Raw genomic sequence first — 113751 nt, 5'->3', positions numbered from 1 at the left:
GAAGGGAACGAGGCTCTGGCCCCTTAGCAGGGAGCTGATGCCGAAGCAGTTCATAAAGCTGTTCGACGATCGGTCCCTCTTCCAGAAGACGGTCCAGAGGGCCCTCCTCTTCTCAAAGCCCGAGGAGATCTTCGTGGTCACGAACAGGGACTACAGGTTCAGGGTTGCTGACGACCTCAGGGAGCTTGGAATAGAGCTCCCGGCCGATAACGTCCTTCTGGAGCCGGAGGGAAAGAACACCCTGCCGGCGATCTACTGGGGCGTGAAGAGGATTGAGGAGAAGTTTGGAGACTCAACGGTGGCCGTTCTTCCAAGCGATCATCTGATGGAAACCGGAGAGAACTACACAAGGGCCTTTGAAAAGGCCGAGGGACTCTGCAGGGATTACCTCGTGACCTTCGGCGTAAAACCCACGAGGCCCCACACCGGCTATGGCTACATAAAGCCCGGGGAGAAACTTGAGGGCGGCTACAGGGTGGAAGAGTTCAGGGAAAAGCCCGATCTGGAGACCGCCAAGCGCTACGTAGAGAACAACTACCTGTGGAACAGCGGCATGTTCATGTTCGACACCACCCTCTTCGTCGAAGAGGTAAAGAGGCACGCTCCAGGGATTTATGAGGCCTTTGAAAAGGCCGAAAACGTAGAGGAAGCCTACGAAGTCGTTCCGGAAGTTTCCATCGACTACGGCGTCATGGAGAAGACCGACAGAGCCGCCGTCGTCCCGCTCAACGTCTACTGGAACGACCTCGGGAGCTTCGATGCGATATACGAGGTCATGGAAAAAGACGGGAACGGAAACGCCGTCAGGGTCCGCGGAAGGAAGGGTTACCACGTCGGAATCAGCTCCAGAGACAACCTCATAATGACCAGCCGCCTGACGGCCACCGTGGGGGTGGAGGGGCTCATAATCATAGACACCGACGATGCCCTCCTCGTGGCCCGGCGCGGTGAGGGGCAGAGGGTGAAAGAGGTCTACAAACTCCTCAAGGAGATGAAGGACGAACGGGTTATGGTGCACAGGACGGCCTACAGGCCGTGGGGGAGCTACACGGTTCTCGAGGAGGGCGACCGCTACAAGATAAAGCGCCTTACGGTCCTCCCCGGGAAGAAGCTCTCCAAACAGATGCACTACCACCGCTCCGAGCACTGGGTGGTGGTCAGGGGGACGGCCAAGGTCACCATCGGTGAGAGGGAACTGCTCCTCCGGCCGGGGGAGAGCACGTTCATTCCGGCCGGAACGGTCCACAGGCTGGAGAACCCGGGCAAAGTTCTGCTCGAGGTCATCGAAACCCAGATAGGAGAGTACCTCGGCGAGGACGACATAGTCCGCTTCGAGGACGATTTCGGGAGGCGGTAACGTGGCTCAGGGGGAATCCAGAAAGGACGAAGACTGCAGGGACGGATGGGAGCGTTTTAGCTCCCTGATATCTTCCCTCTCGATGAACCTCCTTCCCACGCTGCTTTTCGTTCTCATAATGGCCTACATCCTCGTCTCGGGCCTTCAGAACGCGGACATAAGGTTCACCGTTCAGGGGCAGGAGGTGGCGGTGAGCTATCCGCGGGTGAGCCTGCCCCTCGACTATGGCGCCATAAAGAACGCGGTGGTTTACCTCTTTGCCGCCCTACTCGCCGGCATGCCTGTCCCCCTGCTCTCGGGAAAGTGGAAGCCGTTGAAGGCACTGCTATCGCTTTTACAGGCCGGAGCCTTTATCTACGGCCTCTACGTCTTCGTCATGGCCATAATCCACTTTGCAGGTGCTCTAACGTGAGGTGATGGAAATGGGAAGACTCTTCGGAACCTTTGGAGTCAGGGGAATAGTAAACGAGAAGATAACCCCGGAGTTCGCCCTCAAACTGGGCATGGCCTTCGGAACGATGCTCAGGCGTGAGGGACGAGAAAAGCCTCTCGTCGTCGTGGGCAGGGACACCCGGGTGAGCGGGGAGATGCTCAAGGATGCCTTCGTAAGCGGGCTTTTGAGCACGGGCTGTGATGTGGTTGACGTAGGGACAGCCCCAACCCCAGCGATACAGTTTGCGACGGATCGCTTCAACGCCGACGGGGGTGCCGTGATAACGGCCAGCCACAACCCGCCCGAGTACAACGGGATAAAACTCCTCGAACCCAACGGCATGGGGCTTAAAAAGGAAAGGGAAGCCGTTGTTGAGGAGGTCTTCTTCAGGGAGGACTTTGAAAGGGCCGGATGGGACGGGATAGGTGACCTCAGGAAGGAGAACGTAATCCCGGCCTACATCGAGGCCATAAAATCGAGGGTTGACGTTGAGGCCATCAAAAGGAGAAGGCCCTTCGTGGTGGTCGACACTTCCAACGGCGCCGGCAGTCTGACGCTTCCCTACCTCCTCAGGGAGCTCGGCTGTAAGGTCGTAAGCGTCAACGCCCATCCCGACGGCCACTTCCCCGCCAGAAAGCCGGAGCCCAACGAGGAGAACCTAAGGGAGTTCATGGAGATAGTGAAGGCCCTTGGGGCGGACTTCGGCGTTGCCCAGGACGGAGATGCCGACAGGGCGGTTTTCATAGACGAGAACGGGCGGTTCGTGCAGGGAGACAGAACCTTCGCCCTCGTTGCCGATGCGGTCCTCAGGGAAAGGGGCGGGCTCCTCGTGACCACCGTGGCGACCTCCAGCCTGCTCGACGACGTGGCAAAGAGGAACAACGCACGGATCATGAGGACGAAGGTCGGCGATCTCATCGTGGCAAGGGCCCTCCTCGAGAACAACGGAACCATTGGAGGGGAGGAGAACGGCGGTGTCATCTTTCCGGATTTCGTCCTCGGCAGGGACGGCGCCATGACGACCGCCAAGGTTGTGGAGATCTTCGCAAAGTCCGGAAAGAAGTTCAGCGAGCTCATAGATGGGCTCCCGCGGTACTACCAGTTCAAGACGAAGAGAGAAGTCGAGGGCGACCGGAAGGGGATCGTCGAGAGGGTGGCAGAACTTGCCAGAGAAAGGGGCTACACCGTTGACACCACCGACGGAAGCAAGATCCTCTTCCCCGACGGCTGGGTTCTCGTCAGGGCGAGCGGGACGGAACCGATAATCAGGGTCTTCAGCGAGGCCAAGGAGGAGGGGAAGGCAAGGGAGTACCTCGAACTGGGATTGAAACTTCTGGAAGAGGCGATGGGCCCTTAGCCCTTTTTCTTTTCAAAGCCATGGCCTGAGCGATAAATAAAAGCACGTTGTTTTCCCGCCGGCAATGGAGAGAATCCAAACACCTCGTGTTTCTTCGCCCGTATTAGAAAACCCCGCAACGGGGGAAGAAGAGAAAAGAAAAAGTTCAGAGGTAGCCCCTGTCCTCCTCCGGGCCGGAAGGTGGTTGCCGCTCGAGCATGGCCCTCTGCATCTCCTGAACCTTCCTGAGTATCTCCTCCGTCTCCTTTGCGCGTTCTTCGAGGGCCGTCATGTCGATCTCGAGATCGAGGATTCTGGCAACGGCCTGAAGGACGGACTTCGCGGCCTTTGCGTCAACGATGTACCCGAGACTCTCCCCGAGGAGGCTTATCCCGTACATCGAACGTAGCTTGCCCATACCGAGGAGAAGACCCGCGGCACCGACTATCGCCCCGCCCTCGTCCTCGCGCCAGATGACCTCCACGTTGCAGCCCTCGAGTTTTTCCCTGTAATAATCAACGAGCTCCTCGTGGGTTACCGCCGCCAGAACTCTCGGCTCCCCCTTGAGTTCGGGCACCTGATAGCCACCCATCGTGATTATCTCGCGGACGCCGAAGTCGACGACGAAGTCGAGCATCTTGCCAACCACCTCGAAATGGCCGGGGCTGTCGGTTGGGGCAACCTGCTGATCGCCCGTGATGATTATGATGTCCCTGCCCTCTTCATCCGGGTTTCTCCAGTAGTAGAACTCGTTCTTCATGAGCTCCACGACGGAGTTCTTCTTTATGAGGACCTGATGCATGAAGTGGGGCGAGTAAAGATCGGCGAACTTAACCGCATCGAGCTCCTGTATGAGATGCTCCGCGGCCAGCTTTCCGACGAGCCCTATGCCGGGGAGACCCTCTATGAAGACCGGGTCATTGAGCACGGGCCTTTCGTAAACATGTATAAAGGACTCCTTCATATCAATCCCCCCGTGGTATGCCCAGCTGCTCGCGCTTCAGCCTCCTCCTGTACTCCCCGTAGGGATCTTCCGGCGAGAAGCGCGGCGGGTGGGCGACTCTGGTTCTGGCCCCGCAGACCGGACAGGTTTCCTTCAGGGTATACCTGCCGCACTCGGGACACTTCCTTATCCGGAACCTCATTGCCCTCTCCTCTTAATCTTCCTGATGCGTTTCTCCTTCCTTATGAGGGTCGCTTCACCGCCGGCTTCCTTTATGGATTTCAGTATCTCCTCCGCTATGCTCTCAAGGACCTCTTCGGCCCTGTGGTAATCCGGGGCCGTGATGTCGATCCTGTACCTCGGTGCCCCCTGATAGGAGAACTTGACCTCCACATCCTTCTCCCTGTTGGCCCCCTCCCTCGCCCGTATCAGGGCCTCCTTGATCACCTCAACGCCGTTGGAGGTTGGAACGGTTATCTCGAACTCCGCGTCTATGGTGACGGTGGGTATCTCCACGTAGGCCTCTATGATGGGCCTCAGGGCCTCGATCCATTCCTCGCTTATGATTCCCTCGAGGACTTCCATTCCGTTCTGGGCAGCGTCCTCGAAGGCCGCGTAAACCTCTCCGTAGGATTCTTCCAGAGGAACCCACACCTCCCTCCATGCCTCCTCAAAGTCCTTTCCGACCTTTTCTGCCGCCATCCTGAGCAGGTTCTCCGCTTTCTGGGCCCGCTTGTACTCCTGGATTTTGGCCTTTCTCTGCTGCTGGTTCACCCTTTTAAGGCTCAGATCAACGTGGCCCTTGCTCGGGTCGACGCGGATAACCTTTGCCACTATCTTCTGCCCTTCCTTGATGTGATCCCTGATGTTCTTGACCCATGTCGAGGCAACCTCGCTTATGTGCATGAAGCCCTCCTTTCCCGGGTACTCGTCGAGCTTCAGGAAGGCACCGTAATGATGAATGCTCTTGACGGTAGCTATGACGAACTCCCCCTCTTCGGGATACTCCTTGGCTTTCTTCGGCATTTAATCACCCCTCAACTTTCTTACGGGGTTGGGTTAAGAAAGGGAGTATTTAAAGTTTGGGAGAAGAAAAAGCAGATCACTCGAGAACCTCGAGGACCTTCGCCTTGAGAATGCCCTTCCCACCCGTCGGCTCGACGAGGGTTGCACCGCAGACGAGGCACCTGACGGTGGTCGAGGGGTTGCTGAAGACGATCTGCTCGTTGCCGCAGTCGATGCACTTGACGCGAAGGAACCTGCTCCTCGGCATCGGGATGAGGTTCTTTGGAAGGGCCATATTTACACCTCCACCAGCTCGAACTTTTTAACGCGGAAACCGCTTCCCCTCGTGTGGCTCTTGCCGCATACGGTGCACCTGAACCTGAGGTCGAGCTTCTTGACCGGCTTTTCCCTTCCGGCCGGGTTAGGCCTCGGGAAACCGCGGTAACCCTTCATGATCCTGCGGAACCTTCTCTGGCCCTGACTGAGCTCGCTCCTCGGCCTCTTCTTGGCCTTCTCCACCGTGTGGATCGTGTGCTTCTTACAGTAAGGGCAGTACGTCCTTATCTTCTTTGGATACTTCATCCTCCCACCTCCATGGGGACCCGGTGGGCTCCTACAGGGATCAGATACCCCCGAGTCGTGAGGCATGATCCTGCCTTCGCCCTCGATAGGGGCGAGGCTTTAAAAAGTTTTGCGGCCAGACCGGAGGACGAAGAAGGGCGGGCTCGGAGGGTGTTCACGTCATCATCTCTCAGTGTGCTTGCTAATCGTCATAGCCCGTAATCCATCCTCGAGCTCCTTTTTAAACCTAAAGGTTTATACGGTAACCAACCAACCCCCTACGGTGATCCCTGTGATACGTGCATCCCAAAGGGCCATGGGTATTGAGTACGCCATCAGAGACGTTGTTCTCCCCGCCCGGGAACTCGAGAAGAGGGGGATAAACGTAATCCGGCTGAACATAGGAGACCCCGGAAAGTTCGACTTCCAGCCCCCGGAGCATATGAAAGAGGCCTACTGCAGGGCCATTCGTGAAGGGCACAATTACTACGGCCCGAGCGAGGGGCTTCCGGAGATGAGAAAAGCCGTAGTTGAGCGCGAGAAGAGGAAAAACGGCGTTGATATAGGGGTGGAGGACGTCAGAATTACGGCGGCTGTAACGGAGGCGCTCCAGCTGATATTCGGTGCCCTCCTGAACCCCGGAGACAACATACTCGTCCCGGGTCCGAGTTACCCTCCCTACACCGGGCTCGTGAAGTTCTACGCGGGTGAACCGCGCGAGTACCGCACCGTAGAAGAGGAAGGCTGGCAGCCGGAGGTAGACGACATGAGGAAGTTGATCGACGACAGGACCAGAGCGATAGCGGTCATAAACCCGAACAACCCTACGGGGGCCCTCTACGAGAAGAAAACCCTGAAGGCCATCCTCGACCTTGCGGGCGAACACGACCTCCCGGTCATAAGCGACGAGATCTACGACCTCATGACCTACGAGGGGAAGCACGTCTCTCCCGGCTCCCTCACATCTGACGTTCCGGTAATAGTGATGAACGGCATGTCAAAGGTTTACTTCGCCACGGGCTGGCGTCTGGGCTACTTCTACTACGTTGATCGGGAGGACAGGCTCGCGCAGGTCAGGGAGGCAATAGACAAAATGGCCAGAATAAGGCTGTGCCCGAACACCCCCGCCCAGTTCGCGGCCGTAGCGGGTCTCACCGGCCCGATGGACTACCTGAGGGAATACATGGCCAGGCTCAAGGAGAGGAGGGACTACATCTACAGGCGCCTCAACGAGATCCCGGGGATAAGCACCACGAAGCCCCGGGGAGCATTTTACATCTTCCCGAGGATAGAGGAACGCTCCCTCTGGAAGGACGACAGGGATTTCGTCCTCGACGTTCTCAACGAGGCCCACGTGCTCTTCGTCCACGGCTCGGGCTTCGGAAGGGGTGGAGAGTGGCACTTCAGGGCGGTGTTCCTGCCCCCGGTTGAAGTGCTGGAGAAGGCCATGGAGAGCCTCGAAGCCTTTATGAAAAAGAAACTCTCGGGTTAGATTTTTTCCTAACCCCTTTCTTAACCTCCCGAGACGACGGGGATGACCTCAACGTAGTCGCCATCCTCAACCCGCTCGTCCTCCAGAGCCACCCTCCCGTTGAGCTTCGCTATCGCGCTTTCGGTGTTGAAACCGACCTCGTGGAGGATGTCCCTGATAAGAATGCCCTTACGCCATTCGATCTCCCTTCCAATCCCCCTTCCAAGGACCTTTACCCTTATCATCCTCCCCACCGGGGGGGAGTTCGGTGGAAGGTTTATAAATCAAGCGCCTTCCCACCCAAAAAACTTAAAAACCCTCCTCCTGTCCATATAACGGAAGCGCTGGAGTGCCGCGGTAGCCTAGCCTGGTAGGGCGCCGGCCTGCTAAGCCGGTGGGCGTTGCCCACAGGGGTTCAAATCCCCTCCGCGGCGCCATAACTTCTCGGGGTTCAAACGCCGGGATAGCCTAGAGGCGAGGCGAGGGACTGCAGATCCCTTTCACCCGGGTTCAAATCCCGGTCCCGGCTCCACCCCACAACTTCCGGGCAACAGACATAAATACCCCTCCGACGATTTCACCCGTGATGGAGCCCTTCAACTCAAAGCTCTGTGCCATCTGTAAGGGAAGAAAACTGCTGTGTGGACGGCCTACCTGTCCAATTCTTGAACGTTTTAGGGTAGCCAGAACCGTTGAAGAAAAAATCAATCGCCGGGAAATTTTTGGCTCGTCGCCTCCGGGCGTCTTTGTTGGAGAGTACGGCTACCCTAAGGTTCGTATTGGTCCGTTAGTACCACCCGTAGAGGGGAACACGTCCCACCTTGACAGTCCCCTGAAGTGGGAGAACAAGACCATAAAGGACATCCTTTACTACCGCTCTCTGCTTGTAATGGGCGAGATGAAAGCCGATGTGGACCTGAGAAGGAGCGGACGGATACTCAGTGAGGTTCAGGAGCTGGCGATGTCGATAAGGCCCGTTGACAGCGAGGTGTTCCTTAAGAGGAAGCCGATCCTCAGGGTTCTGCCGGGTGAGTTCGCCCCACCCCTCGGGCCCCGGGCCGAACTGATGGACTTCGAACTCACGGAGAACCCAAGGATCCCCCGACGGACGGATTACGTTGTTAGCGATGAGTTGAAAGCGGAGCAGGCCATAATGCGGCTCTACAACTGGGGCTTTGACGAGTACTACATCGTAAGGCTCCTCTCTGCGGGGCTCCTCGGCCTCAGGAGGAAGCTGGTCCCCACGAGGTGGAGCATCACCGCAGTTCAGGATACCATAGGGAAGAACCTGCGGAAGGAGGTAGTTCATTATCCCCTGATAAACGACTACGAGGTTTACTTCCACCGCTTCCTCGGTAACCGCTACGTCGTTCTGCTTATGCCCGAGAGCTACGCCTTCGAGCTCCTGGAGGTGTGGCTAAGGGGTTCCCTCTTCGGGGCATCCGAGCCCGGCGTTATACACGACTACGAGGACTTCAGGGGGAGGAAGGAATACGTGAAAGAAACCGCCGGTGCTTACTATGCGGCCCGTTTGAGCGTCCTCGAAGCCATGAGGAGGAGAAGGAAGCAGGCAAGGGTCGTGGTCTTCAGGGAGGTTACCCCGGAGTACTACGCCCCCGTTGGAGTGTGGCAGATAAGAACCGGTGTCAGGAAGGCGATGGAGAAGGTGAAGGGTCGCTTTGATACCCTGAGGGAGGCCCTTGATGCCGTAGGGGAACACCTTGAGCACCCCCTCGATGAATACCTCAGAAGAAGCTACGTCCTCGGCAGTCTGGCGCGGCAGAGGAGTCTCGACGAGTGGCTCAGCGTTTTAATGAAAAATAGGGAGGTTTCGAAATGAAAAAGCTCGCCCTAATAAGCCTCGACGGGAACGGGGTTTACAACCTCAAACACATGCCCTTCCTTAAAGAGCTCGCCGAAAGCGGGATTTTTGCAGAGGTTGATTCCATATTTCCCACGCTGACGGATCTGGTTCACACGAGTGTGATGACCGGTGTGATGCCCAGGGATCACGGCGTTGTTGAGAACGGCTATTACGACAGGCTGAACGACAGGAAGGTCAACTTCTACGACCACGAGGTGGCCTTCAATCCGCACAGGATCATCAGGGCGCCGACCCTGGTGGATATACTTCGCCCGAGGGGCGTTAGAACGGCCAGCGTTTCCGGTTACACGATGCCCCCCTTCAGTGGAACCGACGTCAGGATCTTTCCACCCTTCTTCGCGGGCAATGAACTCTACAGAAGGCACGGCAGAGATTGGAGAAAGGACCTCTGGGTCCTGAATTCTGCACTGTACCTCTACGAGGAGTGCAGGCCCGATTTGCTTTTGATCCACTTCGCCTCGATAGACGGCATGAGCCACGATTATGGGCCCCTAAGTGATGGCTCTTTGAAGGCGGTTGAGACCGTTGACACCGCCCTGATGACACTTTGGGAGCGGTTGAGGGAGGAGTACTCCTTCATAATCTTCGCAGACCACGGGCAGGAAGGGGTTCATACGTGGGTGAACCTGAGGGCTTACCTCAGAAAACACGGCGTAGAGACCCTTAGGGTATCCTCGGGTGGAGGAGCCCACGTCTACCTGAAAAACCCGGGGGAGGCGGAGGATGCCTACCGGATACTCAGAAAGGCGCCGGGAGTTAAGGCGGTCTTCTTCCGTGAGGATCTGGAGCACCTCAACACCCCGAACAGCGGCGAGCTTCTCGTGGCGGCGAAGCCGGGCTACTGGTTCTGCTCCCACCGGAAGTGCGGTGGAATAAAGGGAACGAGCCACTGGGTTAAGGGAATGCACGGGTCTATGAACAGGCCCGTGATGAGGGTCCCCCTTATCATGTGGGGTTTCGAGGGGGTAAAACCCGAGAACGCAACCCTCTATGACATAGCTCCAACGGTACTGAAGTTCTTCGGAGTGGAGAAGCCGGGTAACATGGTGGGAAAGAGCCTGATTTAGAAAAGGAAGGAAAGGTCCTCAGCGTGAGGACTGTGCAATCCTCTCGATCTCTTCCTTCTTGCTGTAGGCGAAGCTCCTCGTATCCCTGTTGGCTGCCGCTATAATCTCATCAGCCAGTGCCTCGGCGTAGCTGGTCTTGTTGCGGTAGCACTTTGCGGATGCACCGAGGGCGATGTTCCTCAGCGCTATGTCCAGCCTCCTGAGTGGCGCAACGTCGACGGCCATGTGGTAGCGGATTCCACCGAAGGCTATGGTGGTGGTGTCCTCCCTCGGGGCGGAGTTCTCGATGGCCCTGACGAGAACCTCTATCGGGTTCTGCCGGGTTCTGCGCTCGATTATCATGAAGGCCTCCTTAACGACCTCATAAGCTTTCATCTTCTTGCTCATGAGGGAGCGGTGTTCACGCCTCATGAAGTGGCCACCGACCTTGTGACTGCTCGCACCGCTTCTCATGACCTTGTTTATGAGGCGCTCAACGATGTGGACGCTGGCCTTTCCAAAGGGCTTCTTGGCATGCCTTCCGTGGGTGTGCGGAAGGATGCGGGTATCGAGGTTTATGTAGGGCTTGAGGGAGGGATCGTTGACGGTCACGTCTTCGGTGCTCCACCTTCCCATGACCTTGAGTTCCCTCGGCTGATAGAACCTTTCGGTGAGTGGTTTGGCCATCCGCTTCACCTCCTCGGTTTCTCCTTCCTGCCCTTTACCAGCTCCTTGAGGGAGACCCTGTTGACCTTGACGACCTTGTAGCGGATTCCGGGAATGTCACCCATCGAACCGCCCTTGGGACCGCCTATTCCCTCGATGATAACCTCGTCGTGCTCGTCGATATGGTTGATAGCTCCATCACCGGGCGTGAAGGCGGTGACGACCTTACCGTTCTTGATGAGCTGAACCCTGACGGCTTTACGCATGGCCGAATTGGGCTGCTTTGCCTCGACGGCTATCTTCTCCAGCACGATTCCCTTTGCCTGAGGAGCACCCTCGAGCGGGTCGCTCTTCTCCTTCAGGCGGAGAACCCTTCTCTTGTACCTTATGTCACTCCAGCGGAACTTCTTTCTTTTGAGTTTGAGCTTTCTGCCTGCGAACTCTCCATACGGGGACTTCTTTCCGGGCATGATCATCACCTCAGATTACGACCACATCGTGAATACCGTGGTGTCTCTCCATCAACTCCTTCACGAGGTTGATGTTCTGGCCGCCCTTCCCGATGGCGCGCGGCTTTTCACGGGGGCTGATGTCCAGCAGGGCGACCTTCTTACCATCCCGCTTTTCAGTGATGTGGATCCTTTTAACCTTAACTCGAAAGCTCTTATAAATATTCCTCAGGAACTCCTCGGGGTTCTCGGAATGCTCAATGACCTCCACGTTCTTGCCGAGCATCTCCTGAACGCGCTTGACGTTGGCGCCCTTCTTCCCGAGGGCAAGCCCCATCTCGCCCTTCTTGACCACGTATATAAGCCTGTTTCTGCTCCCGTCGATGAGGCAGTCCACAACGGTGGCGCCGGTTATGCTCTCGAAGAGCGCTATGAGCTTTATCTGGTCGGTGTTGAGCTTGAGTGGCATTACTCCTTACCCCCAAGGGCCAGTATTCTGCTCTCACCGGGATCTATAACCGAAAGGGCCGAAACCGTGTGCGGCCTTCCGAGGAGGGTTCCAAGCTCAACGCTGGTCCCCTCGAACTCGTAAACGGGCACATCACTGAGCCGGGCGTAGTACCTGATGCCCTCCTTCACGTCGGGTCTGGCGTTCCTCGCCACTATGATCAGCTTCGCCTCGCCCGTTTTGGCGTACTGGATGCTCTTCTTAGCACCCATCACTATCTTTCCGGTATCCTGTGCCTTCCTAAGCTCGAACGCAAACTCCACCATCACTCACACCTCCCTACTCCCTTTTCGGTCTCAGGGGGAGATCCATTGCCAGTTTGACCATCCCGGTGCCCACTGGCACGGGCTGTCCGATAAGGACGTTCTCGATTACGCCGTTGAGGTAATCCACCTCACCCCTCTCGGCGGCCTCGAACAGGTGTTTCGTCGTTATCTCGAAAGCGGCCCTGGCAAGCACGCTGGCCTTCTCCCCTACTATACCGTGCCTGCCTATGGCCCTTATAACACCGTCGAGCGTCATCATGTCGGCGACGAGCATGATGTGCCTCACGTCCACTTCAAGACCCTGCTCCTGCATCGTGTTAACTATCTCCTCGACGATGGCGTTTCTCGCGGCTTCGATGCCGAGCACCTGGGCGATCTCGTGGATGTTGTTGGTTCTCGTTCTGGTGGGATCGACCCCCGGAACCTTGAGGACCTGCTTGAAGTTTGAACCCTCGGTGTATATGACGTACTCGTCCCCTTCCTTGCGGATTATGGTCTTTCCGACACCGGAGAGACCCTTAAGACGGTGCTTTTTAACCTTTTCGGCAAGCCTCCTCAGGTCTGAGAGTTTCTGGACTTTTTTGGGGCGCATTATGATTGTATAGCCGTCAACTTCAAATTCGGCGCTTTTGAAAGAGCCGTTGAGTTTTTTCTCGATTTTCTCCATGTCCAGACCGGCCTTTTCGAGCCTCTCCGGATCCACCTCAACCACGAACTCGTAGTTGAGGATGTCCAGTGTGGTCTCCCTCGCGAGGTTCTCGAGGCTCGTTCCTTCGATACGCCTTGCAACTTCCAGAGCCTTTTCCCTGTCGTAGCGGTGCTTTTCGTCGAGGTAAACGGTCATTATGGGTGTTGAGGGGTTCTTCCTCGCATCGACGATTTCTATGATCCTCGGCAGACCGAGGGTTACGTTGATCTCGGCAACACCCGCGTAGTGGAAGGTGTTCAGGGTCATCTGCGTCGAGGGCTCGCCTATCGACTGGGCCGCCACGGTTCCTATGGCCTCGCCCGGCTCTATGAGGGCCTTACGGTGCTCCTTTACGGTCTCCTCTATTATGGCCTGAACCTCGGCCTTTTTAAGCCTGTATTTCTTGTTGTACTCGACGAGTCTGGCGTAGAGCTCTTCCTTGACGTTCTCCGGGAGGTCGGTCCTGTTGATCATGCTCTTAATGGTTTTTGCCGCGACCATCTTACCTCACCCCTTTCCCCTGAGTTTGAGCAGGGTTCTTAAAATGACCCTATCGACGTTGACGGTCTTGCCTCCCCAGCTCCTCATGGGATCCACCCCGTCCTCACCGTACCTGAACTGGACGACTATACCCCTCGGGGTCCTGACGGTTCCGTCGTAGTCCACCTTGAGGTCCTGAAGGGCGTTTATGAGACGGCGCTGCATGTAACCGCTCTGAGCCGTTCTAACTGCGGTATCAACGAGACCTTCCCTGCCACCCATAGCGTGGAAGAAGTACTCCTGCGGTGTTAAGCCGCTCTTGTAGGAGTTGATGATGAAGCCCCTCGCCCTCGCACCAAGGTCGCCGGGCCTGAAGTGGGACAGGACCCTTCCGCGGTAACCGCGGTAGAGCCTCTTACCGCGGATCGACTGCTGGCCGAGTATGGCCGCCATCTGGGTGATGTTGAGCATCTTACCCCTCGCACCCGTCTTGGCCATTATGACCGCGTGATTGCCCATACCGAGGTAGCGCTCGGCGACCTTACCGGCGTTGTCACGCGCCTCAGCTAGAACGGCCATTATGTGGCTCTCCAGAGTCTCCTCCAGAGTCTTACCCGGCAGGGGCTCGAGTTCGCCTCTTCTGTAGGCCTCTATGAGACCTTCAACCCTTTCCTCGGCCTCGCGGATTATCTCCCTGATCCTATCGAGGGCCTCCTCCGGGAGATCCTCGTCGTCTATGGCAGTTGTGAAGCCCTTGTGGGTTATAACCCATATGGCGAGCTTGGTCACCTGATCGAGGAACCTTCTGGCCCTTTCAACGCCGTATTCCCTCGCTATGATATCGAGAATCTTTCCATCCTCCCTTCCGTAGGCCTTCTTATCAATCGCACCGCTCAGGAGCTTTCCGTTGAGGATGTACGTGAAGCCGTCGTAGGCCAGGGACTTTACCTCTTCCTCGTCCGGAATGAGCTTTTCCTCAATGAGCCTTTCAAGGGCCTCGCACTTCTCGGGATCGTCGCAGAGCTTGTTGCGGTACCAGATGGTGAGGTCCTCCGGGAGAAGGAGGGAGAAGATGCTCTTACCGCTCCAGAGCTCGACGCCGTTTTCTACCCTGTCAGGCTCTGGAAGCCCCTCGAGGTCAACGCCCGCGAACATTAGCATCTGCTCCACTTCACTGCGCGTGAAGTAGGCCCCCTCACGGGTGAGCAGGTAGCCGCCGGAGATGTGATCCTGAATTCCGGCTATGAGCGGTCCCCCGTAACGCGGTGAGATGATGTGGTTCTGGACCTCCATGAGTATCCTCGCTTCCGCCTGCGCCTCCTCGGTCTGGGGAACGTGGAGGTTCATCTCGTCACCGTCGAAGTCAGCGTTGTAAGGCGGACAGACGGAGAGGTTAAGGCGGAAGGTCCTGTAGGGCATTACCCTAACGCGGTGGGCCATGATGGACATCCTGTGAAGGGAGGGCTGTCTGTTGAAGAGAACGACGTCGCCGTCAACGAGGTGCCTCTCAACCGTCCAGCCGAGGTCGAGTTTTTCGGCTATGGTCTCGAGGTTGTTCTCCATGAGGCGGATTCTCCTGCCCTCCGGATCTATGACGTAGTTCGCTCCGGGGTACTTCTCGGGGCCGTTGAGAACCATCCTCTTCAGCCTTTCGAAGTTGAACTCCGTCACCTTTTCGGGAACGGTGAGCTCCATGGCGATGGCGAGGGGAACGCCGACCTCGTTGATGCTTATCATTGGATCGGGGCTGATAACCGTACGTGCTGAGAAGTTGACACGCTTACCGCTGAGGTTGGACCTGAAGCGACCTTCTTTACCCTTAAGCCTCTGGGAGAGGGTTTTCAGGGGCCTTCCGCTCTTGTGCTTGGCAGGGGGAATTCCTGAGGTCTCGTTGTCGATGTAGGTTGTGACGTGGTACTGGAGGAGGTCCCAGAGATCCTCGATGATGAGCTGGGGCGCTCCGGCCTCGATGTTGGATTTGACGCGGTTGTTTATGCGGATTATGTCGACGAGCTTGTGGGTGAGGTCATCCTCTGCGCGGATGCCGCTCTCCAGGGTGATTGAAGGCCTCATGGTGACGGGAGGAACCGGCAAAACCGTTAGGACCATCCACTCGGGCCGGGCCTTGTCCGGATGGAGGCCGAGCAGGGGGAGATCCTTATCGGGTACCTTCTCGAGCCTGTCCCTGACCTCGCTCGGCATCATCCTGTGCCTGTACTCGTTGCCCTCCTCATCCTTCCTGAGCTCCCAGTAGATCGTCGGTTTCTCCAGCTTTACCTTGAACTGAGGGGCCCCGCAGTGCGGGCAGACCATCCTCTCCTTCGCCTTCTTGTGGATCTCCTTGATTATCATGTCCCGGGCCTTCTTTCTACTGCCCGCGGCCTCGAGCTTCCGGGTGTACTCTTCTATCTCCTCGTCCGTCAGTTTTATTCTTCCGCACTCGCGGCAGGTGCTCTCAAGAACCCTGTGGATGGTCTTGGCGAATCCAACGTGGATCACGGGTCTTGCGAGTTCAATGTGGCCGAAGTGACCGGGGCATTCTCCCGCTCTGGCACCGCAGGTCTCACATCTAAGGCCCGGATCGATGACGCCGAGCCTCTTGTCCATCAGCCCGCCCTCAATGGGATAACCGTCATCGTCGTACGTGTCCGGAACGGTTATCTCGGCCGCACTCATCTTTCTGATTTCCTGGGGTGAAAGGATTCCAAACTCGATACTCCCAATGATCTTTTTCATCGACTGCATGGCGATCACACCCTATCGGTTACGTTGAGGGACGGCCTTATACCCATCGCCTTCAGCTCGTCGAGCAGAAGCTTGAAGGCGTAGCTCATCTCCACCTTGCTTATCCTTTCCTCCTCTCCGCAGACCGGGCAGTAGACCTTTCCCCTGCGCTTGTCCTCTATTGCCAGATGCCCGCAGTTCTCGCATACCCATACCTCGGTCTTGTCGCTCTCCTCCAGGAGGCGCTCTATGAGCAGCATCGCTGCACCGTGGCCTATCAGAACGTCACGCTCCATCTCACCGAACCTGAGACCACCTTCGCGGGCCCTTCCTTCCGTCGGCTGCTTGGTGAGAACCTGAACCGGTCCCCTGCTCCTCGCGTGCATCTTGTCGGCAACCATGTGGTGCAGTCTCTGGTAGTAGATGACGCCCACGAATACGTCCGCCTCAAGCCGTTTTCCGGTTATCCCGTCGTACATGACCTCCCTTCCGGTGTGCTTGAAACCGAGTTCCTCGAGTTCCTTCCTGAGCTTCTCCTCAGGTTCCCCGATGAAGGCGGTACCGTCAACGCGCCTCCCCTTAAGCGACGCCACCTTTCCGCCTATTGCCTCCATGAGCTGACCGACGGTCATACGGCTGGGGATACCGTGGGGGTTGACCACGAGATCCGGAACGATTCCGCTCTCCGTCCACGGCATGTCCTCCTGCGGGACTATCAGACCGATAACGCCCTTCTGCCCGTGCCTCGATGCGAACTTGTCCCCGAGCTCAGGGATGCGGGGGTCCCTCACGGTAACCTTGACGATCTTCGTTCCGTCCCCGGTTTCAGTGATGATGACCTTGTCCACGATGCCCGTTTCGTTCGGTCTCGTTGTTACACTGGTCTCGCGCCTCTCCTGAAGGATTATCCCACCGAGACTGCTCTGTTCCTCAAGGAATCTCGGCGGCGAGGTTCTTCCGACGAGAACGTCCTTTCCTTCCACCTTGGACTCGGGGAACACTATGCCGTCCTCGTCGAGGTTGCGGTAGTAGTGCTCGCCGAGGTAGCCCTGTATGGTCGGATCCGGAACCTCGAAGCGATCGGTCTGCCCGCCGAGGTACCTCTTCTCCTCCGCCTCGTACGTTCTGAAGAAGGTCGAACGCGCCAAACCGCGCTCTATCGAGGCCTTGTTCATTATTATGGCGTCCTCCATGTTGTATCCCGCGTAGCTGAGAACCGCAACCACGAAGTTCTGACCCGCGGGCCTCTCCTCAAAGCCAACGGCCTTCATTATCCTCGAGTTGACGAGCGGAACCTGTGGGTAGTGGAGCAGATGCCCCCTCGTGTCAACGCGTATCCTGAAGTTGGCCGAGCCCAGACCGAGGCTCTGCTTTGCCATGCCCGCACCGTAGGTGTTTCTCGGGGCGGCGTTGTGCTCCGGATAGGGGACGAGAGAAGCGGGAATACCGAGTATGGCGGCCGGCATGAGCTCGAGGTGTGTGTGCTCCTCGGTGACTTCATTTGGCCAAGTGGCAACGAGGGCGTTCTCCTCCTCCTCGGCATCGAGGTACTCGATAACGCCCATCCTGACGAGATCGCTCCATCTAAGGCTTCCGTTCTTTATCCCCTCAACGTGTTCCCTTGTGAGCTTTGGCTGGCCGTTCTCGACTATTATCAAAGGCCTCCTGACCCTGCCATCGTCGCTGTTGACGTATACCTCCTTAACCTCATCCTCCACGTGGAGGGCAACGTTTATGGCGTCGCTTATCCTGCCCCTTCTTCTGTCCTTTCTCACCCTGTTCACGAGACCCTCGCCGTCTTCAACCGTTCCGATGAGAACGCCGTTGAGGTAGACGCGCCAGAGTTCCGGATTCGGTCTCCTCTCCTCGATGGGCACGACCCCGAGCCTGGCAAGGTACTCGCGGACCTCCTCCTCGGGAACCTCGGTGGTTATCTGCGCCATCAGGGCAAGGTTCTTGACGAGACCACAGTTGGGACCTTCGGGTGTCTCCGTGGGACATATCCTGCCCCAGTGGGTTCCGTGTAGATCCCTTGCCTCAAAGTGGGGCTGTTCCCTGCTCAGCGGTGAGGTGAGGCGCCTGAGGTGGGAGAGAGTTGACATGTAGTTGGTTCTGTCGAGAAGCTGGCTTACACCCGTTCTTCCCCCGGGCCATGAACCGGTGGCGAGGGCGTGTTCGATCCTCTCGCTCAGAACGTCGGGCCTTATCGAGTTCCTGACAAAACGCTGGACGTTGCCGAAGGTGTACCTCTCCCCCTTCCTCTGGTAGGTCTTCGTCATCTGATACTGTATGTCCTTGACGAGCTGACCGAAGGCCACCCTGAAGAGGTCCCTGAGCAGATCGCCGGCCAGCTTTAGCCTCTTGTTGGCGTAGTGGTCCTTATCGTCCTCACCCCTGAGGCCGAGGGAAAGCTCCAGAACCTTGAGGGCCATCATGCCGAGGTAGTAGGCCTTCGCCCTCCTGTCCCCCTCCTCAACCCCCATGTGGGGCAGGAGGTTGTTGTCTATGATGTGCTGGGCCCTCTTGAGCCTGTACTCCTTCGGCTGACCCGGAAGGGCGAGTTTGCCTATGTAGTCGAGGGCCTCCTCCTGCGTGGTTACATCGCTCGCGTCCTCGAGGTTGTCGAAGAGAACCTGCTGTATGCGTGGATCGTCACTGACGGCTTCAACTATCTCCCTGTCGCTGATAAGACCGAGGGCACGCATAACGTAGACGAACTTAACAGGTTTCGGAACGTTGGGAATGTTAACGTAGAGGATACCGTTGCTCTTCCTTTCAACGCTTATCAGAGCCCTGTAGCCGTGCCTGTAGGAGAAGCACTTGGCTATTACCTTGTTCTGTCTCCTGTCCAGTTCCACGAGGGTCCTGTTGGGGGCAAGGTCCTCGATAGATACTATAACCCTCTCGGAACCGTTGATGATGAAGTATCCCCCGGGGTCCTTGGGATCCTCACCAAGCTTTATGAGCTCCTCGTCGCTGAGACCGTGGAGACGGCAGGCCTTGGATTTGAGCATTATGGGTAGTTCACCTATGCGAACCTCAACCGGCTCCTGTTCGATACCGTTAACGACCGGGATCATCTCAAGGTAGAGCGGGGCCGAGTAGGTCAGGTTCCTGATCCTCGCGTCCATCGGATAGAGGGGCCTCTTCTGTCCCAGAGCCTCCTGAAACTCGGGCTCGCCGAGACGAACCCTTCCGAACTTGACTTCGAAATCGGGAATGTCCGGGTTGATGCCGCCGAACTCGTCTATAACCTTCTGAATCCCCGAATCGATGAAAGCGTTGTAGGAATCAAGGTGCTGTCTGACGAATCCCTTCTCCTTCCAGTACGACTCCATCACAAGCCAGAGGTCGTCAGGGGTAACCTCAACAACGGTCGGTCCTCTCGACGCCATTATCTCACCCCACAGAATCAGTCTTCAACCACCAGACGGTAGTAGTTATAGTAGCCCGCCGTTGGGCTCTTTCTCCTGATCTCCAGAACGTCGCCGGGTTTTGCTCCAAGGGCCACCACAACAGGGTCCGAAGCCCTTATCTGCGGAAGCTGGGATATCTGGATCCTGTATCTCTTCAGGAGCTCTTCCTTCTCCTCCTCGCTCAGTATCCTGTGCTCCGGAACCAGCTCATGGGTGAATACGTCAAATCCTTTTTTCTTCGCCACCGAGAATTGCCCCCTTTAACATTTTTAAGAACGGTTACCACTACCTCCCACCTGAGGGTTGCCGGTATATAAGCTTTTCGAGTGGTTAATCGCCCGTGGGGGTTTATATCGCTTTCGAAAAGTTTAAGAGACGTTTTCAACGTCACAAACCTACTACGGTGAACTTTAACGTTCATTTCAGCTGAAAAAAGCTTATAAGTATCTACCCCCGGTTCGATGTTCGGTTCACCGGGGAATGGGTTCCTCGCTGGGGATTCCATGTATTTTTAACATCTTCCAAGCGTTGTGTTGCTTCAATGTTATATTTTGCAGTTTTTTCAGAAAATTAGACGAAATTGGATCAATTCTTTAGAAGAATGGTCGACCTTCTGTTCAGATCGGGGAGACGTTTGAATGGAGCCCCGGGCGGGATTTGAACCCGCGACCGGCGGATTACAAGTCCGCCGCCCCACCAGGCTAGGCTACCGGGGCACGCTCTTAGGAGGCCGCCGGGGAATATAAAGTTTTCTCCCCACCCAACCGTAAGTTTTATAAATCGACCGATGTTCCCTACATTGGGTCGTGCCGCCGTAGCTTAGTTGGTAGAGCGCCGGACTGTTAATCCGGCGGTCCCCCGTTCGAGCCGGGGCGGCGGCGCCATATGGGCCCGTAGCTCAGCCTGGTCAGAGCGCGCGGCTCATAACCGCGTGGTCGGGGGTTCGAAGCCCCCCGGGCCCACTTGACCGCCCGTTTCTGGATGCGAATATTATGATTGAGGCATATTTCTATTGCTGATAAAGGGCAAAGAGCCCGTTTTAAGGGGCCTATTTATTAATCAAGCCTTTTCACCCTCCATCCGTAGAGAATCACGGCAAGGAGGAGTGTCATCAGGGTGGCGAGCCCGAGGAAGGCTAAATCCGGGAGGAGTTCCACGGGAGGGCGATGGTAGAGTTCGAGGAGCCTCAAATCCTTCAAAGCCCTTCCCAGCGGGAAGTAGTTCGCTATGGGTCTCGCCCACCCCGGGAGCACGCTCTCCGGGATGACTATGCCGGCAAGGAAAAGCAGGGGCATCGAGAGGAGGTTAACCAGCGCGTTCGTTGCCCTTATGCTCCTCGTCCCCATGGCTATCGCCAGTCCGAGGCTCATGGAGAAGAGGGATGCGAGGAATACCATTAGCCATCCCAGAGGCCCGGGGAAGACGGTGTGACCGAAGACCAGCTTTGCGTAGGCTATTCCGATGAGTATGCTCCCGGTTATTACGATGAAGGTCGAGAGCATCTTTCCGGCCAGAAAATCCCATGCGGTTGCCGGAGAGGAAGCTATGCGCCTTAAGGTCCCGTGTTCTATCTCCTCAAGCGTCCCCGAACCGATCATGAGCATCGTGGCGAAGAGGAACTGAATCCCGATAAAGCTCGTAATGTAGAACTCGATGGGCGAAGGGCTTTCCCCCTTCACTTCCCTCTCCTCAAACTCGAGGGGGTCGGCAAGACCGACGAGGTATTTTTCAAAATCTTCGACCGTAACGTTCCGGGGTAAGTAGGCTTCCATGTAACCCAGCGTAACGTTGAGTCTTTTTTCGGTCATCTCCCCTTCAAAGCTGGAGAGGAAGCTTTTTATGGCACCGCTCGTTATCTGGTAGTTCTGTGGATCGCTCCTGTCAAAGTAGGCATAGACCTTCCCCTGAAGGCCGCTGGAAACGTTCCTTCCAAAGCCCCCGGGAAACACGAGGAGAACATCCACCCGTCCGCTTCTAACGGCCTCCATGCCCGAGCTTTCGTTGGGATACCTCTTAACTTTAAAGACGTGAACGTTGTCAACGGTCACGTTCCCCATGACCTTAACCACGTCCTCTGCCGTAAAGGAGGAGTTCTCACTGGAATAAACGACCCCGACGTCAACGCTTATCGGACTGCTGTGCCCCCATATTCCTCCGAGAAGGGTGATCCACATGAGGGGAAATATCAGAATCCAGAAGAGTGCCATCTTCTCCCTTCGGATCTCCCTGAGGTCCTTAAGGATTATCCCCTTGACGGCCCTGACCTTCATTCCAGCCCCCTCCCAGTTAGCTTTAGAAAAACGTCCTCAAGGGTGGGCTCTTCGACCCTTATGGTCCGTATCTCGCTTCCTCCCCCTATTAGGAGTTCAACGATCCCCGGAAGGGCCGTCTTTGGGTCGTTCACCATTATCCTGAGTGAGCCATCGTGCTCCACCGTCTCCGGAAACTTCTCTTTAACGGGCCCGGTGCTAAGGAAACCCTCAACGTGTATCACGCTCTTTTCCCCGGCCAAGGATTTGAGCTCTTCCGGGGTTCCAACGGCGGTTATCCTCCCCCCGTTTATTATCCCAACCCTGTCGGCCAGCGCTTCGGCCTCCTCCATGTAGTGCGTCGCTACGAGTACCGTCCTGCCTTCCCTCCGGAACCTCTCCATCAGTTCCCAAAGTTCTCTCCTTGAGGGGACGTCCAGACCGGCCGAGGGCTCGTCAAGGATGAGGAGTTTTGGCTCATAGAGAAGCGCTATGGCCAGATTGAGGCGTTTCTTAAAGCCCCCGCTCAGCTCCCGGGCCTTCTTCCGGGCCGGAAGGGAAAACTCAGAGATGAGTTCCCTTATCCTCTCCTTCGGTGCGTCGTAAAGGTCGGCGTAGAAGCTCAAGTTCTCCTCGACGGTCAGCAGATCATAGGCTATGCTTTCCTGAGGGACGTAGCCTATAAGCCTCGCGGTTCTCTTCGAGAGGGGTTCCCCAAAAACCCTTATCTCCCCGGAGTTATACCTTAACCCTTCCGCGAGGATTCTAATGAGAGTGGTCTTTCCAGCTCCATTGGGTCCGAGGAGGGCGAATATCTCCCCCTCCATGACCTCCAGATCAATCCCCCTGAGAGCCTCAAAATCCCCGTATTTTTTTCTCAGTCCCCTAACCTCGAGTGCCTTCATAACATCCCCTGCAAGCAACTTGAAGTTCATAGGATATAAAAGGGTATGCAATTCTGAAGCGCAGAGGACGAAGGAACGATAAAAGGGTATCCGGCGGTAGCCTCAAAGGGGCCCGGAGTTGCAGATTGAGTTCCCCCTGATCTTCTGGAGGTCGCTCCGGCGGTTGATGTTGAAGAAGCTCACCCTCCACCTCTCCGGGAGTTCTTCGATCCTCAGGTAGCAGGCATCAACCGAGCGTATTGCCTCGTTCAGGGAATAGTTGCCGAGTTTTATCCTCTCTTCCAGAACACTACGGAAGGCGTTTGAGTAGGCCGCGTGAAGGGGCTCGAGGTATCCGTTGCTCCAGCGTGGAACACACGCAATTTTCCCACACGCGATCCGGACTATGTAATCAACGAACTCCGGGACTATGAGGGGCATGTCGCCGGCGACAACGAAGGCATCTCCGGAACCGAGGGCGGTGTAGAGCCCACCCATTGGACCGATCGTTAGTTCATCAACCATAACCTCGAATCCAAGGGCTCTGAGTTTTCCTGCGTTATCAGGGGAGGCCACCACGACGACCTCATCTATGAGGGAAGCGGATTGGAGCCTTTCGAGGGTATGCAGGATGAGGGGCTTACCGTCCACCCTAAAGAGCAGTTTATCCCCGCCAAAGCGCCTGCTTCTACCCCCTGCCAGCACTACTCCGAGCATGTCCCCACTTCCCTGTGGCGGGCCCGTTCAGACGAAGAAGAATAAGAAAAAATCAAACGTCAACCTTTCCCTTCTCCTTCAGCTCCCGGTACATGCGCCACGTTATTATCGGCCTCCTTGCGGCCAGAACGTCGTCCACCCTTCTAACTGCGGTGTTGTGGGGTGCGCTCTTGACCACTTCGGGATTGCCGTAAGCTTCCTCGCTTATCCTCTTCAGTGCCTCGACGTAGGCATCTATCTCCTCCCTGCTGACGGTTTCCGTGGGCTCTATCATGAGGGCCTCGTGAACTATCAGGGGGAAGTACATGGTCGGTGCGTGGAGACCGAAGTCGAGCAGCCTCTTGGCCACGTCGAGGGTACTGACGCCCGTCTCCCTCTTCATTGGCTCCGCAGAGAATACCACCTCATGCTTCCTGAGCTTCTTGTGGGGCAGTTCGTAGCCCCTCGTGCCCTCGAGTTTGCGGGCGAGGTAGTTGGTGTTGAGCACCGCCACTTCGCTGGCCTCCTTGAGGCCCTCCCGCCCCATGATCTTCAGGTAAGCGAGTGCCCTCACCATGACGGCGAAGTTCCCGTAGAATTCCTTTACCTTACCTATGCTCTTTGGAACGTCGTAGTCGAGGTAATAGCGATCCTTTTCTTCATCATACCCTACGAGGGGTACCGGCAGGTAGTCCCTGAGGAAGTCCTTCACACCAACGGGACCGCTTCCCGGACCGCCGCCACCGTGGGGCGTGGAGAAGGTCTTGTGGAGGTTCAGGTGGACCACGTCAAAGCCCATATCCCCGGGCCTGATCTTACCGAGCACCCCGTTGAGGTTTGCACCGTCGTAGTAGAGCAACCCCCCGGCCTCGTGCACTATCCTCGCTATCTCCAGTATCTCATCCTCGAAGATGCCGAGGGTGTTGGGGTTGGTGAGCATAAGCCCCGCCGTCCTATCGCTCACCGCGTTTTCGAGTGCCTCAAGGTCAACGGTTCCCTCCTCGTTTGAGGGTATCTCAACGACCCTGAAGCCCGCCATTGCGGCACTTGCGGGATTCGTCCCGTGGGCTGAATCCGGCACGAGGATCTCGTCCCTCTTTGTATCCCCTCTGTCGAGGTGGTAGGCCCTTATTATCGAAACGCCCGTGAACTCGCCGTTTGCTCCAGCCGCCGGCTGTAAGGTGAAGCGATCCATTCCGGTTATCTCCTTGAGCCACTGCTCGAGCTCCCACATTATCCGGAGTGCTCCCTGAACGGTTCTCTCGTCCTGATACGGGTGAACATAGGCCACCTTCGGGTGCCCGGCTATCTCCTCGTTTATCTTCGGGTTGTACTTCATGGTGCACGAGCCGAGGGGGTAGATGCCGCTGTCAACCCCGTAGTTCATCTCGCTCAGGCGGGTGTAGTGTTTGACCACCTCGGGCTCGCTGAGTTCCGGAAGGTTGAGCGGGCTCTTCCTCTTCAGCTTCTCGGGGATCTCGACGTTAACGTCCTCGATCGGCCGGGGGAGGGTGTAGCCGATTCTACCCTCACGTGAGAGCTCGAAGATGAGCGGTTCATCCCATTTCGCCTGCCTGAACATTCAGGCCACCTCCCTCAGTACCTCTATCAGAGCATCGACCCATTCCCTCCTCGTGGTCTCCGTGGCGGCGAAGAGGGCGCTTTCGCCCAGCTCCGGGAAGTGAGGCCTTAGGTAATACCCGCCGTGGATGTTCCTCTCGAGGAGGGCCTCGTGTATCTCCCCATAGGGCTTTTCGAACCGCACCGGGATGTCCTTGAAGTTGATTCCCTCGAAGGGGATTTCTGCGACTTCCGAGAGGCGTTTCTTAAGGTAGGCTGTGTTTTTAAGTATGACCTCTCCAAGCTCCCTGAGTCCCCCCGGCCCGAGGCTGGCGAGGTGTATCGCGGCAGCGACGGCAACGAGGGCCTCGTTGGAGCATATGTTCGAGGTTGCCTTTGCCCGTCTTATGTGCTGTTCCCTCGTCTGGAGCGTCATAACGAAGGCCCTCTCCCCGTCCCTGCTTTCCGTCATGCCGATTATCCTCCCGGGCATCTGGCGGATGAGCTTCCTGTCGTTCCTTGTTGCAAAGATGCCCGCCCTCGGTCCGCCGAAGTTCATCGGGCTGCCGAAGTACGCGGCCTCCCCAACGACCACATCGGCACCGAGTTCGCCGGGAGCCTCGACCACTCCGAGTACCGTCGGATCAACGCCCACCACGAAGAGGGCCCCGGCATCGTGGGCCACTTCGCCGATTTCCCTCAGGTTTTCCTCGAGTATTCCGAAGAAGTTGGGAACCTCCACGTAGACGCCCGCGGAGCCATCCGCCTCCTTCCTGAGAATTTCGAGGTCGAGCTGCCCTCTTTCGTCCCATGGAACTTCAACGACCTCAATTCCCGGACCGGAGGTGTAGGTGCTGAGGACCCTCTTCCTTTCCGGGCTGAGGTGCTTCGGCACCACGAACCTCTTCCTTCTCGTCACGCGGGCGCTCATCAGGGCCGCCTCAGCCACGGCCGTTCCCCAGTCGTACATCGAGGAGTTCACCACGGGCAACCCGACGAGCTCCCCTATCAGGCTCTGGTACTCAAAGAGGGCCTGAAGCATTCCCTGACTTATCTCGGGCTGGTAGGGGGTGTAGGAAGTCAGAAACTCGCTCCGCTCGATGAGGTATCTGACGTGCGCCGGGATGTAGTGGAAGTACGTCCCTGCCCCGAGAAAGGACGGCATCTCCAGAAACGTCCTGTTCTTCGAGAGGACTTCACCGAGCTCAAGGAAGACCTCGTATTCGCTCTTTCCTGTGGGAAGGTTGAACTCCTTGACCATTCCACCGGGAACGTCCGAGAAGAGATCTTCAATGGATCTCAGGCCCATCTCCTTCAGCATCTCCTCCTTACCGGCGGAGTTCGGGATGTAGTGTTTCGCCATGTCCATCACCTTTAAAACGCTTCACCGGGAGTTAACGGGTGATAAATATATGCTTTGTGATGGGCCAAGGGGGATCGCCATGATAGTCGCCTTTGATTTCGACGGAACGCTCGCAGATACGTATTCCTGCATGGAGGAAGCCTTCCGAAGGGCTCTGGAGAGACGCTACGGCTGGCTGCCATTCAAGGGCCTCTGGGCGAAACTCCTCACGAGGGTGGAGAGCCACTTCGAAAGGCCGAGGTTTGGAAGCCATAGGGGGACCTCGAAGCCACCCTTCTTCCTCAGGGGAAGGCTCTTCGAAACGTGGTTCGAGGAGAGGGCAAGGTTAAGCGAACCCATAGACAACGCTCCGGAGCTTTTGAGGAAACTGAGGGAGGAGGGGCACGTCGTGATATCCTTTTCCGCCGAAGATTCCATAGACGGCATGAAGGTCAGAAGGCTCAGGGCGATGGGAATCTACGATCTCTTTGACGACGTTGTGGTCTTCGGGCGGGAGATGACGCTGGATGAAGCCTTCGAACTCGTCCGCCGTAAGTACGGAGGGGAGACCTTTGTATGGGTGGACGATAAGCCATGGCGATTCGTGGGCCACGGGGACGAGAACACGGAGTACGTGTGGTACTACTTCCCCTTCACGGCGAGGTTCGTTGAGAAGAACCCCGGGATGCTCGAATCCATATCGAGGCTCCACGTGATAAGGGACCTCTGGAGCGTGCTGGACGTGATAGAAAGGGTAAGAAGGGAGCGCTCATCCTGAGTCGGCGTTCGTGTATTCAAGCGTGTCCTCGACGAACTCATCGTAGGTTTCTTTATCCACCTCTTCAAGCTTCAGCTCGAACTTCCCGCCGAGTGACCACCTTACGGCAACCTCGCCCGAATCCGTTTCGGCCACTATCAGACCGAAGGGAAGATCCCCGGCCCAGTGGTGCTTGGAGAAACCCACGGAGAAGCCCCTCCGCCCGAGCTCCTCAAGTATAATTCTGTAGGTTTCTGCCGGCCCGTAGGGGCTCCTTGCAAAACCAACGTAGGGCATTTCTACTCACCAGCCTCCATTCAGTGGGGAACTTAAAAATGTTTTCGGCCACCCTAACAAAGTTTAAAAGTCCCAGACCGGAGGTTGATACATGAACTTCAAGCCCCTTCCCGAAAAGGCCCTGAAGCTCGGGAGTTACCTCATCGTGGCGGATCTGCATCTCGGCTACGAGGTCAGCATGGCCCGGGAAGGCTTTTACCTCCCGAGGGTGTTCCACGAAGTCGTGGGGAAGCTGAAGGGGCTCCTCAAAAGGGAGAAACCGAAGGGGCTCATCGTTAACGGTGACCTCAAGCACTCCTTTGTCCCGGAGTGGAGGGAGAGGAAGGAACTGAAGGCCTTCGTGGACGAGATATCGCCCATGGTCGAGGAGATTATCCTCGTCAGGGGCAACCACGACGTCGGAATCCTCTGGCTCAGGGAACTGGGTGTTGAGATCGTCGACGAACTCGAGATCGGGGGATGGAAGCTGGTCCACGGCCATAAACTCCTTGAGGATGAGAGGTTCATCATAGGGCACGAGCACCCGGCGGTAAGGCTCAGGGATGAAGTGGGGGCCCTCGTCAAGGTTCCCGTCTTTCTGGTGGGGGAGAGCCTTGTAGTCCTCCCGGCGTTCAGCCCATGGGCCTACGGAAACGACGTGCTCAGGGAGATAGTCTCCCCCTTCCTGCGCAGGTACGATCCGCTGGATATGAGGGTTCTGGTTCCTCTGGAGAGGGAGCTCCTCGACTTCGGCAGGCTGGGGGATCTCGTGAGGGTGATGAACTCGCTCTGATGCCAACCTTTTAATACCACCAGTTCAACCCTCTCGAGGTGGTGAAATGAAAGGTCGCATAGCTATAACGGGTGCGTTACTCATGATTACCCTCCTGCTGTCGGGCTGCATCTCTGGAGGGGGCGGTCCCACGGGAACCTCAACAGAGAGTCCAGCCAAGAACCTGCCCTTCACGAAGGAGAAACTTGAGGACGTTGCCTCCCGGATAGAGAGCTACAGATACGTTATGGACGTCAAAACCTACAACGGGACCGAGCTGGTTGCAACGCTCCACTCCACAGTTTCCGTGGACAAAAAGAACGGAGAGAGAGCCTCCAGCACGATAGGCGAAAGGATACCGGTCAACGGAACGGGCAGGCTGCTGTACGCGGTTTACTACTACACCAACAAACTCGGCTCGGTCACCCTCACCAACAGGAGCGGTCTCGTGAGCTGGGAGTTCTCGTGCAACGGGGCCGATAACCGGTCCACGGGGTCCACCCTTCTCGACAACCTCTGGAAGGACTTCCCGCTTGAAAACGCAACCCTAACAACCGAAGGAGATTACTACCTCCTGACCGTTAACCGAACCCTCTGGAACGAGGGCAACGGGAAGGACTACGACGGGACGGTAACCGTAAAGCTGACCGGAGATCTCGTACCCGTTGAGATCGTGCAGAAGGCCTACTACGAAAGGGACGGTGAGAGGTGGGTCGATGAGGTGAGGGTGGAGATAGAGGAAATCAACTCGACCTCTGTAACGCCCCCGCGCCCCCTCGTGGATTACCTGAAGGAGAAGGGTTTTACTCTGGAAGAACTCTTCGATGGATGCTAAAACTTTAAATCCCCTCCTTCAATTTTCTTCTGGAGAGATGACCATGAACGTGTTAAGCCTGCTGGTGTTCTTCGCCTACGGGCCTGCCCTCGTTATACTCTGGTACTTCTACCACGCCGACAGGTACGAGCCCGAGCCAAGGAGATACGTGCTGGGAACGTTCCTGCTGGGGGGAACGCTCTCCGTCCTTATCGCCTACGTAGTTGAGAGCTTCCTGACCCTCGGGGGCATTGTAAAGCCGATTCTCCCGCTGACAGCCTTCTACGTTGCACTCGTTGCGGGTATCGTTGAGGAACCGGCCAAGGCCCTCGCCCTGCGGTGGCCCTTCAGGGCCGGTCAGATGGACGGCATAATGGACGGCCTCGTTTACGGCGTTGCGGCCGGTCTGGGCTTTGCAGCCACCGAGAATTTCCTCTACGGAATGGGCTACGGCGTTGCCGTGACGCTCGTGAGGGGGCTCCTGACGCCCCTTGCCCACGCAACATGGAGTGCCATAATCGGCGTTGGCTACGGCCTGAAGGCCGAGGGAAGGGTGCACACCCTCGAACCCTACTTCAGCCTCGCGATACTGCTCCACATGACATGGGATTACTTCGCCTTCCTGAGCGTGAGTATCCCGGCCTACAACGTTCTCCTGATACTGCTGATACTCCTCAACCTCGCCATACTCCGCTACTTCATGATTATAGGTGAGGCCGAGGATGCCTCCCGCCGCTTCTACTACTGGTTCAAAAGGAGGGGTGGAATGTGAAGCTGGAGGAGGCGCTCTTCGAGGCGAGGCCCTACGTTGAGTACTACAAAAGGCTTGAGAGGACCGTAAAACGCCTGTGGGAGGAGTCAAAGGACGGGGAAAACTTCGTCCGGCTCGTGGAGAGGGAGATAGCCCGCTCGGAGGAGCCCTTTAAAACCGATCTCAGGATATTCCTCCAGAAGTTCCGGTCCCTCTGACCTTTCTCCATCCCGAGAAGATGCAGAGGAAAGGGCCAGTATCATCTGAGCCTCATGCTTTTGAGCCGTTCGAGCATCCTTTCCACGTCATTGGTTATCACAACGTCGAACAGCCCCTTAAGCTTTTCAAGGTTCCCGTTTTCGTAGAACAGGGAATCGTTTCCGGCCCATAGGACAACCCTGAGTCCCAGGGAGCGCGCCCACCTCAGGGCCCCCAGAGTCTTCTCGAGCCCGAGCAGGGGTAGGGCATCCACGGGCACGTTTATCGACCAGAGGCCGAGCTCCTCCTTCAGCTTCGGTACCAGGGGAACAGCGTCCTCGCTTCCTATGAGGAGGCCCATTCTGGCCTTTCCACCCTGTCTCCGGTATTCCCTCAGGGCATCAACGCTGAAGGAAGAGACCATCACCCTCCCGGGGTTGTTCTCGGCAACGATTTCAACGACCCTTCCGACGGCATCGGGATCCTTGAGTTCGACGTTGACGAGGACCCCTTCAGGAAGAACCCTGAAAACCTCCTCGAGCGTTGGAATGCGCTCCCCCATCCCCAAGTCGGCCCCTTTGAGTTCCTTCAGGGTCATGTCCTTCTGCCTTCCGGTCATGTCGCTCGTTCTGTCGATGGTCTCGTCGTGCATCACCACGACTTCCCCGTCCCGGGTCAGCCACACGTCCAGCTCGATTCCATCCGCTCCCGCCTCTATCGCCTTCCTGAAGGCCAGAAGACTGTCCTCGGGGTATTTGGAGGAGTAACCCCTGTGTCCGAGGACGATAACTCCCTTCCTTTCCCACATGGACATCGCCTTCATTCGGTGGCGCCCTGAGGTAAAAAGCTTTTCCTCAGCCTCGCAGGGTCGTCGGATATCAAAACGTCCGTAACAGAGATGAGCCTTGGAACCCAGAACATCTCGTCCATGCGGTAGTTCCAGAGGTAAACTGCAAGACCGCGCCGTCGAAGGGCCCTCAGGATGGTCATCAGGGGCCTGTAGCCTATGTAGGAGACGGCATCGATCGGCACGTGGACGGAGTGGATACCTTTCAGGCGAAGCAGCCGGGGAACGGAAGAGTAGCCCACTATCGAGAACCCGACCCTGCATTCGGGACACTCCCGGAGGACGGTCCGCACTATCTCCGGATCCTCCGAGGAGAACACCGCCTTCTCGAGGGCATTGTACCTTTCAACCAGCCGGAGGGTTTCTTCAACGGTCTCGATCTCCTTGACGTCAACGTCCATCCTAACCCCTTTGAACTCCCTCACAACCTCCCCGAGGGTGGGGACCAGCCTTCCCATCGGGTGCAGTCTCCTGAGCTCCACCAGACTGAGGTCCCTCAAACTGTGGGAAAAACCGTCGGCGACAAAGGAATCGTCGTGGTGAACGAGGACCTTTCCATCGCCCGTGAGCCTCACGTCGAACTCTATCCCGTCCGCGTATTTCAGGGCCCTCCTGAAGGCGGGCAGGGTGTTTTCAATGCGCCCCCTGAACCCCCTGTGGCCCAGAATCACCGGGCCTTCCCTGTACACACGTGCCACCCGCCCCACCGCTCAAAAGTGAACTCAAAAGTCTTAAAAGTTTCCCCCGTGTATCTTCCCCGTTAACGAAATCCCGGGGGTGAAATCTTTGGAGTTCAAATATTCGAGGATATTCCTTCTCGGTTTTGGCTTTTTCGGGATAAGCATAATATGGGCCCTTTACAACGCTTACGTGCCTATATTCCTTCAGGATACCTTCCATCTAAGCAGAACCGTGACGGGCTTCGTGATGACGATAGACAACCTCTTCGCCGTCCTGCTGCTTCCCTTCCTCGGGGCGCTCAGTGACATGACGAGGACGAGACTCGGCCGCAGGAAGCCCTACATACTCCTCGGCGCACCGTCGGCGGCGATAATGTTCGCCCTGATACCCGTTGCAAGGGCCCACGAGAGCCTCGCCCTCTTCATGGGAACCATCGTCTTCATGAACTTCTTCATGGCCCTCTTCCGCTCCCCGGTCATCGCCTTTATGCCCGATATAACACCGAGCGAGAAGAGGAGTCAGGCGAACGGGATAATCAACTTCATGGGCGGTCTCGGGGCTCTGCTGGCCTACTTCGGGGGCAAGTTCCTCTACGACATGAACTACGCCTATCCCTTCTACGTGGGCGCCGCGTTGATGCTCCTCGCCAACCTGCTGGTGGTTCTCCTCGTTCCCGAGCCCGAGGAATACCGCGTTCCGGGAGAGAAGATGAAGATAGGAAAGCTCCTATCGGAGACGTCCAGAAAGAGCTTCGGGGAGCTCGGGGAGAACCTCAGGGAGGTGTTTGCGAGCCACGAGAAAAGCCTGCTGGCCATTCTACTTGCCATCTTCCTCTGGTTCGTGGCCTTTAACTCCCTGGAGACCTTCTTCACGAGCTACGCCAAGTACCACCTCGGGATAGAGGAGAGCACCGGCGCCTTCATGATCGGTATGTTCTCCCTGAGTTTCATGATATTCGCTATTCCCGCGGGGTTCCTCGGTGCGAGGATAGGCAGGAGGAAGACGATAACCCTCGGGCTCGCAGTGGTGGTGGCCATACTCGTGGCGGCCTATTACATCGGGGAGAGCCAGCACCCGGCCTCCAGCTCCCTGAACGATCCCGTGGTGATGACATTCATGGGGCTGTTTTTCATCGGTGGCATAGGGTGGGCCATGGTTAACGTAAACTCCCTGCCCATGGTCGTGGACATGACCACGGAGGAGAAGCTCGGCGGCTACACCGGACTCTACTACTTCTCCAGTCAGGCGGCGAACCTCGTAGCGCCACCGCTGGCGGGGGCCTTCCTTGACGTCATAGGCTACACCACCCTGCTGCCCTTTTCGATAACCTTCTTTCTGCTGTCGGCGATTGCTATGCAGTTCGTCAGAAGGGGGGACATCGTCGCGCGGAAGGGAGAGGCGCTGGACTACGTCCCGGACGTGGACTGAATCCTTTCATTTTTTATCCCGCAACCGAAAGCGTAAAAACTTTCCTTCAACATAAATAAACCTGAAAACTGGAGGTGAAAAGGTTGGAGCGTAAGGGATTCAGCTGGGGTGTCGTTCTGGGTATTGCACTGCTTGGCTTCAGCAGGAGCGTCGGCTGGGCCCTCAACAAGGGGCTCTCGTTCCCGCTGCTGTCCACCTACACCGGTTCTGCCTTCGTTAAGGGAACCATACTGGCAACCGAGGGATTGATCGGCCTCTTCGTGCCCGTCCTCCTCGGTTATTACAGCGATACGCTCAAATCAAGGTACGGCAGGAGGAGACCCTTCATAATGATCGGGGGGCTTCTTGCCGGAATAATGGCCCTGATGATATACGTGAGCTACGCCGCGGGCCTCCCCCTGTGGGGCTTTGCCCTGACCCTCGCCCTGTTCTACTTCTCGATGCACATCTACACTGCCCAGTACAGGGCCCTGATGCCGGACACGATCGAGAGCGGGCAGAGGGGAAAGGCGAGCGGTGTAATAACCCTCCTCGAGTGGGCGGGCAACCTGTTCCTCTTCGGCCTCGCCGGCTTTCTGATAGCCAAGGCGGTAGAAGCCACGGGGGAGAGCGAGGGTATAAAGGCCCTTACCCAGACGCCTTACCTCAAGATGCCCTTCCTGTTGACGGCGCTCTTCCTGATAGGGGCGGCCCTCTTCGTGTACTTCATTGTCAGGGAACCGGAAAGCCCCGAGATCGAGGAAAACGAGAGCCTTGGGGAGTACCTCTGGAGCATAGTCAGAAAGCGCGATTTCCTCAAGTTCTACACCGCCCAGACCCTCTGGTGGATGAGCTTCGAGTTCATAGGAATCTTCCTCTACGGCATACTGGCCTACATACTCCACGGTTCGGCCACGGAGGAGAACGTGAAGGCCGTTACCTCCCTCGGGCTCTACCTCATGGCCCTCTTCAACGTTACAGTGCTCCTCGGCGCTCTCCCCGGGGGAATAATCTACGACAAACTCGGGAGGAGGCTGAGCATAGTCCTCGGTGGCCTTACCTTCGCCCTCCCCCAGCTCTGGGGATGGTTCATAACGACCGAGACCCAGATAGTGGTGGCCCTCGGAATCGCGGGAGTGGGATGGGGAATCCTGATGGCCGCTTCCTACCCCGTGATAGGCGACCTGCTCACGAAATTCGAGAGGGAAGCCTTTACGGGGCGTTACTACGGCTTCTTTGAGGCCACGAGATCCCTCCCGGTTCTCCTTGCGGGGACCATCGGCGGTGCGATAGTTGACATGGCCGGCGGGAACTACCGCGTGCTCTTCCCAATCGGAGCCCTGCTCGTCCTGCTCGCGATGCCCATGATATGGCTCATGAAGAACCTTGACGTCGAGGAGGGTTGAGGATGGTCTGGCTTTACATTCTGATCTTTCTCCTTCTGGCCTTTATCGGCTTTTCAGTCTTCGTCGGGTATAAGATGGTCAAACCCGACCGTTTCATCAGAGAATGGACACCTAAGGACCTCGGTTTTGATTACGAGGATGTTGAGTTCACAACCGAGGACGGGCTGAGGCTCAGGGGCTGGTGGATAGACAGGGGAAGCGAGGGAACCGTCATCCCCCTCCACGGCTACACGAGGAGCAGGTGGGACGAGGTTTACATGAAGGACACCGTAGAGTTCCTCCTCAAGAAGGGTTACAATGTCCTGACCTTCGACTTCAGGGGGCACGGGGAGAGCGAGGGAACCTACACGACCGTTGGGGATAGAGAGCTCATGGACGTTGAGGCTGCCCTGAGGTGGCTCACCGAAAGGCACCCGGAAAGGGCCCGGAAAACGGCACTGATCGGTTTCTCAATGGGGGCCATGGTTACGATAAGGGCACTGGCGGAAGCCGGGGGAGTCTGCTGCGGGGTGGCTGATTCGCCTCCGATCTACGCCGACAGAACCGGTGCGCGGGGGCTGAAGTACTTCGCAAACCTTCCGGAATGGCTCTATTACTTCGTTAAACCCTTCACGAAGCTCTTCAGCGGGGGCAAGGTGGTGGACGTTATGGCCTACTCGGATCGCGTTAAAAAGCCGCTGCTCCTCATTGCCGGGGAGAAGGACCCCCTCGTAAAGGTCGATGAGGTGAGGGAGTTCTACGAGAGGAACAAAAGGGTAAACGGGAACGTGGAGCTCTGGGTAACCGACGCCCCCCACGTCAGAACGCTGAAGCTCCATCCGGAGGAGTGGAAAAAGAAAGTCGGGGACTTCCTCGACCGGTTCATGGCTTAGTTTCCTGCTTTTACTCCAATCCCGGGCGGAGTCGCGGCCATCCCCCGGACCCGAGTCAAAACGGCCTCGGCTAACCCTCTTCTCCTCACCGCTCAGCGTGGCTAACGCTCGTCATCGGCCGAAAACGTTAAACCCCAAGGTTTTAAAAAGAATCCGCAAAAGGTTTACGGGGGATGAAGAGCGTTTACCGGTCGGAGATCGATGAAGAGACTGGCACTGGCCGACCCCCTCATTTTCCGAAGAGCTCGTGTTCGACCAGAGCCACTATATCCCTGTGAACGTCTTCAACCCCGGCGTGGGCGTTCACTATCCTGATCTCGGGGAAGCGCTCTGCCAGCTGGAGGTAATTCTCACGCACCTTCCTCTGGAGCTCCACTATTCTGTCGAACTCCGTCCTTATGCTCCTTCCGTTGATGCGCTTTATGCTCTCCTTAACCGGCAGGTCGAGGAGTATCACAAGATCCGGCCGTACCGCAAAGCGGTTCAGGTCCACCAGCCACTCAAGGTCCAGTCCGCGGGCCCACTGGTAGGCGAGGGAGGAGTAGAAGTAACGGTCCGATATGACAACCTTTCCCGCCTTAAGGGAGGGTTTTATGATCTTTGCAACGTGTTCCGCCCTGTCAGCAGCGAACAGAAGCGCCTCCGCCTCGTGGCTTATTTTAGCACCATCTATTATTCCCTCCCTGCCACCGGTGAGAACGAGCTTCCTTATCAGTTTTCCAAAGGCGGTATCGGTCGGTTCTTTGGTCAGAACAACTTCCCGGCCCCTATGCCTGAACCATTCCGCCAGAAGCCTTGCCTGAGTTGATTTACCCGCACCATCGATGCCCTCAATGACGATGAAAGATCCCACAGACGCCACCTCCGATATGACCCGGGTGGGGGATACGCTCTTTTAACACTTTCCTCTAAAATTTTTTAAAGGATTTAAAAAGAGGCGTAAAAATTTAAAGGTTCTTCTTCATGTGGTCGAGGAGCTTCCACATGTTACTGAACTCGAGCTCCTCACCGTCTTTGTGGAACTCCACGATGCCCTCGGGTCTGAAGCGCATTCCGAAGTCGTAATCGCCCTTCACGAGCTTGTGGAGGAATACCTCCTTCGGCTTTGGAGGAAGGTAACTCGTCATCATGTCGTTTATGAGCTCAACCTCAAAGCCAAAGTGGTCGCTCATGCGCGGGAAGAAGAGAACTGCGGGGGTGTTCATGGCATCGACGAGGGCCCTGCCCTTCACCCTGAAGCTGTAGTGCTTGAAGATCTCGTGGAGAAAGTCGTCGAGGGCGTTTGGATAGTAAACCGTTGCCCCGATATCGTTGGGCTGCGCCTCTATGAAGTTCCTACTCTCGAGTATGGCCTCGATCTCATCGACATCGAACCCGCTCACGTGGACCCTGACACCGTTGTGATAGTAAACGTAGGCAAAAGGAAGACCCTTTCCCATGGCAAAGTCCCTGAGGGCTATCAGGGGTATTAGACGGACGTCCATTATGGTCGAGCCCGTGCTGACTATCCCAACCACCATGGCCCGCTTTCCGTATCTGGATATGGCCCTACCGTCCCTTCCGACTATTATCGTTCCCTGGGATATCGTCCCCATGGCCCTTCCGAGAAGGGCGAGCTCCTCGGGGTTAAAACTCTTGGAATGATACACTTCCACCTTCATCACCTCAATCAGGGAGTATCATGCTCTCCTTACCGGTCCGGATTCCGGCCAGATCCCGACGCTGGAACAACTCTACCGGGTTCCGTAACAACCCCTGCCCCCGGCCAGAATGACCGCCTTCACTGCGAGCACCGATAAGAATCATAACCGGTTTGTTAATATAGTTTACGCCGGGATAGAAACCCGTTCCCGAACGATAATCTTTTTTTCGTCAGATGACGATTGGCAAGACTTTTTAAGTCCACCCCCGATCCTTTATCACCCACAATGATACAGGTGATGTGCATGAGCGAAGGTTTCAGGACGGAAGATGTAATCAGGGAGAAACTGCCTTACCCGCTGAGGGATCTGGCGGAGCTGGCTTACAACTACTGGTGGAGCTGGAACAGGCGCGCCACGAAACTCTGGGAGTACATCGACCCCGAGCTCTGGGCCGAGTATAAGAACCCTGTTAAACTCCTTCTCGAGGTCCCCAGAGCCCGTTTCAAAGAGCTCATCAACGACGACAACTTCATGAACCTGCACGAGCTTGTTATGGACCAGTTTGAGCACTACATGAACCCCGCCTCAACATGGTTCTCCACGAACTACCCGAAGTGGGACAAACCCATAGTTTACCTTTGCATGGAGTACGGTATAAGCAGGAGCCTTCCCATCTACTCGGGCGGCCTCGGAATCCTTGCCGGGGACCACGTGAAGACGGCGAGCGATCTCGGACTCCCCTTCATAGCCGTTGGCCTCCTCTACAAGCACGGCTACTTCAGACAGGAGATCGATAAAAACGGAAGGCAGATTGAAGTGTTCCCCGACTACAGGCCCGAGGAGATGCCCCTGAAGCCCGTCCTTAACGGGGAGGGAAAACCCCTCCTGATAGAGGTTCCGATAGAGGACAGAGTCGTTTACGCGAGGGCCTTTGAGGTCACCGTTGGCAGGGTGAAGATGTACCTTCTCGATACGGACGTGCCCGAGAACAGTCCCGGGGACAGGAGCATATGCGACTACCTCTACAACGCCGAGATGGACAGGAGGATCAAGCAGGAGATACTCCTCGGAATCGGGGGTATGAGACTCCTCAAAAGCCTTGGAATAGAACCGGGCGTAGTTCATCTCAACGAGGGACATCCCGCCTTTGCGAACCTCCAGAGGATGGCGTGGTACATGGAGGAAGGGTTAACCTTCACCGAGGCCCTCAGCATAGTACGGGGAACGACGGTCTTCACAACCCACACACCCGTTCCTGCAGGCCACGACAGGTTTCCGATGGAGGAGGTTAAAAAGCGCCTCTCAGGCTTCCTAGCCGGAAGGGAAGAACTTCTGGAGCTCGGAAGGGAGGGAGATCAGCTTAACATGACCCTCCTTGCAATACGGACTTCGAGCTACGTCAACGGCGTAAGCAAACTTCACGCGGAGGTCAGCAAGAGGATGTGGAAGGACCTCTGGCCGGGGGTTCCAATAGACGAGATACCCATAGAGGGAATAACCAACGGTATCCACACCATGACGTGGGTTCACAACGAGATTAAGAAGCTCTTCGACCGCTACCTCGGGCGGGTCTGGAGGGAGCACACGAACATCGAAGGCATCTGGTACGCGGTTGAGAGGATTCCGGACGAGGAGCTCTGGGCGACACATCTCGAGGCCAAGAGGGAGCTGGTAAACCTGCTCAGGAAGAAGGCCATCGAAAGGAACAAACGCCTTGGAACAAACGATCCCCTGCCCGAGATCGACGAGAACGCCCTTATAATTGGCTTTGCCAGACGCTTCGCAACCTACAAGAGGGCCACCCTCCTCTTCACCGATCTCGAGAGGCTGAAGAGGATTCTCAACAACCCCGAAAGACCCGTTTACCTGATCTTCGGTGGAAAGGCCCACCCCATGGACGAGGCGGGTAAGGAGTTCCTGAGGAGGGTTTACGAGGTCAGCCAGATGCCCGGGTTCAAGGGGAAGATATTCCTCGTGGAGAACTACGACATGGGGACCGCGAGGCTCATGGTGGCGGGCGTTGACGTCTGGCTCAACACCCCGAGGAGGCCCATGGAGGCCAGCGGAACGAGCGGCATGAAGGCGGGCCTTAACGGCGTCCTCAACGCGAGCATCTACGATGGATGGTGGGTCGAGGGCTACAACGGCAAGAACGGCTGGGTCGTGGGGGAGGAAACAACGGAACCCGAGACGGAAGAGGACGACCCCAAGGACGCACAGTCCCTCTACAACCTGCTTGAGCGGGAGATAGTGCCGGTCTACTACTCCAACCGTGACAGATGGGTTTACATGATGAAGGAGAGCATCAAGAGCATAGCGCCCCTCTTCAGCACCCACAGGATGGTAAAGGAGTACATGGACAGGTTCTACTCGAAGGCCATGAGCAACTACATCTGGCTGACGAGGGAGAACTATCAGGGAGCCCGGGAGATAGCCGCGTGGAAGGACCGAGTCACGGCATCGTGGGACAAGGTGAAGATCGAGGAGGTCAGGGTGAAGGAGGGGAACGTCCTCGAGGTCTCGCTGTACCTCGACGGCCTGAACCCCGAGGACGTTAAGGTTGAACTCTACTACGGTGTCAGCGTCAATGGTCAGCCTGTGGAGAGGCCGCACATCATAGAGCTCAGGCATCCAAAGAGGCTCGAGGGAGACAGATGGCTCTACACCTACGAGGGGAGCGCGTTAAGGCACTTCGGTGAGGAGTGCTGGCATTATTCGGTAAGGGTCTATCCACATCACGAGAAGCTCCCCCACAGGTTCCTCCTCGGTCTGGTCAAATGGGCGGATCTCGGGTGAAATCCTTTTTGTTTTTCCCCATTAGCTGATCCAAAATAGTTTTTTAGGACCCGGCACTTACCCGGTCCGATGGATTCGGGAGGGTGAAACATGGACGATGTCAAAAAGTGGACGGTCTACCTGATCTTTCTGGTTGGAGGTTTCGCCACCGGAATCGGAAGTATAGGCCTGTTTCCACAGATGTGGCTCAGGTACGGTCTGACGGGACTGGTGGTGCACCTGCTGTTCCTCGGGCTGTTCACCTACGTGGCCGTAGCGGAAACGGAGAGGGCCCTGAAGTCCGGCTACCACTTCGTGGAGCTGTACACCAAGCTGGCAAGGAGAAGGGCGATGATCATCTCCATACTAATGACCATCATCATCTTTCTGTCCTACTACACGGCCAACACGATGCTCTCCATACTGTCACCACTGCTGGGAACCGGAACGGTTGGAAGGCTAATTGCAAAGATACTCATGATCCTACTGATCCTCCTCGTCCTAACACGTGCTAAGGAGAAGTCCTTCGCCATAATGGCCGTCGGCTCGCTGATTCTTGTGATCGCCGTAATTGTGACGGCTGTGGAGTTTAAAGTCCAGATACCTGAAAACGCCACCTATCTGGGACTGGCCAAGCATATGCTCGTTGAGAGGCAACCGTTGAGCATGAACCTCATAAAGGACACCGCAGAGAGGGCGGTCTACGCGGTCGGCCTTGGATTCGCCTTCTACCTCATGATAGGAAGCTTCCTCAACGAGAGGTTCAACGCCAGGCTGATCGTAGGTGCCGGGGTTCTGCTCCAGCTCCTGATCGGGTTGCTCTCGACGCTCGCGGTGGTCTACTCCATAGCGCCGGCAAGCCCCGAAAGGCTTCTGACATACGTTTACGGCGGAGAGGAGGGATCAATCGCCCTGATGGGGGACCTGCCGAACATCCTCAAGGATTACCCGACGCTCCTGATCCTGATAGGCATCTCGGTTTTCTTCGCAGGACTGACGAGCATCCTGCCCATAGCGGAAGTGGGGCTTCAGATAACCCAATCGCTGTTCAGGATGGGGAGGAACAGGGCAACGACCTATCTCCTTGGGATAGCCCTTGCCGTTGGGATTCTGGATTCACCACCCTCAATAGCCGACATGGCCCTTCAGGCCGTGACGGTGTCGCTGTTCTTCACGGCGATATACGAGCTCTGGCCGGTGCTGACCTCGGGGGAAGCGTCCCTGACAAGGGGAGCAGGCATTCTTGCGGCTTTGATATTTGCAGCAGGGGGCCTCTACGCCCTGATAGCTACCTTCCGACACGGGGGGATCTACATCGTCTCGGGGATACTCGCCATAATCATCATCGGCTTTGGGTTCCTCGGGGACGAACTGCTCCCGACTTCGCCGGAGGAAACCTGAGGCGTCTTTTTTCTATTCCCTTAGAAGAAGTAAAAAAGCTTATCACCTGTGGGCAAAGATCCCCACGACCTTTTCCCCGACCTCGTCGATTCTTACGAAGCCGAAGCGCTCGAACTGAACGATATCATCAACCCTGACATCAGCGTCCTTCTCCAGGAGGCCCTTCCTGATCAGCAGTTCATCCCCCTCCGGAACGATAACCTCACAGGGCTTTCCTTCGGGGACCCAGTGAACCATCCTCCAGCGGTTCTCTCTGGCCACCTCGTAGTCCATGCTGTGGAACCTCGCCCTGATCCTTCCCCCTTCTACTTCGGTGATCTCAACGTTGAAGAGATCCTTCAGGCGAACGAAGGATCCGGGTTTAAAGAGCTCCATGTCGTCTCTGGAGACGTAAAGCGGCTTTCCGGGTTCGAACCTCAGCCTCCTCACTCCCCTCTCCGGATGGTCCGGGTGAAGGGGTATCTCGGCGGTGAAGCCCTCGTCGTAACCCTCGACGTGCATCTCCACCGGATCTGCAACGAAGAAGTACCTGTTGGCCAGCGGCTCGACGATGCGCCTGTTGATGGCCGCGAGGTTGTCCCAGCTCACGGTGGTGTCGCTCCTCTTAACCCCAACCTTCACGATAAGCTCCCTTATGGCCTCGGGCCTTATTCCGCGCCGTTTTAAGGCACGGATGGTTCCAAGCCTCGGATCGTCCCAGCCGAGGTATTTGCCTTCCTGAATTCCCTTCCTCGTCTTTGACTTGCTCAGCACAACCCCCTCAATGCTGAGCCTTCCGTGGTGGACCGTGACGGGATACTCCCATCCAAAGTGGTCGTAGATGTAGCGCTGTCTCGTTTCGTTCTCGGCATGCTCCTGACCGCGGAATATGTGGGTAACCCCGAGCTCGTGGTCGTCTATGGCCGAAGCGAAGTTGTAGAGGGGCCAGACGCGGTATCTGTTCCCGGTGCGTGGATGGTTGGGGTTGTCTATTATTCTCAGGGCCGGCCAGTCCCTCACGGCTGGATTCGGATGGTTCAGATCAGTTTTTATCCTGACGACGGCTTCTCCCTCACGATATTCACCGTTGAGCATTTTCCTCCAGCGTTCGAGCTGAACCTCCACCGGTTCATCCCTGTGGGGACAGGCTATGCCCCTGTTGCGCAGCTCCCGGAACTCCTCCGGTTTGCAGGTGCAGACGTAGGCCTTTCCGTCCCTTATGAGCTCTTCCGCGTATTTGTAGTAGATTTCCAGCCTGTCGCTGGCCATGTGCACCTCGTCCACCTTAAAGCCGAGCCATCTGAGGTCCTCAATTATCCAGTCGTAGAACTTCGGCTCGGGCCTTTTGACCTTCGGATCCGTATCATCAAAGCGGAGTATGAACTTTCCTCCGTAGAGCCTCGCGTACTCGTGGCTCAGGATAGCGGCTCTGGCGTTTCCGAGATGGAAGGCGCCGTCAGGATTGGGGGCAAAACGGGTGACGACCTTTCCTTTTTCAGCTTTTGGAAGGGGCGGAAGGCCCTTTTTCTCTTCCTTCCTGTCCTCCTTTGATTCAAAAAACTCCGGGTGAAGTTCCCTCAGCCGGGCTTCCTGCTCTCTTAAGTTCATAGCGTTAACCTTCTCAACGATCTCCCCGACGAGGGGAATCAGCTCCCTCGCCCGGGACCTCAACCCGGGATTTTCGCCCAGAACCTTTCCCATAACGGCTTTGGGATTGGCCTTTCCCCCGTGGGTGTAAGCGTTTATGAGCGCGTATTTCAGTATGAGCTCCTCCAGGTTCATTCTCCTCACCGGGAAGAGAAGGGAAAAGCCGGTTATAAAGTTGTCCCTAAAGAAGATAAGAAGGGAGAGCTTCACTCCGCGAAGGTGATTATCTTCAGGTTGACCGGTCTCCTGACGACGTTGTATTTCCTCGCCCCGACGAGGTAATTAACGTTGCCCTCGCTGACGATGTCGATGAGGCGCTGGGTTATAACACCGTTGAAAACAACCGCGTGGACGTCTTTGCGCTTCTTGAGCTGGCTGGTGAGCTCTCTGACGGGTACCTCGGCAACGACGTTCCTGTCCTTATCGAGGAGAAGTGCGGTCGATTCCCTTGCGGATTTAACCTTCTCTATGAAACCTTTGAACTCATCCAGCCTGCCGGAGGATGAGGGCTGTATGGGTTTGATGACCCTTTCCGCGGTTTCGGGTTTCTCTTCAGGCTTCTTTCCCGTTTCTGAAATTCTTCGCTCCGGAGCGGATTTTTCCTCCCGCTCTTTCTCCCCTGAGTTCGCCCTCTCTTTCTCCCTGACTACGTCGTAGAAGTTCCTTCCCTTGTAGAATATCTCGGTTATGACCTGCTCGGCCGGAACCTTGCTCCTGAGGGCCTTAACCAGCTCCTTCTTTGTGAGCTCCTCGACTTCCTTGCCCTCCGGCGCACGGGCCACGTAATCAACGTCGGCAACCTGAAGGAGCTCCTTGAGTATGAGCTCCCCGCCGCGATCGCCGTCGGTAAAGGCCGTGACTATCCTCTCCTTGCTGAGCTTTATGATCGTTTCAGGAACCGAAGTCCCCTCGACGGCTATCGCGTTCTTTATGCCGTGCTTGAGCAGGTTAAGGACGTCGGCCCGTCCCTCGACCACGATTATCGAGTCTGAGAAGGGCACGTGCGGGCCGGCCGGAAGCTTCTCGGGACCGTACTCGATCAGCTCCTTTGCCCGTACCGCCTTTTTGACCTCCTCGGTGAGCTCCTGAGTTTCGGGTATCTCCTGATCCATGAGGTTCTCGAGTATCTCCTTGGCCCTCTCTATGATGTACTTCCTCTTGGTCGCGCGGACGTCCTCGATGCGGAGAACCTTTATTCTGGCCTCCGCTGGTCCGACGCGGTCAATGGTCTCGAGGGTCGCCGCGAGTATCGACGTTTCAATCCTGTCAAGGCTCGAGGGTACAGTTATAGTTCCGTAGGTTTTTCCCGCTTTGGTGTGAACCTCAACCCTTATCCTTCCGATCCTGCCCGTTTTTTGAAGCTCCCTGAGATCGAGATCGTCACCAAGAAGGCCCTCGGTCTGGCCAAAAATGGCGCCAACAACGTCAGGTCTTTCAACAACACCGTTTGCTTCAAACTCTGCGTAGATTACGTATTTGGTGGTTCCAAATTCATCCTTGGCTGACATACCATCACCATCCTTCCTTTTTTCAAACTTCCGCTTTTCCGTCAAAACCTGATGTAACACCGCTTTCTTTCTCTTCATCGAAACCCCTCCGGACGGGGGCCAGAAACGGAGACGACCTTAAGGTAGAGGCTGTAAAGCTCCTCGATCCCCTTGATGTCCTTCTTTAGTATTCTCTTGAGTTCCCTGCGCGTTTCTGAGTCAACCCTGCAGGGGTAACCCTCCAGATACCTGAGGAGCTTCCCCGCGAGTTCCTCGCCCTTCCTGTCGAAGTCCGTAAGTATCATGACCTCTTTATGAGATGACGCGATGAGCGCGACTTCCGTTAGCGGGAGGCGTGAGAGCCTTATTATCTCCGATCTGACCCCCAGATTCCTCAGAGCCACTTCGTCTCGCAGGCCCTCAACTATGAGGGCTCCCTCAAACTCTCGCAGTTTATCTATAAGCTCCAGGAATCTTTTATAGTTTTCGGCGTACATGGGCCTGCTTGATGACCTGAGGAAGTGGTTATAAATCTATTGGACGAACTTCAAGAGCCCGCGGGAGTCAACAAACGTTCCTTACCGGCACCGTACGACTCATGGGTTCTTCGTAAAACTCCTCGATGAGTTTCTGGAGCTTTCTGGAAAGTTCCATCTGCATCCCCCACGAACCCTCGATCCTGCCCTTTGAAGCCATCCTTCCGAGGAAGCGCTTCATCTCATCGCTCAGGGGGCTTGGTCTGCAGCGTGCCCACGGGGTTCCCGGGAGGGGCATGAAGTAGTGCGCCCGGACCTTCCCGCCCCTTGAGAGTATCCACCTCATCAGTTCAATGCTCCTGCGCTGGGCCTCTTCGGTTTCGTTGGGCAGGCCCACGATGAAATCCACAACGGGCTCGAAGCCGTACTCCACCATGTAATCAACCGCCCGCATAACCTCCTCAATCCCGTGAAGCCTGTGCATGGCCTTCAGCATGGCATCGTCACCGCTCTGTGCTCCGATGGCCAGCCTCCTGTTGTCGGCGTAGTCTATGAGCAGTTCGAGGGTTTCCGGTATCACGAACTCAGGTCTGACCTCGCTCGGAAAGGTGCCGTAGAATAACCTTCTGCCCTCTTTCCTCAAAGGCTGGAGTGCCCTGAGGAGGGCCTCGAGTTTGTTGAGCTTTAGAATAGCCCCGGGACTTCCGTAAGCGAAGGCGTTTGGTGTTATGTAGCGCATGTCCCTCATCCTGTGCGAGTACTTTACGATCTGGTCTATCGGCCGGTGTCTCATTCTGAAACCCTTGACGTAGGGCGTCTGGCAGTAGTAACAGCTGAAGGGACATCCCCGGCTTATTTCAATCGGCGATATCAGGCGAAGGCTTTCCGGGTATGGGGGAAAACGCCAGAAATCCTCAACTCTGGCGAATCCGGTAAAGACGAACCGGCCGTTGAGATAAAAGGCCAGCCCCTTAACCCCGAGGAGTTCCTTTGTAATCCTGTAACCGGTCCCTCTGAGCGTGGTCAGGAGATGGTGTATAACCTCCTCCCCCTCCCCGATTACCGCGATGTCGAAGCCGAGCCGGTTCAGGGTATGCCTTGGCATCGCTATGGCATGATAACCTCCCGCCACGAGAACCGCACCCTGCCCCTTGAGGAGCCTGACCTCCTCGGCCAGGGGTCCCCATATCTCCTCGGTGAAGAAGGAGTAGAGGACAACTCTGGGTTTTGCCCGGAGTATCTCCCTGAAATCCCGGGTTATGAGGAGGTCGCTCAGATCGAAACCCTGACCCTCGAGGGCCCCAAGAAGGTGCACGAAGGCGTTGTGATTGCGCTTCGTCAGTCGGACAGCTATCTCGGGCATGGATATGCACGCGGAAGGCAGGTATAAAAATCTGACGAATTACAAAAAGGAGAAGAAGGGCTTTCAGGCTTTGAGGGCGAGTTTTATGTCCTCGGCCTTGACGGTCTTCCTGCCAGCGTGGTGGGCAAAGTCCACAGCCTTCCTGGCTATCTCAATAGCATGCTCCTCAAGGTGCTCGGCAAGAACCCTGGCAGCATCCTCACTAACACGGGCAGCACCAGCCTTCCTAATCAACCTGTCCACCGGAGCAATCGGCAACTCAGCCATCCACAACACCTCCATAACGTTGTCTGCAGATATCTGCGTTTTATTCTATGAAGGAAGGCCTATTTAAACCTTTCGGAAACGGGACATTCTAAAGACGGTAATCGACCTTTTTTGGGTATGTCCTTGAGAACTCCAGCATTCCTCAGGTGATGAGTTACCGAAAGTTCAGTGCCAGCTTTAGAGGGGTTTTTGAAAGCCTCCTGTAGATAACCGAAATTTAACTCATGGGCCTTGAGAGGTAGCGAAGATTCCGGGCTTTCTCCGAAAAAGCACCCCGGAGAAGACCCCTAAGGATGAAACACCCGGATTTGCACCATAGGCTTTTTATATGCCGGCGTTCATTCAACGTTCATAGGGAGGTGAAAGTATGGGTGAAAAGTTCGATAAGATATACGACTACTACGTTGACAAAAGCTATGAACCCAACAGGAAAAGGGACATCGTGGCCGTTTTCCGGGTTACTCCAGCTGAAGGGTACACCATAGAGGCTGCTGCTGGCGGTGTCGCTGCTGAAAGTTCCACTGGAACCTGGACAACGCTCTACCCGTGGTACGAGGAGGAAAGATGGGCCGATCTTTCAGCCAAAGCTTACGACTTTCACGACATGGGTGACGGGAGCTGGGTCGTGAGGATAGCCTATCCCTTCCACGCCTTTGAGGAGGGCAACCTTCCCGGACTGCTCGCGAGCATAGCCGGAAACGTCTTCGGGATGAAGCGCGTCAAAGGGCTCCGCCTCGAGGATCTCTACTTCCCCGAGAAACTCATCAGGGAGTTTCAGGGCCCGGCGTTCGGTATCGAAGGAGTAAGAAAAATGCTCGAAATCAAGGATAGGCCTCTCTACGGCGTGGTTCCAAAGCCAAAGGTCGGCTATTCCCCCGAGGAGTTCGAGAAGCTCGCCTACGACCTGCTCTCCAACGGTGCCGATTACATAAAGGACGACGAGAACCTCACAAGTCCATGGTACAACCGCTTCGACCGTAGGGCCGAGATAATGGCGGATGTGATCGAGAGGGTCGAGAACGAGACCGGCGAGAGGAAGACGTGGTTCGCCAACGTAACCGCCCCGCTCCTTGAGATGGAACGCAGGCTCGAGGTTCTGGCCGATCTCGGTCTCAAGCACGCTATGGTTGACGTCGTGATTACCGGCTGGGGCGCGCTGGAGTACATAACGGACCTCGCGGCCGATTACGGTCTGGCGGTTCACGCCCACCGGGCGATGCACGCGGCCTTAGACAGGAATCCCTACCATGGAATATCGATGTTCGTCCTGGCAAAGCTTTTCAGGCTCACCGGCGTCGACCAGCTTCACGTTGGAACCGCTGGAGCCGGAAAGCTCGAAGGCGGAAGGTGGGACGTCATACAGAACGCGAGGATACTGAGGGAGAAGCACTACAGGCCCGATGAGAACGACGTCTTCCACATGGAGCAGAGGTTCTACAGCATAAAGCCCGCGTTTCCGGTTAGCTCAGGTGGACTGCACCCCGGCAACATCGAGCCGGTCATCGAGGCCCTTGGAAAGAACATCGTTCTACAGCTCGGCGGTGGAACGATAGGCCATCCAGACGGACCAGCAGCTGGAGCCAGAGCGGCAAGACAGGCGATAGATGCCATCATGCAGGGAATACCCCTCGACGAGTACGCAAAGACCCACAGGGAACTTGCAAGGGCCCTGGAAAAGTGGGGCCACGTGACGCCCGTCTGAGCCGGCCGTTCTTCCGTTTCTTTTTGAGTGTTGAAGTAATCTGCTTTTTCAACCGTTGGCACTTTCTCCCTGGATTCCCACGTTCTCCATTTTTGTCGAAGGGTTAATCCCGGACTGACCGAAAAGCTTAAAGGGATATTTTTTTACATTAGGTTAGGTAAAGGGGGTGAGACCATGGAATCAAATAAGCGCATGGGAAAACTGCTCGATGTACTTGGAAACGAAACCCGAAGGCGCATACTCGTCCTCCTTACCCGGAGGCCCTATTACGTGAGCGAGCTCAGTCAGGAACTCGGAATCGGACAGAAGGCCGTGCTCGAGCACCTCAGGATACTCGAGAACGCCGGTCTCATAGAGTCGAGGATCGAGAGGATACCCCGGGGCAGACCGAGGAAGTACTACGCAATAAAGGGCGGCTTCCGACTTGAGGTCCTGCTCACGCCCTACGCCTTCGGTACGGAGATGTACGAACCAAAAACCCCGGGAAAGGGGGAAGAGTACGATCGTGCGAGGAGGCTCATAAAGTCCACAGAACCCATCGAGACGAAGATGGACGAACTTCTTGACTTCCTCGCGGAGACGCGGGAGAGGATAGCCGAGCTCACTAGGATGAAGCGGGAGCTGGAGGAGGTTCGTCTCCTCACCGAGACCTACATCGAGAACCTCCTCAGGCGCGTTGCTCAGGAGAACGAGAGGGAGTTTGAGAGACTCATTAAGGAGTTACACTCCAAACTCCCGAAGAAGGTACTCGAAGATCTCGAGGGCTTTTAGGAAAGGGCAAAAGTGAGAGGGATCAGAGCATCTTGCCCTCTTCCTTCATCCTCACGAGCTTGGTTATGTAACCCGCTATCCTGTTTCTGATGGTCTTGCTCGTGACGTTGGTCAGCTCCTCGACCTTTTTCTTGTTGTGCTCGAAATCCCTGCTGAACTCGTGGGGATACCGGTTAAACAGCTCGCGGGCAGTCCTTTTGATGAACATCTGCTTGATGTTTCCCATAATCATCCCTCCTTGGTCCAACTCTAAAGACCGTAACCCACATCATTTAAAGCCTTTTAAAGGTTTTCCCGGGGGAGGGGGAGGCTTCCGAAGTAGGGGTTTATAAACAATCACGTTTTAAGCTCAGGCATGCTGAGGGAGGTCATCCACTGCCGCGGTCACAGGAACGTCAGGGCGATCCACGGGTCCACCCTGGAGTTCACGAAGGAGGATTACCTCACCCCGAGGGGAGATTGCATACTGTGCGTTGGAGCCGATAGGGGGATAAAAGAGTTCAGCGATGACTTTAAAAGGGCCTTAAAAACCGGGAGGAAGCTTTTGATAAGGATAAAGGCCGGGAATATGGTGGATGAGGTCCTCGCGGAGGGGAGCCCCGACCTGATCCTTGATCACGAGTATTCCATGGTCGTCAGGAAGAGCGACTACGTGGATGCCAGAACCATCGCGGTGAGATCCAACAAAGCCGCAAGGGACATAAACAGAAAACTCGTGGCCCTTCTAAAAAGGCCAGAAACGGAGGTCGAAGTGGAGCTCATTATCCTTTAGGTTGATCGTTCTTTTTTCCTTCCCGTTTCGCTTTTTCTCCATCCGTCCCTTCCGTGAATTCCTTCTTTGAAATGACACCGAAGAGGGCCACATCTGCCTTTGATAGTGCTTTCTCAACGTTCAGGGGAGGCAGTTCCCTCCTTAGAATCGAAAGCTGGGTTTTCTCAAGGGCCTCCTCATCGATTACAACCACAAGCGTGGACCCGTTCATTACCATATAATCCTTCAGGGTGGAGAGGAACTTCATAACGCTCCTGAAGTCGTTGTAGAGCAGGAAGTGCTCGATTCCGTCAACGATCACGAGCGCGCCTCTTTTTCCAGAAATGAAGTTCATTATCTCGCTCTGGAGGACGTGGAGCTTGGCGGGATCGACGGAGCCCGGGGCGTCTATTCTGGTTACCCATATCCTCCCGTCGAACCTTTCGCATCCCTTGGCAGTATGATCCCTTCCGACGTAAAGGGTCGTTGTGGCGAGCCTGCACAGTGGGGCTATCCTTGAAAGATCCGAGACGGAGATCGTAAAACCGCCCGCGGGCAAGGGATTCTCCCCTTTCTCGGGGGGTTCCACAGAAGGTGCAGATTTTTTGGAAGCCGTTGAGTAGATCTGGTTACGGAGAAGCCTGAGGAGGAAGAAGATGGCCGAAAGGAGGGAGAAGTAAGCGAGGGGGAAGAAGATTGCCATGGTCCACCACAGTTTGCGCTCCGTTAGCGAATCCACCATCACCCCCACGCATCCCAGCATGGAAAAGACGCTTGAGATGAGCGTGAGACGGGCGATTCTTCTCGAGAGCGGGAGTTTAGAGTACCTGAGGTAGTAATATGACCTGTAGGCCGCGACGGTTGAGATGAACAGCAGGGAGGCACCCATGAGGAGGCCCCATAGGTTGTAGATGTCCGTGTCCATAGGCTCTCCCATTCTCACTTAGGGTTCCCATCTTTTAAAGTTACTCCCTGATCTTCCCCAGTCCGCGAACCGATGCCGTTAGGAACGCGAAGACGCTCGCAGCACTCCAGACCTGAGGGGAGTTGGCCCTCGGGACGGGAACGAGTTCGTCAAGCCCGCTGTACAGCTCGGGAAGCTCCCTTCCGGGCATGAGCCTTGCGGCATTCAAAACCCTGTTCGCGAGTTCTTCAGCGAGATCGACCCTTCCAATCCTCGCGAGTCCAAGGGCTATGAGCGCGTTGTCGTGGGGCCATACGCTTCCACGGTGGTAACTGAATGGATCGTACGCTTCTTCCTTTGAGCTCAGCGTTCTTATCCCGTATCTGGACAGGATGTCCCTCTGGAATAACCTCTCCGCGATCTTCTCCTGCTCCTCCGCTATGCCCGTTAGTAGAAGATGCCCCATGTTGGACGATACCGGTCGAAGGGGCCTTCCGTCCCCGTCGAGCGCGAGGGCGTAGTGAGATCCGAGCCAGAAGTCGCGATTGAACCTCTCCCCCAGCTCCTCCGCCATGTCCATTAACTTATCCCTATCGAACTCCGTCAGTTCAAGCTCCCCGGCAAGGTTGAGGGCCCTGTAGGCATAGCCCTGCACCTCAACGAGCGCTATCGGTGGCTTGGGGGCATTCCCCTTTTCATCAACTATGCCATCCCTCGAGTCCTTCCATCCCTTGTTGCCGAGTATTCCCGGAACGTAGGTTACGTAGCCCTTTTCGAGCTTTTTAATGATCCATTCCAGAGCGGCGGTAAGCTCCGGCTTCAGCTCCTCGATGAGTCCCCTATCTCCGGTCTGGAGCAAGTATTCGCCCGCGAGTACAACGTACAGGGGCGTTGTATCCACCGCACCGTAGTAGGGCGCAAAGGGAACCTTCCCGGACCGGGCAAGCTCCCCGAAGCGGAACTCGTGGGGTATCTTTCCGGGTTCCTCCTCGTTCTCCGGGTTGTTCCTCCTTCCCTGCAGCCATCCAAAGAACCTGAGCGTTCCGGCGGCATATTCGGGATAGTAGGGCAGGAGGAAGAGGGAGGCTATTATGGCGTCCCTTCCGAAGGGACAGGCAAAGTAGGGGATCCCGGCGAGGGGAACGGGTCCAAAACGCGTGAATAGGGTGAGCGCGTTGATGTTCTCCACGGCCTTCTCGATTATTACGTCAATCTTCGGAGAACCGGTCGAGATGGGGTTCTCTATGGCCTTCCCACCATCGAGGAGTACCTCATTAGCCTCGATTTCAGGAACGAATCTAACGTGGAGAACGGCCTTTTCGGCTGGGGGTATCTTTAATTCCGGGGTGAGAACGCTTCCCCGCCTTGACATGTTGGTCTCGACTTTGAGGGTTCTCCCTTCACCGGGGCTTCCCCTTGAATGAACTCCATCGACGGGAGCTATAGCCTCTCCGCCCTTAAGCCCCATGAATCCCCTCACCTGAAACACGTCCTCGATCGGTGCCTCGTAGGAGTAGCCCACCCGGACCTCAAGCGGTTCGCCGGATGCGTTGTAGAAGGTAAACCTCTCCTCGTAAGTCCGGTTGAGTCTTCTCGATCTTACCAGAACTCCCTTTTCACCGAGGGAAAAGTACGAAACCGCCCGGTTGAAGGTCGACGATGTTCCGATGAGCTTCACTCTGGGCAGTACCTCCAGCTTGATCTTCCTTACAAACCGGGTATCGAGGAGGTAAAAGCCGTCGTAAGTGGAGTGCATGTCCCCGGATTCATCCGTCAAAACGAAGGCCCCGTTGCTTCCGAGAACCGTCCTCATGGATATCCCTCAAGGAAGGACCTTACCTCCCCTTCATCCCCGAGGTTTACGGCCCTTATTCCCCAGAGCCTCGCAACGAACTCCAGTTCCTTCCTGTAATCCCCGGGAACCAGCGATAGGTGGTTGGAGCCCATAGCCGAGATGAAGGTTTCTCCGTCGAGGGGGTTCCTTATGGCCGTGTGAGGCCACTGTTTGCCCCACTTAAGAGCCCTCTCGATCCCTTCACCTATCTCAACCCCCTCACCGAGGAAGTAGAGCAGGTAATACTTCCCGGCACGACGCACGAGCCGGGCCACGGTGAACTGGGCGGGAGGGGTTCTGTAGGTCAGCGCGCCCCCGCTCTTTCCCTGACACTGTCCCTGAATTAAAGTGGCTCCCAGATTTTCCTCGGGATTCTCGCTCAGCCTCGCGTAGTAGAGGGAAGATGCACCGCAGTTGGCTATGAGCACGAGATCGTCGTTAACGTACTTTATGTCCCCGAAGAGGGGTGGCTTTCCGCTTAAATAGAAGAGGAGGGCCGAACTTACGGTGCCCTTAACGTCTCCCTCACACGTCGCGGGGATTATCTCCTTCTTCCCTTCGGCGTCGAGGTTGAAGGGAAAGAACGCAGGGATCAGACATGCGGTGGTTCCGTATACCTCGCTCAGCTCCGGCTGGCATTTTATGGAGACGGCCGAGACATCCCCGTACTCCCCGTAGATATCCTTCGCCGCCAGATAAAGGGCTATCTGCCTTCTAAGCACTTCAGGCGTCAGCATACGACCGTCGAACTTCACACCGGTCTTCTCTTTCAGCCAGTCGTAAAACCCATCCACGCGTGCCGGTTCCTCCGAGAGGATCCACTCCGCTTTCCTCACCAGAACGTACTGATCGACCATCACGAAGTCGCCGACCATCCTTTTAAGTCCCGGGAGATCATCCATGAGGTGCTCCATTCCGAGGGTGTACGGTGCTCCCCAGAGGAGAATAGACTTCCTTGAGAGCTTTGAAACGGCCTCTGCAGCCCTCCCCCACGCTTTGACCTTTTCCACATCCCCCTTAATCCTCGTGTGGTGAACCGCGTGGTGGTTAAGGGCGCTTTCCCAGAGGGATGCACCGACGGAGGTTATGCACGTCGTTCCGGCCCATGACATGTCGTCGTCAGCGTAGAGGAGCAACGGCCTGTTCACCTCCTTTGCAAGGAGCGTTACGAGGTTGCTCTCCGTCCAGTGCCAGAGACCGATAATCACGCCGCTCACATCTTTTGAGTTTATGATTTTCGAAGCCTCAACGACCTCATCCTTGCTCTCAATACCGAAGTTGCCCCCGTTATGGAAGCTTTCCACTTTGCCCAGCTTTTCGTTAACATCGAGAACATCGAATCCCCCTTTTCCAAGGGCATCGACCAGTTCCCCATGCTTCACAAGGAGTGCCCTTTCTCTCTCCGTGGAAAGGGAGGTTTTTCTTGGATCCGTGAATGTTGCAACAGCCAGCATGCCATCACCGTAGAGGGTACTCAAAAAAGCATATAACGCTTGTCGTTGAACTACGTAGGGGTGTGTCTATGATATTTGCGATAGGTGAGGTCCTCATCGATTTTATTGCCGTGGAGGAGGGCCCGTTAAAGGGCGTTGCGAGCTTCGAGAAGCATCCCGGTGGCGCCCCCGCCAACGTTCTCGTTGGGCTGTCCCGTCTGGGTGTGGGGAGTGCTCTGATAAGCAAGGTCGGTGATGATCCCTTCGGGGCTTTTCTGCTCGAGGAACTTCGCAGGGAGGGAGTGGATACATCCCATGTTGCCGTCGATGGGGAAAAGCACACCGGGGTTGTCTTCGTCCAGCTGATGGGTGCAAAGCCCGAGTTCATCCTCTACGATGGCGTTGCCTACTTCAACCTGAAACCGGAGGACGTTGACGTTTCGCTCCTTGAGAAAGCAGAGGGCGTTCACTTTGGAAGCGTGCTCTTCGCCCGGGAGCCGTCCCGTTCAACGCTGTTCCGGGTTTTGAAGGAACTTAAAGGGAAGATTCCATTGAGCTACGACGTTAACGTAAGGCCCGACCTCTGGCGAGGAAGGGAGGAGCCGCTTAAGGACATTGAGAGGGCACTGGAGCTGGCCGATATAGTTAAGATCGGTGATGAGGAGCTCGAATTTCTCGAAAGGAACGGGGTTGACGTTCTGGATTTTGACTTCAGGCTCCTCGCGATCACGCGCGGTGGTAAGGGGAGCGAGCTGGTCCACGAGGGGATTAAAGTTGAAGTTCCGGCCTACAGGGTCGAGCCCGTGGACACTACCGGAGCTGGGGATGCCTTTATGGCTGCCCTTTTAGCTTCACTCAATCACACGGGCAAAATGGGGAATTTTGAGCTCGATGAAGGGGAGCTTTACAGAATGGGCCGTTTCGCGAACCTTGTGGCGGCCCTCTCAACCCTGAAGAGGGGGGCATGGAGCGTTCCAAAACTGGAGGAGATAAAGTCAATGGAAGAGGTGGAAGAAATCTACCAGCGCTCCAGAAGATAGTCCTTCTCCTCGAGAAAGACCTTTGCCCTCTCCTCTATCAGTTTTTCGGCTTCGAGAGTGCTCATGTCCATCGTTTTTCTAACGAAATCGGCCGTTTTTGCGAAGTAGAGTGGAACGAGTGGCTCCGCCTCCCCGAGGATTCTATTCTTATACGCCACCGCTCCGTCGTAGAGGACGTGGCTCCAGAGGATATCATCGAAGTCAAAAGTCTTTAAAGCCTTTTTAATGCCCTCAAAGGTTTCCTCTGAGAGTGCCCTCTTTAAAACCTGCTCTTTCTGCATGAAGAGCTCTTTTGCCCTTATTTTGAGCAGCTCCACCGTTACTTTCACAGGCTCCGGCTCCCCCTTCATGGCTTCCCCCCACAGGGGAACCTCTTCGATTTTTCTAACGTCCTTCCACCTGTCCTCGTATTTCTCCATGAGCATGAACAGAGTTCCAACCACCTGATTGAACATCGGACCCAGAGAGGCGGCGGGATCCTTGGGGTCGTGTATCTTCATCCCAAGGGCGGCCTGTGTGACTTTAAAACCCTCGGCTATTGCCGTTGTTGTCAAAAATATGTCCACCCCAAACCGGGCTACGTTTGTCTTCCATACATCCTCGTCTCCGAGATACACCTCGAAGAGCCCTGCACTCACCCCAAAATCGCCCCCTATCGGCTGTCTTATGTTCTTCCCGTAGAGGGAAGCTGTCATGGGGTAGGCTATGTTGTTGGTTATGGTTCCATCGTATTTGTGCCTTATGTAGTAGGGGGCGACAAAATCGTAACCCTCCTCAATCGGCCTGGCAAACTTGTATATCCATTCAGGGGTTATGCTCCTCAAATCGCTGTCAACAAAAACGAGGACATCCGCTTCTCTCTCACGTGCAAACTCCATGAGCTCCTTCATGGCACTTCCCTTCCCGGGAATGGGCCACCTGTAAACGAAGCTGTGGACTTCCACCCCTTCGGGGACTCTGGTTTTTAGAACCGCTTCCCTCGTGCCGTCCCTGCTTCCCCCGTCGGCGTTGACCACCATCCCTCCACCGAAGTACCTCTTCAGCCCTTCGGCGGCCTGTTTCACAACGAAGGAAATGGTTTCCGCGTTGTTGTAGCTGGGAATTCCAACGATCACCCTCATACCTTTCCCTCCTAACTTACAACCATCCAAAGTGGTTTATCCTGAAAAAGGTTATATACCTTTCGACCTTAATGAAACGGGTGAATCCCGTGAGGCTGAAGGTGGGAGTGATAGGCTGTGGAAACATATTCAACCTCGCCCACAAAAACGCACTGAAGAAGATCGAGGGGGTTGAGGTTGTAGCCTGCATGGACGTGGATCCCTCAAGGGCCGAGGAGGGTGCCAGAGAGTTTGGGGCAAAGGCCTTCACGGACCTCGACGAGTTCCTTGGTATGGACTTGGATGTGGTCGAAGTGCTGACCCCAACCTACACCCACGCCGGGCTAACCATTTCGGCCCTCAAAGCCGGAAAGCACGTGATAGTGGAGAAACCGATAGCCCGCACCCCCGAAGAGGGCGAGAAGATGATAAGAACCGCAGAGAAGGAAGGCCTCCATCTCTTCGTCGGCCACGTGAGGCGTTTTGACCCGCGCTGGGTTCAGATGAAGGAGATCATAAGGAAGCGCAACGTACTGCCTGTTCACATCAGAAAGACGGAGGTCCAGAACCTTCCCTTCCCATCGGACTACTGGTACTGGGATGAGAGCAAGAGCGGCGGTGTCACCATCGACCTCGGCGTTCACGTTACCGATTTCCTGCGCTGGTTCTTTGAAAGCGAACCGATGAGCGTTTACGCCGTTGGAAAGGCGATAAAGAATGAGGCAAAGGCGAACGGAACCTTTGATCACGTCGTCATGATGATAAGATTCGAGGGCGACAAAACCGGGATAGCGGAGGTGAGCTGGGCCTATCCCTATCCCAGTCGCTACGGGGTGTTCTACCATCACGTTGATGTGATAGGCAAGAACGGCAGGATACGCTACACCCCCATGGACACTCCGATGGTCGGCGTTGCCAAGGCGGAGTTCGAGATGCCCCGGTTCTCACCGCTCCTTTCGACGTTTCCCGAGGCCTTTGAACGGGAACTGAGGCACTTCTTCAACTGCATCAGGGAAAAGGAAGAGCCCGTGGTTACCGCTGAGGATGCACTCGTCGCCCTGAGGATGGCGGAGAGTGCAGGAGAGAGCGCCCGGAAGGGGGAGGTGGTTGAGTTATGAAGAAGCTCAACTTCGGAATCATAAGCTACGCCCATCCTCATGCCCTCCGCTTTGCCTCGATGATCGCCGGTGGAAGGAGGACGAAGCTCGTTGCCATCTCGGGAGACGGTTCGAATTCAGACGTTGCCAGGGCCGAGGCAAAGAAGTACGGGGCGAAGTTTTACAGGACTTACGAGGGCCTTCTGAAGAACGAAAAGGTGGAGGCGGTTTACATCGGTGTTGAAACCTACAGACACAAAGAAATAGCCATCAGGGCAGCGGAGGAAGGCAAGCACATACTCCTCGAGAAGCCAATTGCACTAACGCTCGACGACGCGGACGAGATAATAAAGGCCGCGAGAAGGGCCGGTGTCAAGCTCATGCTACCCTTCAATCCACGCTTCACGGGTCCCCTGAGAAAGGCCAAGGAGATGATAGACAACGGTGAAATAGGTCTTCTTGAGTACATACAGGCGATTTCCGAAAACGTGAAGCCACCGATATTTCTGGAAGGGCTTGACATGAGCTGGTTTCTGGACAGGGAAAAGTCCGGGGGCGGGGGCTTCATGGACACGGCACCCCACGGCGTTGACTCCCTGCTCTGGCTGACCGGAGACCTTCCAAAAAAAGTCCATGCAGACATAGGTTCCAAGGTGTACGGTTTTCCGGTGGACGACATCGGAACGGCAATCCTCGAGTTCAGAAGGGGTGTTCTGGCGGTTCTAACGGCAGGCTGGGGCAATCCACGGGGGTACTCCTACGGTGTGGAGATGAAGTACTACCTCGTTGGTAGGGAGGGCTTCCTCGACGTCAGAACGGCCTATCCGGACTTCACAGTCTATCAGGAGAGGGCTGAGAAGATATACTGGGACCGGCCGGACATCAGGGGGATAGTGAATTCCTTCACCGATGCCGTCCTAAAGGACGAGGAACCACCGGTTACCGGTGAAGATGCCAGAAGGAACCTCGCGATAATACTTTCAGCCTACGAGTCCTCAAGGCTGGGGAAAGCGATAAAGCTCGACCTCTGATAACTTTTACTTTTTAATACAACCACTTCAAGTGGTTTTAAGCACAAATCTTATATACCAAAGTCCACATAGGTTACGTGAAGTACTTATATGGGGTGATGTTCGTGAGGAAGCTGTTTGGAGCTCTGTTGGTGGCCGTGGTGCTCTTCGGTGTAGCGGCCAGCGGATGCATAAGTGGCGGTGGAACGACATCGAGTCCGACGCAAACCACGAAGACGGAGGTAACACTCAACTGGCTTTCGACCCAGCTGAACCCTCCGGAAGAGCAGAATTTTGTTAAGGACCAGCTTCTGCCGGACTTTACGAGTGAGACCGGAATAAAGGTGAACTTCGTGCCCATATCCTACAGTGACATGGTTACGAGGCTTGAGGGTGAGGAGAAGACCGGGAAGGTCACCATAGATGTGATAGGCGATTTACACGGTGGTATGGATTACATGAACTCAAAGGGATGGCTCGAGGATCTAAGTAACATGCCCAAACTCAAGAATAGAACCTTCATAAGCACCTTCGAGGAGTACTCCAAGATAAACGGAAAGAAGGTCTACGTCCCGTGGATGAGCGCCACCTACGTTATGGTGGTCAACAAGGATGCCTTCAAGTACCTTCCCGATGGGCTAACGAAAGAGGACGTCATGAAGGGAACCGACAAGTGGACGTACGATGCCCTTCTCCAGTGGGCAAAGAACCTCAAAGAGGCAACGGGACGACCCCAGCTCGGCTTCCCGGCCGGACCCAAGGGACTCTTCGTCAGGTTCCTCCACGGCTACATCTATCCGTCCTACACCGGATACGAGGCAAAGGAGTTCGACAGCCCGGATGCTGTGAAGATGTGGAACTACCTAAAGGACCTCTGGCCCTACGTGCACCCCTCGAGCACAACCTGGGATGCCATGGCCGATTCCCTCCTGAAGGGTGAGGTCCTTATAGCGTGGGATCACACGGCGAGAATTAAGAACGCCATAGAGACAAAGCCCGACCAGTTCGTCGTCGTTCCCGTTCCCAGGGGACCGAAGGGAAGGGGCTTCATCGTTGTTCTCGCGGGTCTGGCCATTCCAAAGGGAGCACCCCACAAAGACGAGGCATGGAAGCTCATAGACTACCTCACAAGGCCTGAAACGCAGGTCAAAGTTCTCGAAAAGGTTGGATTCTTCCCGACCGTTAAGGAAGCCAGTGGAGCTTTACCCGAGGGACCGCTAAAGATTCTCGCCGAAGGCGTGACGGCACAGTCCAGCACCTCCGATGCACTGGTGGTTATGATACCGAACCTCGGAAGCAAGGGCGGGCAGTTCAAGGAGTACTACAAGCAGGCGTTCGAAAGGATAGTCCTCAACAACGAGGACCCGGCGAGCGTTACCAAGGAGATCAAGCCCAAGCTGATCCAGCTGTTCACCGACGCTGGAATCCAAGTGCCGTGAAGGAGGAAGCCCTATGGAACGGAGCTCTCTTGTTCCTTATCTTTTAATTTTACCTGCCTTTCTGTATCTGATGTTCTTCGTGGGCTACCCCCTCGTGCAGGCCCTTTATCTGGCCTTCGTTCACGACGGGAGCTTTTCCTTAGAGGTGTGGAAACGGGCCTTTAGCGATTACTACTTCTGGAGTGCCTTCAAATACACCCTCTCCCTCGCGGCCGTTATAGTTCCGACTCAGGTTGCTCTTGCTGTGGTTCTTGCGCTTATGATGAATCGAATCTTTAAGGGCAAGGATGCCGCCCTTTACGCCCTTATAATCCCCCTCACGATAAGCGATGTGGCGGCCGGTTTAATATGGTACTCGATGCTCTCGCCCTATGGTTTCCTCAACAAGCTCCTCCTCAACGTGGGGCTTATAAACAACCCCATCTACTTCTTCGGCTACCAGTACCGCGCCAGGGAGTTCCTCGCCATAGTCCTCGCCGAGCTGTGGCGTTCCACTTCGATAGTCTTCGTGATAGTCCTTGCGGGCCTCCAGATGATAAGCAGAGATTACCTCGAGGCTGCGGAGGTCTTTGGGGCGAGTTACTGGACAAAGCTCAGGAAAATAGTGCTTCCCCTATTGAAGCCGAGCATCCAGAGTGCCCTCATAATAAGGACGCTCTTCGCAATGCAGGTATTCGGTGTCGTCTGGATTCTCGCGGGCAGGGACATCCCAGTTCTGGCAGGCGAGGGTTACTACCAGCTAACGGTGATAAAGGATACCGGTGTGGCTTCCGTTTACGCGCTGGTGATAGCCGGTCTCTCAATCCTCCTGGGTGCTCTCTACATCAAGTTTCTGAAGGCTGAATACCTGGAGGTGGGAAGGTGAACGACGAAACCAGGTACGCCCTCAAAAAGATCGGATTTTACACAGCCGTCTTCACCGCCGTCGTCTGGATAGTACTGCCCATCATAGTGTCCTTCCTCTACGCCTTTTCGACCAAGATGGACTACTACAATCCCTCCAAGGTGATCCCGACGAGCTTCACGGGAGAGTACGTTAGGGTAATACTCTTCAACCTTGGGGCATGGGACGGGATAAAGAACAGCGTTATAGTAGCAACCCTGACGATTGTAATAAGCTTTATCCTCGGCGTTCCGGCGGGTTACTCGATAGCCAAGTACATGTTCCCGGGAAAGGACCAGATAAAGCTCTCTATAGTGGCACTGAGGATGTTCCCAATTCCGGTAATGGCAATACCCCTCATAGTCCTCTACATAAGGTTGAACCTGGTCGATACCCTTCTGGGCGTCGCTCTGGCACATACGGCAATGGCGCTTCCCTTCGTGGTTCTCATAACATCGAGCATATTCGCGGGAGTCTCCAAAGAGTACGAAGAGGCAGCGATGGTCTTTGGTCTCACGCGTTTCGGCTCCTTCAGAAAGATCACCCTGCCTCTGGCGGCACCGGGCCTTGCGGCCGCAGCAATGTTCACCTTCGTCATGAGCTGGAACGAGGTTTTCGTGGCATCCATACTGACGCTAAGCAACAGGACCCTACCGGCGCAGATACTCTCGATAATGGCGGGTTCCGCCGGAGGTGCCGCTCCGGATTACTACAAGTTCGCAGCGGCGTTCATAATGACCCTACCCGCTATGATATTCATATTCTTCGCAAGAAAGTACCTGGTGACTATGTGGGGTATAAGTCTGAAGTGAGGTGTTAATATGGTGGAAGTTAGGCTTGATCGGATAACGAAAAGGTTCGGGAATTTTGAGGCGGTTAAGGAGCTGTCCCTCACCATAAAGGACGGCGAGTTCCTGGTCCTCCTCGGGCCGAGCGGTTGCGGTAAGACAACGACGCTCAGAATGATCTCAGGTTTAGAAGAGCCTTCGGAGGGGAGGATATACTTCGGGGACAGGGACGTTACGTATCTCCCCCCAAAGGACAGGAACATCTCGATGGTCTTCCAGAGCTACGCGGTCTGGCCCCATATGACGGTTTACGACAACATAGCCTTTCCCCTGAAGATCAAAAAATATCCCAGAGAGGAGATCGAGAGGAAGGTAAAGTGGGCGGCGGAACTCCTCCAGATAGGGAACCTTCTGGATAGATACCCGGGTCAGCTCAGCGGGGGTCAGAGGCAGAGGGTTGCCGTTGCGAGGGCAATAGTGGTTGAACCCGACGTCCTGCTCATGGACGAGCCGTTGAGCAACCTTGACGCGAAGCTCAGGGTAACGATGCGCGCCGAGATAAAGAAGCTCCAGACGAAGCTGGGGGTTACCACCGTCTACGTTACTCACGATCAGGTCGAGGCCATGACGATGGGCGATAGGATAGCGGTTATGAACATGGGGAGGCTCCTTCAGGTCGGACCGCCAACGGAAGTTTACCTGAAACCCAACTCCCTCTTCGTGGCGACGTTCATAGGTGCCCCTGAGATGAACATCCTAAAGGCCACCCTTGCCGGGGATGGTACGACCATTGAGGGCGACGGTTTCAGGATACCCCTACCCGGGGATTTCAGGGAGATACTGCTCGATTACTCGGGCAAGGACGTCCTTGTTGGTATAAGGCCCGAACACATGACCGTTAAGGGGGTATCCACGCTGGAACACGTGACCAGAAGTGCAGAGATAGAAGGAAGCGTGGATTTCATTGAAGCCCTCGGCACGGATACCATAGTTCACGCAAAGGTCGGGGAGAAAATCATAAAGGTAAAGCTTCCGGGCCACATACCCATCCCGATCGGAGAAAAGATTAAAATAGAGATAGACCTCGATAACATCCACGTCTTTGATCCCAAAACCGAAAAGGCAATACTCTGAGGTCCTGCCTATGGAGGAGAAGGAAGTAAGGTCGCTGCTCAGGGAACTCGGTCTGAATGAGTACGAGGTTAGGGCGTACCTTACCCTCCTTAAGAACGGCCCGCTCACGGCAGGGGAGCTGGCGACGCTCTCCAAGGTGCCCCAGCCAAGGATTTACGACGTGATAAGGACCCTGATGGCCAAGGGATTCGTAACGACAACTCAGGGACGGCCAAAGCAGGTCGTCCCCCTCAGCCCTGAGAGCGTCATGGATTCAATGAAGAGGTATTATGACGAGAGGATAGATACCCTGAAATCCGCCCTCGAAAAGCTCTACAATCCAAAGGAAGAAACCGGTAGCATTACGATCGTTAAGAGCCGGATAACCCTTGAGGAATACATCAGGCGGATGATAAGAAACTGCAGGAACCATCTGAGCATCGCGGTTCCCATCGAGTTTCTCGAGAGAATCAAGGATGAGCTCAAAAGGAAGAACGATCAAGTCAGGATAAACCTCTTCGTCTACGGTGAGGGCGACGTGCCCGAGGTTGCGAGGGAGGTGCGGATGCGCAAGGTTCCCGATCCGGTAATCGTGATAAAGGACAGGAACGCCGGCGTGTACCTCCCCCACGAGGCCCTCACCGGAAGCAGTTCCCTCCGGGGCTACGCCCTGATAATACACGACAACAACCTCCTCTTTATACTTGACCGCTACTTCTATCACGCCCTCTGGCCAACGGGAAGGGTCGTTTACAGGAAAGAAAGATCCCTGCAGCTTCCCGAGGAATACATACACATCCGGGAGTTCATTTCGGATTTAAGGCACTTTGGAATTCAAAATCCCCGGGTGGAGGTTTTCGGCCGTTTCGTCCGCTCCGGAAAGCCCGTTCATCTCGTTGGGAGGGTCGTGGAGTTCTACGAGGATGAAGGGAAGGTTATCTCCAACATCACCGTGGAAACCGGGGGCAAAAGGTACGTTGTTGGGGGCTGGAACGCTTCCCTTGAGGACGTTGAGGCCGATAGGATAATCCTTTTGGAATAACTCTGGAGATGATTGGATGAACGCCAGAGAGGACGCCCTTGAGATCATGCAAACTGCAATCGAAAGCGCCGATCCCTACGCCGCGGTAAGACGAACCCTGAAGGTGGAGGAAAACCGCCTGATGGTTCAGGGGGAGGAATTTCCGATAGGGGGAAGGGTCTACCTTCTGGCCTTTGGAAAGGCCGCCTGCTCGATGGCGAAGGCCGTCGTTGAGATCCTTGGGGAAAGGATCGAGGAGGGGCTGATTGTCACCAAATACGGCTACGCCAGGGGCTGTCCGGAACTGGAGGGACTGAAGGTTATCGAGGCAGGGCATCCCGTGCCCGACGAAAACTCCCTTCTGGGAGGAAAGCTTGGCCTCGAACTGGCCGAAAAGGTCGGGAAGAATGACCTCCTCGTGGTTCTCATCTCCGGTGGTGGGAGCGCTCTCTTTCTACATCCTGAGGAAGGGATAAGCCTGAGGGACAAGATCCGAACGAACGAGCTTCTCCTCAAAAGCGGGGCGAGGATACACGAGATAAACACCGTCAGAAAACACATATCAAAGGTAAAGGGTGGCAAACTGGCGAAGCGCGTGAAGGGCACCCTCATAAGCCTTATCCTGTCGGACGTTGTCGGCGATCCCCTCGAGGCCATAGCCTCGGGCCCAACCGTGAAGGACCCCACCACCTTTGCGGATGCCTTCAGGATCCTGAGGTTCTATGGTCTTTGGGACAGGCTTCCCGAGAGCGTTAGGAGGCACCTCGAGCTCGGACTGGAGGGAAAGGTCGAGGAAACTTTGAAGGAGGATCTCCCGAACGTTCACAACTTCATAGTCGGGAGCAACGCCATCGCCTGCGAGTCAGCCCTCTCAAAGGCAGGGGAACTCGGCTACAACTCCCTCCTCCTCACGACGACCCTTGAAGGCGAGGCCCGGGAGATAGCACTGGCTCTGGGTTCCATAGTTCAGGAGATAGCCGGACACGACCGCCCCGTCCCGAGACCCGCGGTTTTAATAGCCGGGGGGGAGTGGACGGTAACGATAGGTGAAAGGGCAGGTCTCGGGGGGCCGAATCAGGAGTTTGCCCTGAGCGTGGCGAGGAAGATAGACAAGCTTAAGGCAGTTGTTCTGGCGGTCGACACAGACGGAACGGACGGGCCAACGGATGCCGCCGGAGGACTGGTCGACGGGAAAACCCTTGAAAGACTCAGGGAAGCCGGGGTGGACGTGGAAACGGCCCTGAAGAACCACGACAGTTACCACGCCCTCGAAAAGGTCGGGGCGCTCCTTAAGACCGGTCCCACGGGAACGAACGTTAACTCCCTCATAGTGGCGGTGATTCCAGAACCCCCGGAGGAACCTTAGACCCTTCCGGGTTAAAGCTTTAAGCTTCGATTCAATGATCCTGCGGTGGTAGAATGGTAAGGATAATGCCCGTTGATAGGTTGAGTGACGAAGACGTCAGGGAGATCCTGACCCGATACAGGAAGGTGGCCCTCGTCGGGGCCTCACCGAAACCCGAGCGTGATGCCAGCGACGTTATGCGCTACCTCCTCGAACACGGTTACGAAGTCTACCCCGTGAACCCAAGGTACGGGGAGGTCCTCGGGAGGAAGTGCTATTCGAGTCTCCTCGACATACCCGACGATGTGGAGATCGTTGACCTCTTCGTGAGGCCTGAATTCACCGTGGAGTACGTTGAGCAGGCGATAGAGAAGGGGGCCAGAGTGGTCTGGTTTCAGTTCAACACCTACAACCGGGAGGCCTTCAAAAGGGCGAAGGAAGCGGGTTTGGTCGTCGTGGCCCACAGGTGCATGAAGAAGGAACACGAGAGGCTCGTGAGTTACTAACCCCTGTACTCCAGCACGTGAACGTCCCGGACGAGCCTGTGTCTGGCATCGTAGTCCGTGTAGCTGCCCCTTACCTCGAAGCCGAGTTTGGCCAGCCACTTCCGGTCCTTCCTGTAAAGGCTCCCATCCTTCAGCCTGTAGGCCGGGAAGACGAATACAACCTTTCCTCCCCTTTTCAGGACGTCCCCAAAGCTCTCGAAGACCTGATGGTAAAATCCATCGAGTTCGTTCGCGAGTTTTATGGCCTCCTCCCGGGAAGGATTTCGTCTGAGGGGTTTTCCGAGGTAGGGCTCGGTAACTATCGCGTCGAACCTACCGCGGAAGCAACGCCTCAGTTTTCTCGCGTCGCAGACCTCTATTCTGGCCGTGTTTTTAAGGTGGAACTCCCTCCGGAGCCACGAGATGTTCCTCACCGCCTCCCGCACCCTTTCCGGATCCCTGTCGCTCCCGAAGGCCTTTAACCCCTGAAGGACGAACTCCTGGAGTACGGTACCAATGCCACAGAAGGGATCGAGAAACCTGCCCTCTCGAACTTCCGTCAGGTTGACCATTATCCTCGCGAGCCGCGGGGGGATGGAAAGGATGGGCCTCTGAACAGGCCTCCCAACGTCGAGTTTCTTCAGCTCAAAGGGGTCCGTAATCTTAACGGTCTCACCGACGAGAAAGTTTCCCTCCCGGAACAGAAAGACGAAGTCCTTAACCTCTGGAAAGCCCTTCAGGATGAGTTCTGAAGGCATGGCGTAGGTCTTAGCGGGCTTGAAGAACTTGGAGGGGCCTTCCCTTTTAAACCTCCTCTTTATCCTGCTTCCGAGTTTCCTCCAGAACCTCCAGTCATTCCGGTTGTAGAGGCTCACAGTGAAAAGCCTCGCGTATTCGAGCTCTCCTATCGCGCTCTCCCCCTCTCCGGCGATCCTCACAAGCTTCAGGGCACCCCCGAGCCTGTGGAAGTACCTCTCCACCGCGGGGTCTGACTCAAATAACATCCAGTTATGAGCACTCTCGATTACCTCAACCCTCAGGCCGAATCTTTTCACGAAAGCGTGAAATTCAGCACGGCTTAAGCCGGGATTCTTCCCGAACACCACGGCATACATGCCCATCCCCTCGATAACCCCCTTAAAAACGTTCCGAGGGTTAGGTTAATAAGATGGAGGTAATTAAATTAACACCGGAATTGTCTGTAACTATGGGGGGATCTTATGCTCGCCAGGGAGGTGCTTGCATCCGCCGGGGTTATCCGGGACCCTTACATAAAATCCGTAACCTACGCTAAAATCGGAGAAAGGCTCTTCAGGGCCAAGAACGGCCTCTACAGGGATGCCTTTCTGCGTGCCATCGAAACGGCCCGGGAGATAGGGGATCCTTTTACCATGTTTCGGGCCCTTCTGTCCGTGGGCTACTCCATGGGGAAGGCCGGCCTGAAGTCGTCCAAGAAGATATACCGGAGCGTGATGGAGGACTCAAGGATGCTGGCGGCCCCGCAGAGGGACCGTCTCATGGAGAGCGCCGCACTCTACATGCTGGGCCTCGGGGAGGTGAACGAGGCCATAACCTACGCCCTTGAGATAGAGGATCAAAAGCTCAGAAACGAGACGCTCCTCGAGATCCTTAAGGTAAACACCCACAGGATGGGAACGGAACGTCTGAAGATGGCCTACAGGCTCAGGAAGAGCAAACTGATCCTCGAACAAATAACTTCCGAACCGGATCGTTCGAAGGCCCTGCTGGAGCTCATAAAAGCCTACCTCCTCATGGAAAGCTACGAGAAGGCCATATCCCTCATCGGGGAGATGGGTTCGAGGGTGTGGGCGAAGCAGGCCTTCAAGGAAGTCGCCTTTTACCTGAAGGAGAAGGAAGTCCTCGGCCATTACATAGGCAACCTCAGGGCGCTGGCGGATGGGCTCATAGAGAGGTTCGGGAGCGATTTCGTGGTGGAGCTTGCCTTCGCCCTCGTCCTCGGGGGTGAGAGCGTTTCCGCCCTCGAACTGATCAGACGCCTCGAGAACAGCGGGAGCGTGCTTGTAGAGATGGCCATGGAGCTTCTCGAGAGGGACAACGACATTCTGCCCGGCTTCATAGCGGCCATGAACGAGGAGGAAGTTGTCCTCGTTGGAAAAGCCCTGATGAACAGGCTCCTCGAAAATCCAGAAAAGGGGAGCTGGGAGATCGTGGGGGCAATCGGACGGGGTACGGCCAACGAAGAGGTCTGGACCAAGATAGCCCGCTACTACGTCCTCAGAGGAGATCTCGAGGGGGCCATGACTGTAGTCAGGATGATACGGGATGAAAGGCTGCGTTCCATAATACTGGCCGACGTTGCTCACCATCTCGTTAAAAGCGGGAAGGTGGAGGATGCCATAGACGTGGCGCTTGAGGTTAAAGACCCGAAGTTCTCATCCATCCTCGTCTCCGAGATACTGATTAAGGCCCTTGAAAAAGAGCTTCCAGGGAGGGTTAGTCGTGGAAAGACTCAAAGAGCTCATAGGTAAGAAGGAGGATAAGGTCGATTTCGTGAGGTACCTCATAACCGTTCTCCTGACCAACGAGGAGCTTTACTCGGACGAGGTCCTTTTCAGGGACGCCGTTGAGGAGATATACAAAACCCTCAGGGAGGAAGTCGTGGGGAAAAACAGAAGGGAGCTTGTGGACGCTTACGAGACGGCCGTTCTCCTCAGGGCGGTCGTCTTCAGCACTATTTCCTCTCCCGATGAACTCTTACGCGAGGTGAAGAAGAAGCTCGGGAGGTGAAGTTTGTGCTCCTCGAGATAACGGTTCCGACTGAGGAGAGATTTCAGGTGGTGGACATAACCGACGAGGTCCAGCACCTCGTCTGGAGGAGCGATGTTACACACGGCGTTGCCGTCGTCTTCACCACCCACACCACCACGGGTCTGGCGATAAACGAGAACGAAAGCGGACTCATTGAGGACATCAGGGCCAAGATAAAGGAGCTAATTCCAGAGGAAGGTAACTACGCCCACAACAGGCTTGACGGTAACGCCCACTCCCACCTGAGGGCGACCCTTCTGCTGAACCCCGAGGTTGTGGTCCCGGTGGAGGACGGTGAGCTAACGCTCGGAGCATGGCAGAGGATCCTCTTCATCGAACTCGACGGGCCGAGGCACAGGAGGGTTCTGGTAAAGGTCTGCGGGTGTTAGACGTACTGCGCGTAATGGGCCAGCTTTTTTATCAATTCATCGAACCCTTCGTAGGTCACGAGGGAGAGCGGTAAGGCATCCTGTTCAAGCCGCTTCCTCACGATCTCCCTTATCTCCTCCACCCTCTCCGGTGGGACGAGGTCCACCTTGTTTATAACCACTATTATCGGCTTCCCGTAGCGGAACTTTAGCATGTGGTGAAGCTTTTCCATGCCCCTGTGAAGGCCAACGGTGGCGTCTATCATGTGAATAACCACGTCAGATGATACTATCTCGTTGAGGACCTTCCTGAAGCGCTCCTCGCTTAGAGCTTTGCCCCTGAGCTCCCTTCGGGGATCGAAGAGGCCCGCGGTGTCTACGACAACGAACTCATCGGCACCGCCGAGGGGGTTCTTCATGCTCTTTTCTATCTTGAGCTTTCCGAAGCGCTTCCTTATGACGCCCTTGGTGGTCCCCGGGAGGTTCTCCACCTCCGAGACCCTGCCTCCTATGAGGGCGTTCATCAGGGTGGACTTGCCGACGTTCTCGGCACCGATGATCGCAACCTTTATCATACCATCACCCCACTTAACTATCATCCGGAGCTATAAAGGTGATGAACATGCCCGGGTGGGTTAAGTTTGGTCATCATTACTATTACAAAGTTACGGTTGATGAGTTGAATTCCGGCGGTTTTCGGGGTAAGAACGTCGTCATAGAAGGCCCAATAGAGGACAAACCGCGGGTGGAGTTCTTCCCCATGGAGCTCCCCGGTTACAGGACGACCTTCAGGATTCAGGGTCTCAGGATCGAGTTCTCCGGGGCCCCCTGCCTCAGGAAGGGCGAACGTGCCCGGGTCTACGGAAGGTTCCTCGGGAACTGCATAATGGCCAGCGCCATCGAGACCGAAGAGGCCCTCTTCACGACGGAGGAATAGGGGCGTTCCATCGAGCCGGGTGGAGTATAAACAAAAATGTTAACTCAAACGTGTTTATTTCACCAAAATGTTTAAGTATCCGCTTCCGGGTACAGGATCGGTGGGTCTGAATGAGAAGGCGATGGATGGGTGCCATCCTGATGGTTGTTCTTCTATCCGTTCTTTCCCCGGGGTGTATGAACTCCAGTTCGGGTTCCAGCGAGGTAACCCTGACGGTTTTCCACGCGGGCTCGCTCAGCGTCCCCTTCGAACGGCTGGAGAAGGCGTTCTCGGACAGGAAGAGGGACCTCGGTTACAGGGTAACCTTTCACGACGAGGCCAGCGGGAGCGTTAAGGCCGTCAGAAAGGTCACGGACCTCGGAATGGAGGCGGACGTGGTTGCAGTTGCCGACTACTCCCTCATACCCGAACTTATGATGCCCAACTACACGGACTTTTACGTCGCCTTCGCCACCAACGAGATAGTCATAGCCTTCACGAACAAGAGCAGGTACTCGAGCGAGATAAACTCCAGCAACTGGTACGAGATCCTCTCGCGGAAGGAAGTCTCTTTCGGCTTCAGCGACCCGAATCAGGACCCCTGCGGTTACAGAAGCTTAATGGTCATGAAGCTGGCAGACTACCACTACGGCAGGCCGATCTTCAGGACCCTCGTCGAGGAGAACACCAACGTTTACTTCAACGGCACGACCATAATCGTCCCGGAGGAGATTCAGGTTAAGAGCGATCGCCTCGTTATAAGGCCCAAGGAGACCGACCTCACACCTCTGGTCGAGAGCGGTTCCCTCGATTACTACTTCATCTACAGGAGCGTTGCAGAACAGCACGGTCTCAGATACGTCGAGCTTCCGGAGGAGATAAACCTGAAGGACTTAAGGCTTGCGAATCACTACGGTAAGGTTAAGGTCCACCTCGGCTCAACGGGAAAGACCATCCAGGCCAAGCCCATCGTTTACGGCGTCACCGTTCCAAGGAACGCGCCCCACAGGGAGCTCGCGATGGAGTTCCTCAGATACCTCCTCAGCGATGAGGGAAGGGAGATCTTCGAGCGTAACCATCAGGGGTTCATAGTACCCCCCGTGGCCTTCGGCAACGTGCCGGATGAGATAAAGGACTTGGTGAGAGTGGAGGGATGAGCTTTTTACTCTACCGGGTGGGAACGAAGATGAAGCGCGACTACACGGTGGCGTTTTTTGCCCTCATGGGAAGCTTCCTCGTCGTCTACATTGCGCTTCCCCTTGCGGTGATTCTACTTAAGCAGGCCTTCGACAGGGAGATGCTTCTAAGGACGCTCCACGACGGGCTCGTGATCGAAGCTATAGGAAACTCCCTGCTCACGGCAACGGCCACAGCACTTATAGCGCTTCTCTTCGGCGTCCCCCTTGGCTACGTTCTCGCCCGCGAGGAATTCAGGGGCAAAAGCCTCGTTCAGGCGGTGATAGACATCCCCATCGTCATTCCCCACTCGGTAGTTGGCATAATGCTCCTTGTGACCTTCTCGAAGGCCATCCTCGACAGCTACACCGGTATAATAGCGGCTATGCTCTTTGTCTCAGCGCCCTTTGCCATAAACGCCGCGCGTGACGGCTTTCTGGCCGTTGATGAGAAGCTTGAGCACGTCGCGAGAACTCTTGGAGCCTCCCGTCTAAGGGCCTTCACCTCGATAACCCTCCCCATGGCCCTTCCCTCGATAGCGAGCGGTGCGATAATGACGTGGGCGAGGGCCATAAGCGAGGTCGGGGCCATCCTCATAGTGGCCTACTACCCGAAGACGGCGCAGGTTCTGGTTATGGAGTACTTCAACAACTACGGGCTCAGGGCATCGAGGCCCATATCGGTGGTACTCGTTGTCATGAGCCTCACCCTGTTCGTGGCCCTGCGGTGGCTCGTGGGGAGGTGGAGCAATGCTCAGAGTTGAATCCCTCTCCAAGGACTGGAAGGACTTCAGGCTCAGGGGGATAACCTTCGACGTTAAATCCGGCGAGTACTTCATAATCCTCGGTCCGAGCGGTGCGGGGAAGACCGTTCTCCTCGAGATAATAGCGGGCATAATAGCTCCCGACTCCGGGAGAATCGTTTTAGGCGAAAAGGACGTCACGGAGTGGCCTCCTGAACGGAGGGGTCTGGCCTACATTCCCCAGAACTACGCCCTCTTTCCGAACATGAACGTCTACGACAACATCGCCTTCGGTTTGAGGCTCAGGAAGCTCCCGGAGCGGGAAATCAAAAAGAAGGTCGGAGAAACGGCCGAAGTGCTCGGGATAGACCACCTGCTCCACAGGAAGCCGAGGACCCTGAGCGGGGGGGAAGCCCAGAGGGTGGCCATAGCAAGGGCCCTCGTAATCGAGCCCGAGCTTCTTTTGCTCGATGAGCCCTTCGCCAACCTCGACGTGAGGAAGAGATCGGAGCTGATGGACGAGATGAAGCGATGGAGGAAGGAGCTGGACTTCACGGCCCTGCACGTTACCCATTCCTTCGAGGAGGCGGTAAGCCTTGGCGACAGGGTCGGGGTGATGCTGAACGGGAGGCTCGTTCAGGTGGGCTCGGTTCGGGAGGTGTTCTCAAGACCTGCCAGCGAAGAAGTCGCACGCTTCCTCGGTTTCGAGAACATCATCGAGGGGATCGCCGAGGGACGGGTTCTCAGGGCCAACGGTGCCGAGATAGAGCTTCCGGTTGAAGTCAGAGGCAGAACGCGCGTGGGCCTGAGACCGGAGGACATAATCCTCTCCCTCGAGCCCCTTAAAAGCTCCGCCAGAAACAGCCTGAGGGCCGTTGTCGAGTCCGTGGAGGAGCTCGGCCCCCTCGTGAGGGTTCACCTGAGGGCCGGGGGGCTCTACCTGAGGGCCTTCACAACCCGCTCCTCCATGCTTGAAATGGGCGTGGAAAAGGGAAAGGAACTCTACGTGAGCTTCAAGGCGAGCGCCCTTCACGTCTTTTAAGTGCCGTGCTCCCAGCTCCCAAGGTACCTCCTCTGTTCCTCGGTCAGTTCCTCGATCCTTACCCCCATCGCCTCGAGCTTGATCCTCGCCACCCTCTCGTCGATCTCCCGCGGGAGGACGTAAACCCTCGGCTCGAGTTTCCCCCTGTTCTCCATGATGTATTCAGCCGCTTTGGCCTGAAGGGCGAAGCTCATGTCCATTATCTCCGCGGGATGACCATCGGCGGCAGCCAGATTGACGAGCCTGCCCTCGGCGAGGAGGTAGAGCCTCCTTCCGTCGGCCATCCTGTATTCGGTGACGTTCGGCCTCGGCCTGCTGATCTCCACCGCCAGAGCCTCGAGGTCGGGCTTGCTTATCTCGACATCGAAGTGCCCCGAGTTTGCGAGTATGACGCCGTCCTTCATGACCTCGAAGTGCTCCCTCCGGATGCAGTTAACGTCCCCCGTTGCGGTGATGAAGATGTCGCCGATTTTTGCGGCATCGAGCATGTTCGTAACGTTAAAGCCATCCATCCTCGCCTCGAGGGCCCGGATGGGGTCCACTTCCACTACGGTGACCGTGGCGCCGAGACCTTTCGCACGCATCGCTATTCCCCTACCGCACCAGCCGTAGCCGACCACAACGACGTTCTTTCCGGCGATGAGAAGGTTCGTGCTCCTCATTATCCCATCCCACGTTGACTGGCCGGTTCCGTAGCGGTTGTCGAAGAGGTACTTCGTCAGGGAATCGTTCACAGCTATGACCGGAAACTTTAGTAAGCCCTCCCTCTCCATGGCGCGCAGCCTTACAACGCCGGTCGTGGTTTCCTCGCTTGCCCCCCACACGTTTTCCACGAGCTCTTCCCTTTCCCTCATCAGGGTGCTTATCATGTCGGCACCGTCGTCTATGATGACGTTCGGCTCTATGTCCAGAGCCCTGTGCATGAACTCGTAGTACTCCTCCCTGTTCTCCCCCCTGATGGCGTACACCTTAACCCCGTTTTTTGCCAGAGCCGCCACAACGTCATCCTGCGTGCTCAATGGATTGCTGGCTGCTGCCGAAACCTCCGCGCCCCCGGCCTTCAGGGTGAGGAGCAGAAAAGCCGTCTTCATCTCGAGGTGGAGGGTTGCCGCAATCCTGACGCCCTTAAAGGGTTTTCTCCCCTCGAAATCCCGCCCGATGCTCTGGAGAACGGGCATGAACCGGGAAACCCAGTCTATCTTCTTCTCCCCCTCCGGGGCGAGCGAGATGTCCCTAACGCAATACTCCCTAGTGCAGTCCACAGCGGTCACCCGTTAAGGCTTCGGCCCATCCCTTAAAATCCTTGGGTTTTCGAAAAGGTTTTTAGGGTGATGCATCAAGGACGTACGGTGTTTGCATGATAGTGGACCTTTCCCTTTCCCTGTCCGAGGAAACGCCCGTCTACCCGGGGGATCCGCCGATCGACGTAAAGCTGTGGGCCGTCATCGAAAGGGACGGCTACTACATGAACGCCCTGAAGCTCGGGGAGCACTCGGGCACGCACGTCGATGCGCCGGCCCACTTCATCCCCGGCGGGAAGACGATAGACGAGATGCCCCTCGAGAAGTTCATCGGGAAGGGCCTCGTTCTTGACGTCCGCGGGGGCACGGGGAGCGTGAAGCTCGAGGAGATACCGGACGAAGGTTACTACGACAGGGTAGTGCTCTTCCTGACGGGCGGCAGGGACCTCTCGCCGGAGGTGGCGCTGTTCCTGGTTGCCGAAGGGATAAGGGCGGTGGGAATCGATTCCCTGAGCATCGGCGACGAGGCGGTTCACAGGATACTCCTCAGCGAGGAGGTGCCCATTTTCGAGGGCCTCACGAATCTGGAGTCCCTTTTAGACAGGCAGTTCACCTTCGTGGCGCTCCCCCTGAAGATAGAGGGCGGTTCGGGAAGCCCCGTGAGGGCGATTGCCGTAGTGGAGTGAACCCGCTAACCTTTCCTCCGCCTTTCCTTCTGCTCCCTCAGGTAGGGATAGCGCATGACATGACCACAGCTGAGGCACTTGATGACAACATGGGGATAGGGCCTCTCCCTTAGCCTTACGCGTGCGTTAACCCCCGGAACGAGAAAGGAGTGGCACCTCTTACAGTAGCGGCGCTTCCACTTCCGGGGAATCCTCACCCTTGCCTTCTGGTGAACGGCGAGGGCTATCTCGACGTACCTGTTCGCGAGCTCGGGTTCGTACTCAAAGACCCTCTCCGCAAGAGTGAAGAGGATGTTTATCCTCTGGCGGGCTATCCTGCGTTTCTCCCTCTGCTCCTTCTGGCGGATGAACTTTTTGGACATGCCATCATCTCCCCCTGACGTCCTTAGCACTACGGAGGGGTTTATAAAAGCGGGGGTCCGGGAGGTGCGCTACCTCCCTCCGAAGGTCCGGATTATCAGGGGTGAGATAAGCAGGAGAACGATAACCCCGGGCCCGCAGATGCCCCTTCCGTTGCCGGAGGAAGTTGCGGTTCCATTGCATACGAGTTCCCTAAAATCTCCCTCGACGGGGAGCATTACAAGGGTTCCGTTCCTCACCGTGAAGAGCAGTGGAGCTTTATCCAGCCCCGTCCCTGCGGGAAGGCTTAACAGTTTCCGGTTGACCAGAACCAGCCCGTTCTTCGCTTTAAATGCGGTGAGGTTCAGGGTGGAGGCGTTAATCCCTTCGGGGATCTTAATCCTGTACTCTCTTCCTCCGAGGAAGAAGAGGACCTCTTCACCGCTAACAACCGTGGGAGACCCGTTTTCATACTTCGAGGGAGGTTTTAGGAGCGAGGCGTCTATTTTCCCGGTGCAGTTTCTCTCGGTCGTTCCGTTCGGATACTCCACCCTTCTGCAGCTCGCGGTTTCCCTGAAGCAACCGCCTTCAAACTCGTATTCCCTCGAAACGGTTACGCTCCTCAAGAGGGTGAGGTTGCGGGCTTCACCGTTGATGGTCACCGTTAAGTTCCTGAAGGGTTCCTTTCTCGTTGAGTTCTGAATCACGTGGAGCCTTCCATCGACGAAACCGACGGGTGGATTGTCCACCAGGAGGTCGTTGTAGCTCCCGAGGAGGTAGGCCGTCCTTCCGTCCGTGAGGATGTAGTAATCCCGGTTGGAATTCGGCAGATCGAGGCGGGGGGTCATCTCTGCGGCGATTATCTCGCACGTCCAGTCCACGCTTCCGGCTTCAATAAGAAGCCAGCCGTCCACGGTGGAAACGGAGAAGGTACCGTAATCCCTCTCAGGAGTGCAGTCGGCAGCCACCCCCGGAATGCTCGAGAGGAGCAGAACGGAGGCAATTAGGGGGATGAGGAAGAAGCGCTCTTTCCATACGGTCCCTCTTAGCCCGGATCCCGTCATGGAGCTCACCGCTCATTACTATGATCAATCATTTATAATATTTTCTGAAGACCGTTGGAACCATCGAGACGGCTGGCTTAACTTCCGGACCGGCCGTCGGGAGCTCCCTGTGCACCGCAAAGTTTATAAAGTCATTTCGGGAGGTCTGTAGCGGTACGGCGGTCATAGCGGCGGGGTCACACCCGGTCTCGTTTCGACCCCGGAAGTTAAGCCCGCCAGCGATCCCGGTTGTACTGCCCTCCGGGAGGGGGCGGGAACCCGGGGACGCCGCCGGCCACTCAAATGCCCGGGTGGTGTAGCCAGGCCTATCATACGGGACTGTCACTCCCGTGACTCGGGTTCAAATCCCGACCCGGGCGCCACACTTCTCGAGAATCTTAACGGAACAGATCCGGAAAACCATGAAAAGAGTTGAAAGGAAGGGGCCAAAACCCGGCGCTCTTAACCGATCTGGAAGGCACTCGTGCGGAGCTCACCCCTCTCGAAGCGGAGGGGGTCGTACCACTCCCAGTCGAGCGGGACCTTCGAGCGGCCCTTTGATACGAGCTCCGCCATCGCCTCGGCCACCGCCGGGGCCATCATGAAACCGTGCCCTGAGAAGCCTGCGGCAACGTAGTAGTTCTCGAGGAGCCTTCCAATTGCCGGGTTGCTGTCGGGGGTCTTTGCGTAGTGGCCGGCCCACTGCCTGATGACGTGGGCGTAGCGCAGGGGCGGGGCTATTCTGACCGCGTACCTCAGTACACCGCGCAGGAAGTCGTAGGTGGGTTCGTAATCGTTCAGACCGCTCGCCTCATGCTCTATCCCGGCACCGCAGATTATTCCGCCGTCCTCCCCGTCCTGAATTATGTACGCGTCCTTCCAGCTTGGCGGGCAGACCAGAGGCTCGGCCTGACCCCTTTCAAGGGGCTCCGTCTTGATGAGCTGGTGCTTGTAGGCCTTTATCGGCACCAGACTTCTCTTCAGACCTGCCATCTCGTTGATGAACGGTGCCCATGCGTTGGTAGCGTTGATAACCGCATCGACCCTGACGCTCTCCGTTCCGCTTCCTTTTCTAAACCTCACGGAGGTTATGGACTCCCCCTCCCTTTCAAGCCCCGTGACTTCTGTTCGCTCCCTCGCATCGACTCCCATCTCACGGGCTTTCATGAGGTAGGCGAAGAGCGTTTTGAAGGGGTTGGCCTTCCCGTCCGTGGGGTTCCATGCCCCGGCGACGAAGGGCTCGGTGTTGAGTATGGGCACTATCTCCTTCGCCTCCTCGGGTGTTATAAGCCTCGTTGGAACCCCAAGGCGGTTCTGGAGCCTTATGTTGTTCTTAAAGGCCTCTACCTCCTCCTCGTCCGTCGCCAGAAACAGGTACCCGGTCTGGGTAAAGCCCGTCTCGGACCCGAGCTCCTCCTCAAGCCCCTTCCACCTCTCGACCGAATACTTCATGAGCCTGATGTTCGCCACGTCCGTGAACTGCTGCCTTATCCCGGTGGCGCAGCGGAAGGTCGAACCCGAACCGAAGTAGTTCTTCTCGAAGAGGATCACCTCCTCCCCGAGTTTTGCCAGCTCGTAGGCCGTCGCCACGCCGATTATTCCCCCGCCGATGACCGCTATCCTACTCATCGTCACCACCGACCAGAGCGTCCACCCTAACCGGCCGGACGGGAACCCTCGCCTTTGGCAGGCTTATCTCTTCCGGCTTCTTTCCCGTCTTTCTGGCGAGTATGCTGACCACCAGAGGCAGGCACGTCCTCCCCTGACAGGGTCCCATTCCAACGCGGAGGAGCCTCTTCAGCTCTTCGAGCTCCGTGACGCCGGAATCGATGAGCGCTTCTATTTCCTCCCGGGTTACGTCGTTGCAACGGCAGATTATCTCCCCGGACATTCGAATCACCTCTCAACCCTCACGGCCCTAACTTCCCATGCCAGACCAATGGGAACCTCCACGACGATTATGGGCGTGTCCCCCCTGCTTTTCTCCCTCGGTACGACCGTGACGACCTTACCTTTGCCAACGGGCTCCCCCTTACGGTTGAGTAGAACCACATCCTCACCCCTTTCAGGAACCGGGAGGAGCTCGTAGGGCATCGTTATTCTGGCCTTATCGCCAGTGTAGTGAACCATGAAGAAGGCCAGCCCCGGGCAGGCCTGAACGCACAGGGAACAGCCGATGCACTTATCGTAATCCACAACCGGGATGCTATTCGGCGTGGGCATGGTTATCGCTCCCGTGGGGCATACCTCCATGCAGGGCGTACAGGGAATTTCCTGCGGGCACTCCGGGACGGCGACGGGTCTCTGCCGGAGACGATCCTCGTCCGGCTTCGGGATCACCGAGAAGAGCTCTTCCGGGGTTAGGTATCCTCTTTTCAGGTAGTCGGGAATCTCGCTCATTTTTCCACCACCATGGCTTTCCTTATCCCTTCGAGCACATGCCTGCCGAAAGGTCCCGAGCGGAACTCCTCCAGATCCTTCAGGGCCTTTTCAACCTCTTTAACCCGGCTTTCATCCGCTATGCCGAGCCTCAGGGCGGCGGCAGTTCCGGCTATCTTTCCCTCGAGCATTGCCGTGGTGGCCTCCTCTATTCCCGCGGAATCGCCGGCCACGAAGATGCCCCTTACGTTTGTCTCCATCCACTCGTCCCTAACGGCAACGTGCCCCCCGAGCTCACGGACGTAGCGAATTTCACAGCCGGCCTGCTGGAGGAGCTCAATGCTCGGTCTCAAACCGACCGCGAGGGCTATCGTATCCACCTCGAAGACCCTCTCGGTTCCCGGAACGGGTCTCCAGCTTTCGTCGATCCTCGTCACGACCGCCCTCTCGACCCTCTCCTTACCCTCGGCGCGCAGTATCGTATGCCCCGTTAGTATCGGGATGCCCAGACGCCTCACCTTTGCCGCATGAACGAAGTAGCCCCCGATCTTCGGCATGGCCTCCACTATGGCCTCAACAGAAACGCCCGCCTGAAGGAGCTGGTAGGCGAGTATAAGCCCCACGTTTCCCGCTCCAACTATGAGAGCCCTCTCGCCGGGTTTGACGCCGTAGGTGTTCATAAGCGTCTGAATGGCCCCCGCACCGTAGATCCCCGGCAGGTCGTTGTTCTCGAAGGGTATGGTTTTTTCCATAGCGCCCGTGGCGATCACCACAGCCCTTCCGCGGAACTCGATGGGTTCGCGGTTTTTCCTGACGGCCAGAACGAGCTTTTCGTCCCCTTCCTGAAAGATGCCAATGGCGGACGTTTCCACAAAGGCCTCAACGTTTTCCCTCTTGCGGAGCTCATCGGTCAGAAATCTGGCTATCTCCACCCCCCTGACACCGGCGAACTGCTCGCGCTTGCCGAAGAACTTGTGGGTCTGCTTGACGAGCTGGCCGCCGAGCATCGGGCTTTCGTCCAGAAGAATTACACTCGCTCCGGCGTCGGCCGCGTGAATGGCAGCCATAAGCCCCGCGGGGCCCCCGCCGATTACCACGATGTCCGCCCTGACCTTCCTCGCCTCTTTGAACTCCGGCGGCTTTGCATTGACCGGCAGTCTGGCCTTTCCGTGCTGGGGTTCTATGACCATACCCTCCTTAACCGGCGTTATGCACGTCCGGACGTTGGGTATTCCGTTCACGACCATGAGGCAGGAGGAGCACTTGCCTATGGCACAGAACAGGCCTCTGGGGCGGTTTTTGTTGGGGGAGCGGTTGAGAACCCTGATCCCTGCGGCATGAAGGGCCGCCGCAACGGTCTCCCCCTCGTGGGCTCTGATCGGTTGACCCCTGAAGTAGATCGTAACCTCCCTGCCGCGCTCAAAACGTAGAATGGGATGATCAGTTAAGCGCACGTTACGTCACCCGTGGATACCTCTGTCCATCTCTTTATGAAAATTTTTCAATACGATGGTGAACAACCTTTGGTTCAATGCCAAAGCTTTATATACCCGGGAGGGAAGATAAACCCGGCGGCGGGCTAGGCCGGGGGGTTCGGCGTCCCCTGTAACCGGAAACCGTCGATATGCCGGGGCCGAAGCCCGGGGGGCGGTTCCCGAAGCCGTTCCCGGAAGCCGGGGCACAACTGTGATCCCTCGTCCCACGGGGCCGGCGGTGGGAGGGGCGGAGCTGGAGGGCTCCGCTAACTCCCTTTGCCCGCCGAACCCCGTCAGGCCCGGAAGGGAGCAGCGGTAGGCGGGACGTCCGGCGCTCGTGGGGTAGCGGGGGTGAGCGAGCCCCGGTGGAAGGGAGCGGTGGAAGGTCCCCACCCCCGGGCGCGCCCGCCGCCATTAGAATTTCCTTCAACGCTCCCGCCGGAGCGCTGAGCATAATACATGACAAAATCTTAATAACGGATTTCCTCTTTTAGCTTGGGGGTTGAAAGTGACGAAACTCTCGGTTAAGGTTGCGGGTCTTGAGCTTGAGAATCCCCTCATCCTCGCGTCGGGCATAGCGGACAGAACTCCCGATCTCTGGATACGTGCCCACGAGGAAGGCGCTGCTGCCGTCGTAACGAAATCCATAGGCATGGAACCGAGGGCCGGCTACGACAATCCCACGGTGGTCGAGCTTCCCTACGGCCTGATAAACGCGATGGGCCTGCCGAACCCCGGCTGGAAGGCCTTCCTCGAGATGGTGGAGGGTTATACCTTCGACTTCCCGGTTGTGGTCTCGATCTTCGGGGGAAGCAGCGAGGAGTTCGCCTTCTTAGCGGAGAAACTGAGCGATGCTGGAGACGCCTTTGAGCTCAATCTAAGCTGCCCCCATGCAAAGGGCTACGGTATGGAAATCGGCCAGAAACCGGAGAACGTCTACGAGGTGGTCAGAGCTGTTAAAGACGTGACGGATAAACCCGTCATAGCGAAGCTCACCCCGAACACGGACGACATAACGAAGCTGGGGCTTGCCGCGGAAAGGGGCGGGGCAGATGCCGTCTCGGCCATAAACACCCTGAAAGCGGTGGCCATAGACGTCTACGCAAAAAAGCCCGTCCTCAGCAACCGCGTTGGGGGCTACTCGGGACCCGGGGTAAAGCCCGTGGCTTTGAGGGCCGTCTATGACCTCGCGAGGGTTCTGGACGTTCCGGTCATAGGGATGGGCGGGATAACGACGTGGCAGGATGCCGTTGAGTTCCTGCTGGCGGGCGCCTCGGCTCTGGAGATCGGAACGGCCATCTGGCTCAGGGGCTGGGGGGTGTTCCGGGAGATAAACGCGGGCATCGAAGCCTACCTCGAGAGCGAGGGCTTTTCGAGCGTTAAGGATATAATCGGGCTGGCCCTTGAAGTATAACGGAGAAAAGGAGGGTGGAAGATGAAGCGTGCCGTGGTTCTTTTTTCCGGCGGACTTGACTCAACGGCCTGCCTCTACTGGGCCAAAAGGGAATACGACGAGGTTATCATGCTCACGGCGAACTACGGGAGCAACGAGGAAAAGGTCACCAACAGGGTGGCGGAGTTCTTCTCAAAGGAACTCGGCGTCCCCCTGAAAATCGTCAGGCTCGACTTCCTCGAGGAGTTTTCAAAGCTCAGGGGGACGACGCTCGTCGGTGGGGAAACTCCCACGGTTACCGCCCAGGAGCTTGAAGAGACCGGGAGGGCAAAGGAAACGGCAAAGAGCGTCTGGGTTCCGGCCAGAAACGTCGTGCTCATAGCCACAGCCGCATCCCTTCTCGATGCCCTCGGTGGGGGGGATATAATAGCCGGTTTCAACGCCGAGGAAGGTTCCACCTTTCCAGATAATACCCGGGAGTTCGTCGAGAGGATGAACGAGATGCTCCGCTACGGCACGATGGCGGAAGTCAGGGTTGTCGCCCCACTCATAGACCTCGACAAGAGGGGCATAGCGAAACTTCTGAAGGAGCTCAATGCAAAATACGAGTACTCGAACTCCTGCTACATGCCGAGGGGTTTCACTCCTGACGGGAAGCCGGTCCACTGCGGGCGGTGCGAGAGCTGCGTGAGGCGTCACAGGGGTCTTATGGAGGGCATTGGTGAGGACAGGACTGTTTACGAGGTTGAGCCGGAGTTATGAGGTCCCCGAACCCGGGGGCCTACCGCAAGATTTATAAATTGCCCGCGTACCCTATCCATTGGGCGTGGGGCGGTAGCTCAGCCTGGGAGAGCGCCGGACTGAAGATCCGGGTGTCGGGGGTTCAAATCCCCCTCGCCCCACCACTTCTCGGGCGGTGGTAGTCTAGCCTGGTCCAGGACACCGGCCTTCCAAGCCGGTAACCCGGGTTCGAATCCCGGCCACCGCACCATAATTCGCTTCCGGGCTTGTTTGCACATTTTAATGGCTTTTAAAAGTCTATAAAGGGCCTTATAGTCCTCCAAATCCCTTTCCTCTAAGGTCCTGAGGAAGTACGGCCGTCTTCTCCAGATTGCACGTATGAGCGAAGCATTAAGGCCAGCTTCAACGAACCCGAACGCACTGGGGTACGAAAAGCTATTAAGGTGAGTGCTCCAGATTACACATTGGGAGGGGTAGAGAATGCCAACTATCGATGAGTACCTGCGAAAAGGTCCCACTCAAAAAGCTGAAAAGAAAAGGAGGGGTAGAAAACCAAAGAGGCACGCCGAGAAAAAGGCTCCAAAAGTTGAAACCGAGCTGACGCCGGAATTCGAAAACCGTCTATGGAAGGTGGCGGATAAACTCAGGAAGAAGATGGAGGTTCATCAGTATAAATACGTCGTTCTGGGGTTGATATTCCTCCGTGCCCTTAGCTATAGCTTCTATGAGCGGAGGGAAGAGCTGAAGAAGTTAATGTCCGACCCTTCAAGTGAGTTATACATCCCCGATCAAGACCTCCGGGAGCGGATGCTGGAGGATGAGGACTTCTACCTTTCCGGAGGTGCCCTTTACATTCCGGTCGAGGCCCGATGGGATTATCTGGTCAAGAACGCGAGCCAGCCGAACATCGCCGAGCTCATCGATAACGCCATTGAGGTGCTGGAGAACAAGTACCCCGACAGGTTGAAGAACGTCATTCCGAAGATATACACTCAGTCCCCCCTTGACCACCACGATTACACCTACCTCATCAACAAGTTTTCCGAGATTGATTTCGGCTACGACCATAAAGCTAAGGACATCTTCGGTCGTATCTACGAGTACTTCCTCGGAAAGTTCACGGAGGTTGAGGGCAAGCTCGGGGGCAAATTCTACACGCCCCGCTCCCTCACACGGTTAATAGTCGAGGTCCTCGACGTGAAGGGAGGAACCATCCTCGACCCGGCCTGCGGAAGCGGTGGCTTTTTCGTCTCGGCCCTTGAGAAGCTCGAGCGCGACGGCATTGATCCCCTGACGTTATCGATACACGGTCAGGACTCCGACCCGATGGCGTACAGGCTCACGAAGATGAACCTCCTAATCCGCGGTGCCGAGGGGGACATCAGAATAGGGGACTCCTACCACGATGATAAATTCGCCGGTATGACCTTTGACTACGTCGTGGCCAACCCGCCCTTCAACGACAGTGAGTGGGGGGCCGACAGGATAAGGCCGGACGATCCAAGGCTCAGGCTTGGAGGAAAGAGGCTCCCGGTGCCCCCTAACAACAACGCCAACTACATGTGGATACTCCATTTCATCCATCACACCGCGCCCACGGGAAAAGCCGGCTTCGTCATGGCCAACGGAGCCCTTACCGGTGGAAGGGTTGAGGGTGAGATAAGGAAGGCCATAATCGAGAACGACCTTATCTACGGGATAGTGGCCGCGCCTCAGAAGCTGTTCTACAACGTCTCACTCCCGGTGTCCCTGTGGTTCATAAGGAAGGAGAAGCCCAAGCACATGAAGGGGAAAGTGCTTTTCATCAACGCGAAGGACCTCTACGTTCAGGTTTCCAGACGGCAGAACGTGATGACGGACGAGCACATCAAAAAGGTCGTCGATAAGTTCAAACTCTTTGAGGAAGGAAGGCTCGACGAGATAGACGAGACGGGCTTTGCGAAAGTCGCCACCATCGAGGAGATAGCGGCCAACGGGTACGCTCTAACACCCGGAAGGTACGTCGGGGTTAAACTGGAGTTCGACGACAGGAGAACCTTTGATGAGAAGATGAGGGAGTACAGCGAAGAGCTGGGGAAGCTGCTCAGGGAGGAGGAAGAGCTGACGGGAAAGATCAGGGAGGTTATGGAGGCGTTAGGGTGGAAAATTTAGAGGGGATGGACTATGAAAATATATTTTTGGAGTAAATCTGCAACAAAGCCCAGCAAGAGCACGAAGGACATTCTCAATTCCAAGGAGGTAACAGTGGAGGAAGATATATACAGTTTATTAAGAGCGTTGGAGAAGAAAATTGAAGTATGGAGAGACTTTGAAAATGATGTTGAACCAGAAAATAGCTCTGTAAAGAAGTGGATTAAAAAAATAATGGATTCCTATCCCAATAAAAGGGACGATGAAGTAGAATATCTGATAGATACATTTAGGGCATCACTAAACACAAAATCAAAAGAGGCAGACAAGTTCATAGTTGGAGTTCTTCAGATGAAAGACGTTTTGGTAATAGTTCATAGTCGGAAAGATCCCTCTTTAGCTGAGATTGAGGAGGGACTATATTCAGTTAGAGTGGTGTTGCATCCAAAAAACATCATACGAGCAGATATCATAAAACGAACTCAAAAGGATGTGCTCTTTGCGGCCTTTGAATATAGTAAGCGACTCAGTAAGGGGCACGCAAAATTCTGGGGAATAGAGCCCGAGGAAGTAGGGTGGGAATCATTAGGATCAATAAAACTCAACATTGAGCTTGATACCTTTTCTTTCCCCATTTTATTGCCCATAGAACAAGATGACTTAAAAGAGCTCATTGGTACAGGTGTCATTTCCACAACTGGAAAAATAAAGATTGGAAAAGATGAAGGGAGAATAACAAAAGTGTTCGTCCGAAATAAAGCATATAACTATAATGAATTCTACGATATGTTCGTGGCTTGGACTGAGAAACTCAATTCCTATAAAAAGGAATTCATGAAAATTGTTCCATCCCAAACGAATTTGATGACGTACTATTCTAACATTAGGTACCAGTATACGGAGGATGAGGTATACCTCTACAAAGTCACCGAAAATAGTGAAGAAAGGCTATTCAAAAAAGAACATCCAAATTACACAATATGCTTTTGCACCACTGCAAGACCGGGAATACATCCTAAGAGGGGCTTTTTAATAAAGTTATACAATTCGATTTTCAATGGGAACGGAGAGTTAATCAGGGTCTGGCACGCGGGAGAAGAAACTACATTAGAGCCATTCAAACTTGGAAATCTGGAAATATACAATAAAGTTGAGGTTCCAGAAGAAATTTTGGACTTCTCAAATAACCTTATGATGCAAATCCAAGATGCCCAGAGCAGAAAAGGCAGATTATTAATGGAATATCTATTGTGCAAAGTTTACAGTGAAAATATTAAAAACGGACACCTTAAAAGCATGTTCGAGTTTATTATGGATGACATACTGATAGAAGAAATTAAATATGAATTTAGACACCCGGGAAACTTGCAAAAGGAAGACATTTTAGAGTTTAAGTCTGCGGATGATTCTATCCTCAGAAAGCCCGCTAGATTCACAGAAAAGAAATTAGTCCCTACTATTAAAAAATATTTAGACGGACCTACAAGGAGGTACTGTATAACCTACGGAATAGAAGATGATTCCACTATTGCCCCAATCCGGCATCTAAAAAATGACATGATAACCGAAATAGAGAAAAGGGCCAATAAACAACTTTCAAACGAAAGCGTCAAAATACATATTCTGCCAATCCCACATAACGGAGGAGTGGTGCTGGCAGTTTACATGATCCCCAAATATGGAGGGGATTAAGTATGGCCCTAAAGTTCAGATGGGAAAGCAGGTTCAAGAAAACTGAAATCGGAGAGATACCGGAGGATTGGGAGGTTAAGAAGCTTGGAGAGGTCATTTTTATTAATAAAAAACCAGAAAATAACGGAGATAAACCAATTGGATTTATAAGCATGGAGAACATTCCCGAAGATGGATTATACCCAAAATTCGAGGTGAAAAATCGAGATAATGTAAAAAGCGGGGTTGAAGTTCCTCCCAATTCATTATTATTGGCAAAAATAACTCCATCCTTCGAACATGGAAAAAGCTGTATTGTTCCAAACAATACCAACTACAAATGGATGGCTACAACAGAAGTCTTCTCCATTCTCCCTAAAAACAACAAAATTGATAAGCTGTATCTGTTCTATTTTCTGAAAATTCCCTCTGTTAGAAAAGGATTACAGTATACTATGACAGGCACAAGCGGAAGACAGCGAGTGCCTAAAAGTGCTTTAGAGCAGTTATTAGTTCCTTACCCATCCCCAGAAGAACAAACCCGCATCGCCACCGTTCTTTCATGGTTCGACGACCTCATCGAGAACAAACGAAGGCAGAACGAGATTCTGGAAAAGATGGCAATGGCAATTTTCAAGAGCTGGTTTATAGACTTCGAGCCCTTCAAAGATGAGGAGTTCGTTTACAGCGAGGAGCTGGACATGGAGATTCCGGAGGGATGGGAGGTTAAGCCGATAGGAGAAACTGTTGATATCCTCTACGGAAAAGGATTACCAAAATCAAAGAGAGAAAAAGGACGTTTTCCTGTTGTGGGTTCAAGTGGCATCATAGGATATCACACTCAATTTTTGGCAACAGCTCCCTCTGTAGTTATTGGTAGAAAAGGAAATGTTGGGAGCGTGTATTTAATGTTGGAGCCGTTTTACCCTATCGATACTGTATTCTACACCACTGGAACTAATCCAGCAGTAACATTCTATATTTACCATCATCTAAAACTTATTCCACTTGCTGAGTTAGGATCGTCTGATACTGCAGTTCCTGGAATAAATATTAACAATCTCAAAGCAGTTAAATTTCCAATCCCACCACAACCGATCCTCCAGCGCTTCCACTCCCTCGTAGAGCCCCTTTTCCAGAAAATCCTACTCAACCAGAGGGAAATAATGCTCCTGAAAAAGATTCGCGACGCGCTCCTTCCACAGCTGGTGTTTGGAAGGCTGAGGGTGGAGGAGGTATGAGTGTTAAAAGAAGACTCCATCGTTGAACAAGAAAGAATTTCAGAGTCAAGGTGATACAATGGGAGAAGGGGCAAGGCTAAACGAGGGTTACATGGTCGAGGACACGGCCATCAACGTTCTAAAGGGGCTGGGTTACGCTTACGTCCACGGCTCCGAGCTCACCCCTGAAGAAGGGGAGAGGGAATCCTACCGTGACGTCATCCTGCGGGACCGGTTCCTGAGGGCCGTAAAGCGGCTCAACCCATGGCTAACCGACGAGCTGGCCTTGAAGGTTTACGAGATGGTCAGGAACCCGGACCATCCGGACTTCGTCGTCAGGGGGATGCTGTTCTACGATATGCTCTCAAAGGGCGTAAAGCTCACCTTCAAGACCGGGGGCGAGGAGAAGACGAGGTTCGTAAGGCTCGTTGACTTCCAGAATCCGGATAACAACGAGTTTCTCGTGTCCAACCAGTTCACCGTCGAGTACTACTACGAGAACGACCGCTTCAGGAGACCGGACATGGTGGTATTCATAAACGGGCTCCCGATTGCCATCTTCGAGTTCAAGGGTTATAACTCCAATCAAACGGCAAAGGACGCGTTCAACGACCACGACGTCAAGAAGAAGGACATTCCACAGCTCTACCAGTACGCCCAGATACTGGTCGCCAGCGATGGAGTCGAAACCCGCTACGGCTCCCCCACCAGCGGTTGGGACCGCTTTTTCGTCTGGGAGGGGGTTATGAGCGATGACGATGTGAGGCCCATAGAAGTCGAGGGGCACGGTGCCCTCGCCTACGAATACAACGGCAAACAGTACACCAGTCTGGATATACTGCTAATGGGACTCTTCCGCAGGGAGCACCTGCTGGAGTATCTGGAGGACTTCATCGTCTACGACAGGAGAGGAAAGAGTTACTCGAAGATAATCGCCACCTACTACCAGTTTTACACCGTAAAGAAAGCCGTTGAAAGGACGATGCGAGCAGTACTTCACGGAGAAAAACCGGAGGACAGACGGATAGGCATAGTATGGCACGCTCAGGGAACGGGCAAATCCATAACCATGCTCCTCTACGCCAAAAAGGTTCTTAAGGTCAGGGAACTGAATAACCCGCTTCTCATCTTCCTTACCGACCGGCGAGAGCTCGATGAACAGCTCTATGAGGTCTTTGCGAACGTCTTTACCGAGGCCGAGCATGTGGAAAGCATAACCGAACTTCAGGAGGCGATCAAGAAAACTCCCGGTGGAATAATCTTCGCCACCATCCAGAAGTTCGGCCGAAAGTCAAAGGACGAGGAGTACCCATTCCTGACGGACAGGCGAAACGTAATCGTGATAGCGGACGAGGCCCACAGGAGCCAGTACGGGCAACTGGCCCAGAACCTCAGAAGGGCCATCCCCAACGCTTCCTTCCTGGCCTTCACCGCCACTCCCATTGACTACGATGACCGTTCCACGTTTCTGGTGTTTGGTGATTACGTTAGTGCCTACCCCATGGACAAAGCCAGACGGCACAACGTTGTTGTTCCCATCTACTACGAGGCCCGTCTAACCGAACTCCACCTGACGAAGGAGTTTATAGACCTTGAGTTCGAGAATCTCTCGGAGAAGGTGGCTGCTGACCCGGAGACTAAGGAGGGTCTCAAGAGGGCCTTTGCAAAGCTGGAACGGATAATGCTCACGGAGGAGTATCTATCCCGTATTTCAAAGGATATAGTGGAGCACTTCAACAGGCGCGTTCAGGACTTCGACGGAAAGGCTATGGTGGTAACGATAAGCCGCAGGGTGGCCGTCGAGCTCTACGGCTGGATAGTGAAACAGCCCAAGGCTCCTAAGGTGGCCGTCGTCATCTCGGGCGATAAATCCCGGGATCCTGAGGAGTTCCATCCCCACATCAGGACGAGAAAGCAACTGGAAGACCTCGCCAAGGAGTTCAAGGATCCTGAATCGGATCTTAAGATGGTTATCGTCGTGGATATGTGGCTTACGGGATTTGACGTTCCCCCTCTCCACACGATGTACTTCTGGAAGCCCATGAAGAACCATAGCCTCGTCCAGGCCATCGCGAGAGTTAACAGGGTCTATAAGGACAAGCCGGGGGGCCTTATCGTTGACTACATCGGTATAGCGGACGACCTTTCAAAGTCCCTCTCGAAATATTCCAGCGAGGCAAGGAGAGACATCATGACGGACATCAGGCTCATTCTGGATACACTGAAAAAGAAACATGAGGACGTGAAAGCCCAGCTAAAGGGGATTGATTACAGGAACTGGAAGGATCTCTCCCCGGAGGAACTATCACGACTCACGGTGAAGGCCTACGGGCTCATAGCCAGGAGCGACGAAGCCAAGAAGAAGTTCGTAAGGGACGTGGTGGCCCTGAAGAAACTATACCTTCTCGCCAGCCCCCATCCCGAGGCAACGGCCATTAAAGAGGAACTGCAGTTCTTCGAGATGATAAAGAGGATGATAGTGAAGTACTCCACCAGACTATCGAGGGAGATATCGAAGGAACTGGAGAGGGAAGTTCAGGAGATTATCTCAAGAGGAATCACCGCTCGGGAGCCAGTAGACATCTTCGAAATGCTGAGAAAGAAGAAGCCCGAGATCTCGATACTCTCCGACGAGTTTCTCAACGAGTTTACCAAGATCGAGAACAAGAATTACGTTAGGGACGTCCTGATGAAGATTCTCAGCGATGAACTCCGTTTTAGAACGCGGATCAACCCCCCACGCTTCAAGAAGTTTTCAGAAATGCTGGAAACCATAATCGAGAAACATAACCAGAAGCTCATAACGACGGCCGAGATGATAGAAGAGCTGGTAGAACTGGCGAGGAATATGAGAAAGGCCATCGAGGAAGGGAAGGAACTCAGCCTCAGTGATGATGAACTGGCCTTCTACGATATGTTGTTGACTTATCCGGACTTGCCCATACGGGAGAGAGAACGTGTGGAGCGGATCGCCCGGGAGATCGCCAGAATGATGTCAGGCTACGTTAAGGTAGCAGACTGGAAGAGGAAGAAGAACCTCCGGGCAAAGATCCGCGCTGGGTTGAAGATGATTCTGGTAAAGGAGGGAATAAACGACTACTCCCTGATAAGCAACTTATCAGATAGTCTTTTAGAATATGCCGAGGGAGTGTATGGTATAAGGGAAGGAGCGTAAACGGGGCAGGAAAATTTGAGGGTAATTGCCCAAAATTAAGTTTTCCCTGCCTGTCCTTTCCCTGTTACCGCACGTTGCCCCTCTAATGCCGGATAAATTCAAAAAGTAAATTTTTACCTGATGGGGTCTCTCTTTTACATCCAAAGACATGATCCCACCGTTCAAGGAAATGCTGGATAACTTCAAACAAGACATAATCCCGAACTACAAAACCTTCAGGGATTTTAGAAAAAATCCCAGAACAGATAATGGTAAAAATAGCAATTGAAGAACTAGAACCCACAGCTCCCGTTTTAGATTAGTGGCTATGCTGGTCGTTATAGTGAAGCTAAAGTAACCATCCCTCGGTTTCGAATAATCCCTCATACCTTTAACTAAACCCAAAGGTTTTATAGTATGCAGGCGGAGTTCAGGTTGGAGGGTGTAAAAGTGAAAATACTCGTTGTTTTCTATTCCCGGACCGGGAACACCAGAAAAGCGGCGAAAATAATGGCCGAAGTCCTGAATGCCGATGTGGATGAGGTAATCGATAAAAAGAACCGGAGGGGAATTCTGGGCTTCCTAAGGGCCGGTTACGACGCCACCCGCGGAAAAACCACGGAGATAGAGTTCCAGAGGGATCCTTCAGATTACGATCTCGTCGTGATTGGAAGCCCTACGTGGAACAGCAGGGTGACTCCTGCTATCAGAACTTACCTCATGAAAAACGGGGAGAAGATCAAGAAGGCCGCCTTTTTCACCACATGTGCCGGAAGGTCCAGGAAATGCCTCTCTCAGATGGAGGAGATTCTCGGGAAGAAGCCTTTAAAGGCTGGAATCCTTTTACAGAAAAGCCTTGAAAGGGACGCACGCGAGTTTGCGGAGGAACTGAAAAAGGGCACTGCTTAACTTTTTACTGTCTTTCAAAACTCTTGGATTATGGACTTCTCAAGAGCGTAGGGTGTGGGAAAGTGAAGTTGCGGAAAAAATTCTCGGGCTGAGCTTCATATCCATGCGCTGGAACAAGTAATCATAATTGTGGAGAAACTTTTATATTCGATAAACTTCCATCCCTTTTCGGTGATGGCATGAAGAGGGCAGCGGCTTTATTCCTGGTCCTGCTAACGCTGTCTTTGATCCCGGTAAACACGGTGAAAGCGGACGTTTTCCCGAATGAGATCCTGAAGTTTCCGAGCACCGGCACCCCGGCCATAGCAAAACCCGGAGAGACGGTAACGATTCAGGCGGCCGATGGCGTTGACATAACGAGGCTTTCAATAATCTCCATCCTAAATGGGCCCTACGATCTTAACATCCTCAGGAAAGAGGGCGGCACGGTAATAGCCGAGATTCCGAAGGAGGCCGTTCCCGGGAGCTACTTCCTCCAGGTGGAGTCGAGTAAAGGGAGTATTGTGATCCCCAACGGCGTCTGGGTTCTGAACGAATATCCAAAGGTGCTGAGGATATGGCACGTAAGCGATACCCACGTCACCAGCGGTTCCAAGGTGGGCTATGTGAACGGGGAGAAGTTCTGCAGGAGCCTGAGCAAGTGCGGTGAAGGTGCGATTCCGCTAACGAGCTACTTCGCAACTGACAGCGCCTTTACTTACGGAGCGATGAGCGATGAGGTGGACGTTATAATTAACACGGGGGATGACGTGGACACCGCCGGGGATCTAAAAGGCTACAACCTTTACTTAAACGCAGTTGAGAACGCCGTGGCGACCGGAAAGCCGGCCATAATAATCAAAGGAAACCACGATGACCCGCCGACCTACTACTCAAAGCTCGTCGGTTTAACGGACTTCAACCTGACGATCGGGAAGTTCCTCATAATAGGACTCGACTCCCACGGAGATCAGGCCCACCCGAATATGGACCAGCTCGAGTGGATGGAGAGCGTTCTCGAGGCACACCCCGACAAGATACCCATAGTCCTTGTGCACCACCCCTTCTGGTACAAGACCCCCGAGGGGAGGAGCGGAAGAATCGAAGGCTACAGCGCCACCGATGACTGGGATACCATAGCTCCATGGGTGAGCTGGTACTGGATCGGCGGACCCGATAGGACGAGCGAGGACATAGCAAAGCGCTTCCTCGAGGATGTGGAGAAGTACAACATCAAGCTCGTCCTCAGCGGTCACGTACACGCGGATTACGTGCAGGTTTACAAGGATAAGAACGGGAACGAGCACTGGTTCGTAACGAACACCGCCACCGGTGCCCCCGATAAGAGGGAGGAGAACAACTGGTACGGATCGAGGATAGTGGAGATAGACGAGAACGGCAACGTTAGACTGCCTTACATAAAGGACATGTTCGGCACGATATTCGGTCCCTTAAGCTCCCTTCCGGTTCCCCAGGAGTTCCTGGTCTTCAGAAAGACGGGAGAGGACGGGAGCGGTGCCCTGTTCATAAACAAGTACAAAGAGATAAGCGGAAAGTTCGTTCTGGTTGCCCCCGAGGGGGCCAAGGTCGATGAGAGTGCAACGGACGTTGAGTACAGGCTCCTCGGCGAGAGGACAATAGGAGACAAGCACTACATGCTCTTCAACGTAACCGTTCCCCTCGGAGAGCACCAGATCGTTGTAACCAAGGCTCCGGACACGACCAAGCCCACGGTGGAGATAGCCTACACCTACCCCTCAAAGCCAAAGGTGGGGAAGCCCTTCCAGGTGTACCTGCAGGCGAGTGACAACGTTGGAATAAAAGAGGTTCAGGTGGAGATAGTTACAGCCAGCGGGGTCAAGAAGTACACCGGGATTCCAACCAAAGGGGATCCCAACGGAAACTACTTCTACGTCAAGGTCGACGGGGTCGACACACCGGACTACACCATCAGAGCCGTTGCCGTGGACTTCAACGGAAACAGGGCGATGGCCGAGAAGGTAATAACGCAGTCGAGCAGCACCACCTCAACGGTATCCCCGAGCACCGCATCAACCACATCCCAGAGCGGAACGTGCGGTCCCGCTGCGATTGTGGCACTGGCATTAATTCCCCTCCTTATGAGGAGAAAGAAGTGATCTCTTTGGTATTTCTTTTTCTATCCTTCTAAACTTCCCCAACGGCCGTTGATACCTGCGTGAACATCAGTACAGCTTTTTGAGGGTTCTAACGCTCGCTATGAAAAAGAGAAGCCCCAGTATTGAAAGCAGGAGCACCGAGTACTCGAAGGGTATTACGTCGTAGTAGTCAAGGATCGCAAAGCGAAGGGCCTCAACGGAGTAGGTGAGGGGAGTTACAATGCCCGCCAGCATGAACCACCGGGGGAAGAGGGAGAGCGATGCTATTGCCCCGCTCGTGAATATCATGGGGAGCCTGAAGAGGTTGAGGTAGCTCATCACGTTTATGGGGTTTCTTACAGCAAGGGATACGTAGACCCCAAAGGCGGAAAAGGTGAAGTTCGCCATTGCAATCAGTATCAGGGTCAGGACCGGATGGGAGATGCCGTAGCGCAGGAAGTTCAGGAGGAGCAGGAGGGTTATGATGCTAACCATGGTCCCAAAGAGCGCTCCAACGAGGATTTTCGCAAGGATTATCTCACCGTATCTCACGGGAGCCAGAAGGAGGCGCTCGAACGTCTTCAACCGGCGCTCGAAGATCAGCGAGGAGGCCACAAAGGACGTTGTGGCGAAGAGGGCCGATATGCTCACGAGTCCGGGTGCGAGGTGGTCCACATCTCCGAAGCGCACTATGAAGGAGAGCGTGAAAACGAGGGGAAACACCAATCCCCAGCTTATAGAGCCCGGTTTCAGCATGTACTCCCTGAACTCCTTCTTCACTATGGCGAGGATCTTCATATCGGGCATCCCCCGCATGAGGTCCTGCAGGTAGGAGACTCATTGCTTTCATCCGTGAGCCTGAGAAAGACCTCCTCGATGCTGGGCAGCTGCGTTTCCAGATGGAGGATTTTAAACCCAAGCTCCCCCTTCAGTTCATGCAGCTCATCCAGAAACCCGTCCACGTCGCCCGTTTCTATCAGGATCAGATCCTCATCGAAAGATGGCCCGTACTTCTCCAGAGCCCTGAGGAGCCTGTTGCTCAGGGGTTCGACCTTAAACCTCACCCTGATTCCGCTTCCAAGAAGGGAGCGCACCTCGTTTCTCCTCCCCATGGCCACTATCTTTCCCCTGTTTATTATGGCTATCCTGTGCGGAAGCTTCTCAGCCTCAACCATGTTGTGGGTGGTCAGGAATATCGTTCTCCCCTCCTTGTTCAGGGAGAGGACCATTTCCCTGACGAGCTTTGCGGAGTGAACATCGAGGGCGACGGTGGGTTCGTCCATGAATATCACGGGGGGCTCGTGAACGAGCGCCGCCGAGATGGCAACCCTCCTTTTGTACCCCGAGCTTAGCTTTCCAAACTTCTGCCTTCTCGGGAGGTTGAACTCCTTTATGAGGCGCTCCACGTTCTCCTTAGGCGCGTTATAAAGCTCCGCAAGGAAGTTCAGGTTTTCCTCAACCGTCAGCTCATCGTAGAGGTTTGAAACGTCCTGAACGACCCCTATGCTCTTCTTAACCTTCAACCGCTCCCTTCTAACATCGTAGCCGTTTACGTAGGCTTCTCCTTCGGTTATCTTTGTCAGGGTTGAGAGCATCCTCACGGTGGTTGTCTTTCCCGCGCCGTTTGGCCCGAGGAAGCCGAAGATCTCCCCCCTCTTCACCTCAAAGCTTACGTGGTCAACGGCAACCAGATCGCCGTACTTTTTGGTGAGGTTCTTTGCCGTTATCACGCTCACTCTCTCATCTCCCGGATCGCCAGCAGCAGCATGGCCGTTAACACGAGGATTAGACCGCCGAGGATGTAGCTTTTTTCGGTGCCTTCCCTTTGGGCCACGCTGGTTTGATCGGTTACGGTGGTTGATTCCTTTTGCATGTCCATGAAGTGGACGGTTCCCTCGCACAGGATCTTTGAGAACACCTTGTGGGAGACGGCAAGGTAGCGCCCGTTCTCGCTTATGGAGACCTTTTCAATGGTTTCGTTTGTCTCGAATACCCAGTCCACGTTACCCTGCGGGTCTATGAAGAACGCCTGACTCCCCCCACCCGCCAGAACGTAGCCCCTGCCGATTCCAACGTCCCACATGACGTCAAAGCTCGGGATTGAGTACAGCTCCTCCCCATAGCTGTCCAAAACCACTATCTCCCCGATATCTCCAGCCACAACGGTCCTGTTCCCGTCGAAATCCATATCACGCACGTAATCGTCGAAATCCCTTTCCCAGAGCTCTTCTCCCTTTAGCGAGAATGCGTAAACCCTGCTCCTCCAGTTCCCGTTCTCTTCCCACAGGGCGAGAACCATAACCCGTCCGGCCTTTGCCTTTACACGCCAGACCCTTCCCCTGAGTTCCTTTTCCCACAGGAGGGTGCCTTCGTCATTTAAAAGCACGAGGTTTCCCCCATCGTCTCCCGCGATGACGTAACCCCCGTAGAGTTCGGCGCTCCATACCGGAGCCTTCAGTTTATACTTCCACTTCAACTCCTTCCCTTCAAAGAAGTAGACGTTTCCATCCTCGCTTCCGGCTATAAACCTCTCCCCATCTTTGCTTATATCGACGGCCCATACTATGCCATCCGTCTTGTATTCGTAGATCAGGTTCCCCCTCGGGTCAAAGAGGTGAACGAAGAAGCCTTTTGTCCCCACGACGGTGTAATCGTTGTCGCTCAGGGCTATGGAGTAGGGGAAATCCCTTACAGGCGATTTAAAAACCCTCGTGCCGTTCGGTTTAAAAAGAATGGCATCGTATCCGAAGCCGAGGGCAAGGTCTCCATTGTCGTTGAAGGCCATGGAAAAGACGATGCACTGGTCTTTGTACGTCCAGTCCCACCGGGGCTGTGCAGAAACGTCCGGAAACATGATTATCAGGAGGAAGGCGATGATAAGGATGAACTTTTTTCTCATGAGGTTCACCGGGGGGTTGATGTTCCCCGGAATTTAAAAGCTTGATGCAAACAATCAAAAATCAGTAAACTTAAAGGCCCATGGAAGCCACGCAGTATCCTCAGAGCATCCTCCCGGTGCCCTCGAGGGCCTCGGAGGAAATCCTTTCCCTTGCTATCTTCTCCGCCGTCCGCTTCCTTACCCTCTCCTCCACCTCCTCGGGCCTTCCGAAGAATATTGCCTCAGCCGGGCACATCTCACTGCACGCGGGAGCCATTCCAAGTTCCCTTCTGTCGGCGCACATATCGCACTTTACCATTGCTTTCACCTTCACGTCGAAGCTCGGCACTCCGAAGGGGCACACCGCCAGACACATGAAGCACCCGATGCATTTGTCGGGGTCTATTATAACAGCCCCATCCCCGTCCCTGTGTATGGCACCCGCCGGGCAAACGTCCATGCACGGGGCCTTCTCACAGTGATGACAGTTTATGGGAACCGGAAGGCCGCTTACGGTGTAGTAGATCCTTATGTTCGGTTTCCCGTTGTGGAGGAACTCACAGACGCTCTGGCACGTTTCACATCCTATGCACAGGCTGTAATCAACGTGGAGGATTCTCCTCGCCATTTTAATCACCCCGGAGCCAGAGGTGCATGCTCTCGGCAGCCAGAAGCCCGTCCAGCACGGCCCTGCCAACCTTCGATGGCCCTATAACCACATCCCCCGCCGCAAAGACGCCCTCCCTGCTCGTCATGTGCCGCGAATCAACGACGATTCTGCCCTTTCCATCAACCGCTATACCGGCATCCCCTGCGAAGGGGGGCGTTGGTCTCTGACCGACCGCAAAGATCACGTAATCGACGTCTATCTGGAAGTTTGAGCCTTCAATCGGGATCGGTTTTCTCCTTCCCCTCTCGTCGGCCTCTCCGAGCCTGCACTTCTGTAGTTCGATCGCCCTGACCCTTCCACCTTCGCCTATTATCCTCGCGGGAACCGTGAGCTCGAGCCATTTGATTCCCCTTTGCTTTAGGAGGTTTATCTCGTACGCACCGGCGGGGGCTTCGTTGATCGTCCTGCGGTAGCTCATGTAAACCTTCTCCGCACCGAGGAGCATGCTTTCCATGGCGGCGTCAACCGCCGTGTGTCCCGCGCCAACCACCATGACTTTTTTACCCTCGATCGGGGGAACCTCGTCCCAGCCCATGTGGCCGAGCCTTGCGGATTTGATTCTGAACAGATACCCCAAGGCCGGGTAGACCCCCTCCAGATCCACGCCCTCAATTGCCGGCATCCATGATTTCCATGTGCCTGTGGATATAAGGACGGCATCGTATTCCTTCACGAGTTCATTGAAGTCCACAACGTTTTCGACGAAATCGTCCCCCTCCTCATCACCGTTTCCGAATGCAACTTTTGTACCGGCGAAGAATTTAACTTCAAAGACGTTCTCCAGCTCCCTGCACCCCTCCCTAACGCGGTAGATTGGGATCCTGAACTCGGGTATCCCGAAGAGCATCAGACCACCGGGCTCCGGGAGCTTATCGTAGACGTGGACCTCATGGCCGTGGCACACGAGGTAACCAGTGGCACTCAGTCCCGCCGGGCCGGCACCGATTATGGCAACCTTTTTCCCCGTGGGCCCGGGTTTTTCCCTGCAGAGAAAGGCAAACCTCATCCCACCCATAACCATCACCTCATATAACCTTCGTACTTTGTCGCCACATCAAAAAGCCTCTTTCTTTTGCAGTCATCGCACAGATAGGCCATTTCCGGGTCTTCTCCCATGCTCTCAAGCTTTCTCGCGAGGTATTCAGCCTCCTTGAGGGTGCGATTGAGCCTTTTGCCGCAGCCCGCGCATGAGGCGTACTCAAAGAGGAAGACGGCTCTCTCGGGCCTTCCTTCTATTGCGCCGGTGGGACAGGCATCGTTGCACTCGTACCCACAATCCCCGCATTCCTCCGGCTCGAAGACTACCTTCCGGAGGTTCTCCTCGGAAATTGAAATGGCATCGAAGGGACAGACCTTTGCGCAGATGCCGCATCCAATGCAGAGGTTTCCCTTTAGCATGGGATCACCTGAGGATTGCTATCCTCTCTATGGCCTTCCTCTGGGCCTCGACTATGCGTTCCGCTCTGTTCCTTCTCTTCTCCTCCATGATCTCGTTTATCTCACCGAAGACGAGTGCTTCCGTTGGGCAGACGGATACGCAGGCGGGGAGCTTTCCCTCCCTTCTTCTATCCGCACAGAGGTCGCACTTAACGGCCACCTCCCTGATGGGGTCAACGATGGGAATGGCGTAGGGGCAGACGGCCGAGCACATGTAACAGCCTATGCACTTATCCTCCTCGAGGACCACGGCTCCACTCTCATCCCTGTAAAGGGCGTTCGTCGGGCACACCTCAACGCATGGCGCCTTCTCGCAGTGACGGCAGTTCAGGGGAACGGCCATGTCCTCAAACTCGTAGACGCTTATGAGGGAGATCCCGTGTTCCTTTTCACACGCCACCTCACAGGCCCTGCAGGCTATGCACCTTCCAAAGTTTATGAAAAGCTTCATTCACATCACCCTCTCCACCCTGCATGCGCTAACCTTTAACTCGGGTATTTTCGCCACGGGATCGAGGGCATCGTTCGTGAGAACGTTGGCCCCCCAGTGCCACGGAACGGCTATCAGGCCTTCGCCGACGCGCTTCGTAATCCTTGCCCTGCACTCGTAGGATCCGCGCCTCGTTACGATCCTGATCCTTTCTCCATCCTCAATTCCAAGCCTTTTAGCGTCTGAAGGGTTGATCTCAGCGTAGGCCTCCCCCCACCTTCTGGCGAGCGCCTCACTCCTTCCGCTCATCGTGGCCGTGTGGTACTGCCCCACGACCCTGACGGTCGTCAGCATGAAGGGGTAATCCTCATCCGGCAGTTCAGCCGGCGGTCTGAACTCCACGGGAATTAGATTCGCCCTTCCATCGGGCGTCGGGAAGCGCTCCACGTGGAGGCGCTCCGTTCCCGGGTGGTCTTCACTTGGACAGGGCCACTGGATGCCTTCAACGTTGCCCTTAAGCCTCTCCGGAGTTATGCCCCTGTACTGGGGAACCACGAGGCATATCTCCCGCGTTACGTCCTCCACGCTTTCGTAGTTGAAATCCAGGCCGAGTGCCTTCCCGAGCATCACCAGTATCTCCCAGTCGGCCTTTGCCTCTCCCGGCGGCTCTATGGCCTTGAAGTTCCACTGGACCCTCCTTTCGCTTGCCGTGAACGAGCCTTCCTTCTCCGCGTAGGCCGCCGCCGGCAGGACGTAGTGGGCATGCTCCGCGGTCTCCGTCAGGAATATGTCCTGAACCACGAGCAGTTCGAGGTTCTCGAGCGCTTCGATCACGTGCTTCGTGTTGGGATCGCTCACGGCCGGGTTCTCCCCCATTACGTAGAGGGCTTTGATGTTCCCTTTGTGGGCCTCCTTTATCATTTCGGGAACCGTCAGGCCGGGCTTCTCTGGAAGCTCCTCCACGCCCCAGATCCCGGCCACGCGCCCGCTATCGGTGACGCTCTGGTAACCGGGAAGGACGTCCGGGAGGGCACCCATATCGCAGGCACCCTGCACGTTGTTCTGACCGCGCATCGGGAACAGGCCCGTCCCCTCTTTGCCCACGTAGCCGCACAGCAACCCAAGATCGGCGAGGGCCTCGACGTTTCCGGTTCCGGTCACATGCTGCGTGATGCCCATGGCCCACATTATTATCCCCCTGCCGGCTGTTGCGAAGGTTATGGCAGTCTCCCGGATCAGGTGCGCCGGTACGCCCGTGATCTTCTCAGCGTACTCAGGTTTGTACTTCTCGACAACCCTGACGAGCTCTTCGAAGCCCTTCGTTCGCGAGGACACGAAATCCCGGTCGTATAGGCGCTCCTTTATTATGACGTGCATCAGGGCGTTGGCCAGTGCTATGTCCGTCCCGGGCCTTATCCGGAGGTGCATATCGGCAAACCATGCCGTCCGGGTCTTCCTTGGGTCGACCACGATTATTCTGGCCCCATTGTCCTTTGCCTTCAGGATGTAGTGCATCAAAACGGGATGGGTTTCGGCCGGGTTGTAACCCCATATGAGGAGCACTTTTGCCCGGGGTATGTCCCTGTAGGAACCGCTCTGGGCCGCCGCCCCAACTGTTCTGCTAAGACCCGCTACCGTTGAAGCGTGGCACAGGCGGGCGCAGTGGTCAACGTTGTTCGTTCCAAGGAGGCGCGCCATCTTCTGCATGAGGTAGTTCTCCTCGTTGGAGCATCGGGCACTTGAGAGGAAGCCAAGAGCATCGGGGCCGTATTTGTCCCTTATCTCCAGAATCTTCCCGGCTATTTCCCTTATCGCCTGTTCCCAGCTGATCTCCACGAAACCCTTTTCTGTGCGCTTTAGGGGCCTTGTAAGCCTGTCCCTGTGCCTCAGAAAGTCCAAAGCAGCTACTCCCTTGGGGCACAGCTTTCCCCCGTTAACGCCCCCCTCGTAAACCTCTATCCCCACGGGCTCTCCGTTGAGCGTTTTTATGTAAAACCTGCACCCGACCCCGCAGTACGGGCAGAGTCCTATCGTGAGCTTTTCCATCCCTCTCACCTTTCACATTTTTATGTTAAAATTTAAGAGTTTTTCTGATAATTTAAGCAAATTTATGTTAAACATTTGCTTCCACCTCCGCATACGCCACGCCAGACCGCGTGGGTTACACCCGCCCCGTAGAGGATTATAAAGGCTGGAACCGCCCAGAGGGCCGCTTTTCCAAGACCGTTCAGTAGATAGGCTATTCCGGCCGGTATCAGGGTCATGAGCACGGTGAAGATCAGGAGAAGTTCCAGGAAGTCAAGGATCTCCTTAAGCGCACGCTCACCATCGGCCAGGTACCAGTGGTAAAAGCCAACGAAGAAGAAGCCACCGACGGCGTTTCCAACGGTGACCGGTATTACGTTTTTGAAAAAGTCAACCCATGTAACGGAGTAGTCGCTTGCAAATATTGTGCTCGTGATGGCCCACATGTTCGCAATGCTGTGCTCGAACCCGATGGCAACGAAGGCGAATATCGGAAACCACGTGGCGAGGATTTTTCCCGCGGTATCCTTTGCCCTGACGTAGAGCCATATGGCAACGTTAACGAGCCAGTTACAGCCCACGGCAAGCCAGAACGCTTTCCAGGGAGTTAGGTTAACCTTGTAGGTTCCTATGCCCACGAGAACATCCCTGAATAGTCCGCCCCCGAATAACCCCGTGCCGTAGACCGCCAGAAACGCCAGGAATACGCTACCCATGAAGTTGCCCGCGTAACTACCGATCCAGTTGTAAAGGACGTCCCTAACCTCAACCTTTCCCGTCAGCTTCGAAATGGACACGATCTGGGTGTTCCCGGTCCAGAGGTCTGCTCCGCCCAGAAGGACGGCTATGAGGCCCACGGGAAACACGGCACCCAGGAGGAGCTTGAACAACGACGTGTTGGGAAGCGTTCCGAGCTTCGGGTGAAAGCTCGCACCGGCCACTATCGCCAGCATGAACCCGAAAGCAATGTAAGCACCTGCCATAAAACCCGCGAAGAGGAGTTTTGACGGAGGGGCTCTGGTTTTGGCGTACCCTATACCCGAACAGGCATCCACACCTTCATGCACATTATAGAGTATTGGAGTACTTTTATCCTCCATAAAGATCACCTTTTATCTTGATGTCATCTTATGTTCATTGAAACGTATGGCATCGAGAATAAAAACCTTTTTTAAACACTTCATTTTCAACAAAAGGTTTGGAAATTACTGTTCTGGAAATTTAATGCCACCTAAACCCTTTTTTATTGCCCCGATGTACCTTCATGTTCCGGGATGCATTGATCGGTAGCGGAATTAAAGTCACGGGCGGGCAATACCGTTGATGGGGGTCATCGGATGGGTGTTACCCGAATCTCCGTGATGAAGAAAGGAACCCATCGGGTTTTTAACAACCCCGGAACGATCCGGCTGGGGGCAAGGTTTTCACAGGTTGTTATATTTTTTCCAGGGATGTGATGTTTGTCCAAAATATAACTTAAACTCTCATTTCTATGATTTTAAACAACTCAGAGTCGCTGGTATGCATGATCCTGACCCTTTTAGACACAAATCTCTCGCCGCATTCTGAAATTTACATTCGAATGCAGAAAGGGACTTTCAATAACATCGTGTTGCGTAAGGTTTTTATAATGTTCTAAATCATCGTCGGATGCTCTAATATGTGGACCAGTGAATTGGGAGGCGACTGTAATGAAAAGGGCTGGTATGGTTGTAGTGGCTTTGGTGCTTGTGGGACTCATGGCCGGAGCGGTCCTTGCGACACCGGTCAAGCCCACCGTGAAGAACGTCGGCCACCAGAAAAACTACGGGCTTTTGACCCCCGGGCTGTTCAAGAAAGTTCAGAGGATGAACTGGGATCAGGAAGTTGACACGGTGATAATGTTCGGAAGCTATCAGGACAGGAACAGGGCCCTCGGGATACTTAAGACCATGGGCGCTGAGGTGAAGCACTCCTACAGCATAATCCCCGCGGTTGCGGTTAAGATAAAGGTCAGGGACCTTCTTCTGATCTCGGGCATGATCGACACGGGTTTCTTCGGCAGGAGCAGCGTCTCGGGAATAAAGTTCATACAGGAAGATTATAAGGTTCAGGTTTCGGACGCTACTTCGGTTTCTCAGATTCAGGCCGACAGGGTCTGGAACTCCCTCGGTTACGACGGAAGCGGTGTGGTGGTTGCGGTAATTGACACCGGTATAGACGCGAATCACCCCGATCTGAAGGGCAAGGTCATAGGCTGGAAGGACGAGGTCAACGGCAGGACGACCCCCTACGACGATCATGGACACGGAACCCACGTTGCAGGTATAATAGCCGGGACCGGTTCGGTTAACTCGAACTACGTAGGCGTGGCCCCCGGAGCCAAACTGGTGGGCGTTAAAGTCCTTGGAGCCGACGGCTCGGGAAGCGTCTCCGATATCATAGCGGGCGTTGACTGGGTCGTCCAGAACAAGGACAAATACGGCATAAAGGTCATAAACCTGTCCCTCGGCTCAAGTCAGAGCTCCGACGGAACCGACTCCCTGAGTCAGGCCGTTAACAATGCATGGGACGCCGGTCTGGTCGTCTGCGTTGCAGCTGGCAACAGCGGACCGGATACCCGCACGATCGGTTCACCGGCAGCGGCCAGCAAGGTCATAACCGTCGGGGCTGTTGACAGCAACGACAACATAGCCAGCTTCTCCAGCAGGGGCCCAACGGCCGACGGAAGGCTCAAGCCGGAAGTGGTGGCCCCGGGCGTTGACATCATAGCCCCCCGCGCCAGCGGCACGAGCATGGGCACCCCCATAGACGATTACTACACCAAGGCCTCGGGAACCAGCATGGCCACCCCCCACGTCGCGGGTGTTTCGGCGCTCATCCTGCAGGCCCACTCCGACTGGACGCCCGATAAGGTAAAAACGGCCCTTATAGAGACGGCCGATATAGTTGCCCCGAAGGAGATAGCGGACATCGCCTACGGTGCCGGAAGGGTCAACGTTTACAAGGCCATAAACTACGATAACTACGCCAAACTTGTCTTCACCGGATCCGTTGCCAACAAGGGAAGCGCCACCCACTCCTTTGACGTGAGCGGGGCCACTTTCCTCACGGCCACCCTCTACTGGGACAACAGCGGGAGTGACATCGATCTCTACCTCTACGACCCCAACGGCAATGAGGTGGACTACTCCTACACCGCCTACTACGGCTTCGAAAAGGTCGGTTACTACAACCCCAGCGCGGGAACTTGGACGGTCAAGGTCGTCAGCTACAGCGGTTCGGCGAACTATCAGGTTGACCTCGTCAGCGATGGAAGCCTCAACCAGTCGGGCGGTGGGGGTTCAAATCCCAACCCGAACCCCAGCCCGACACCGACCACCGACAGCCAGACCTTCACCGGATACGTGGACGACTACTGGGACACCAGCGACAGCTTCACCATGACCGTGAACAGCGGCGCCACCAAGATAACGGGCGATCTTACCTTCGACACCAGCCGGCACGACCTTGATCTCTACCTCTACGACCCCAACGGGAACCTCGTGGACAGGTCCACCACGAGCGACAGCTTTGAGCACGTCGAGGCCTCCAACCCGACACCGGGTACGTGGACGTTCCTTGTTTACGCCTACAGCACCTACGGATGGGCCAGCTACGAGCTCAAGGCGGTTGTCTACTACGGCTGAAGCTTTTTAACTTCCTTTTCTTCTCCCTTTGGGGTGGTATGATGAAAAGGGTTCTCGGGATACTGTTCGTAGTCATGCTCATCGGGTTATCCCTTCCCCCCGGAAGTGCTAAAATCGAGCCCTACGTTTACACGCCCGCGGTTCCGGAAACTTCCTTCTCGGTCCTCGCCCTCTATCGAACCGGGGATTACGATAAGGTGATGGAGGGATGCGAGTGGCTTCTCCAGATGAAGACCCCCTTCGATTCGTGGGGGGTGGCCTACGGGGAAGAGCACATGGCCAAATACACGGCCATGGCGATGCTCGCACTCATGAGGGGCGAGAGGATAGCGGAGGGCCGGTACAGGGAAACGTTGAACGGAGCCGCTTACTGGCTGATATACAGGCAGAACCCTGACGGCTCCTGGGAGGACTACACGGGGACCGCTCTGGCGGTAATTTCGCTCAGGGAGTTCCTCGAAGGGGGATACATCGATGAGAGTCTAACGGGCTTTGAGAAACAGGTTAAAGAGGCCATAAACCGGGGAGAGGGCTGGCTCATCTCCTCGAAGGCAGAAACCGACGAAGAGAGGATATTCGGCTATCTGGCCCTCGGAAAGGAGAAGGAACTCGAGGACATGAAGGTTGAGGGTGAGCTTAAAGCTTACAGGGCCTTTGCCATGGCCTACCTCGGAAGGAAGGTCGGGCTGAGCGGTGACTTCAACTCAACCTTGGGCATAGCGATGGCCCTCTACGCAACGGGCAATCCCGAATACCGGAAGGAACTGATCGAAAGGGAGCACTTCGGATTCTGGGGTCCACTCCGCTACCGTGTTCTCGACCTTTTGAGCGTCTCAAAGGTTCCCGGTTTTGAGGACCTGAGGGGAATCGCCTGCCCCTACCTGAAGAAGATACAACCACAGGAGGACGTTGAAAGGGTAACCCTGGGAGACTACTACGTGCTCTGCAACCTAACCCCCGGGTTCCCATCGAACTACTCAAAGCTACTCCCGTGGCAGGTTGCCGAGATGGCCAGACTGAAGGCTCTGATCGGGGAGGACTACTCCGGAGAGGTAAGCTACCTCCTGAAAACCTCGAAAGGCGGTATCTGGAGGGACTTCTACAACACCGAATACGTTGTGTGGGTTCTCAGAACGCTGAAGGTGGACCACGATTACAACCGCTCGCTGGAGTACCTCTCCCGGAACCTCACATGGATGGTCCTGACTAAGGACCCAAAGACCGGAAATCCGGTTTACTACAACGTTCCCACCTACTACTTCGCCCACGCGCTGATGGTTTTCAAGGAGTTTGGGATGGAGAGGGAGCTCAACGAGACCCTCCGCATCCTCGGGGAGAGGCAGTACCCCAGCGGCGGGTTTCCCTACACTCAGGGCTCCGTTGCGGGTTTGCTATCTACCTCCAGAACCCTCTGGGCCCTGCACGAGGCCGGACTGGAAGGAAGCAGCCTGTACTCGAGGGGCGTTTCCTTCCTGAGGAACCTTATATACGCCAACCTTCCGGAGGTCGAAGTGAGGGACGGAAGGGTTGAGCTGGCCAACGCAACGTTTCTGCTGATCAGGGGTTCAAGATACGTCGGAAGCTCGAACGACACGGCAGAGATAGGCGATCTGGACGGCTACGTGACGATCTACCCCCGGGAAAACCCTCTCCTGATAGAGGCCCGGGCAGTTGAGGGCTTCAAAGTCTCCGGGGGGAAATGGGTGGGGCACTACGTTTACCCGGCTGTGGCTATCGTTCTGGCGGGTGCGGCCCTTCTAATGGTAACAAGAAGGAGACGAGAGAAGGGGCGCTGACCCCTTCCTCATTGTGTCGAGGCCTCTTCGTCGTTGTAAAGCTCGTCACCCGCTTCAATCTTATCTTCGAATCCCCTCGAGCCTTCGAGCGTCTGAATCCTGAACATGTAGCTCTTGTACCAGTTGTACGAAGGTTTGACCTTGACCGGAAGCAGCTTCCACGCCCTCGTCTTCTCCTCGTAGCCCCAGTTAACGTACTCGTTGAAGTTCCGGATGATGTCGGTTATGACAACGCCGAACTCGTTGAGAAGGACCCTCTGGATTTCCCTCCACTTGTCCAGCGAGCTTTCGCGTCTCGTTATGCCGAAGTAACCCGCGCATCCGGGTCCTTTTAGTGTAGCTATTCCCCTTCCTATGAAGGCCCTCACGGCTTCAAGCGTCTCGGGGGGGTCTGTTATGAACGTGTCGAACCTGTGAAGGGCATACTCCGGTAGTGGTTCCCTCAAATCGAAGGTAAACATCTCGATGTTACCGTAGCCGATCTCCTCGGCCGTCTTCTCTATGAACCTCACGAGGCGCTCGTCTATGTCCAAAACGGCTATGCGTTTCGGAAGACCCGAGAGCATGAGGGCCACGCTGGTCAGATCGTCATCGCCGAGAACGAAAACTTCCCTGTTCTCGAGGTCGCCGCGTGTATGCATCAGGGCAACCCTCGCGACGGTGGTTTCGGGCGTTACGTAAGCCTGATCGAACTCCTGCTTCGGCCGGGGTCTGTCTCTGGTTATCTCCCTGAACTCCTTGAGGAGGTCGCCGAAGGCGTCGAGCTCAACCGTCTTTCCGCCACAGTGGGAGCACGTGAAGTCCCTTATGGTTCCGATTCCATACTTCTCCACCAGTTTCTTTCCGCTTTCGGTCAGAACGACGCTGGAACCATCGAAGGCCACGTAACCGGTCTCGTGGAGCGCCTCGATCACCGCAACCACGAGGGGAAGCGGTTCCTCGCTGAGGTCAACGATGCGCCAGACGTCGCCGCTCGTTTGAATCGCACCCAGAACGTTCTCAAGGGTTCTTCTGTAAACCGGAATGCTCGTCCTCCGCCGAACTCTTTCTATTATCCCCTCCATGGTGATCCCTCCCAAAAGGGTTTTGACCCGAAAGGGTTAGGCCGGGCCTCTTTTAAGGTTTTTCGAGCGATAGGTTTAATAGCCCCCTCCCGGATCGAAGGCCGATGATAGGCCCCGCTGGAGAGGATTTCGTTAAGAGGTACCGGCTTGAATACAACCTCGAGGCCCTCGAAAGGGTCAGGGAAGACCTCAACGAGGAGGCCTATTCCCGCCTTAAGGCTCTTGTAGAGTACCGTCTCCGCGGGAAAGAACTCGATCGCTCACCCGTTGGGGTAAGGGTGGTCGTGGCCTTCTCGGGAGGTTCCGACAGCACCACCGCTCTGAAGGTGCTTCGCTGGGCCGGTTTTGAGGTCGTTCCGGTAACGGTAAGGCTCCCGCAGATGGGGGAACAGGTCGTCCGCAACGCCCTAGGGGAAGGGGCGGTTCTCATTGAGGTTCCGGGTTATCTGGAGGAGATGAGGGAGAGGATCGCGAAGAAGGCCCCGATCTGCGGTCGATGCCACGGGATGGTCATGAACGCGGTGGAGAACTACGCAAGGGAGAAGGGGATAAAGATAATCGCGTCGGGCGATCTGCTGAGTTCAGGTCTAATCTCGATATACAAAAAGGACGACCTCGTGATCCTGAACCTTCCCGCCTTTCTGGCCATGGACAAGGAAGAGGCCATAGCGATGCTCGGACGGGATTACGAGCTTACCTTTGGATGTCCCCTCTGGAAGGAGGCCGCGAAAAAGGCCCCCTCCCTGAAGAGGTTCGGTATTCAGCGCGTCCTCCGGGAGCTCCGGGCGAGGGCACTTAAACCCGGTATGGCGGAGGAGCTTATCCTCGACATACTCCGGGGCTGATACCCATTCCTGTCCAAAAAAGGTTTAAATCTATCCCCCCAATCCACGTCTGGTGATGAGTATGGTTACGGAAGAAGAGGTTAAAGTGCTCGTTCGGAAGATCGTTGATGAGAAGTTCGTAAAGTCCGTTGAGGTTGATGAGTCGGGCAACGTCACCGTCACACTCGCAAAGGATACACCCAACGTTGACGACGTTCTCATAAAACTCCATTCGGAGATAGGAAAGCTCGAAGGTGTGGGGATGATAACCGTAAACCGGGAGAGGGAAACCACCGGCAACGGGGAGAACGTCCAGCTCACGAAGGAAACCGTTCTGGAAAAGCTCAAGGAAGTGATAGATCCGGAGATAGGTGGTGACGTTGTGAACCTCGGGCTGATCTACGAGGTTAAGGTAAGGCCCGACAACACGGTTTACGTTAAGATGACGATGACGACTCCCGGTTGTCCCCTGACGATGTGGATCCTCAGGGCAGTGGAGGATAAGATCCTCGAGATACCGGGCGTTAAGGACGCCGAGATAGAGCTAACCTTTGACCCGCCCTGGACCCCGGATAGGATAAGCGAGGAGTACCGGAAGAAGCTGGGGATTTTTTGACCGGCCCTGCCGGTATCTGTTCATTAAAGTCCCTCCTATCTCATTTTTACCCGGATAGCCTCTCTCCGAGGCTTCTTCCCCCGACGAAAAGTTTATATTCCCCCGGACACATCTAAACCCGGTGATGTTCCATGGCGTGGAAGGTTAGGGTTGACCAGGACGTTTGCATTGGAGATGCCATCTGTGCAAGCCTCTGCCCGGATGTCTTCGAGATGAACGACGAAGGCAAGAGCACCCCGATAGTTGACGTTATTGAAGACGAGGAGCTCTACAACTGTGCTACCGAGGCCGCAGAGGCCTGCCCGGTCAGCTGCATTTACATCGAAGAGGCCTGAAGGTCCTCTTAACTTTCCTTTCCTTCTCTTCTGCTTTCCCTGAAAAACGGAGAAAACGTTAGAAAATGCTTAGGAAAATTTCCGGCTATTCAAGGCCGAGTTCGAACCTCTTCGCCTGCTCCAGAACGTACTCCCGTATATCCCTCGCCTTCGGTAGTTCGGCCACTATCTCCCCGTTTTCTATCAGGGGTTTCAGGAGCGGTTCGACCCTTCCGCCGCAGACGGGGCATTTTTCAAGCTTCTTATCCGCGGGGACCCTGTGGTAATGCCCATTCTCGCAACGGTAAATCTGCTTCCTCCCGCTCAGCTTCCCGCGCTTGGTCATCGGCTTCCCTTCTACCTCCACTATATCGAGGGAAAAATCCACGGGCTTTGCCGACGCTATGCTCCCACCGACACCGAAGGCATCAGCTAAGTCGACGATTTCCCCTATGCTCTCCTCGTCCAGCCCGCCGCTCACGAGGATCTTAACCCATTCGTAGCCCCTTAAATCGAGCTCCCAGCGGACTTCCTCGATGATCCTTCTGAAGTTGCCCCTCCTTGAGCTCGGCGTGTCGAGTCTTATCGCGTTGAGCCTCTTGCCGAGTGCCTCCGCCGCCATCAAAGCCTCGAACTTCTCGTCGCACAGCGTATCAACGAGGGCGGTCCTCGGCACCTCTCCCTCCACGGTCTCGTCGTAGTACTTCCACGCCCTCACCTGGTCGCCCACAACGAGAATCAGTGCGTGGGGCATCGTCCCGACGGGTCTTTCTCCCATCATCTCCGCGCCCAGAACCCCTGAAACGCCGTCGCAGCCGCCTATGAATGCCGAGCGGTCCACCATCGGGGCTATCGCCGGGTGCATGTGCCTTATTCCAAAGGAGTACACCGGTTTGAAGCCGGCCGCTATCTTGGTCCTGAGGGCTGCCGTTGCTATGCCGCTCGCCTGACTGAGCATTCCGAGTAAAGCGGTCTCATAAATCCCGAAGTCATCGTAAAAGCCCTCTATCTGGAGAACCGGCTCGTAGGGATGGAAGATGGTCCCCTCGGGCATGGCGTAAACGTTAACCGGTAACCCTTCAAGGAGCTTTGCAACCTCCTCAACTCCGGCCAGAACTCCCCATTTCCAGCCGTGTGGAAGGGAAGTCGTTGTAACATCTGCAAAAACCTTCCTGCGGATGCCTTTTGCCTCGAGTATCTTTTTTGTTCTTATGAAGTAAACGTCGGTGGTTTTTCCGGCTTTGATATCCTCTTCGTGGGCAATGTAAAAATCCCTCATCTTTATCACCTGATATATAGTTCTTCCCGGATGATTTAAGGCTTTCTTAGGGATAAGAGATATTAAGATTAAAAACATAAATTTAAGTATGAAATTTCGAGAAAGTCTTTCCGGGCTGATATCCCTTAAGGGAAAGCGCACCCTCATAACCGGAGCCGCTTCTGGAATAGGGCGTGCAACCGCCCTTCGCTTCGCCGAGGCAAACTCGGATCTTGAGCTTGTTGACATAAACGAATCAGGGCTTGAGGAGACGCGCAGGCTTGTTGAAGAATTTGGTGTGGAGGTCAATACCCGCCGTGTTGACCTTTCAAAGAAGGCGGAGATTGACGCGCTCTGGAAAATCTTAAGGGACAAAGAACCCGACATACTGGTAAACAATGCCGGGGTCTACTGGTTCAGGGATTTTACAGAGGTTGATGAGGGCTTTTACGAAAAAATCATGGCCATAAACCTCCACTCCGTGTTCTGGATGTGCCAGAACTTCGTCAGGGCAAGAAAAGAGAGGGGAGGGGTCATTGTAAACGTGAGCTCGATAGAGGCTTTTCTGCCCTTTGCCCCGGCTCTCGCACACTACGACACCGCGAAGCTCGGGATGGTGGCCCTAACCAGAGCGATAGCACGCGAATACGGGAAGAAAATCCGGGCGAACGTCATAGTGCCCGGAGGAATAGACACTGAGGGCGTGAGGAGGCTCAAAAAAGAGGCAATAATGAAGTTCGATATGCAAAAGATAGGCATATCCTTTAACTTCAATGCCAGACTGCCGATGGGACGCTTTGGAGAACCGGATGAAGTTGCCCGGGTGGTGCTCTTCCTGGCCAGTGATATGGCAAGCTACGTTAACGGCGCCGTTATACCCGTTGACGGGGGCTTTCTTTCAACGTAGGTCAAAGGGCAGTTTCAATTTTTCTCCCCTTTCGATTCTGTGCAGTTCCCTCCTGTAGGCCTCGAGGGGCCTGTCGTTGACCCCCAGATAGCCCGCGAAGGTCTTCGGCCTTTTATCAAGCTCCTCGAAGAATTCGAGATACTTCTTGTCCCTTATCAGGTGGTGATCGAGGATTATTTCCGCGTCCGTCTCGCGGATTATCCAGTTGAGGTTCCTGATTCCGGTTTCCCAGCTTCCCTCCACCCTTTTACCGAGGTAGCTCGGGGGTCCACCCGTTATGAGCAGGTCCGGAACCTTCTCGATTATCCATTCCACGGCCTTTCTGTTGAGGAGCTGGATGTCGCTCGCGTGGATCAGCCTTCTGGTGCCGTCGTCTATAAGGGCCATAACGACGAAGCCGAGCTTCGAGCCTTCCCTTCCGTGGGGAACCGCCGGAGAGAACTCCATCACGAAGTCCCCGAAATCAAAGCTCCTTCCGTCGGCGAACTCAATGCCCTTGGCCATCGGCTCTGCATTTTTCAGGAAGGCCCAAGCCCTTTTTCGCTGGCTGAAGTTGATGTTCTCGCGGGGGTGCTTTATGAGAAGGGTCTTTCCTTCGTATATCTCCCTCGCAAACTCCTCGCTCGAGCTCTCGTAGAGGCCCTCGAAGAAGGGCGTGTGGTGGTCGTAGTGGTAGTGGGAGATGGTGATGACCCCGGCCCTCCTCGCGTAACCCTGAAGCTTCCTCCTCATCCTCTGGAGGGTCTCAAGCTCAACCCTCGCGGGCGGAAGGCCGTAACGCCTCGGACCCAGTGCCACCCCGGGGTCGATGAGAACCCCGGTTCCCTTGACCTCGACGAAGGTTGCCATACTCCTGACCCCGAGACTTTCGGATGCCAGAGGGATTACCCTCATCGAACCACCCGATGCCAGTGGTCGTTACCGTTAAAATCATTGTCGCCTTCCCGGGTGGGAAGGTTTATTAAGTGAACGAGGGATCTTCGAAAGGGAACGAACCGATGATGAGTGTCATCCCTCCTGACGGATGATGATATTATCCCCACCTGAGGTGGTTCGATGCTTGGATTCTTCCGGAAAAAGAAGGTGGAAAAACACGGCCCGCTCGTCTACCTGAGCGAGCCGACGATACTTTACCATACGCGCACCGAGAAGGCCATACTGAGACTGCTCGAGGAGAAGCTGAACTCCAACAACTTCGTGGTTCCTTCGGATTACGGGCTCAAAATGACGGACCACATGATACCGGAGGCGGACGTCTTCGTGGCGGTGGCTATAGTGGGGAAGTTCACCTCCCTCGTCGTCAGGGAAATCGAGATAGCCAGAAAGCACGGAAAGAGGATCTACACACTTGACGTCGCCAGAAAGGACGATGAAGTGCTCTACACCTTCGAGGAAGGAATTCCCGAATACATCGAGTGGCTAACACCGGAAGAAACGGGGAGCCTCTACGCGGCCTTTCGGGGCGAGGACTTCTCGGGCTTCATGAAGTTCTTCATAGGGGAAAGAAAAAGGCAGTGGTAAAGTTAGTTGTTCTTGGCCCGGTTTGTGAGGTACTCGTGGATCGCCTTAGCGGCCCTCCTGCCATCACCCATGGCAAGGATCACCGTGGCCTCACCACGGATGGCGTCACCGCCCGCAAAGACACCCGGAATGCTGGTCATCAGGTTCTCATCCACCACGATCCTCCCGCGCTCAACCTTCAACCCCGGCGTGTTAACGATCAGCCTGTTCGGATGCTTCCCGATCGCTATTATCACCGTCTCCGCCTCGATGGTAACGTACTCGCCCGTGCCCACGATTTTCCTCTTGCCCCTGGCGTCCCTCTCCTCGAGGGGCCTCATCCTCTCGAACTTCACGGCCCTGAGGTTGCCCTTCTCATCCCCGAGGAACTCCACCGGGTTGAGGAAGAACTCGAACTTTACGCCCTCCTCCTTGGCGTGCTCGAACTCCTCCACCCTGGCCGAGACGTCCTCCTCACCGCGCCTGTAGGCCACGATGACTTCAACGCCGAAGCGCCTTGCCGAACGCGCGGCGTCCATCGCGGTGTTCCCAGCGCCGATGACGATGACCCTCTTCCCGACTTTGACGGGGGTATCGTACTCCGGGAACCTGTAGGCCTTCATCAGGTTAACCCTCGTGAGGAACTCGTTGGCCGTGTAAATGCCGTTGAGGTTGACCCCCGGGGCGTTCACAAGTCTTGGTGTTCCCGCGCCGCTGGCTATGAAGACCGCATCGTACTCCCGGAGGAGCTCTTCTATCGTGACCGTGCTCCCGACAACGTGATCCGTCAGGATTTTAACGCCGAGTTTCTTGAGCTTGTCGAGTTCCTTCTCAACGATGTCCTTGGGCAGCCTGAACTCGGGTATTCCGTAGATCAAAACTCCTCCCGGCTCGTGAAGGGCCTCGTAGATCGTGACGCCGTAGCCCATCTTCGCGAGCTCGCCTGCAGCCGTCAGGCCCGCAGGCCCGGCGCCCACGATGGCCACCTTCTGGGGTTTTTTCTCGATTTTTGGAACTATCTCAAGGAGGAGCTCCTCGTCAATGTTCTTCTCGCGGGCGTAGTCAGCCACGAACCTTTCGAGCTTCCCGATGTTGATCTTGTCACCGACCTTGCCCATCACGCAGTTCTTCTCGCACTGGTCTTCCTGCGGGCAGACCCTTCCGGTTGTCGCAGGCAGTGTATTGCACGCCCAGATAACGTTCAGGGCTTCTTTTACCGCCCTGTCAGGGTCGTCACGGTGCTGAAGGAGTTTGCCTATGAAGCCGGGGATGTTTATGTGGACAGGGCAGCCCTTTATGCAGGGTGCGTAGTCTGGCGGGCACTGGAGGCAGCGCTCGGCCTCCTGTAAGGCCGTGACGAAGTCGTAACCGAGGTTAACTTCCTTGAAGTCGTGGATTCTTTCCTCCACCGGTCGTTCCCTCGTGGGAACGCGAACCTTGATCAGCTTCCTCTTAGTAGCCATCATTCACCACCTCCTTGGAGGGCCTTCATGTACTCCTCCATTGCCCTCCTCTCCATATCGGTGTAGTAACCGACCCTCGCTATCAGCTCGTCCCATGCGACCTTGTAAGCGTCAAACCCCGGCCCGTCTATGCAGGCGAATTTTACCTCACCGCCAACGGTCACACGGCACGAACCGCACATCCCGGTTCCGTCAACCATTATCGGGTGCAGGTCTACATGCATGGGGATTCCGAACTCCCTGACGACCTCGAACACGGCCTTCTGGTCCCCGGCGGGACCCACCATGAGGACGAGGTCAAAGTGCTCCTTCTCCAGCAGCTCGCGCACCTTCTCCGTGAGCTTTCTGGTTACGTCCTTCATGTTCTCGGGGAAACTTTTGTTCATATCGATCGGAACGGGCTCGAGGATGTGCCTGCCGACCGCTCTCTCGAACTCCTCCTTCATTACAACCATGGGCTCGAAGGTCGCGTGAAGCGTTGTAACGTCGTTTCCAAGCTCCTGCCATGCCCTGGCTATGGGATAAACCTCCACTATCCCTGCGTAGGCTCCAATCGCCAGCACCCTGCCGAAGCGCTTCATCTCCACAGGGTTTCCAAGCGGGCCGGCAACGTTGAGTATCTCATCGCCCTCCTTCAGTTCGGTGGCCATTCTCATGGTCGTCTTCCCACGGACGAAAACGGTGAGGGTTATCCACCCCTCCTCCCTGTCCCACGCCACCGGCGTTAGAGGGATCCTTTCACCGTTCTTAAAGGCCCTTACGATAACGAACTGTCCGGGCTGGACTTTTCTGGCCACGTGGGGAGCGTGAACCTTAAACCGCACGTGCCTCATGCCTATCTCCTTTTTTTCGAGGATCCTGTACACAATGAACACCTCCGTACGTGAGCT

General features: G+C 55.4%; 109 protein-coding genes, 8 tRNA genes, 1 rRNA gene and 1 other RNA gene (1 of these 119 cut by a window edge). 61 read left to right on the top strand and 58 right to left on the bottom strand.

The features are described from left to right. The 3 genes from A3L12_RS01810 to glmM form a co-directional block, all read left to right on the top strand. On the top strand, positions 1–1357 hold the 3' portion of the coding sequence (locus tag A3L12_RS01810) for a mannose-1-phosphate guanylyltransferase/mannose-6-phosphate isomerase (RefSeq protein WP_088882017.1). 26 nt of this gene lie to the left of the window's left edge; only the last 1357 of its 1383 coding nucleotides appear in the window; its start codon lies off the left edge, out of view; it ends in the stop codon at positions 1355–1357. Between the two features lie 82 nt (positions 1358–1439). Beyond that, complete coding sequence (locus A3L12_RS01805) at positions 1440–1769, top strand: hypothetical protein (protein ID WP_232462911.1); 330 nt, start codon at positions 1440–1442, stop codon at positions 1767–1769. Positions 1770–1779: 10 nt separating this feature from the next. Next, positions 1780–3147 (top strand): phosphoglucosamine mutase, encoded by a 1368-nt coding sequence (gene glmM / locus A3L12_RS01800; protein WP_088882015.1) that lies wholly within the window; start codon positions 1780–1782, stop codon positions 3145–3147. A 145-nt stretch (positions 3148–3292) separates the two neighbouring features. Here the strand turns inward: glmM and A3L12_RS01795 are convergent, their stop codons facing one another. The 5 genes from A3L12_RS01795 to A3L12_RS01775 all read right to left on the bottom strand — a co-directional run bounded on the left by A3L12_RS01795 (position 3293) and on the right by A3L12_RS01775 (position 5656). Beyond that, positions 3293–4090, bottom strand: coding sequence for a proteasome assembly chaperone family protein (locus A3L12_RS01795; RefSeq protein ID WP_088882014.1), 798 nt, complete (start codon positions 4088–4090; stop codon positions 3293–3295). A gap of 1 nt (position 4091) precedes the next feature. Continuing rightward, entirely contained in the window at positions 4092–4271 is a 180-nt protein-coding gene (locus A3L12_RS01790) for an RNA-protein complex protein Nop10 (RefSeq protein WP_088882013.1), read from the bottom strand. After that, a complete protein-coding gene (locus A3L12_RS01785; RefSeq protein ID WP_088882012.1) occupies positions 4268–5095 on the bottom strand; it encodes a translation initiation factor IF-2 subunit alpha in 828 nt (275 codons plus the stop codon). The genes A3L12_RS01790 and A3L12_RS01785 overlap by 4 nt, the downstream gene beginning before the upstream one ends. A gap of 76 nt (positions 5096–5171) precedes the next feature. After that, a complete protein-coding gene (locus A3L12_RS01780) occupies positions 5172–5369 on the bottom strand; it encodes a 30S ribosomal protein S27e (RefSeq protein WP_088882011.1) in 198 nt (65 codons plus the stop codon). 2 nt (positions 5370–5371) lie between these two features. Beyond that, positions 5372–5656 carry a 50S ribosomal protein L44e gene (locus A3L12_RS01775; RefSeq protein ID WP_088882010.1) on the bottom strand — a complete coding sequence of 95 codons (285 nt, stop codon included), beginning with the start codon at positions 5654–5656 and terminating at the stop codon, positions 5372–5374. A 271-nt stretch (positions 5657–5927) separates the two neighbouring features. Here A3L12_RS01775 and A3L12_RS01770 point away from each other — a divergent pair, with 271 nt between their 5' ends. Beyond that, positions 5928–7127, top strand: a complete 1200-nt coding sequence (locus tag A3L12_RS01770; RefSeq protein WP_088882009.1) for a pyridoxal phosphate-dependent aminotransferase — start codon at positions 5928–5930, stop codon at positions 7125–7127. Positions 7128–7147: 20 nt separating this feature from the next. On the opposite strand, the gene A3L12_RS01765 is transcribed toward A3L12_RS01770, so the two are convergent. Then, a complete protein-coding gene (locus A3L12_RS01765; protein ID WP_088882008.1) occupies positions 7148–7351 on the bottom strand; it encodes a MoaD/ThiS family protein in 204 nt (67 codons plus the stop codon). A gap of 106 nt (positions 7352–7457) precedes the next feature. Here A3L12_RS01765 and A3L12_RS01760 point away from each other — a divergent pair. The 4 genes from A3L12_RS01760 (at position 7458) to A3L12_RS01745 (ending at position 10058) form a co-directional block, all read left to right on the top strand. Then, a tRNA-Ser gene (locus A3L12_RS01760) sits at positions 7458–7543 on the top strand. Positions 7544–7563: 20 nt separating this feature from the next. Beyond that, positions 7564–7638 (top strand) — tRNA-Cys (locus A3L12_RS01755). Between the two features lie 51 nt (positions 7639–7689). Next, on the top strand, positions 7690–8946 hold the full coding sequence (locus A3L12_RS01750; protein ID WP_088882007.1) for an Nre family DNA repair protein: 1257 nt from the start codon (positions 7690–7692) through the stop codon (positions 8944–8946). Then, on the top strand, positions 8943–10058 hold the full coding sequence (locus A3L12_RS01745; RefSeq protein ID WP_088882006.1) for an alkaline phosphatase family protein: 1116 nt from the start codon (positions 8943–8945) through the stop codon (positions 10056–10058). The genes A3L12_RS01750 and A3L12_RS01745 overlap by 4 nt, the downstream gene beginning before the upstream one ends. A gap of 18 nt (positions 10059–10076) precedes the next feature. On the opposite strand, the gene A3L12_RS01740 is transcribed toward A3L12_RS01745, so the two are convergent. From A3L12_RS01740 to A3L12_RS01700, 9 genes are all read right to left on the bottom strand, one after another. After that, positions 10077–10724 (bottom strand): 30S ribosomal protein S7, encoded by a 648-nt coding sequence (locus A3L12_RS01740; protein WP_088882005.1) that lies wholly within the window; start codon positions 10722–10724, stop codon positions 10077–10079. Between the two features lie 5 nt (positions 10725–10729). Further along, positions 10730–11173 (bottom strand): 30S ribosomal protein S12, encoded by a 444-nt coding sequence (locus A3L12_RS01735; RefSeq protein ID WP_088882004.1) that lies wholly within the window; start codon positions 11171–11173, stop codon positions 10730–10732. A 10-nt stretch (positions 11174–11183) separates the two neighbouring features. After that, positions 11184–11621 (bottom strand): NusA-like transcription termination signal-binding factor, encoded by a 438-nt coding sequence (locus A3L12_RS01730; RefSeq protein ID WP_088882003.1) that lies wholly within the window; start codon positions 11619–11621, stop codon positions 11184–11186. Further along, positions 11621–11923: a 50S ribosomal protein L30e gene (locus A3L12_RS01725; RefSeq protein WP_198300069.1), complete on the bottom strand. Its 303-nt coding sequence runs from the start codon at positions 11921–11923 to the stop codon at positions 11621–11623. The genes A3L12_RS01730 and A3L12_RS01725 overlap by 1 nt, the downstream gene beginning before the upstream one ends. 16 nt (positions 11924–11939) lie before the next feature. Continuing rightward, positions 11940–13115 (bottom strand): DNA-directed RNA polymerase subunit A'', encoded by a 1176-nt coding sequence (rpoA2, locus tag A3L12_RS01720; RefSeq protein WP_088882001.1) that lies wholly within the window; start codon positions 13113–13115, stop codon positions 11940–11942. 6 nt (positions 13116–13121) lie between these two features. Beyond that, a complete protein-coding gene (locus A3L12_RS01715) occupies positions 13122–15839 on the bottom strand; it encodes a DNA-directed RNA polymerase subunit A' (RefSeq protein ID WP_088882000.1) in 2718 nt (905 codons plus the stop codon). A 5-nt stretch (positions 15840–15844) separates the two neighbouring features. Then, positions 15845–19213 (bottom strand): DNA-directed RNA polymerase subunit B, encoded by a 3369-nt coding sequence (locus tag A3L12_RS01710; RefSeq protein WP_088881999.1) that lies wholly within the window; start codon positions 19211–19213, stop codon positions 15845–15847. A gap of 17 nt (positions 19214–19230) precedes the next feature. Continuing rightward, positions 19231–19479: a DNA-directed RNA polymerase subunit H gene (locus A3L12_RS01705; RefSeq protein WP_088881998.1), complete on the bottom strand. Its 249-nt coding sequence runs from the start codon at positions 19477–19479 to the stop codon at positions 19231–19233. A gap of 394 nt (positions 19480–19873) precedes the next feature. After that, positions 19874–19950: transfer RNA gene (locus A3L12_RS01700), tRNA-Thr, on the bottom strand. 92 nt (positions 19951–20042) lie between these two features. Here A3L12_RS01700 and A3L12_RS01695 point away from each other — a divergent pair. Then, a tRNA-Asn gene (locus A3L12_RS01695) sits at positions 20043–20118 on the top strand. A 3-nt stretch (positions 20119–20121) separates the two neighbouring features. Further along, positions 20122–20196 (top strand) — tRNA-Ile (locus A3L12_RS01690). Positions 20197–20289: 93 nt separating this feature from the next. Here the strand turns inward: A3L12_RS01690 and A3L12_RS01685 are convergent. The 5 genes from A3L12_RS01685 to gcvPA all read right to left on the bottom strand — a co-directional run bounded on the left by A3L12_RS01685 (position 20290) and on the right by gcvPA (position 25986). Further along, positions 20290–21504, bottom strand: coding sequence for an ABC transporter permease (locus tag A3L12_RS01685; protein WP_088881997.1), 1215 nt, complete (start codon positions 21502–21504; stop codon positions 20290–20292). Next, complete coding sequence (locus A3L12_RS01680) at positions 21501–22388, bottom strand: ABC transporter ATP-binding protein (RefSeq protein WP_088881996.1); 888 nt, start codon at positions 22386–22388, stop codon at positions 21501–21503. The genes A3L12_RS01685 and A3L12_RS01680 overlap by 4 nt, the downstream gene beginning before the upstream one ends. 102 nt (positions 22389–22490) lie before the next feature. Further along, positions 22491–23084 carry a molybdenum cofactor guanylyltransferase MobA gene (mobA, locus tag A3L12_RS01675; protein ID WP_088881995.1) on the bottom strand — a complete coding sequence of 198 codons (594 nt, stop codon included), beginning with the start codon at positions 23082–23084 and terminating at the stop codon, positions 22491–22493. 52 nt (positions 23085–23136) lie between these two features. Continuing rightward, positions 23137–24645, bottom strand: a complete 1509-nt coding sequence (gene gcvPB, locus A3L12_RS01670) for an aminomethyl-transferring glycine dehydrogenase subunit GcvPB (RefSeq protein ID WP_088881994.1) — start codon at positions 24643–24645, stop codon at positions 23137–23139. Then, on the bottom strand, positions 24646–25986 hold the full coding sequence (gcvPA, locus tag A3L12_RS01665) for an aminomethyl-transferring glycine dehydrogenase subunit GcvPA (protein WP_088881993.1): 1341 nt from the start codon (positions 25984–25986) through the stop codon (positions 24646–24648). 79 nt (positions 25987–26065) lie between these two features. On the opposite strand from gcvPA, the gene A3L12_RS01660 reads away from it, so the two are divergent. After that, positions 26066–26743, top strand: coding sequence for an HAD family hydrolase (locus A3L12_RS01660; protein WP_088881992.1), 678 nt, complete (start codon positions 26066–26068; stop codon positions 26741–26743). On the opposite strand, the gene A3L12_RS01655 is transcribed toward A3L12_RS01660, so the two are convergent. Then, positions 26735–27019: a hypothetical protein gene (locus tag A3L12_RS01655; protein WP_088881991.1), complete on the bottom strand. Its 285-nt coding sequence runs from the start codon at positions 27017–27019 to the stop codon at positions 26735–26737. The genes A3L12_RS01660 and A3L12_RS01655 overlap by 9 nt on opposite strands. Before the next feature lie 91 nt (positions 27020–27110). Here A3L12_RS01655 and A3L12_RS01650 point away from each other — a divergent pair, with 91 nt between their 5' ends. The 4 genes from A3L12_RS01650 to A3L12_RS01635 are packed head-to-tail and all read left to right on the top strand — an operon-like array spanning position 27111 to position 29553. Next, positions 27111–27791: a metallophosphoesterase gene (locus tag A3L12_RS01650; RefSeq protein ID WP_088881990.1), complete on the top strand. Its 681-nt coding sequence runs from the start codon at positions 27111–27113 to the stop codon at positions 27789–27791. 46 nt (positions 27792–27837) lie between these two features. Further along, positions 27838–28605: a hypothetical protein gene (locus A3L12_RS01645; RefSeq protein ID WP_088881989.1), complete on the top strand. Its 768-nt coding sequence runs from the start codon at positions 27838–27840 to the stop codon at positions 28603–28605. Between the two features lie 43 nt (positions 28606–28648). Continuing rightward, positions 28649–29356: a PrsW family intramembrane metalloprotease gene (locus tag A3L12_RS01640; RefSeq protein ID WP_088881988.1), complete on the top strand. Its 708-nt coding sequence runs from the start codon at positions 28649–28651 to the stop codon at positions 29354–29356. Beyond that, positions 29353–29553, top strand: coding sequence for a hypothetical protein (locus A3L12_RS01635; protein ID WP_088881987.1), 201 nt, complete (start codon positions 29353–29355; stop codon positions 29551–29553). The genes A3L12_RS01640 and A3L12_RS01635 overlap by 4 nt, the downstream gene beginning before the upstream one ends. Positions 29554–29594: 41 nt before the next feature. On the opposite strand, the gene A3L12_RS01630 is transcribed toward A3L12_RS01635, so the two are convergent. Together A3L12_RS01630 and A3L12_RS01625 are read right to left on the bottom strand one after the other, a co-directional pair. Next, complete coding sequence (locus A3L12_RS01630; RefSeq protein WP_088881986.1) at positions 29595–30341, bottom strand: glycerophosphodiester phosphodiesterase family protein; 747 nt, start codon at positions 30339–30341, stop codon at positions 29595–29597. An 11-nt stretch (positions 30342–30352) separates the two neighbouring features. Continuing rightward, entirely contained in the window at positions 30353–31078 is a 726-nt protein-coding gene (locus A3L12_RS01625; protein ID WP_232462899.1) for a glycerophosphodiester phosphodiesterase family protein, read from the bottom strand. A gap of 88 nt (positions 31079–31166) precedes the next feature. Here A3L12_RS01625 and A3L12_RS01620 point away from each other — a divergent pair, with 88 nt between their 5' ends. The 3 genes from A3L12_RS01620 (at position 31167) to A3L12_RS01610 (ending at position 34746) form a co-directional block, all read left to right on the top strand. Beyond that, the gene (locus A3L12_RS01620; RefSeq protein ID WP_088881984.1) at positions 31167–32489 is read left to right on the top strand and encodes an SLC45 family MFS transporter; all 1323 of its coding nucleotides are present in this window, start codon (positions 31167–31169) and stop codon (positions 32487–32489) included. A gap of 83 nt (positions 32490–32572) precedes the next feature. Beyond that, positions 32573–33874 carry an MFS transporter gene (locus A3L12_RS01615; RefSeq protein WP_088881983.1) on the top strand — a complete coding sequence of 434 codons (1302 nt, stop codon included), beginning with the start codon at positions 32573–32575 and terminating at the stop codon, positions 33872–33874. Positions 33875–33876: 2 nt separating this feature from the next. Continuing rightward, positions 33877–34746: an alpha/beta hydrolase gene (locus A3L12_RS01610; RefSeq protein WP_088881982.1), complete on the top strand. Its 870-nt coding sequence runs from the start codon at positions 33877–33879 to the stop codon at positions 34744–34746. A 229-nt stretch (positions 34747–34975) separates the two neighbouring features. On the opposite strand, the gene tmk is transcribed toward A3L12_RS01610, so the two are convergent. After that, complete coding sequence (gene tmk / locus A3L12_RS01605; RefSeq protein WP_088881981.1) at positions 34976–35599, bottom strand: dTMP kinase; 624 nt, start codon at positions 35597–35599, stop codon at positions 34976–34978. Between the two features lie 94 nt (positions 35600–35693). Continuing rightward, positions 35694–36401, bottom strand: a complete 708-nt coding sequence (locus A3L12_RS01600; RefSeq protein ID WP_088881980.1) for a phospho-sugar mutase — start codon at positions 36399–36401, stop codon at positions 35694–35696. 273 nt (positions 36402–36674) lie between these two features. On the opposite strand from A3L12_RS01600, the gene malP reads away from it, so the two are divergent. Together malP and A3L12_RS01590 are read left to right on the top strand one after the other, a co-directional pair. After that, positions 36675–39185, top strand: coding sequence for a maltodextrin phosphorylase (gene malP / locus A3L12_RS01595; protein WP_394335080.1), 2511 nt, complete (start codon positions 36675–36677; stop codon positions 39183–39185). 90 nt (positions 39186–39275) lie between these two features. Further along, positions 39276–40565, top strand: coding sequence for a sodium-dependent transporter (locus A3L12_RS01590; protein WP_088881978.1), 1290 nt, complete (start codon positions 39276–39278; stop codon positions 40563–40565). Positions 40566–40607: 42 nt separating this feature from the next. Here the strand turns inward: A3L12_RS01590 and A3L12_RS01585 are convergent, their stop codons facing one another. The 5 genes from A3L12_RS01585 to hpkA all read right to left on the bottom strand — a co-directional run bounded on the left by A3L12_RS01585 (position 40608) and on the right by hpkA (position 45784). After that, the gene (locus A3L12_RS01585) at positions 40608–42326 is read right to left on the bottom strand and encodes a glutamate--tRNA ligase (RefSeq protein ID WP_088883191.1); all 1719 of its coding nucleotides are present in this window, start codon (positions 42324–42326) and stop codon (positions 40608–40610) included. Positions 42327–42397: 71 nt separating this feature from the next. Continuing rightward, a complete protein-coding gene (gene dnaG, locus A3L12_RS01580; protein ID WP_088881977.1) occupies positions 42398–43777 on the bottom strand; it encodes a DNA primase DnaG in 1380 nt (459 codons plus the stop codon). After that, positions 43774–44175, bottom strand: coding sequence for a toprim domain-containing protein (locus A3L12_RS01575; RefSeq protein ID WP_088881976.1), 402 nt, complete (start codon positions 44173–44175; stop codon positions 43774–43776). Before A3L12_RS01575 ends, dnaG begins: the two co-directional genes overlap by 4 nt. Positions 44176–44242: 67 nt before the next feature. Next, positions 44243–45517: a TIGR04013 family B12-binding domain/radical SAM domain-containing protein gene (locus A3L12_RS01570; protein ID WP_088881975.1), complete on the bottom strand. Its 1275-nt coding sequence runs from the start codon at positions 45515–45517 to the stop codon at positions 44243–44245. A gap of 63 nt (positions 45518–45580) precedes the next feature. After that, a complete protein-coding gene (gene hpkA, locus A3L12_RS01565; protein ID WP_088881974.1) occupies positions 45581–45784 on the bottom strand; it encodes an archaeal histone HpkA in 204 nt (67 codons plus the stop codon). Positions 45785–46151: 367 nt separating this feature from the next. Here hpkA and rbcL point away from each other — a divergent pair, with 367 nt between their 5' ends. Next, the gene (rbcL, locus tag A3L12_RS01560) at positions 46152–47486 is read left to right on the top strand and encodes a type III ribulose-bisphosphate carboxylase (protein ID WP_088881973.1); all 1335 of its coding nucleotides are present in this window, start codon (positions 46152–46154) and stop codon (positions 47484–47486) included. 174 nt (positions 47487–47660) lie between these two features. Next, positions 47661–48257, top strand: a complete 597-nt coding sequence (locus A3L12_RS01555) for an ArsR family transcriptional regulator (RefSeq protein ID WP_088881972.1) — start codon at positions 47661–47663, stop codon at positions 48255–48257. A 22-nt stretch (positions 48258–48279) separates the two neighbouring features. Here the strand turns inward: A3L12_RS01555 and A3L12_RS01550 are convergent, their stop codons facing one another. Further along, on the bottom strand, positions 48280–48483 hold the full coding sequence (locus tag A3L12_RS01550) for a 30S ribosomal protein S17e (RefSeq protein WP_088881971.1): 204 nt from the start codon (positions 48481–48483) through the stop codon (positions 48280–48282). Between the two features lie 129 nt (positions 48484–48612). Between A3L12_RS01550 and A3L12_RS01545 the strand changes: the two genes are divergently transcribed. Then, positions 48613–49029: a DUF371 domain-containing protein gene (locus A3L12_RS01545; RefSeq protein WP_088881970.1), complete on the top strand. Its 417-nt coding sequence runs from the start codon at positions 48613–48615 to the stop codon at positions 49027–49029. Here the strand turns inward: A3L12_RS01545 and A3L12_RS01540 are convergent. Genes A3L12_RS01540 through A3L12_RS01530 form a run of 3 tightly spaced genes read right to left on the bottom strand, consistent with a single transcriptional unit; the run spans position 49019 to position 53200 of the window. After that, entirely contained in the window at positions 49019–49945 is a 927-nt protein-coding gene (locus tag A3L12_RS01540) for a DUF835 domain-containing protein (RefSeq protein ID WP_088881969.1), read from the bottom strand. The genes A3L12_RS01545 and A3L12_RS01540 overlap by 11 nt on opposite strands. 28 nt (positions 49946–49973) lie before the next feature. Continuing rightward, positions 49974–51725, bottom strand: coding sequence for a glycogen debranching N-terminal domain-containing protein (locus A3L12_RS01535; protein WP_088881968.1), 1752 nt, complete (start codon positions 51723–51725; stop codon positions 49974–49976). Further along, positions 51722–53200 (bottom strand): L-fucose/L-arabinose isomerase family protein, encoded by a 1479-nt coding sequence (locus tag A3L12_RS01530; RefSeq protein WP_088881967.1) that lies wholly within the window; start codon positions 53198–53200, stop codon positions 51722–51724. The genes A3L12_RS01535 and A3L12_RS01530 overlap by 4 nt, the downstream gene beginning before the upstream one ends. Positions 53201–53268: 68 nt before the next feature. Between A3L12_RS01530 and A3L12_RS01525 the strand changes: the two genes are divergently transcribed. Continuing rightward, positions 53269–54219: a carbohydrate kinase gene (locus A3L12_RS01525; RefSeq protein ID WP_088881966.1), complete on the top strand. Its 951-nt coding sequence runs from the start codon at positions 53269–53271 to the stop codon at positions 54217–54219. Here A3L12_RS01525 and A3L12_RS01520 read toward each other — a convergent pair. Then, positions 54198–55340 (bottom strand): glycosyltransferase, encoded by a 1143-nt coding sequence (locus A3L12_RS01520; RefSeq protein ID WP_088881965.1) that lies wholly within the window; start codon positions 55338–55340, stop codon positions 54198–54200. The genes A3L12_RS01525 and A3L12_RS01520 overlap by 22 nt on opposite strands. 89 nt (positions 55341–55429) lie before the next feature. On the opposite strand from A3L12_RS01520, the gene A3L12_RS01515 reads away from it, so the two are divergent. From A3L12_RS01515 to A3L12_RS01475, 9 genes are all read left to right on the top strand, one after another. Then, entirely contained in the window at positions 55430–56437 is a 1008-nt protein-coding gene (locus A3L12_RS01515) for a Gfo/Idh/MocA family protein (protein WP_088881964.1), read from the top strand. Next, on the top strand, positions 56434–57447 hold the full coding sequence (locus A3L12_RS01510) for a Gfo/Idh/MocA family protein (RefSeq protein WP_088881963.1): 1014 nt from the start codon (positions 56434–56436) through the stop codon (positions 57445–57447). Before A3L12_RS01515 ends, A3L12_RS01510 begins: the two co-directional genes overlap by 4 nt. 98 nt (positions 57448–57545) lie before the next feature. Further along, positions 57546–58865, top strand: a complete 1320-nt coding sequence (locus tag A3L12_RS01505; protein WP_088881962.1) for an ABC transporter substrate-binding protein — start codon at positions 57546–57548, stop codon at positions 58863–58865. Between the two features lie 13 nt (positions 58866–58878). Continuing rightward, on the top strand, positions 58879–59730 hold the full coding sequence (locus tag A3L12_RS01500; protein ID WP_088881961.1) for a carbohydrate ABC transporter permease: 852 nt from the start codon (positions 58879–58881) through the stop codon (positions 59728–59730). Continuing rightward, on the top strand, positions 59727–60560 hold the full coding sequence (locus A3L12_RS01495; RefSeq protein ID WP_088881960.1) for a carbohydrate ABC transporter permease: 834 nt from the start codon (positions 59727–59729) through the stop codon (positions 60558–60560). Before A3L12_RS01500 ends, A3L12_RS01495 begins: the two co-directional genes overlap by 4 nt. Before the next feature lie 9 nt (positions 60561–60569). Next, the gene (locus A3L12_RS01490; RefSeq protein WP_088881959.1) at positions 60570–61670 is read left to right on the top strand and encodes an ABC transporter ATP-binding protein; all 1101 of its coding nucleotides are present in this window, start codon (positions 60570–60572) and stop codon (positions 61668–61670) included. A 10-nt stretch (positions 61671–61680) separates the two neighbouring features. Beyond that, positions 61681–62691 (top strand): TrmB family transcriptional regulator, encoded by a 1011-nt coding sequence (locus A3L12_RS01485; protein WP_088881958.1) that lies wholly within the window; start codon positions 61681–61683, stop codon positions 62689–62691. A 16-nt stretch (positions 62692–62707) separates the two neighbouring features. Further along, on the top strand, positions 62708–64036 hold the full coding sequence (locus A3L12_RS01480) for a glycerate kinase (protein ID WP_088881957.1): 1329 nt from the start codon (positions 62708–62710) through the stop codon (positions 64034–64036). A 53-nt stretch (positions 64037–64089) separates the two neighbouring features. Further along, the gene (locus A3L12_RS01475) at positions 64090–64521 is read left to right on the top strand and encodes a CoA-binding protein (protein ID WP_088881956.1); all 432 of its coding nucleotides are present in this window, start codon (positions 64090–64092) and stop codon (positions 64519–64521) included. Here the strand turns inward: A3L12_RS01475 and A3L12_RS01470 are convergent. After that, positions 64518–65615 carry a TRM11 family methyltransferase gene (locus A3L12_RS01470; protein ID WP_088881955.1) on the bottom strand — a complete coding sequence of 366 codons (1098 nt, stop codon included), beginning with the start codon at positions 65613–65615 and terminating at the stop codon, positions 64518–64520. The two genes, A3L12_RS01475 and A3L12_RS01470, sit on opposite strands and share 4 nt — an antisense overlap. 105 nt (positions 65616–65720) lie before the next feature. Between A3L12_RS01470 and A3L12_RS01465 the strand changes: the two genes are divergently transcribed. From A3L12_RS01465 to A3L12_RS01455, 3 genes are read left to right on the top strand one after another with little or no spacing between them, the layout of a single operon-like run. Next, complete coding sequence (locus A3L12_RS01465) at positions 65721–67010, top strand: prenyltransferase (protein ID WP_088881954.1); 1290 nt, start codon at positions 65721–65723, stop codon at positions 67008–67010. Next, entirely contained in the window at positions 66982–67269 is a 288-nt protein-coding gene (locus tag A3L12_RS01460) for a hypothetical protein (protein WP_088881953.1), read from the top strand. Before A3L12_RS01465 ends, A3L12_RS01460 begins: the two co-directional genes overlap by 29 nt. A gap of 5 nt (positions 67270–67274) precedes the next feature. Then, complete coding sequence (locus A3L12_RS01455) at positions 67275–67679, top strand: secondary thiamine-phosphate synthase enzyme YjbQ (RefSeq protein ID WP_088881952.1); 405 nt, start codon at positions 67275–67277, stop codon at positions 67677–67679. Here A3L12_RS01455 and A3L12_RS01450 read toward each other — a convergent pair. Next, positions 67676–68233, bottom strand: coding sequence for an Era-like GTP-binding protein (locus A3L12_RS01450; protein ID WP_088881951.1), 558 nt, complete (start codon positions 68231–68233; stop codon positions 67676–67678). The two genes, A3L12_RS01455 and A3L12_RS01450, sit on opposite strands and share 4 nt — an antisense overlap. Positions 68234–68280: 47 nt before the next feature. Between A3L12_RS01450 and A3L12_RS01445 the strand changes: the two genes are divergently transcribed. The 4 genes from A3L12_RS01445 to wtpC all read left to right on the top strand — a co-directional run bounded on the left by A3L12_RS01445 (position 68281) and on the right by wtpC (position 71534). Further along, the gene (locus A3L12_RS01445) at positions 68281–68595 is read left to right on the top strand and encodes a GTP-binding protein (RefSeq protein ID WP_088881950.1); all 315 of its coding nucleotides are present in this window, start codon (positions 68281–68283) and stop codon (positions 68593–68595) included. A 110-nt stretch (positions 68596–68705) separates the two neighbouring features. After that, positions 68706–69731, top strand: coding sequence for a tungstate ABC transporter substrate-binding protein WtpA (gene wtpA / locus A3L12_RS01440; protein ID WP_088881949.1), 1026 nt, complete (start codon positions 68706–68708; stop codon positions 69729–69731). A gap of 29 nt (positions 69732–69760) precedes the next feature. Further along, on the top strand, positions 69761–70513 hold the full coding sequence (wtpB, locus tag A3L12_RS01435) for a tungstate ABC transporter permease WtpB (RefSeq protein ID WP_088883190.1): 753 nt from the start codon (positions 69761–69763) through the stop codon (positions 70511–70513). Beyond that, the gene (gene wtpC, locus A3L12_RS01430; RefSeq protein WP_088881948.1) at positions 70500–71534 is read left to right on the top strand and encodes a tungstate ABC transporter ATP-binding protein WtpC; all 1035 of its coding nucleotides are present in this window, start codon (positions 70500–70502) and stop codon (positions 71532–71534) included. Before wtpB ends, wtpC begins: the two co-directional genes overlap by 14 nt. Here wtpC and A3L12_RS01425 read toward each other — a convergent pair. Continuing rightward, positions 71531–72796, bottom strand: coding sequence for an adenosylhomocysteinase (locus tag A3L12_RS01425; protein ID WP_088881947.1), 1266 nt, complete (start codon positions 72794–72796; stop codon positions 71531–71533). The two genes, wtpC and A3L12_RS01425, sit on opposite strands and share 4 nt — an antisense overlap. Before the next feature lie 95 nt (positions 72797–72891). On the opposite strand from A3L12_RS01425, the gene A3L12_RS01420 reads away from it, so the two are divergent. Next, positions 72892–73461 (top strand): cyclase family protein, encoded by a 570-nt coding sequence (locus tag A3L12_RS01420; protein WP_088881946.1) that lies wholly within the window; start codon positions 72892–72894, stop codon positions 73459–73461. A gap of 5 nt (positions 73462–73466) precedes the next feature. Here the strand turns inward: A3L12_RS01420 and A3L12_RS01415 are convergent, their stop codons facing one another. Both A3L12_RS01415 and A3L12_RS01410 read right to left on the bottom strand, forming a co-directional pair. Continuing rightward, the gene (locus A3L12_RS01415) at positions 73467–73823 is read right to left on the bottom strand and encodes a ribonuclease P protein component 4 (protein WP_088881945.1); all 357 of its coding nucleotides are present in this window, start codon (positions 73821–73823) and stop codon (positions 73467–73469) included. Between the two features lie 69 nt (positions 73824–73892). Further along, the gene (locus tag A3L12_RS01410) at positions 73893–74873 is read right to left on the bottom strand and encodes a hypothetical protein (protein ID WP_157726683.1); all 981 of its coding nucleotides are present in this window, start codon (positions 74871–74873) and stop codon (positions 73893–73895) included. 145 nt (positions 74874–75018) lie between these two features. On the opposite strand from A3L12_RS01410, the gene rrf reads away from it, so the two are divergent. Together rrf and A3L12_RS01400 are read left to right on the top strand one after the other, a co-directional pair. Beyond that, a 5S ribosomal RNA gene (gene rrf / locus A3L12_RS01405) occupies positions 75019–75140 on the top strand. A gap of 8 nt (positions 75141–75148) precedes the next feature. Next, positions 75149–75226, top strand: a tRNA-Asp gene (locus tag A3L12_RS01400). Between the two features lie 79 nt (positions 75227–75305). Here the strand turns inward: A3L12_RS01400 and A3L12_RS01395 are convergent. From A3L12_RS01395 to A3L12_RS01380, 4 genes are read right to left on the bottom strand one after another with little or no spacing between them, the layout of a single operon-like run. Continuing rightward, positions 75306–76472 carry an FAD-binding oxidoreductase gene (locus A3L12_RS01395; protein WP_088881943.1) on the bottom strand — a complete coding sequence of 389 codons (1167 nt, stop codon included), beginning with the start codon at positions 76470–76472 and terminating at the stop codon, positions 75306–75308. Further along, entirely contained in the window at positions 76465–76734 is a 270-nt protein-coding gene (locus A3L12_RS01390; protein ID WP_088881942.1) for a (2Fe-2S)-binding protein, read from the bottom strand. Before A3L12_RS01390 ends, A3L12_RS01395 begins: the two co-directional genes overlap by 8 nt. Positions 76735–76739: 5 nt before the next feature. Next, positions 76740–77243: a 4Fe-4S dicluster domain-containing protein gene (locus A3L12_RS01385; protein WP_088881941.1), complete on the bottom strand. Its 504-nt coding sequence runs from the start codon at positions 77241–77243 to the stop codon at positions 76740–76742. Beyond that, entirely contained in the window at positions 77240–78676 is a 1437-nt protein-coding gene (locus tag A3L12_RS01380) for an FAD-dependent oxidoreductase (RefSeq protein WP_088881940.1), read from the bottom strand. Before A3L12_RS01380 ends, A3L12_RS01385 begins: the two co-directional genes overlap by 4 nt. A gap of 118 nt (positions 78677–78794) precedes the next feature. Here A3L12_RS01380 and ffs point away from each other — a divergent pair. The 11 genes from ffs (at position 78795) to A3L12_RS01325 (ending at position 92032) form a co-directional block, all read left to right on the top strand. Beyond that, positions 78795–79108, top strand: an RNA gene (gene ffs, locus A3L12_RS01375) — signal recognition particle sRNA. A gap of 91 nt (positions 79109–79199) precedes the next feature. Then, positions 79200–80111 (top strand): dihydroorotate dehydrogenase, encoded by a 912-nt coding sequence (locus tag A3L12_RS01370; protein WP_394335079.1) that lies wholly within the window; start codon positions 79200–79202, stop codon positions 80109–80111. 21 nt (positions 80112–80132) lie between these two features. Next, positions 80133–80852, top strand: a complete 720-nt coding sequence (gene queC, locus A3L12_RS01365) for a 7-cyano-7-deazaguanine synthase QueC (RefSeq protein WP_088881938.1) — start codon at positions 80133–80135, stop codon at positions 80850–80852. Between the two features lie 66 nt (positions 80853–80918). Beyond that, positions 80919–80995, top strand: a tRNA-Phe gene (locus tag A3L12_RS01360). Positions 80996–81003: 8 nt separating this feature from the next. Further along, positions 81004–81081 (top strand) — tRNA-Gly (locus tag A3L12_RS01355). Positions 81082–81311: 230 nt separating this feature from the next. Continuing rightward, entirely contained in the window at positions 81312–82982 is a 1671-nt protein-coding gene (locus A3L12_RS01350) for a type I restriction-modification system subunit M (protein ID WP_088881937.1), read from the top strand. 12 nt (positions 82983–82994) lie between these two features. Then, positions 82995–84653, top strand: coding sequence for a hypothetical protein (locus tag A3L12_RS01345; RefSeq protein WP_088881936.1), 1659 nt, complete (start codon positions 82995–82997; stop codon positions 84651–84653). Positions 84654–84655: 2 nt separating this feature from the next. Continuing rightward, entirely contained in the window at positions 84656–85873 is a 1218-nt protein-coding gene (locus A3L12_RS01340) for a restriction endonuclease subunit S (protein WP_088881935.1), read from the top strand. Positions 85874–85931: 58 nt separating this feature from the next. Next, entirely contained in the window at positions 85932–89027 is a 3096-nt protein-coding gene (locus tag A3L12_RS01335) for a type I restriction endonuclease subunit R (RefSeq protein WP_088881934.1), read from the top strand. 429 nt (positions 89028–89456) lie between these two features. Beyond that, on the top strand, positions 89457–89915 hold the full coding sequence (locus tag A3L12_RS01330) for a flavodoxin family protein (RefSeq protein ID WP_088883189.1): 459 nt from the start codon (positions 89457–89459) through the stop codon (positions 89913–89915). Positions 89916–90094: 179 nt separating this feature from the next. Continuing rightward, positions 90095–92032 carry a metallophosphoesterase gene (locus tag A3L12_RS01325; RefSeq protein ID WP_088881933.1) on the top strand — a complete coding sequence of 646 codons (1938 nt, stop codon included), beginning with the start codon at positions 90095–90097 and terminating at the stop codon, positions 92030–92032. 66 nt (positions 92033–92098) lie between these two features. On the opposite strand, the gene A3L12_RS01320 is transcribed toward A3L12_RS01325, so the two are convergent. The 9 genes from A3L12_RS01320 to A3L12_RS01280 all read right to left on the bottom strand — a co-directional run bounded on the left by A3L12_RS01320 (position 92099) and on the right by A3L12_RS01280 (position 100551). Continuing rightward, positions 92099–92818 (bottom strand): ABC transporter permease, encoded by a 720-nt coding sequence (locus A3L12_RS01320; protein ID WP_088883188.1) that lies wholly within the window; start codon positions 92816–92818, stop codon positions 92099–92101. Beyond that, positions 92806–93747 (bottom strand): ABC transporter ATP-binding protein, encoded by a 942-nt coding sequence (locus tag A3L12_RS01315; RefSeq protein ID WP_088881932.1) that lies wholly within the window; start codon positions 93745–93747, stop codon positions 92806–92808. The genes A3L12_RS01320 and A3L12_RS01315 overlap by 13 nt, the downstream gene beginning before the upstream one ends. Next, positions 93744–94910, bottom strand: coding sequence for a WD40 repeat domain-containing protein (locus tag A3L12_RS01310; protein WP_088881931.1), 1167 nt, complete (start codon positions 94908–94910; stop codon positions 93744–93746). Before A3L12_RS01310 ends, A3L12_RS01315 begins: the two co-directional genes overlap by 4 nt. Positions 94911–95010: 100 nt before the next feature. After that, positions 95011–95517, bottom strand: coding sequence for a 4Fe-4S dicluster domain-containing protein (locus A3L12_RS01305; protein ID WP_088881930.1), 507 nt, complete (start codon positions 95515–95517; stop codon positions 95011–95013). A 1-nt stretch (position 95518) separates the two neighbouring features. Next, positions 95519–96574: an FAD-dependent oxidoreductase gene (locus tag A3L12_RS01300; RefSeq protein WP_088881929.1), complete on the bottom strand. Its 1056-nt coding sequence runs from the start codon at positions 96572–96574 to the stop codon at positions 95519–95521. 5 nt (positions 96575–96579) lie between these two features. Continuing rightward, on the bottom strand, positions 96580–96957 hold the full coding sequence (locus tag A3L12_RS01295) for a ferredoxin family protein (protein ID WP_088881928.1): 378 nt from the start codon (positions 96955–96957) through the stop codon (positions 96580–96582). 4 nt (positions 96958–96961) lie between these two features. Beyond that, positions 96962–97447 (bottom strand): 4Fe-4S dicluster domain-containing protein, encoded by a 486-nt coding sequence (locus A3L12_RS01290; protein WP_198300055.1) that lies wholly within the window; start codon positions 97445–97447, stop codon positions 96962–96964. Next, a complete protein-coding gene (fdhF, locus tag A3L12_RS01285) occupies positions 97448–99472 on the bottom strand; it encodes a formate dehydrogenase subunit alpha (RefSeq protein WP_198300067.1) in 2025 nt (674 codons plus the stop codon). It lies immediately after the preceding gene. Between the two features lie 62 nt (positions 99473–99534). Further along, positions 99535–100551 carry a formate/nitrite transporter family protein gene (locus tag A3L12_RS01280; protein ID WP_088881927.1) on the bottom strand — a complete coding sequence of 339 codons (1017 nt, stop codon included), beginning with the start codon at positions 100549–100551 and terminating at the stop codon, positions 99535–99537. Positions 100552–101142: 591 nt separating this feature from the next. Between A3L12_RS01280 and A3L12_RS01275 the strand changes: the two genes are divergently transcribed. Then, positions 101143–103119 (top strand): S8 family serine peptidase, encoded by a 1977-nt coding sequence (locus A3L12_RS01275; RefSeq protein ID WP_088881926.1) that lies wholly within the window; start codon positions 101143–101145, stop codon positions 103117–103119. A gap of 41 nt (positions 103120–103160) precedes the next feature. After that, complete coding sequence (locus A3L12_RS01270) at positions 103161–104915, top strand: hypothetical protein (RefSeq protein ID WP_198300054.1); 1755 nt, start codon at positions 103161–103163, stop codon at positions 104913–104915. A gap of 8 nt (positions 104916–104923) precedes the next feature. Here the strand turns inward: A3L12_RS01270 and bpsA are convergent, their stop codons facing one another. Beyond that, positions 104924–105979, bottom strand: a complete 1056-nt coding sequence (gene bpsA, locus A3L12_RS01265; RefSeq protein ID WP_088881924.1) for a N(4)-bis(aminopropyl)spermidine synthase — start codon at positions 105977–105979, stop codon at positions 104924–104926. A gap of 104 nt (positions 105980–106083) precedes the next feature. Here bpsA and A3L12_RS01260 point away from each other — a divergent pair, with 104 nt between their 5' ends. The 3 genes from A3L12_RS01260 (at position 106084) to A3L12_RS01250 (ending at position 107754) form a co-directional block, all read left to right on the top strand. Continuing rightward, positions 106084–106824: an ATPase gene (locus A3L12_RS01260; protein ID WP_088881923.1), complete on the top strand. Its 741-nt coding sequence runs from the start codon at positions 106084–106086 to the stop codon at positions 106822–106824. Positions 106825–106885: 61 nt separating this feature from the next. Then, positions 106886–107419 carry a metal-sulfur cluster assembly factor gene (locus A3L12_RS01255; protein ID WP_088881922.1) on the top strand — a complete coding sequence of 178 codons (534 nt, stop codon included), beginning with the start codon at positions 106886–106888 and terminating at the stop codon, positions 107417–107419. Positions 107420–107550: 131 nt separating this feature from the next. Further along, positions 107551–107754, top strand: coding sequence for a ferredoxin (locus tag A3L12_RS01250; RefSeq protein ID WP_088881921.1), 204 nt, complete (start codon positions 107551–107553; stop codon positions 107752–107754). 85 nt (positions 107755–107839) lie between these two features. Here A3L12_RS01250 and A3L12_RS01245 read toward each other — a convergent pair whose 3' ends face one another. After that, positions 107840–109012 (bottom strand): nicotinate phosphoribosyltransferase, encoded by a 1173-nt coding sequence (locus A3L12_RS01245; RefSeq protein ID WP_088881920.1) that lies wholly within the window; start codon positions 109010–109012, stop codon positions 107840–107842. Positions 109013–109100: 88 nt separating this feature from the next. Between A3L12_RS01245 and A3L12_RS01240 the strand changes: the two genes are divergently transcribed. Beyond that, complete coding sequence (locus tag A3L12_RS01240; RefSeq protein ID WP_088881919.1) at positions 109101–109898, top strand: SDR family NAD(P)-dependent oxidoreductase; 798 nt, start codon at positions 109101–109103, stop codon at positions 109896–109898. On the opposite strand, the gene A3L12_RS01235 is transcribed toward A3L12_RS01240, so the two are convergent. Beyond that, positions 109890–110792 (bottom strand): hypothetical protein, encoded by a 903-nt coding sequence (locus A3L12_RS01235; RefSeq protein ID WP_088881918.1) that lies wholly within the window; start codon positions 110790–110792, stop codon positions 109890–109892. The two genes, A3L12_RS01240 and A3L12_RS01235, sit on opposite strands and share 9 nt — an antisense overlap. Positions 110793–110954: 162 nt before the next feature. Between A3L12_RS01235 and A3L12_RS01230 the strand changes: the two genes are divergently transcribed. Further along, entirely contained in the window at positions 110955–111419 is a 465-nt protein-coding gene (locus A3L12_RS01230) for a hypothetical protein (protein ID WP_088881917.1), read from the top strand. Between the two features lie 2 nt (positions 111420–111421). On the opposite strand, the gene gltA is transcribed toward A3L12_RS01230, so the two are convergent. Further along, positions 111422–112861, bottom strand: coding sequence for an NADPH-dependent glutamate synthase (gltA, locus tag A3L12_RS01225; protein ID WP_088881916.1), 1440 nt, complete (start codon positions 112859–112861; stop codon positions 111422–111424). Next, complete coding sequence (locus A3L12_RS01220) at positions 112861–113727, bottom strand: sulfide/dihydroorotate dehydrogenase-like FAD/NAD-binding protein (protein WP_088881915.1); 867 nt, start codon at positions 113725–113727, stop codon at positions 112861–112863. Before A3L12_RS01220 ends, gltA begins: the two co-directional genes overlap by 1 nt. Positions 113728–113751 lie beyond the last annotated feature (24 nt).

This window comes from Thermococcus sp. P6, from assembly GCF_002214525.1.
Taxonomy (GTDB): Archaea; Methanobacteriota_B; Thermococci; order Thermococcales; family Thermococcaceae; genus Thermococcus.
The sequence above is the reverse complement of the archived record's forward strand: the minus strand, read 5'-3'. Positions and strand labels throughout refer to the sequence as shown.

Bases quoted from the DNA above. Each gene is read 5' to 3' on its own strand.
- A3L12_RS01805 (WP_232462911.1), top strand. From the start codon at position 1,440: ATGAACCTCCTTCCCACGCTGCTTTTCGTTCTCATAATGGCCTACATC.
- glmM (WP_088882015.1), top strand. From the start codon at position 1,780: ATGGGAAGACTCTTCGGAACCTTTGGAGTCAGGGGAATAGTAAACGAG.
- A3L12_RS01795 (WP_088882014.1), bottom strand. From the start codon at position 4,090: ATGAAGGAGTCCTTTATACATGTTTACGAAAGGCCCGTGCTCAATGAC.
- A3L12_RS01790 (WP_088882013.1), bottom strand. From the start codon at position 4,271: ATGAGGTTCCGGATAAGGAAGTGTCCCGAGTGCGGCAGGTATACCCTG.
- A3L12_RS01785 (WP_088882012.1), bottom strand. From the start codon at position 5,095: ATGCCGAAGAAAGCCAAGGAGTATCCCGAAGAGGGGGAGTTCGTCATA.
- A3L12_RS01780 (WP_088882011.1), bottom strand. From the start codon at position 5,369: ATGGCCCTTCCAAAGAACCTCATCCCGATGCCGAGGAGCAGGTTCCTT.
- A3L12_RS01775 (WP_088882010.1), bottom strand. From the start codon at position 5,656: ATGAAGTATCCAAAGAAGATAAGGACGTACTGCCCTTACTGTAAGAAG.
- A3L12_RS01765 (WP_088882008.1), bottom strand. From the start codon at position 7,351: ATGATAAGGGTAAAGGTCCTTGGAAGGGGGATTGGAAGGGAGATCGAA.
- A3L12_RS01745 (WP_088882006.1), top strand. From the start codon at position 8,943: ATGAAAAAGCTCGCCCTAATAAGCCTCGACGGGAACGGGGTTTACAAC.
- A3L12_RS01740 (WP_088882005.1), bottom strand. From the start codon at position 10,724: ATGGCCAAACCACTCACCGAAAGGTTCTATCAGCCGAGGGAACTCAAG.
- A3L12_RS01735 (WP_088882004.1), bottom strand. From the start codon at position 11,173: ATGCCCGGAAAGAAGTCCCCGTATGGAGAGTTCGCAGGCAGAAAGCTC.
- A3L12_RS01730 (WP_088882003.1), bottom strand. From the start codon at position 11,621: ATGCCACTCAAGCTCAACACCGACCAGATAAAGCTCATAGCGCTCTTC.
- rpoA2 (WP_088882001.1), bottom strand. From the start codon at position 13,115: ATGGTCGCGGCAAAAACCATTAAGAGCATGATCAACAGGACCGACCTC.
- A3L12_RS01715 (WP_088882000.1), bottom strand. From the start codon at position 15,839: ATGCAGTCGATGAAAAAGATCATTGGGAGTATCGAGTTTGGAATCCTT.
- A3L12_RS01710 (WP_088881999.1), bottom strand. From the start codon at position 19,213: ATGGCGTCGAGAGGACCGACCGTTGTTGAGGTTACCCCTGACGACCTC.
- A3L12_RS01685 (WP_088881997.1), bottom strand. From the start codon at position 21,504: ATGAAGGTCAGGGCCGTCAAGGGGATAATCCTTAAGGACCTCAGGGAG.
- A3L12_RS01680 (WP_088881996.1), bottom strand. From the start codon at position 22,388: ATGAAGGCACTCGAGGTTAGGGGACTGAGAAAAAAATACGGGGATTTT.
- mobA (WP_088881995.1), bottom strand. From the start codon at position 23,084: ATGCTCGGAGTAGTGCTGGCAGGGGGTAGAAGCAGGCGCTTTGGCGGG.
- gcvPB (WP_088881994.1), bottom strand. From the start codon at position 24,645: ATGTTCAGGCAGGCGAAATGGGATGAACCGCTCATCTTCGAGCTCTCA.
- gcvPA (WP_088881993.1), bottom strand. From the start codon at position 25,986: ATGGCGAAACACTACATCCCGAACTCCGCCGGTAAGGAGGAGATGCTG.
- A3L12_RS01660 (WP_088881992.1), top strand. From the start codon at position 26,066: ATGATAGTCGCCTTTGATTTCGACGGAACGCTCGCAGATACGTATTCC.
- A3L12_RS01655 (WP_088881991.1), bottom strand. From the start codon at position 27,019: ATGCCCTACGTTGGTTTTGCAAGGAGCCCCTACGGGCCGGCAGAAACC.
- A3L12_RS01650 (WP_088881990.1), top strand. From the start codon at position 27,111: ATGAACTTCAAGCCCCTTCCCGAAAAGGCCCTGAAGCTCGGGAGTTAC.
- A3L12_RS01645 (WP_088881989.1), top strand. From the start codon at position 27,838: ATGAAAGGTCGCATAGCTATAACGGGTGCGTTACTCATGATTACCCTC.
- A3L12_RS01640 (WP_088881988.1), top strand. From the start codon at position 28,649: ATGAACGTGTTAAGCCTGCTGGTGTTCTTCGCCTACGGGCCTGCCCTC.
- A3L12_RS01630 (WP_088881986.1), bottom strand. From the start codon at position 30,341: ATGTGGGAAAGGAAGGGAGTTATCGTCCTCGGACACAGGGGTTACTCC.
- A3L12_RS01610 (WP_088881982.1), top strand. From the start codon at position 33,877: ATGGTCTGGCTTTACATTCTGATCTTTCTCCTTCTGGCCTTTATCGGC.
- malP (WP_394335080.1), top strand. From the start codon at position 36,675: ATGATACAGGTGATGTGCATGAGCGAAGGTTTCAGGACGGAAGATGTA.
- A3L12_RS01590 (WP_088881978.1), top strand. From the start codon at position 39,276: ATGGACGATGTCAAAAAGTGGACGGTCTACCTGATCTTTCTGGTTGGA.
- A3L12_RS01585 (WP_088883191.1), bottom strand. From the start codon at position 42,326: ATGAACCTGGAGGAGCTCATACTGAAATACGCGCTCATAAACGCTTAC.
- dnaG (WP_088881977.1), bottom strand. From the start codon at position 43,777: ATGAAGAGAAAGAAAGCGGTGTTACATCAGGTTTTGACGGAAAAGCGG.
- A3L12_RS01575 (WP_088881976.1), bottom strand. From the start codon at position 44,175: ATGTACGCCGAAAACTATAAAAGATTCCTGGAGCTTATAGATAAACTG.
- A3L12_RS01570 (WP_088881975.1), bottom strand. From the start codon at position 45,517: ATGCCCGAGATAGCTGTCCGACTGACGAAGCGCAATCACAACGCCTTC.
- hpkA (WP_088881974.1), bottom strand. From the start codon at position 45,784: ATGGCTGAGTTGCCGATTGCTCCGGTGGACAGGTTGATTAGGAAGGCT.
- rbcL (WP_088881973.1), top strand. From the start codon at position 46,152: ATGGGTGAAAAGTTCGATAAGATATACGACTACTACGTTGACAAAAGC.
- A3L12_RS01555 (WP_088881972.1), top strand. From the start codon at position 47,661: ATGGAATCAAATAAGCGCATGGGAAAACTGCTCGATGTACTTGGAAAC.
- A3L12_RS01550 (WP_088881971.1), bottom strand. From the start codon at position 48,483: ATGGGAAACATCAAGCAGATGTTCATCAAAAGGACTGCCCGCGAGCTG.
- A3L12_RS01545 (WP_088881970.1), top strand. From the start codon at position 48,613: ATGCTGAGGGAGGTCATCCACTGCCGCGGTCACAGGAACGTCAGGGCG.
- A3L12_RS01540 (WP_088881969.1), bottom strand. From the start codon at position 49,945: ATGGGAGAGCCTATGGACACGGACATCTACAACCTATGGGGCCTCCTC.
- A3L12_RS01535 (WP_088881968.1), bottom strand. From the start codon at position 51,725: ATGAGGACGGTTCTCGGAAGCAACGGGGCCTTCGTTTTGACGGATGAA.
- A3L12_RS01530 (WP_088881967.1), bottom strand. From the start codon at position 53,200: ATGCTGGCTGTTGCAACATTCACGGATCCAAGAAAAACCTCCCTTTCC.
- A3L12_RS01525 (WP_088881966.1), top strand. From the start codon at position 53,269: ATGATATTTGCGATAGGTGAGGTCCTCATCGATTTTATTGCCGTGGAG.
- A3L12_RS01520 (WP_088881965.1), bottom strand. From the start codon at position 55,340: ATGAGGGTGATCGTTGGAATTCCCAGCTACAACAACGCGGAAACCATT.
- A3L12_RS01510 (WP_088881963.1), top strand. From the start codon at position 56,434: ATGAAGAAGCTCAACTTCGGAATCATAAGCTACGCCCATCCTCATGCC.
- A3L12_RS01505 (WP_088881962.1), top strand. From the start codon at position 57,546: ATGTTCGTGAGGAAGCTGTTTGGAGCTCTGTTGGTGGCCGTGGTGCTC.
- A3L12_RS01500 (WP_088881961.1), top strand. From the start codon at position 58,879: ATGGAACGGAGCTCTCTTGTTCCTTATCTTTTAATTTTACCTGCCTTT.
- A3L12_RS01490 (WP_088881959.1), top strand. From the start codon at position 60,570: ATGGTGGAAGTTAGGCTTGATCGGATAACGAAAAGGTTCGGGAATTTT.
- A3L12_RS01485 (WP_088881958.1), top strand. From the start codon at position 61,681: ATGGAGGAGAAGGAAGTAAGGTCGCTGCTCAGGGAACTCGGTCTGAAT.
- A3L12_RS01480 (WP_088881957.1), top strand. From the start codon at position 62,708: ATGAACGCCAGAGAGGACGCCCTTGAGATCATGCAAACTGCAATCGAA.
- A3L12_RS01475 (WP_088881956.1), top strand. From the start codon at position 64,090: ATGGTAAGGATAATGCCCGTTGATAGGTTGAGTGACGAAGACGTCAGG.
- A3L12_RS01470 (WP_088881955.1), bottom strand. From the start codon at position 65,615: ATGTATGCCGTGGTGTTCGGGAAGAATCCCGGCTTAAGCCGTGCTGAA.
- A3L12_RS01465 (WP_088881954.1), top strand. From the start codon at position 65,721: ATGCTCGCCAGGGAGGTGCTTGCATCCGCCGGGGTTATCCGGGACCCT.
- A3L12_RS01450 (WP_088881951.1), bottom strand. From the start codon at position 68,233: ATGATAAAGGTTGCGATCATCGGTGCCGAGAACGTCGGCAAGTCCACC.
- A3L12_RS01445 (WP_088881950.1), top strand. From the start codon at position 68,281: ATGCCCGGGTGGGTTAAGTTTGGTCATCATTACTATTACAAAGTTACG.
- wtpA (WP_088881949.1), top strand. From the start codon at position 68,706: ATGAGAAGGCGATGGATGGGTGCCATCCTGATGGTTGTTCTTCTATCC.
- wtpB (WP_088883190.1), top strand. From the start codon at position 69,761: ATGAAGCGCGACTACACGGTGGCGTTTTTTGCCCTCATGGGAAGCTTC.
- wtpC (WP_088881948.1), top strand. From the start codon at position 70,500: ATGCTCAGAGTTGAATCCCTCTCCAAGGACTGGAAGGACTTCAGGCTC.
- A3L12_RS01420 (WP_088881946.1), top strand. From the start codon at position 72,892: ATGATAGTGGACCTTTCCCTTTCCCTGTCCGAGGAAACGCCCGTCTAC.
- A3L12_RS01415 (WP_088881945.1), bottom strand. From the start codon at position 73,823: ATGTCCAAAAAGTTCATCCGCCAGAAGGAGCAGAGGGAGAAACGCAGG.
- A3L12_RS01395 (WP_088881943.1), bottom strand. From the start codon at position 76,472: ATGAGTAGGATAGCGGTCATCGGCGGGGGAATAATCGGCGTGGCGACG.
- A3L12_RS01390 (WP_088881942.1), bottom strand. From the start codon at position 76,734: ATGTCCGGGGAGATAATCTGCCGTTGCAACGACGTAACCCGGGAGGAA.
- A3L12_RS01385 (WP_088881941.1), bottom strand. From the start codon at position 77,243: ATGAGCGAGATTCCCGACTACCTGAAAAGAGGATACCTAACCCCGGAA.
- queC (WP_088881938.1), top strand. From the start codon at position 80,133: ATGAAGCGTGCCGTGGTTCTTTTTTCCGGCGGACTTGACTCAACGGCC.
- A3L12_RS01350 (WP_088881937.1), top strand. From the start codon at position 81,312: ATGCCAACTATCGATGAGTACCTGCGAAAAGGTCCCACTCAAAAAGCT.
- A3L12_RS01345 (WP_088881936.1), top strand. From the start codon at position 82,995: ATGAAAATATATTTTTGGAGTAAATCTGCAACAAAGCCCAGCAAGAGC.
- A3L12_RS01340 (WP_088881935.1), top strand. From the start codon at position 84,656: ATGGCCCTAAAGTTCAGATGGGAAAGCAGGTTCAAGAAAACTGAAATC.
- A3L12_RS01335 (WP_088881934.1), top strand. From the start codon at position 85,932: ATGGGAGAAGGGGCAAGGCTAAACGAGGGTTACATGGTCGAGGACACG.
- A3L12_RS01325 (WP_088881933.1), top strand. From the start codon at position 90,095: ATGAAGAGGGCAGCGGCTTTATTCCTGGTCCTGCTAACGCTGTCTTTG.
- A3L12_RS01320 (WP_088883188.1), bottom strand. From the start codon at position 92,818: ATGCCCGATATGAAGATCCTCGCCATAGTGAAGAAGGAGTTCAGGGAG.
- A3L12_RS01310 (WP_088881931.1), bottom strand. From the start codon at position 94,910: ATGAGAAAAAAGTTCATCCTTATCATCGCCTTCCTCCTGATAATCATG.
- A3L12_RS01305 (WP_088881930.1), bottom strand. From the start codon at position 95,517: ATGGCGAGGAGAATCCTCCACGTTGATTACAGCCTGTGCATAGGATGT.
- A3L12_RS01300 (WP_088881929.1), bottom strand. From the start codon at position 96,574: ATGGGTGGGATGAGGTTTGCCTTTCTCTGCAGGGAAAAACCCGGGCCC.
- A3L12_RS01295 (WP_088881928.1), bottom strand. From the start codon at position 96,957: ATGCTAAAGGGAAACCTCTGCATTGGATGCGGCATCTGCGCAAAGGTC.
- A3L12_RS01290 (WP_198300055.1), bottom strand. From the start codon at position 97,447: ATGAAGCTTTTCATAAACTTTGGAAGGTGCATAGCCTGCAGGGCCTGT.
- fdhF (WP_198300067.1), bottom strand. From the start codon at position 99,472: ATGGAAAAGCTCACGATAGGACTCTGCCCGTACTGCGGGGTCGGGTGC.
- A3L12_RS01280 (WP_088881927.1), bottom strand. From the start codon at position 100,551: ATGGAGGATAAAAGTACTCCAATACTCTATAATGTGCATGAAGGTGTG.
- A3L12_RS01275 (WP_088881926.1), top strand. From the start codon at position 101,143: ATGAAAAGGGCTGGTATGGTTGTAGTGGCTTTGGTGCTTGTGGGACTC.
- A3L12_RS01270 (WP_198300054.1), top strand. From the start codon at position 103,161: ATGAAAAGGGTTCTCGGGATACTGTTCGTAGTCATGCTCATCGGGTTA.
- bpsA (WP_088881924.1), bottom strand. From the start codon at position 105,979: ATGGAGGGGATAATAGAAAGAGTTCGGCGGAGGACGAGCATTCCGGTT.
- A3L12_RS01260 (WP_088881923.1), top strand. From the start codon at position 106,084: ATGATAGGCCCCGCTGGAGAGGATTTCGTTAAGAGGTACCGGCTTGAA.
- A3L12_RS01255 (WP_088881922.1), top strand. From the start codon at position 106,886: ATGGTTACGGAAGAAGAGGTTAAAGTGCTCGTTCGGAAGATCGTTGAT.
- A3L12_RS01250 (WP_088881921.1), top strand. From the start codon at position 107,551: ATGGCGTGGAAGGTTAGGGTTGACCAGGACGTTTGCATTGGAGATGCC.
- A3L12_RS01245 (WP_088881920.1), bottom strand. From the start codon at position 109,012: ATGAGGGATTTTTACATTGCCCACGAAGAGGATATCAAAGCCGGAAAA.
- A3L12_RS01240 (WP_088881919.1), top strand. From the start codon at position 109,101: ATGAAATTTCGAGAAAGTCTTTCCGGGCTGATATCCCTTAAGGGAAAG.
- A3L12_RS01235 (WP_088881918.1), bottom strand. From the start codon at position 110,792: ATGAGGGTAATCCCTCTGGCATCCGAAAGTCTCGGGGTCAGGAGTATG.
- A3L12_RS01230 (WP_088881917.1), top strand. From the start codon at position 110,955: ATGCTTGGATTCTTCCGGAAAAAGAAGGTGGAAAAACACGGCCCGCTC.
- gltA (WP_088881916.1), bottom strand. From the start codon at position 112,861: ATGGCTACTAAGAGGAAGCTGATCAAGGTTCGCGTTCCCACGAGGGAA.